This is a genomic window from Corynebacterium nasicanis (assembly GCF_042658165.1).
Taxonomy (GTDB): Bacteria; Actinomycetota; Actinomycetes; order Mycobacteriales; family Mycobacteriaceae; genus Corynebacterium; species Corynebacterium nasicanis.
Window position 1 is genome coordinate 619391 of record NZ_JBHSQE010000001.1, and the last position, 107940, is coordinate 727330.

95 protein-coding genes, 6 tRNA genes and 1 riboswitch (1 of these 102 running past the window's edge) are annotated in these 107940 nt (G+C 67.4%); of the genes, 38 read left to right on the forward strand and 63 right to left on the reverse strand.

Features of this window, described 5'->3' with window-relative positions; genetic code table 11:
* Positions 1-2204: the 3' portion of an aminopeptidase N gene (pepN, locus tag ACFPUZ_RS03060; RefSeq protein ID WP_376999753.1), read on the forward strand. 358 nt of this gene lie to the left of the window's left edge; the window shows 2204 of its 2562 coding nt (coding positions 359-2562); its start codon lies off the left edge, out of view; the stop codon is at positions 2202-2204.
* A 22-nt stretch (positions 2205-2226) separates the two neighbouring features.
* Here the strand turns inward: pepN and ACFPUZ_RS03065 are convergent, their stop codons facing one another.
* The 6 genes from ACFPUZ_RS03065 to ACFPUZ_RS03090 form a co-directional block, all read right to left on the reverse strand.
* Positions 2227-2961 carry a GntR family transcriptional regulator gene (locus ACFPUZ_RS03065; protein ID WP_376999755.1) on the reverse strand — a complete coding sequence of 245 codons (735 nt, stop codon included), beginning with the start codon at positions 2959-2961 and terminating at the stop codon, positions 2227-2229.
* 66 nt (positions 2962-3027) lie between these two features.
* Positions 3028-4221 carry an alkylhydroperoxidase domain protein gene (locus ACFPUZ_RS03070; protein ID WP_376999757.1) on the reverse strand — a complete coding sequence of 398 codons (1194 nt, stop codon included), beginning with the start codon at positions 4219-4221 and terminating at the stop codon, positions 3028-3030.
* Positions 4222-4223: 2 nt separating this feature from the next.
* The gene (locus ACFPUZ_RS03075) at positions 4224-5840 is read right to left on the reverse strand and encodes a dipeptide ABC transporter ATP-binding protein (protein WP_376999759.1); all 1617 of its coding nucleotides are present in this window, start codon (positions 5838-5840) and stop codon (positions 4224-4226) included.
* A gap of 1 nt (position 5841) precedes the next feature.
* Positions 5842-6648, reverse strand: a complete 807-nt coding sequence (locus ACFPUZ_RS03080; protein ID WP_376999761.1) for an ABC transporter permease — start codon at positions 6646-6648, stop codon at positions 5842-5844.
* Positions 6645-7586, reverse strand: a complete 942-nt coding sequence (locus ACFPUZ_RS03085) for an ABC transporter permease (protein WP_376999763.1) — start codon at positions 7584-7586, stop codon at positions 6645-6647. Before ACFPUZ_RS03085 ends, ACFPUZ_RS03080 begins: the two co-directional genes overlap by 4 nt.
* Positions 7583-9217 (reverse strand): TIGR04028 family ABC transporter substrate-binding protein, encoded by a 1635-nt coding sequence (locus ACFPUZ_RS03090; RefSeq protein WP_376999765.1) that lies wholly within the window; start codon positions 9215-9217, stop codon positions 7583-7585. Before ACFPUZ_RS03090 ends, ACFPUZ_RS03085 begins: the two co-directional genes overlap by 4 nt.
* 121 nt (positions 9218-9338) lie before the next feature.
* On the opposite strand from ACFPUZ_RS03090, the gene ACFPUZ_RS03095 reads away from it, so the two are divergent.
* Positions 9339-11222 (forward strand): FAD/NAD(P)-binding protein, encoded by a 1884-nt coding sequence (locus tag ACFPUZ_RS03095; protein ID WP_376999767.1) that lies wholly within the window; start codon positions 9339-9341, stop codon positions 11220-11222.
* On the opposite strand, the gene ACFPUZ_RS03100 is transcribed toward ACFPUZ_RS03095, so the two are convergent.
* Positions 11209-11925: an SDR family oxidoreductase gene (locus ACFPUZ_RS03100; RefSeq protein ID WP_376999769.1), complete on the reverse strand. Its 717-nt coding sequence runs from the start codon at positions 11923-11925 to the stop codon at positions 11209-11211. The two genes, ACFPUZ_RS03095 and ACFPUZ_RS03100, sit on opposite strands and share 14 nt — an antisense overlap.
* Before the next feature lie 43 nt (positions 11926-11968).
* Here ACFPUZ_RS03100 and ACFPUZ_RS03105 point away from each other — a divergent pair, with 43 nt between their 5' ends.
* Positions 11969-12880 carry a DMT family transporter gene (locus ACFPUZ_RS03105; protein ID WP_376999771.1) on the forward strand — a complete coding sequence of 304 codons (912 nt, stop codon included), beginning with the start codon at positions 11969-11971 and terminating at the stop codon, positions 12878-12880.
* A 40-nt stretch (positions 12881-12920) separates the two neighbouring features.
* Here the strand turns inward: ACFPUZ_RS03105 and ACFPUZ_RS03110 are convergent, their stop codons facing one another.
* Positions 12921-14105 (reverse strand): cystathionine gamma-synthase, encoded by a 1185-nt coding sequence (locus ACFPUZ_RS03110; RefSeq protein ID WP_376999773.1) that lies wholly within the window; start codon positions 14103-14105, stop codon positions 12921-12923.
* A gap of 48 nt (positions 14106-14153) precedes the next feature.
* Positions 14154-14930: an ABC transporter ATP-binding protein gene (locus tag ACFPUZ_RS03115; RefSeq protein WP_376999775.1), complete on the reverse strand. Its 777-nt coding sequence runs from the start codon at positions 14928-14930 to the stop codon at positions 14154-14156.
* 25 nt (positions 14931-14955) lie between these two features.
* Here ACFPUZ_RS03115 and ACFPUZ_RS03120 point away from each other — a divergent pair, with 25 nt between their 5' ends.
* A complete protein-coding gene (locus ACFPUZ_RS03120) occupies positions 14956-15366 on the forward strand; it encodes a globin (RefSeq protein WP_376999777.1) in 411 nt (136 codons plus the stop codon).
* Here the strand turns inward: ACFPUZ_RS03120 and ald are convergent.
* Positions 15323-16414 (reverse strand): alanine dehydrogenase, encoded by a 1092-nt coding sequence (gene ald / locus ACFPUZ_RS03125; RefSeq protein WP_376999779.1) that lies wholly within the window; start codon positions 16412-16414, stop codon positions 15323-15325. The two genes, ACFPUZ_RS03120 and ald, sit on opposite strands and share 44 nt — an antisense overlap.
* A gap of 179 nt (positions 16415-16593) precedes the next feature.
* On the opposite strand from ald, the gene ACFPUZ_RS03130 reads away from it, so the two are divergent.
* Positions 16594-18621, forward strand: a complete 2028-nt coding sequence (locus ACFPUZ_RS03130; RefSeq protein ID WP_376999781.1) for an LPXTG cell wall anchor domain-containing protein — start codon at positions 16594-16596, stop codon at positions 18619-18621.
* Positions 18622-18680: 59 nt separating this feature from the next.
* Here ACFPUZ_RS03130 and ACFPUZ_RS03135 read toward each other — a convergent pair whose 3' ends face one another.
* On the reverse strand, positions 18681-20609 hold the full coding sequence (locus ACFPUZ_RS03135) for an LPXTG cell wall anchor domain-containing protein (RefSeq protein ID WP_376999783.1): 1929 nt from the start codon (positions 20607-20609) through the stop codon (positions 18681-18683).
* 170 nt (positions 20610-20779) lie between these two features.
* Between ACFPUZ_RS03135 and chrA the strand changes: the two genes are divergently transcribed.
* Positions 20780-21970 (forward strand): chromate efflux transporter, encoded by a 1191-nt coding sequence (gene chrA / locus ACFPUZ_RS03140; protein ID WP_376999785.1) that lies wholly within the window; start codon positions 20780-20782, stop codon positions 21968-21970.
* A gap of 95 nt (positions 21971-22065) precedes the next feature.
* Positions 22066-24156, forward strand: coding sequence for a hypothetical protein (locus ACFPUZ_RS03145; protein WP_376999787.1), 2091 nt, complete (start codon positions 22066-22068; stop codon positions 24154-24156).
* Between the two features lie 12 nt (positions 24157-24168).
* Here ACFPUZ_RS03145 and ACFPUZ_RS03150 read toward each other — a convergent pair whose 3' ends face one another.
* Together ACFPUZ_RS03150 and ACFPUZ_RS03155 are read right to left on the reverse strand one after the other, a co-directional pair.
* On the reverse strand, positions 24169-24792 hold the full coding sequence (locus ACFPUZ_RS03150; RefSeq protein ID WP_376999789.1) for a DUF8185 domain-containing protein: 624 nt from the start codon (positions 24790-24792) through the stop codon (positions 24169-24171).
* Positions 24789-25238, reverse strand: coding sequence for an acyl-CoA thioesterase (locus ACFPUZ_RS03155; protein WP_376999973.1), 450 nt, complete (start codon positions 25236-25238; stop codon positions 24789-24791). Before ACFPUZ_RS03155 ends, ACFPUZ_RS03150 begins: the two co-directional genes overlap by 4 nt.
* 151 nt (positions 25239-25389) lie before the next feature.
* Here ACFPUZ_RS03155 and ACFPUZ_RS03160 point away from each other — a divergent pair, with 151 nt between their 5' ends.
* Together ACFPUZ_RS03160 and ACFPUZ_RS03165 are read left to right on the forward strand one after the other, a co-directional pair.
* Positions 25390-25761, forward strand: a complete 372-nt coding sequence (locus ACFPUZ_RS03160) for a YidH family protein (RefSeq protein ID WP_376999790.1) — start codon at positions 25390-25392, stop codon at positions 25759-25761.
* 9 nt (positions 25762-25770) lie between these two features.
* Positions 25771-26103: a DUF202 domain-containing protein gene (locus ACFPUZ_RS03165; RefSeq protein ID WP_376999792.1), complete on the forward strand. Its 333-nt coding sequence runs from the start codon at positions 25771-25773 to the stop codon at positions 26101-26103.
* Between the two features lie 48 nt (positions 26104-26151).
* Here the strand turns inward: ACFPUZ_RS03165 and ettA are convergent, their stop codons facing one another.
* The 3 genes from ettA to ACFPUZ_RS03180 form a co-directional block, all read right to left on the reverse strand.
* Entirely contained in the window at positions 26152-27822 is a 1671-nt protein-coding gene (ettA, locus tag ACFPUZ_RS03170; protein ID WP_376999794.1) for an energy-dependent translational throttle protein EttA, read from the reverse strand.
* A gap of 188 nt (positions 27823-28010) precedes the next feature.
* A complete protein-coding gene (locus ACFPUZ_RS03175; protein WP_376999795.1) occupies positions 28011-28559 on the reverse strand; it encodes a single-stranded DNA-binding protein in 549 nt (182 codons plus the stop codon).
* Between the two features lie 136 nt (positions 28560-28695).
* Positions 28696-30852 (reverse strand): bifunctional copper resistance protein CopD/cytochrome c oxidase assembly protein, encoded by a 2157-nt coding sequence (locus ACFPUZ_RS03180; RefSeq protein WP_376999797.1) that lies wholly within the window; start codon positions 30850-30852, stop codon positions 28696-28698.
* 118 nt (positions 30853-30970) lie between these two features.
* On the opposite strand from ACFPUZ_RS03180, the gene ACFPUZ_RS03185 reads away from it, so the two are divergent.
* Positions 30971-31043: transfer RNA gene (locus tag ACFPUZ_RS03185), tRNA-Arg, on the forward strand.
* A gap of 24 nt (positions 31044-31067) precedes the next feature.
* Here the strand turns inward: ACFPUZ_RS03185 and ACFPUZ_RS03190 are convergent.
* Positions 31068-32423 (reverse strand): Na+/H+ antiporter family protein, encoded by a 1356-nt coding sequence (locus tag ACFPUZ_RS03190; RefSeq protein WP_376999798.1) that lies wholly within the window; start codon positions 32421-32423, stop codon positions 31068-31070.
* A 62-nt stretch (positions 32424-32485) separates the two neighbouring features.
* Here ACFPUZ_RS03190 and cmrA point away from each other — a divergent pair, with 62 nt between their 5' ends.
* The 4 genes from cmrA (at position 32486) to ACFPUZ_RS03210 (ending at position 34778) form a co-directional block, all read left to right on the forward strand.
* The gene (gene cmrA / locus ACFPUZ_RS03195; RefSeq protein ID WP_376999800.1) at positions 32486-33289 is read left to right on the forward strand and encodes a mycolate reductase; all 804 of its coding nucleotides are present in this window, start codon (positions 32486-32488) and stop codon (positions 33287-33289) included.
* Positions 33286-33918: an oligoribonuclease gene (gene orn, locus ACFPUZ_RS03200; protein ID WP_376999802.1), complete on the forward strand. Its 633-nt coding sequence runs from the start codon at positions 33286-33288 to the stop codon at positions 33916-33918. The genes cmrA and orn overlap by 4 nt, the downstream gene beginning before the upstream one ends.
* Before the next feature lie 49 nt (positions 33919-33967).
* Positions 33968-34040, forward strand: a tRNA-His gene (locus ACFPUZ_RS03205).
* Between the two features lie 492 nt (positions 34041-34532).
* Positions 34533-34778 (forward strand): hypothetical protein, encoded by a 246-nt coding sequence (locus ACFPUZ_RS03210; RefSeq protein ID WP_376999804.1) that lies wholly within the window; start codon positions 34533-34535, stop codon positions 34776-34778.
* A 70-nt stretch (positions 34779-34848) separates the two neighbouring features.
* Here the strand turns inward: ACFPUZ_RS03210 and ACFPUZ_RS03215 are convergent, their stop codons facing one another.
* Together ACFPUZ_RS03215 and ACFPUZ_RS03220 are read right to left on the reverse strand one after the other, a co-directional pair.
* Positions 34849-35502: a hypothetical protein gene (locus ACFPUZ_RS03215; protein ID WP_376999805.1), complete on the reverse strand. Its 654-nt coding sequence runs from the start codon at positions 35500-35502 to the stop codon at positions 34849-34851.
* Between the two features lie 64 nt (positions 35503-35566).
* Entirely contained in the window at positions 35567-37204 is a 1638-nt protein-coding gene (locus ACFPUZ_RS03220; protein WP_376999807.1) for an HsdM family class I SAM-dependent methyltransferase, read from the reverse strand.
* Positions 37205-37412: 208 nt separating this feature from the next.
* Here ACFPUZ_RS03220 and ACFPUZ_RS03225 point away from each other — a divergent pair, with 208 nt between their 5' ends.
* Together ACFPUZ_RS03225 and ACFPUZ_RS03230 are read left to right on the forward strand one after the other, a co-directional pair.
* The gene (locus tag ACFPUZ_RS03225; RefSeq protein ID WP_376999809.1) at positions 37413-37703 is read left to right on the forward strand and encodes a hypothetical protein; all 291 of its coding nucleotides are present in this window, start codon (positions 37413-37415) and stop codon (positions 37701-37703) included.
* A 98-nt stretch (positions 37704-37801) separates the two neighbouring features.
* Positions 37802-38848 carry a DUF4192 family protein gene (locus ACFPUZ_RS03230; protein WP_376999811.1) on the forward strand — a complete coding sequence of 349 codons (1047 nt, stop codon included), beginning with the start codon at positions 37802-37804 and terminating at the stop codon, positions 38846-38848.
* A 47-nt stretch (positions 38849-38895) separates the two neighbouring features.
* Here the strand turns inward: ACFPUZ_RS03230 and ACFPUZ_RS03235 are convergent, their stop codons facing one another.
* The 4 genes from ACFPUZ_RS03235 to ACFPUZ_RS03250 form a co-directional block, all read right to left on the reverse strand.
* A complete protein-coding gene (locus ACFPUZ_RS03235) occupies positions 38896-40356 on the reverse strand; it encodes a plasmid recombination protein (protein WP_376999813.1) in 1461 nt (486 codons plus the stop codon).
* Between the two features lie 1240 nt (positions 40357-41596).
* Positions 41597-41896 carry a DCL family protein gene (locus tag ACFPUZ_RS03240; protein ID WP_376999815.1) on the reverse strand — a complete coding sequence of 100 codons (300 nt, stop codon included), beginning with the start codon at positions 41894-41896 and terminating at the stop codon, positions 41597-41599.
* Positions 41893-44742 carry a hypothetical protein gene (locus tag ACFPUZ_RS03245; RefSeq protein WP_376999817.1) on the reverse strand — a complete coding sequence of 950 codons (2850 nt, stop codon included), beginning with the start codon at positions 44740-44742 and terminating at the stop codon, positions 41893-41895. The genes ACFPUZ_RS03240 and ACFPUZ_RS03245 overlap by 4 nt, the downstream gene beginning before the upstream one ends.
* A gap of 365 nt (positions 44743-45107) precedes the next feature.
* The gene (locus ACFPUZ_RS03250) at positions 45108-45374 is read right to left on the reverse strand and encodes a helix-turn-helix transcriptional regulator (protein WP_376999819.1); all 267 of its coding nucleotides are present in this window, start codon (positions 45372-45374) and stop codon (positions 45108-45110) included.
* Positions 45375-45982: 608 nt separating this feature from the next.
* On the opposite strand from ACFPUZ_RS03250, the gene ACFPUZ_RS03255 reads away from it, so the two are divergent.
* On the forward strand, positions 45983-47020 hold the full coding sequence (locus ACFPUZ_RS03255) for a tyrosine-type recombinase/integrase (RefSeq protein ID WP_376999821.1): 1038 nt from the start codon (positions 45983-45985) through the stop codon (positions 47018-47020).
* 270 nt (positions 47021-47290) lie between these two features.
* On the opposite strand, the gene ACFPUZ_RS03260 is transcribed toward ACFPUZ_RS03255, so the two are convergent.
* Positions 47291-48583, reverse strand: coding sequence for an LLM class flavin-dependent oxidoreductase (locus ACFPUZ_RS03260; protein WP_376999823.1), 1293 nt, complete (start codon positions 48581-48583; stop codon positions 47291-47293).
* Positions 48584-48586: 3 nt separating this feature from the next.
* Entirely contained in the window at positions 48587-49363 is a 777-nt protein-coding gene (locus tag ACFPUZ_RS03265; protein ID WP_376999825.1) for a 3-oxoacyl-ACP reductase, read from the reverse strand.
* A gap of 20 nt (positions 49364-49383) precedes the next feature.
* Positions 49384-49481, reverse strand: a riboswitch (TPP riboswitch).
* Positions 49482-49578: 97 nt separating this feature from the next.
* Between ACFPUZ_RS03265 and ACFPUZ_RS03270 the strand changes: the two genes are divergently transcribed.
* On the forward strand, positions 49579-50451 hold the full coding sequence (locus ACFPUZ_RS03270) for an SDR family oxidoreductase (protein ID WP_376999827.1): 873 nt from the start codon (positions 49579-49581) through the stop codon (positions 50449-50451).
* Between the two features lie 4 nt (positions 50452-50455).
* On the opposite strand, the gene ACFPUZ_RS03275 is transcribed toward ACFPUZ_RS03270, so the two are convergent.
* Positions 50456-51601, reverse strand: coding sequence for a L,D-transpeptidase (locus ACFPUZ_RS03275; protein ID WP_376999829.1), 1146 nt, complete (start codon positions 51599-51601; stop codon positions 50456-50458).
* A gap of 266 nt (positions 51602-51867) precedes the next feature.
* Between ACFPUZ_RS03275 and ACFPUZ_RS03280 the strand changes: the two genes are divergently transcribed.
* Positions 51868-51943: transfer RNA gene (locus ACFPUZ_RS03280), tRNA-Lys, on the forward strand.
* Between the two features lie 41 nt (positions 51944-51984).
* Here the strand turns inward: ACFPUZ_RS03280 and ACFPUZ_RS03285 are convergent.
* Genes ACFPUZ_RS03285 through ACFPUZ_RS03300 form a run of 4 tightly spaced genes read right to left on the reverse strand, consistent with a single transcriptional unit; the run spans position 51985 to position 54459 of the window.
* Positions 51985-52647, reverse strand: a complete 663-nt coding sequence (locus tag ACFPUZ_RS03285) for a hypothetical protein (RefSeq protein WP_376999831.1) — start codon at positions 52645-52647, stop codon at positions 51985-51987.
* Complete coding sequence (locus ACFPUZ_RS03290) at positions 52644-52934, reverse strand: hypothetical protein (RefSeq protein WP_376999833.1); 291 nt, start codon at positions 52932-52934, stop codon at positions 52644-52646. Before ACFPUZ_RS03290 ends, ACFPUZ_RS03285 begins: the two co-directional genes overlap by 4 nt.
* The gene (locus ACFPUZ_RS03295; protein WP_376999835.1) at positions 52934-53209 is read right to left on the reverse strand and encodes a hypothetical protein; all 276 of its coding nucleotides are present in this window, start codon (positions 53207-53209) and stop codon (positions 52934-52936) included. Before ACFPUZ_RS03295 ends, ACFPUZ_RS03290 begins: the two co-directional genes overlap by 1 nt.
* Entirely contained in the window at positions 53209-54459 is a 1251-nt protein-coding gene (locus ACFPUZ_RS03300; protein WP_376999837.1) for a glutaminase, read from the reverse strand. The genes ACFPUZ_RS03295 and ACFPUZ_RS03300 overlap by 1 nt, the downstream gene beginning before the upstream one ends.
* A gap of 50 nt (positions 54460-54509) precedes the next feature.
* Here ACFPUZ_RS03300 and ACFPUZ_RS03305 point away from each other — a divergent pair, with 50 nt between their 5' ends.
* The 3 genes from ACFPUZ_RS03305 (at position 54510) to ACFPUZ_RS03315 (ending at position 56814) form a co-directional block, all read left to right on the forward strand.
* Positions 54510-55064, forward strand: coding sequence for a nicotinamidase (locus tag ACFPUZ_RS03305; RefSeq protein ID WP_376999839.1), 555 nt, complete (start codon positions 54510-54512; stop codon positions 55062-55064).
* A 4-nt stretch (positions 55065-55068) separates the two neighbouring features.
* Positions 55069-55566 (forward strand): SixA phosphatase family protein, encoded by a 498-nt coding sequence (locus ACFPUZ_RS03310; protein WP_376999841.1) that lies wholly within the window; start codon positions 55069-55071, stop codon positions 55564-55566.
* A 111-nt stretch (positions 55567-55677) separates the two neighbouring features.
* The gene (locus tag ACFPUZ_RS03315) at positions 55678-56814 is read left to right on the forward strand and encodes an HNH endonuclease signature motif containing protein (protein WP_376999843.1); all 1137 of its coding nucleotides are present in this window, start codon (positions 55678-55680) and stop codon (positions 56812-56814) included.
* Here the strand turns inward: ACFPUZ_RS03315 and ACFPUZ_RS03320 are convergent.
* Positions 56811-57410 carry a DUF305 domain-containing protein gene (locus ACFPUZ_RS03320; RefSeq protein WP_376999845.1) on the reverse strand — a complete coding sequence of 200 codons (600 nt, stop codon included), beginning with the start codon at positions 57408-57410 and terminating at the stop codon, positions 56811-56813. The two genes, ACFPUZ_RS03315 and ACFPUZ_RS03320, sit on opposite strands and share 4 nt — an antisense overlap.
* Positions 57411-57414: 4 nt before the next feature.
* Positions 57415-57693 carry a DUF3618 domain-containing protein gene (locus tag ACFPUZ_RS03325; protein ID WP_376999847.1) on the reverse strand — a complete coding sequence of 93 codons (279 nt, stop codon included), beginning with the start codon at positions 57691-57693 and terminating at the stop codon, positions 57415-57417.
* 88 nt (positions 57694-57781) lie between these two features.
* Between ACFPUZ_RS03325 and bcp the strand changes: the two genes are divergently transcribed.
* From bcp to ACFPUZ_RS03350, 5 genes are read left to right on the forward strand one after another with little or no spacing between them, the layout of a single operon-like run.
* Positions 57782-58258 (forward strand): thioredoxin-dependent thiol peroxidase, encoded by a 477-nt coding sequence (gene bcp, locus ACFPUZ_RS03330; protein WP_376999849.1) that lies wholly within the window; start codon positions 57782-57784, stop codon positions 58256-58258.
* Positions 58258-58890, forward strand: coding sequence for a TetR/AcrR family transcriptional regulator (locus ACFPUZ_RS03335; protein ID WP_376999851.1), 633 nt, complete (start codon positions 58258-58260; stop codon positions 58888-58890). The genes bcp and ACFPUZ_RS03335 overlap by 1 nt, the downstream gene beginning before the upstream one ends.
* A 50-nt stretch (positions 58891-58940) precedes the next feature.
* Positions 58941-59366 carry a hypothetical protein gene (locus ACFPUZ_RS03340; RefSeq protein ID WP_376999853.1) on the forward strand — a complete coding sequence of 142 codons (426 nt, stop codon included), beginning with the start codon at positions 58941-58943 and terminating at the stop codon, positions 59364-59366.
* Positions 59363-59662 carry a transcriptional regulator gene (locus tag ACFPUZ_RS03345; protein WP_376999855.1) on the forward strand — a complete coding sequence of 100 codons (300 nt, stop codon included), beginning with the start codon at positions 59363-59365 and terminating at the stop codon, positions 59660-59662. Before ACFPUZ_RS03340 ends, ACFPUZ_RS03345 begins: the two co-directional genes overlap by 4 nt.
* Positions 59663-59694: 32 nt before the next feature.
* A complete protein-coding gene (locus ACFPUZ_RS03350; protein ID WP_376999857.1) occupies positions 59695-59817 on the forward strand; it encodes a hypothetical protein in 123 nt (40 codons plus the stop codon).
* Here ACFPUZ_RS03350 and acpS read toward each other — a convergent pair.
* From acpS to ACFPUZ_RS03370, 4 genes are all read right to left on the reverse strand, one after another.
* Positions 59799-60206, reverse strand: coding sequence for a holo-ACP synthase AcpS (gene acpS / locus ACFPUZ_RS03355; RefSeq protein WP_376999858.1), 408 nt, complete (start codon positions 60204-60206; stop codon positions 59799-59801). The genes ACFPUZ_RS03350 and acpS overlap by 19 nt on opposite strands.
* A 24-nt stretch (positions 60207-60230) precedes the next feature.
* Positions 60231-62633 (reverse strand): Cna B-type domain-containing protein, encoded by a 2403-nt coding sequence (locus ACFPUZ_RS03360; RefSeq protein WP_376999860.1) that lies wholly within the window; start codon positions 62631-62633, stop codon positions 60231-60233.
* A gap of 165 nt (positions 62634-62798) precedes the next feature.
* A complete protein-coding gene (locus ACFPUZ_RS03365; protein ID WP_376999862.1) occupies positions 62799-71897 on the reverse strand; it encodes a fatty acid synthase subunit beta domain-containing protein in 9099 nt (3032 codons plus the stop codon).
* A 776-nt stretch (positions 71898-72673) separates the two neighbouring features.
* Positions 72674-72755: transfer RNA gene (locus ACFPUZ_RS03370), tRNA-Leu, on the reverse strand.
* A 79-nt stretch (positions 72756-72834) separates the two neighbouring features.
* Between ACFPUZ_RS03370 and ACFPUZ_RS03375 the strand changes: the two genes are divergently transcribed.
* The gene (locus ACFPUZ_RS03375) at positions 72835-73266 is read left to right on the forward strand and encodes a hypothetical protein (RefSeq protein ID WP_376999864.1); all 432 of its coding nucleotides are present in this window, start codon (positions 72835-72837) and stop codon (positions 73264-73266) included.
* Positions 73263-73616 (forward strand): DUF3817 domain-containing protein, encoded by a 354-nt coding sequence (locus tag ACFPUZ_RS03380; RefSeq protein ID WP_376999866.1) that lies wholly within the window; start codon positions 73263-73265, stop codon positions 73614-73616. The genes ACFPUZ_RS03375 and ACFPUZ_RS03380 overlap by 4 nt, the downstream gene beginning before the upstream one ends.
* Before the next feature lie 58 nt (positions 73617-73674).
* Here the strand turns inward: ACFPUZ_RS03380 and purU are convergent, their stop codons facing one another.
* A complete protein-coding gene (gene purU, locus ACFPUZ_RS03385; protein ID WP_376999868.1) occupies positions 73675-74592 on the reverse strand; it encodes a formyltetrahydrofolate deformylase in 918 nt (305 codons plus the stop codon).
* A 109-nt stretch (positions 74593-74701) separates the two neighbouring features.
* On the opposite strand from purU, the gene ACFPUZ_RS03390 reads away from it, so the two are divergent.
* Positions 74702-76195 carry an HNH endonuclease signature motif containing protein gene (locus ACFPUZ_RS03390; protein ID WP_376999869.1) on the forward strand — a complete coding sequence of 498 codons (1494 nt, stop codon included), beginning with the start codon at positions 74702-74704 and terminating at the stop codon, positions 76193-76195.
* Here the strand turns inward: ACFPUZ_RS03390 and rdgB are convergent.
* From rdgB to clpS, 9 genes are all read right to left on the reverse strand, one after another.
* Positions 76170-76784: an RdgB/HAM1 family non-canonical purine NTP pyrophosphatase gene (gene rdgB / locus ACFPUZ_RS03395; RefSeq protein ID WP_376999871.1), complete on the reverse strand. Its 615-nt coding sequence runs from the start codon at positions 76782-76784 to the stop codon at positions 76170-76172. The two genes, ACFPUZ_RS03390 and rdgB, sit on opposite strands and share 26 nt — an antisense overlap.
* Position 76785: 1 nt before the next feature.
* The gene (gene rph / locus ACFPUZ_RS03400) at positions 76786-77523 is read right to left on the reverse strand and encodes a ribonuclease PH (protein WP_376999873.1); all 738 of its coding nucleotides are present in this window, start codon (positions 77521-77523) and stop codon (positions 76786-76788) included.
* Positions 77524-77544: 21 nt separating this feature from the next.
* On the reverse strand, positions 77545-78312 hold the full coding sequence (locus tag ACFPUZ_RS03405; RefSeq protein ID WP_376999875.1) for an MBL fold metallo-hydrolase: 768 nt from the start codon (positions 78310-78312) through the stop codon (positions 77545-77547).
* A gap of 82 nt (positions 78313-78394) precedes the next feature.
* Positions 78395-79204, reverse strand: coding sequence for a glutamate racemase (gene murI, locus ACFPUZ_RS03410; RefSeq protein ID WP_376999876.1), 810 nt, complete (start codon positions 79202-79204; stop codon positions 78395-78397).
* A gap of 10 nt (positions 79205-79214) precedes the next feature.
* Positions 79215-79706 carry a MarR family winged helix-turn-helix transcriptional regulator gene (locus ACFPUZ_RS03415; protein ID WP_376999975.1) on the reverse strand — a complete coding sequence of 164 codons (492 nt, stop codon included), beginning with the start codon at positions 79704-79706 and terminating at the stop codon, positions 79215-79217.
* 69 nt (positions 79707-79775) lie between these two features.
* The gene (locus ACFPUZ_RS03420) at positions 79776-80441 is read right to left on the reverse strand and encodes a rhomboid family intramembrane serine protease (RefSeq protein ID WP_376999878.1); all 666 of its coding nucleotides are present in this window, start codon (positions 80439-80441) and stop codon (positions 79776-79778) included.
* 15 nt (positions 80442-80456) lie between these two features.
* Positions 80457-81404, reverse strand: coding sequence for a P1 family peptidase (locus tag ACFPUZ_RS03425; RefSeq protein WP_376999880.1), 948 nt, complete (start codon positions 81402-81404; stop codon positions 80457-80459).
* Between the two features lie 4 nt (positions 81405-81408).
* Positions 81409-81933, reverse strand: coding sequence for a DUF2017 domain-containing protein (locus tag ACFPUZ_RS03430; RefSeq protein WP_376999882.1), 525 nt, complete (start codon positions 81931-81933; stop codon positions 81409-81411).
* Between the two features lie 9 nt (positions 81934-81942).
* A complete protein-coding gene (gene clpS, locus ACFPUZ_RS03435) occupies positions 81943-82275 on the reverse strand; it encodes an ATP-dependent Clp protease adapter ClpS (RefSeq protein ID WP_376999884.1) in 333 nt (110 codons plus the stop codon).
* A 132-nt stretch (positions 82276-82407) separates the two neighbouring features.
* Between clpS and ACFPUZ_RS03440 the strand changes: the two genes are divergently transcribed.
* Genes ACFPUZ_RS03440 through ACFPUZ_RS03450 form a run of 3 tightly spaced genes read left to right on the forward strand, consistent with a single transcriptional unit; the run spans position 82408 to position 86306 of the window.
* Positions 82408-82947, forward strand: a complete 540-nt coding sequence (locus tag ACFPUZ_RS03440; protein ID WP_376999886.1) for a CAP domain-containing protein — start codon at positions 82408-82410, stop codon at positions 82945-82947.
* A 42-nt stretch (positions 82948-82989) separates the two neighbouring features.
* Positions 82990-84339 (forward strand): nicotinate phosphoribosyltransferase, encoded by a 1350-nt coding sequence (locus tag ACFPUZ_RS03445; protein ID WP_376999888.1) that lies wholly within the window; start codon positions 82990-82992, stop codon positions 84337-84339.
* Entirely contained in the window at positions 84336-86306 is a 1971-nt protein-coding gene (locus ACFPUZ_RS03450) for an ATP-dependent DNA helicase (protein ID WP_376999890.1), read from the forward strand. Before ACFPUZ_RS03445 ends, ACFPUZ_RS03450 begins: the two co-directional genes overlap by 4 nt.
* Here the strand turns inward: ACFPUZ_RS03450 and ACFPUZ_RS03455 are convergent.
* A complete protein-coding gene (locus ACFPUZ_RS03455) occupies positions 86284-87006 on the reverse strand; it encodes a YciC family protein (protein WP_376999892.1) in 723 nt (240 codons plus the stop codon). The two genes, ACFPUZ_RS03450 and ACFPUZ_RS03455, sit on opposite strands and share 23 nt — an antisense overlap.
* 171 nt (positions 87007-87177) lie before the next feature.
* Between ACFPUZ_RS03455 and ACFPUZ_RS03460 the strand changes: the two genes are divergently transcribed.
* Positions 87178-87858, forward strand: coding sequence for a Crp/Fnr family transcriptional regulator (locus tag ACFPUZ_RS03460; protein WP_376999977.1), 681 nt, complete (start codon positions 87178-87180; stop codon positions 87856-87858).
* Here ACFPUZ_RS03460 and ACFPUZ_RS03465 read toward each other — a convergent pair.
* The 3 genes from ACFPUZ_RS03465 to ctaD form a co-directional block, all read right to left on the reverse strand.
* A complete protein-coding gene (locus tag ACFPUZ_RS03465; protein WP_376999894.1) occupies positions 87821-88531 on the reverse strand; it encodes a peptidyl-tRNA hydrolase in 711 nt (236 codons plus the stop codon). The genes ACFPUZ_RS03460 and ACFPUZ_RS03465 overlap by 38 nt on opposite strands.
* Entirely contained in the window at positions 88528-89784 is a 1257-nt protein-coding gene (gene serB, locus ACFPUZ_RS03470) for a phosphoserine phosphatase SerB (RefSeq protein WP_376999979.1), read from the reverse strand. The genes ACFPUZ_RS03465 and serB overlap by 4 nt, the downstream gene beginning before the upstream one ends.
* A 168-nt stretch (positions 89785-89952) precedes the next feature.
* Entirely contained in the window at positions 89953-91695 is a 1743-nt protein-coding gene (ctaD, locus tag ACFPUZ_RS03475) for an aa3-type cytochrome oxidase subunit I (RefSeq protein WP_376999896.1), read from the reverse strand.
* A 535-nt stretch (positions 91696-92230) separates the two neighbouring features.
* On the opposite strand from ctaD, the gene ACFPUZ_RS03480 reads away from it, so the two are divergent.
* A complete protein-coding gene (locus ACFPUZ_RS03480) occupies positions 92231-92950 on the forward strand; it encodes a FadR/GntR family transcriptional regulator (protein WP_376999898.1) in 720 nt (239 codons plus the stop codon).
* A 71-nt stretch (positions 92951-93021) separates the two neighbouring features.
* Here ACFPUZ_RS03480 and nrdE read toward each other — a convergent pair whose 3' ends face one another.
* The 4 genes from nrdE to ykgO form a co-directional block, all read right to left on the reverse strand.
* Positions 93022-95172 (reverse strand): class 1b ribonucleoside-diphosphate reductase subunit alpha, encoded by a 2151-nt coding sequence (gene nrdE, locus ACFPUZ_RS03485; protein ID WP_376999900.1) that lies wholly within the window; start codon positions 95170-95172, stop codon positions 93022-93024.
* 31 nt (positions 95173-95203) lie between these two features.
* On the reverse strand, positions 95204-95644 hold the full coding sequence (gene nrdI / locus ACFPUZ_RS03490; RefSeq protein WP_376999981.1) for a class Ib ribonucleoside-diphosphate reductase assembly flavoprotein NrdI: 441 nt from the start codon (positions 95642-95644) through the stop codon (positions 95204-95206).
* Positions 95645-95708: 64 nt separating this feature from the next.
* Positions 95709-95942 carry a glutaredoxin-like protein NrdH gene (gene nrdH, locus ACFPUZ_RS03495; RefSeq protein ID WP_376999902.1) on the reverse strand — a complete coding sequence of 78 codons (234 nt, stop codon included), beginning with the start codon at positions 95940-95942 and terminating at the stop codon, positions 95709-95711.
* A 374-nt stretch (positions 95943-96316) separates the two neighbouring features.
* Positions 96317-96439 (reverse strand): type B 50S ribosomal protein L36, encoded by a 123-nt coding sequence (gene ykgO / locus ACFPUZ_RS03500; RefSeq protein WP_005511141.1) that lies wholly within the window; start codon positions 96437-96439, stop codon positions 96317-96319.
* Between the two features lie 133 nt (positions 96440-96572).
* Between ykgO and nadE the strand changes: the two genes are divergently transcribed.
* Positions 96573-97388, forward strand: coding sequence for an ammonia-dependent NAD(+) synthetase (gene nadE, locus ACFPUZ_RS03505; protein ID WP_376999906.1), 816 nt, complete (start codon positions 96573-96575; stop codon positions 97386-97388).
* Here the strand turns inward: nadE and ACFPUZ_RS03510 are convergent.
* The 7 genes from ACFPUZ_RS03510 to pgm all read right to left on the reverse strand — a co-directional run bounded on the left by ACFPUZ_RS03510 (position 97385) and on the right by pgm (position 101977).
* The gene (locus tag ACFPUZ_RS03510) at positions 97385-98143 is read right to left on the reverse strand and encodes a fructosamine kinase family protein (protein WP_376999908.1); all 759 of its coding nucleotides are present in this window, start codon (positions 98141-98143) and stop codon (positions 97385-97387) included. The two genes, nadE and ACFPUZ_RS03510, sit on opposite strands and share 4 nt — an antisense overlap.
* Positions 98144-98153: 10 nt before the next feature.
* Positions 98154-98576, reverse strand: a complete 423-nt coding sequence (locus ACFPUZ_RS03515) for a pyridoxamine 5'-phosphate oxidase family protein (protein ID WP_376999910.1) — start codon at positions 98574-98576, stop codon at positions 98154-98156.
* 143 nt (positions 98577-98719) lie between these two features.
* A tRNA-Ala gene (locus ACFPUZ_RS03520) sits at positions 98720-98792 on the reverse strand.
* Between the two features lie 23 nt (positions 98793-98815).
* Positions 98816-98888, reverse strand: a tRNA-Ala gene (locus ACFPUZ_RS03525).
* A gap of 71 nt (positions 98889-98959) precedes the next feature.
* Positions 98960-99691, reverse strand: coding sequence for a DsbA family protein (locus ACFPUZ_RS03530; RefSeq protein WP_376999912.1), 732 nt, complete (start codon positions 99689-99691; stop codon positions 98960-98962).
* Between the two features lie 28 nt (positions 99692-99719).
* The gene (locus ACFPUZ_RS03535) at positions 99720-100157 is read right to left on the reverse strand and encodes a DoxX family protein (RefSeq protein WP_376999982.1); all 438 of its coding nucleotides are present in this window, start codon (positions 100155-100157) and stop codon (positions 99720-99722) included.
* A gap of 161 nt (positions 100158-100318) precedes the next feature.
* Positions 100319-101977 carry a phosphoglucomutase (alpha-D-glucose-1,6-bisphosphate-dependent) gene (gene pgm / locus ACFPUZ_RS03540; RefSeq protein WP_376999914.1) on the reverse strand — a complete coding sequence of 553 codons (1659 nt, stop codon included), beginning with the start codon at positions 101975-101977 and terminating at the stop codon, positions 100319-100321.
* 187 nt (positions 101978-102164) lie between these two features.
* On the opposite strand from pgm, the gene ACFPUZ_RS03545 reads away from it, so the two are divergent.
* Positions 102165-103583, forward strand: coding sequence for an alanine/glycine:cation symporter family protein (locus tag ACFPUZ_RS03545; protein ID WP_376999916.1), 1419 nt, complete (start codon positions 102165-102167; stop codon positions 103581-103583).
* Positions 103584-103637: 54 nt separating this feature from the next.
* Positions 103638-103973 carry a CrcB family protein gene (locus ACFPUZ_RS03550; protein WP_376999918.1) on the forward strand — a complete coding sequence of 112 codons (336 nt, stop codon included), beginning with the start codon at positions 103638-103640 and terminating at the stop codon, positions 103971-103973.
* 230 nt (positions 103974-104203) lie between these two features.
* Here the strand turns inward: ACFPUZ_RS03550 and ACFPUZ_RS03555 are convergent, their stop codons facing one another.
* Both ACFPUZ_RS03555 and ACFPUZ_RS03560 read right to left on the reverse strand, forming a co-directional pair.
* The gene (locus ACFPUZ_RS03555; RefSeq protein ID WP_376999920.1) at positions 104204-106768 is read right to left on the reverse strand and encodes an ABC transporter permease; all 2565 of its coding nucleotides are present in this window, start codon (positions 106766-106768) and stop codon (positions 104204-104206) included.
* 15 nt (positions 106769-106783) lie between these two features.
* Positions 106784-107557: an ABC transporter ATP-binding protein gene (locus tag ACFPUZ_RS03560; RefSeq protein WP_376999922.1), complete on the reverse strand. Its 774-nt coding sequence runs from the start codon at positions 107555-107557 to the stop codon at positions 106784-106786.
* Positions 107558-107940: the final 383 nt, after the last annotated feature.

Genomic DNA, 107940 nt, shown 5'->3' on the forward strand with positions numbered 1-107940 from the left:
ACCCGGCCGACAACGAGGTCTACCTCTACTCCCAGTTCGAGACCGCCGACGCCAAGCGCGTCTTCGCCTGCTTCGACCAGCCCGACCTCAAGGCCACCTACGACCTCACGGTGACCACCCCGGCGCAGTGGAAGGTCATCTCCAACGGCGCGCAGACCACCTCGGTGCAGGGCGACCGCGCCATCCACCGCTCGCGGATCGACTATCCGCTGTCCACCTACCTCGTCGCCGTGTGCGCGGGCCGCTTCACCGAGGTCACCTCCACCTGGCAGGGCACGCTCACCCACCACCCGGAGACCCCGGCGGATCAGCCCACCGAGCTCACCGTCCCCATGGGCCTGTACTGCCGCCGTTCCCTGGCCCGGCACCTCGACGCCGAGCGCCTCTTCGCCGAGACGAAGCAGGGTTTCGACTGGTACCACGCCCACTTCGGCATGGCCTACCCCTTCGGCAAGTACGACCAGGTCTTCTGCCCCGAGTTCAACTTCGGCGCGATGGAGAACGCGGCGTGCGTGACCATCCGCGACGAGTACGTCTTCACCTCCAAGGCGACCCACTACAAGTACGAGCGCCGCGCGGAGACCATCCTCCACGAGCTGGCGCACATGTGGTTCGGCGACCTGGTGACCATGCGCTGGTGGGATGACCTGTGGCTCAACGAGTCCTTCGCCACCTGGTCGGCCGTGATCTCGCAGGCGGAGGCCACGCAGTACGACACGGCGTGGGTGACGTTCGCGAACGTCGAGAAGTCCTGGGCCTACCAGCAGGATCAGCTGCCCTCCACGCACCCGATCCTGGCGGACGCCACCGACATCGAGACCGTCGAGCAGAACTTCGACGGCATCACCTACGCCAAGGGCGCCTCCGTGCTCAAGCAGCTGCAGGCCTATGTCGGCCGCGACGCCTTCCTCTCGGGCGTGCGCCGGCACTTCGCCGACCACGCGTGGGGCAACGCCACCTTCGACGATCTCCTCGCCGCGCTGCAGACCTCCTCCGGGCGCGACCTCTCCGGCTGGGCCGACGAGTGGCTCAAGACCACCGGTATCAACACCCTCTCCCCCGCCGTCACCGTTGCGGACGGCGTCTACGAGTCCTTCGCCGTCGCGCAGGCCGGCGCCGCCCCCGGCGCGGGCGAGCTGCGGACGCACCGCGTGTGCGTCGGGCTCTACTCGCTTATCGACGACCGCGTCACCCGCACCCACCGCGTCGAACTCGACGTCACCGGGGCGCTCACCCCGGTGCCCGAGCTCGTGGGCGTGACGTCGGCCGACCTCGTGCTGGTCAACGACGAGGACCTCACCTACTGCCTCATGCAGCTCGACGACGATTCCCTGGCCTTCGTCGTCGACCACATCGACCGCATCGACGACCCCATGGCCCGCACCCTGTGCTGGTCCGCCGCCTGGGAGGCGACCCGCGACGGCCGCATGAAGGCCCGCGACTTCCTGCGCCTCGTCGCCCGCGGCGCCGCCGCCGAAACCGAACTCGCCGTCCTCGAGCGCATCCTCGCGCAGGCCACCACCGCCCTGCGCACCTTCGTCGACCCGGCGTGGGAGCGCGAAGGCACCGCCCTGCTTGTCGACGCCATCCTCTCCGGCCGCAAGTCCCCCGACCCGGAAGTCGCCCTCGTCTTCTCCCACGCCCTGACGAAGCTGCCGCTCAACCCGCGCGCCGCCGACCGCCTGCTGCAGGTGCTGGAATCCTCCAAGGACGCCGAGCTGCGCTGGCTGGCCCTGGCCGCCCTCATCGCCTACGACCGCGTCGAGGTGGAGGCCGTCGCCCAGGAGCGGGCCCGGGACCGCTCCGCCACCGGCCACCAGGCGGCCCTGCGCGCCGAGGCCGCCGTCAACGATCCGGCCACCAAGAAGCGCATCTGGGACGAGATCATCGCCGGCGACCTCTCCAACGTCGACGCCCGCGTGCGCATGGAGGGCCTCGTCTACCCGGGTTCCGCTGAGCATCTCGCCCAGTTCAACGACGAGTACTTCCGCATCGCCGAGAAGCTGTGGGAGCACCCCTCCTCCGAGATCGCCCTGACCACCCTCACCGGGCTCTACCCGGTGTGGGACATTTCCGCAGCAGGCCTGGCGCGTGCCGACGACTTCCTGGCGCGCGAGCTGCCCGCCGGGTTGCGACGCGTCGTCGCCGAACAGCGCGACCGCGTCGCCCGCGCCCTGCGCAACCGGGAGATCGACGCCTCCTAGGGGACGCCGGGGGTGAGGACAGCTAGGACCGGGTGTCAGTCACCACGCGGATGTGCGCGATGTCGGAACGCAGGACGTCCTCGGAGTACTCGATGGGCTGATCGTCGGCGGTGTAGGCCGTGCGGGAGATACGCAGCAGCGGCAGGTTGCGGGTCACGCCCAGGGTCTGCTGCTCCCAGGCGGAGGCCACCCCGGGGATGATGGTCTCCGATTTACGGACCGGCCGCATGTCCCACTGGGTGTCGAGGAGCTCGTACATGGAGCGGGAGAGATCGGCTTCGAGCATGCCGGGCACCCGGAAGCAGGGGAAGTGCGAGCTCTCGACGATGAGCGGGGTGTCGTTGACGCAGCGCAGGCGCACGATGAGGAACACGGGGTCCCCGACGGCGATGCCCAGGGCCTCGGCGACGGCGCTCTCGGCACGCCGCAGGTCGGATTCGACGATCTCGGAGCTGACCTCGAGCCCGTGTTCCCGCAGCTGCGGCATGAGCCCTTCCATGCGGGTCAGTTCCACGACGGGCGGGATGCTGCGGATGAAGGTACCGCCGGTGCGTCCGCGGCGCCGCTCGATGAGACCCTCCATCTGGAGGATGTCGAGGGCGTGGCGGACGGTCATCCGGGCGACGCCGAATTCCTCGACCAATTCCCTTTCTGTGGGAAGTTTATCGCCACCGCTGAGATCACGACGCTCGATACGACCGCGGAGGTCATCCGCGATGGCCAGGTACGCCGGGGAACGGCGGGACGGGAAACTCACGCCTCAAGAATAGCGAAACGCATAGAATGTGTCGCATATGCAGTGGTCCCCGGGACGTCTGAGGTGTTACTTGGCCCGGTATCGCGCAGGTACATCAGCCTCTCCGAGCACGAGCATGAGGCGATTTGCCCAGTTGAAGAAGGCGGTTGCATATAAATGGTCGAGAATCCCGATGTCGTCGAGCCCGACGGCTCGCAGGGCCTCGCTATCCGCGGCCGCGTACCTGACGGGGGTAGCGGTCAGGGACAGGGAGGCGTCCCGCAGGGCCCGGGAGCGCTCCACTGACAGGTCGGCGTCGACTCCCTCGGCCAGCAGCGTATCGACGTCCCCCTCGTCACCGCCCTCCTCCACCGCCCGGGCGGCATGGACGGAGACGCAGAATTCGCAGCCGTTGAAGCGGGAGGTGACGGTGGCGGCGAATTCACGCTCGGCGCGGCTGAGACCGCCGTCGGTGTTGTAGAAGATGTCCAGGTCCGTCAGCGTGCGGGCCTTGAGCGCCGCGGGGTCGCGGGCGAGCAGCCGGAAGTAGGGCATGGACGCCCGCTCGGGGCGGATCAGGGCGTCGATCTGCGCGGGGTTGAGTTCCGCCAGCGGCTCCACCCACGGCGCCCAGCCCAGGGGGTGGCGCACGAAGCGGGTGGGCGCCACGACGTCAGGGCCGGGCACCTCCGGCCAGGCGGGAATCTCACCCGACAGCTGCGCACGCTCCGCGACCGCCACGTCCCGGCCGGCGAGGACCTGCAGCCCGTGCACCACCCGGATCTGGAAGCTGAGGAAGGCGATGAGCTGCGTGAGGCTGACGATGTCGTCCTCCGACCAGCCCGCCTGTCGCAGGTGCTCCATGGCGGCGGGGGTGGCGTCGCGCGGGTGGAAGACCATGAGGTGGGCGATGTCGAAGGCGGCCGCCAGGCGGGCCCCGAGCGTGGCGGGGTCGTGGAGGTGGAAGCCGCCGTCCGAGGAGGGGCCCCGCGAAGCGCCGGCGCTGAGGGCGGCGTCGATGTGAGCGGGGAGGGTGGCGGGGGCGTCGTCGAGAAGCAGTTCGGCGTAGAAGTCACGCACGCCCTCCGCGCCGTGGAGTCCGGCGACGACCATGGCGACGGCGTAGCGCTCCCCGTAGGTGAAGGAGCCGGGGTCGCGCGGTTCGAGGAGGGCCTCGAAGCTGCGTTGCGCGTTGAGCCGCGCGGCGGGGCGTTGTTCGCGGAGGCGGGCAAGCGGGTGGTCGGAGGGCAGTCCGGCGAGGAGGTTGATGGCGTCAGTCATGGTCACAGTCCCAGGTTGAGGACGCCGCCGCGGTAGTTGCCCCCGGGGATGGCGTCGATGAGTGTACGGGTCACGTCGGAGGTGGGGTGGTCGAAGACCGCGGCGGTGGGGCCGTATTCGACCTGCCGTCCGCGGCTGAGCACGGAGACGGTGTCGGAAATCTGCCTCACCACCGCCAGGTCATGCGAGATGAACACGTACGTCAGGCCGAGCTCCGCCTGCAGGTCCTCGAGCAGCCGCAGGATCTGCGCCTGCACGGTGACGTCGAGGGCGGAGACGGCCTCGTCGAGGACGACGAGTTCGGGTTCGAGGATGAGCGCGCGGGCGATGGCGACGCGCTGCCGCTGCCCGCCGGAGAGCTCCGCCGGGCGGCGCTGCGCGGTGCCGCGGTCGAGGGCCACGAGGTCGAGGTAGCTGTCTACCTGGCGCGTTGCTTCTCGACGCGACGCTCCCGACAGGTTGCGCAGCGGCTCCGCGATGATGTCCCCGATCGTCTGGCGCGGATTGAGGGAGGAATAGGGGTTCTGGTAGACGAGCTGCACGTCCCGCCGCAGGGCGCGGCGCTGCCGGTGGGTGGCGGTGGTGATCTCGCGGCCGTCGAGACGGATGGACCCCTCGGTGGGCTGGTGGAACGCCGCGATGGAACGCCCGAGGGTGGTCTTGCCGGAGCCGGATTCGCCGACGATGGCGTGCGTGGAGCCGCGGGCGACGGTGAAGGAGACGTCATCGACGGCGGTGAAGTCGCCGTAGCGCTGGGTGACGGACTCGACGTCGAGAAGCACGGGCGCGTCGGGCGCGCGACGGCGGTCGCCGACGGCGGTGGCGGTGGCCAGCGAGGGGGCGTCGGCCAGCAGCTGGCGGGTGTAGGGGGCGCGTGGGTCGGTGAGCACGGAGGCGGCGACCCCGGATTCGCGGACCTCGCCGCGCTCCATGACGACGATGTGGTCGGCGCGGTCACCCGCGACGGCCAGGTCATGGGTGATGAGGAGGATGCCCAGGTGGTGTTCGCGGCGCATGTCGTCGAGAAGATCGAGGATGACCTTCTGCACGGTGACGTCGAGGGCGCTGGTGGGCTCGTCGGCGATGATGAGCTCCGGCTCCAGGGCCAGGGCCGCGGCGATGAGGGCGCGCTGTTTCATCCCGCCGGAGAGTTCGTGCGGGTACTGGTCGTGGCGCTTCTCCGGGTGGTCGATGCCCACCTGGGTGAGCAGCTCGATGACGCGCTCGCGGCGGGCGGCGGCGCTGCCCCGCCCGTGGATGGCCAGGCCCTCCCCCACCGAGGCGCCGATGGTGCGCACCGGGTTGAGGGAGTTGTTCGGGTCCTGCGGGATGAGGCCGACGCGGGTGCCGCGCACCCCGCGCCAGGCACGCTCGTTGAACTCCGAGACGGGGGTGCCGTGGAGGCGGACGGCGCCGGCGTCGATACGCGCGTTGCCGGGCAGCAGACCGATGGCGGCCTGCGCGGTGGTCGACTTGCCGGAGCCGGATTCGCCGACGATGGCGGTGATCTCGCCGGGGCGCACCTGCAGGCTCACGCCGTTGACGGCGGCGACGGGGCCGTGGCTGGTGTCGTAGGAGACGACGAGGTCCTCGATGTCGAGGAGGGGGCTGTCGGACATGTCAGGACTCCTTCCGGATGGTGTGGCTGAGGTAGTTGGCGGCGCAGACCACCGCGACGATGACCACGCCGGGCAGCACCGTCAGCCACCAGGAGGTGGCCAGGTAGTCGCGGGCGTCGGCGATGACCAGTCCCCACTCGGGCGTGGGCGGCGGGGCGCCGTACCCGAGGAAGCCCAGGGTGGAGAGCTGGAGGATGGCGGACCCGAACTGCAGCGCCGCCAGGGCCAGGACCGGCGTGAGCGAGTTGGGCAGGATGTGGCGGAAGAGCACCTGCAGGCGGGTCCCGCCGGAACCGTAGGCGGCCTCGACGAAATCGGCGGCGGCGACGGCGAGCACCTGGGAGCGGGCGAGGCGGGCGAAGGTGGCCACGGAAGTGACACCGACGGCGAGGGCGGCGTTGATGGTGCCGAAGCCGAGCAGGATGATCACCGAGAGGCTGAGCAGCAGCGCCGGGATGGACAGCAGCACGTCGACCAGGCGCATGAGCGCCGCATCGACCCAACCGCGCTGGGTGCCGGCCACCAGGCCGAGCAGGGTGCCCACCACGAGCCCGACGAGCACGGCCACGAGGGCGCCGGCCAGCGATTCCCGCGCGCCCCACACCACGCGGGTGTAGAGGTCCCGGCCCACAGAATCGGTGCCGAACCAGTTCTCCGTGTTGGGGGCCAGCAGCGGGGCGAAGGTGCCGGAGTTGGGGTCATGGGTGGTGAACAGCTGGGGCAGCAGCGCCCAGGCGATGGCCAGCAGGAGGATCGCGGCGGCGAGGACCGTGCCTGCCCGGCGGGGGCGGGTGATCAGGGTGCTCATGCTCGGGCCTTTCTGCGCAGACGGGGATCGAGGACCGGGTAGAGCAGGTCCACGAGGAGGTTGATGAGGACGTAGAGGGTCGCGGCGATGACGACGACGGCCAGCAGGACGGGGGTGTCGCGGTTGGCCACGGCCTGGACAGTGAGCTGGCCGATGCCGGCGCGTCCGTAGACGGCCTCGGTGACCACGGCGCCGCCGACGAGTTCGCCGAAGAGCAGGCCCGCCATGGTGAGCGCGGGCAGCAGGGCGTTACGCAGGACGTTGCGCCCGAGGATCCACGCCTCGCCGGCGCCGCGGGCGCGCACGGCCTGGATGAAGGGCTGGCGGTGGACCTCATCGATGGAGCGGATGAGCACCTGGGCCAGCGGGGCGGAGATGGGCACCGCGAGCGTGAGGGTCGGCAGGAGGAGGGCCTGCGCCGGGGTGGCGCCGATGAGGGGCACGAGGCCCAGCTGGAAGGAGAGGATCTGGATGAGCACGATGCCCAGCCAGAACGTCGGCAGGGAGACCATGAGCGCCGGCAGGGAGCGGATGAGGTCGCCGAGCCATCCGAAGGTGCGGGTGGTGGCCAGCACCGCGATGAACACGGCCAGGACCAGCGCCAGGAGGAAGGCGGACACGGAGAGCGCGACGGTGCCGGGCAGGGCCTCGCGGATGAGGGTGGACACCGGGGTGCCCGTCTGCACGGAGTAGCCGTAGTTGCCGGTGACGAAGCCGCCGAGCGCCCCGAGGTACTGGAGCACGAGGGGGTCGTCGGCGCCGTAGGCGTCGCGGATGCGCTCGATCTCCGCGGCGGACAGCGCCAGGTCAGGGCTGGCGTAGCGGGCCATGACGCCGTCGGAGGGCAGCGCCGAGAGCAGGATGAACGCCAGCGTGTAGGTGATGAGCAGGACGAGGACCGCCTGCCCGAGGCGGCGCAGAAGCTCGGGACGGGTCACTTCTCCTCCTTCAGGTCGAGAGAGACGCCGTAGAAGGAGGGGCGTCCGATGGATTCGGGGCGGAAGCCGAGGACGTGCGGCTGGACGCCGTAGACCACGGGTTCCTCGAAGAGCGGCAGGACGTAGGCCTGCTCCGTGAGGTAGTCCTGCACCTCCCGGGTCCGGGTGGCGCGTTCCTCCTCGGTGGCCAGGGAGGCGATGTCGTGGAGCAGCTCGTCGAGGTGGGGGTCGTGGACGGTGTCGTCGGATCCGTTGAGCAGCTCGTTGCGGTTGGTCGAGTGCCACATGGACTTGATCACGTCGTAGTCCGCGCGGCCGACCATGGTGTGTCGGATCTGGATTTTCTCGTAGTCCTTCGAGTCCGCGTTCTGGGTGGCGTTGTCGCCGGGGTTGAGGTGGATCTCCACGCCCACGCGGCGCAGCTGCTCCTGGATCTTGGTGATGATCTCCCGCGAGCGCGGCTGCGGCACCGCCTCGTTGATGGTGAAGGCCAGCCGCTCGCCGCCGCGGGCGCGGATGCCGTCGGGTCCGGGTGCCCAGCCGAGGTCGTCGAGAAGCTCCCGGGCGCGGGCCTCGTCGTGGACGTAGGCGCCCTCCTGCTCCCGGTAGCCCAGGGCGGTGTGCGCGAGGGCGGAGGTGGCGGGGACGTAGGAGTCGGAGAAGAGAGTGTGCATGATCTCCGTGCGGTCGATGGCGTGGATGAGGGCCTGCCGCATGCGGATGTCGCGCAGATGCGGGTGCATGAAACGGAAGCTCAGGGAGTTGTTCACGCCGTTGGTGCCGTGCCAGACGACCTCGATGCCCTCGTCCCGCAGATGCTTCTCGACGGGCGCCTCGATCTGCCGCGCCACGTCCGCCTGCCCGGCGACGAGCGCGCCGACCCGCACGGAGTCCTCGGCGGCGAGGACGTAGTCGATGCCGTCGAGCGGGGTGCGGCCCTGGTGGGGGTGCGCGGGCGGGGCCCAGTCGTAGTCCTCGCGGGCGTCGAGGGTGAGGCGGGTGCCCAGCTGCTCGCCGGTGATGACGAAGGGCCCGGAGCCGATGACCCCGGTGGCGTTGCCCGGCGCGAAGCCGTCGTTGGCCAGCTCCAGGGTGGCATCGGCCAGCAGGCCGGCGTTGAAGGAGCTGGTGGCCTGCGCGAAGCCCGGCGCGGGGGCGGAGAAGTGGAAGCGGACGGTGTCGTGGTCGATGACCTCGCCGCGCTCGTAGTTGGTGATCTGTTCGGAGGAGGTGAGCATGCGCTCGGAGTCGCCGATCCCGAAGAGGTCGAAGTTGGCCACGACGTTCTCCGGGGTGAGCGGGGTGCCGTCGGAGTAGGTGACGTCGGTGCGGATGTCGAAGGTGTACTCGGTGGCGTTGTCGTTGATGTCCGGGAGGCGGGTGGCGATCCACGGGGAGAGCTCGAGGGTGTCGGGATCCTGGTAGAGCAGGCGGTCGGCGACGTTGTTCAGCACCGCGCCGTTGGGGTAGAAACCGGCGCCCGGCGGGTAGAGGGTGTTGAAGAAGATCGGCTCGAGGTAGGTGAGCCGGTTGCCTTCGCCCTGCGCGGGCCCGGTGGGGCTCACGCAGGCGCCGAGGAGGGCGAGGCCGCTGACCAGGGCCAGCGCGGCGACGAGGCGTCGGGGTTTCACGGGGACTGCTCCTGCCTGAAGAATGAGGTATGACTTTTGCTCAGCAACGTAGCACAGAGTAGACTAAATAGTACTAACTGGATAGACAGTACGGTCTAAACGTTTCCCTGAGGAGGCCCCCTTGCCCCGCCCCGCCATTGCCGTCGTCGGCCTCGGACCCCGCGGCATCTCGGTCGTCGAGAGACTCGCCGCCGCCCTGGAACCCGGCACCGACCTCACCCTGCACCTCATCGACGACGCAGCTCACGGCGCCGGACGCGTGTGGGACACCACCCAGACCCGCACCCTGTGCATGAACACCCTCTCGGCGGCGGTGACCCTGTTCACCGAGCCCGGCGCCAGCGTCACCGCCCCCGTGCTCGAGGGGCCGATCCTGCATGAATGGATTCAGCACCTGCGCGGCGAGGACATCTCCCCGGCACACGCCGCCCTGCTCGCCGCGCACCCGCCGCGGCCGGAGGTGGCGGAGGCCTTCGCCGCCGAGATCGCCGAGACCCGCCCCGAGTCACACCCCTCCCGCGCCCTCTACGGCGCCTACCTCCGGTGGGTCTTCGACGTCGCGCTGGCCCGCCTGCCGGAGTCGGTCACCGTCGTCGCCCACCACGCCCGCGCCGTGGCGGTGCGCGCGGCCGGCGACGCCGACGAGATCGAACTGTCCGACGGCACCGTGCTCACCGCCGACGCCACCGTCCTGGCCCTGGGCTGGCAGGTGCCCGGCCCCACCCCGGCGGAGTCCGCAGCTGCGGACTCCGCAGGGACGTGGATCCGCCCGGACAACCCCGTTGAGCAGCAGATTCACCTCATCCCGGAATCGGGACCCGTCCTCGTGCGCGGGCTCGGCATGGGATTCTTCGACATCATGGCGCTGCTCACCCTCGACCGGGGCGGGGTGTTCCACCCGGACCCGACCGCCCGCTCCGGACTGCGCTACGAGGCCTCCGGCCGCGAACCGCACCTCATCGTCACCTCCCACCGCGGCTACCCCTACCTGCCGAAGTCCGACTACGGCGGCCTGCCCCCGAAGGTGAAGGGCCCGCGCCTGCGGCAGGTGCTGCGGGAGCTCGCCGCCGCCGAGCGCATCGACTACGGCACCCAGGTCTTCCCCGCCGTCATCGCCGACGCCTTCGAGGCCTACTACCGCACCCTCGCCCGCGTCCGCCCGGCGGCCGTCGATCTGCCCGCCGAGGAATTCGCAGCCCTGCTCACGGGCGACCTGGAAGGCGATGAGGCGCTCGTCGCACAGCACACGCGCGAGCCCTTCTCCCTGCGCGCCCTGCTGGAACCGCTGGCGGATGTCCACGGCACCCGCGCGGAGGTCACCGAAGTCATCGCGCAGCGCATGTCCACCGACATCCACGAGGCGGCGCTGGGTACCGAAAGCCCGGTCAAGGCCGCCCTGTGGTCGATCAACGCCGCCCGCAAACCCACGGCCGTGCTCGGCGCGCAGGACCGCTACACCCTGGAATCCCGCCGCGGCCTCTTCGCCACCATGTCCGCCCTCGGGCAGATGGTCGGCTCCGGCCCACCCCTGTTCCGCTCGCGGCAACTGCTCGCACTGGTCGACGCCGGCCTGGTCACCTTCCTCGGCGCGCACCCGAGCGTGCGCGCCGAGGACGACGGGTTCGTCGCCAGCTCGCCGACGACCGCGGGCGCGGAGGTCCGCTCCCGCGTACTCGTCGACGCCTGGATGCACAGCCCCGACATCCGCCGCCCCGCCGACCCGCTGGCGCTCTCCCTCCTCGAGTCGGGCCGGGCCCGGCCCTTCGAAGTGAGCACCTCCGACGGGCAGCGCTTCCCCACCGGCTCTCCGGAGATCGACCCGGAGACGCGGCTGCTGGTGGGGGCGGACGGGGGCGTCGATAAGCGGGTCTCGCTCATCGGGATCCCGACGTGGGGGCAGATGGCGGACACGACGATTTCCCCCATGCCCGGCACCGACCCGCTCATGCTGCAGGAGACCGACCGGGCGGCGCTCACCGCGCTGCGGATCGCTACCGGTCGCTGAGCTCGATGCGCGGGCGCACCGAGACATCCGTGATCTGGGTGCTCTCCCCCGCATCGACGACCAGCCGGATCGCGCGCGCCACCTCCAGCGGGGAGATGACGTGCTCGGCCACGTACTCCTTGTCGTCCTGGGCGAACAGGCCGCGCAGCATGGGAGTGTCCGTCGGGCCCGGCGCGACCGTGCTCACCCGCACCCCGGCCGTCGACTCCGCCTTGCGCAGGCCGTCGGCCAGCGCGTAGAGGGCGTGCTTCGTGGCGGCGTAGACGATGTTGTCGCCGTAGGAGCCGCGCCCGGCCCCGGAATTGATGAACACCGCCACCCCGCGGGCGGCACGCAGGGCCGGCAGCAGGCGGCGGGTCAGCTCCGCGGGGACGTGGACGTTGATGTCCATGGCGCCGCGCCAGTCCGCCACACCGGCTGACTCGACGCTGAACTTCGTGGCGATCGCCGCCGCGTGCACCAGCACATCCACCCGCTGCATATCCAGCAGCGTCTGCAGGCACGAACCAGCGGGGCCTGCCTCCAGCAGGTCGACCACCAGGTCCGTGGACACGGGCGTGACGTTGGCCAGCGCGCCGAGCTCGGCGAGGGCGACGTCATCGCGCCCGAGGGCATACACGTGGTGCGTCCGGGCGAGATCGGCGACGATCTCCCGCCCCATACCGCCGGTGGCGCCCGTGACGATGGCGATTGCTTCGGTCATACCCTGGACTCTAGCCGGGGATACCCTGAACTGAGGAGGTTCCATGCTTGCTGTCCTGTTCGGTGTCTTCGTGGGCACCGTCATGCCGATCCAGACCTCGGCCAACTCCCGGCTCCGCCGCTCCGTCGGCTCGCCGTTCCTCGCCTCGCTCGTGTCGTTTGCCGTCGGCTTCCTCGCGTTGCTCCTCGCCGTCCTGCTTATCGACGCCCACCTCCCTCCCCTCTCCCAGGCCACCGGAATGCCGGTGTGGATCTGGTCGGGTGGCATCCTCGGGGTGGTGGTGCTGACGGGGAACATCTTCCTGTTCCCGCGGCTGGGCAGCGTGCAGACCGTCGTCCTGCCGATCACCGGCCAGGTGATGATGGGCCTGCTCATCGATCATCTCGGGCTCTTCCACGCCCCGGTCCACCGCCTCGATGCCGTGCGGGTGCTCGGTGCGCTGCTGCTCGTGGCCGGGGTGCTGGGCACGATGCTGCGGCCCGGCCAGGCCCTGTCCGGCGGGCACTCCTCCGGCTGGTCGCTGTGGGCGTGGCGGGCGGCGGGCGTGGTGTTCGGCATGTTCTCCGCCGCCCAGACCGCCATCAACGGCCAGCTCGGCGTGGTGTTCGGCTCCGCGCTCGGGGCGGCGCTGGTGTCTTTTGCGTTCGGCGTGGTGACGCTGCTGTTCATCAACCTGGCGCTGCGTAACAGATGGCGGCTGGACGTCTCCGCGGGGAACCCGTGGTGGATGTGGATCGGCGGGTTCCTCGGCGCCACCTTCGTCTTCGGCAACGCGTTTCTGTCCCCGGTGCTGGGCACGGGACTGACGGTGATGACGATCCTGCTCGGGCTCATGGCCGGCAGCCTGCTCATCGACCATTTCGGGCTGCTCGGGGCGCACCGCCGGAGGGTGACGTTACTGCAGGCACTGGGGCTGGCCCTCATGGTGGCCGGGGTGGGCGTCATCCGGTTGTAGGGGCCGGACGAGAAGGATGACGAGAAGGATGTAGACCCTTCTACACCTCCGCCGACACCTCGGCGGCTGCCTCCGCCGCCGCCACGGCCTCCAGGGCGACGTCGATGTCGGCGATGAGGTCCTCGACATCCTCGATGCCGATGGAGATGCGCACCAGGTCACGCGGCACCTCGAGCTGGGAGCCGGCGGCCGACTGGTGGGTCATGGTCGCCGGGTGCTCGACGAGAGATTCGACGCCGCCGAGGGATTCCGCCAGACAGATCAGCCGGGTGTTGAGACAGAAGACGCGCGCCGCCTCCTCCGAGTGGAAGCGCACGGAGATCATGCCGCCGAAGCGCTTCATCTGCTTCTTGGCCACCTCGTGACCGGGGTGCGAGGGCAGGCCCGGGTAGAGGACGGTGCCCACCTGCGGGGAGGTGTCGAGATGCGCGGCGATGGCCTCGGCGTTGTCGCAGTGGCGCTCCATCCGGACGGCGAGGGTCTTGATGCCCCGGGCGGTGAGGTACGCGTCGAAGGGCGAGGGAATCGGGCCGACCCCGCCCTGGAACCACAGGAGCTGCTCGTCGAACTCGGCGGAATTGGTCACCACGATGCCGCCGACGACATCCGAGTGCCCGCCCAGGTACTTGGTGGCCGAATGCAGGACATGGTCCGCACCGAGCGCCAGAGGCTGCTGCAGGTAGGGGGAGGCGAAGGTGTTGTCCACCACGAGTGCGGCCGGGCCCTTGATGGCGGCGACGGCGGCGATGTCGGTGATGGACAGCGCCGGGTTGGTCGGGGTCTCCAGCCAGATGAGCTTGGTGTTCGGGCGCAGGGCGGCCTCGACGTCGGCGACGTTGGTGGTGTCGACGACCGAGTACTCCACGCCCCAGGCGCCGAAGGCCTCGTCGATGAGCCGCCAGGTGCCGCCGTAGGCGTCGTGGCCGAGGATGAGGTGGTCTCCGGGGCGCAGGAGAATGCGCAGGATGATGTCGGTGGCGGCCATCCCGGAGGAGAAGGCGCGGCCGAATTCGGCACCTTCGAGGGAGGCGACGGTCTTCTCCAGGGCTGCGATCGTCGGGTTGCCGCAGCGGGTGTACTCGAAGCCGCCGCGGAGCTCGTTGAGGCCGTTCTGCGCGAAGGTGGTCGACGCGTAGATCGGGGTGTTGATCGGGCCGTACAGGCTGTCGGGCTCGTATCCGGCGTGGATGGATCGAGACGAGAAACCAGAGAGTCCGTGAGTCATGCGGCCACTATAGACCAAGCGGTCCACCGGGAAGGAAACACCCGGGAATTATATGCAGAGCGCGAACCAACGCCCCTTGACCTGCTGCAACTCCACCTCCAGGCCGTAGAGCCGCGAGAGGTTGGCGGCCGTGAGGGTGGTGCCGATGGGGCCGGCGGCGAGGATGCGGCCGTCGCGAAGCAGCAGCGCATCGCTTGTCGACGCCGCGATCTCCTCCACGTGGTGCGTCACCATCACCGTCGTCAGCTCCGGGCGCCGCGCCCGCAGCTCGTCGATGACGCGCAGGAGCTTCTCCCGGCCGGGGAGATCGAGGCCGGTGGTGGGTTCGTCGAGAAGCAGCAGGTCCGGCTGGTGGATGAGCGCCCGGGCGAGGAGCGTGCGCGCCCGCTCCCCCTGCGAGAGCGCCGACCAGCGGCGGTCGCGCTTGGCGGCCATGTCGGTGAGCTGGAGCAGTTCCTCCAGCCGCGCCTCCTCTTCCGGGGTGGGCGTCCAGCGCGGGAGGAGGCCGTTGGAAGCGGTGATTCCGGAGAGCACGAGCTCGGCGACGGGATAGTCGCCCAGTCGCTGGCGCGGGTCGACCCAGCCGATGCGGCGGCGCAGGCGGGCCAGCTCGACGCGCCCCAGGCGGTGACCGAGGATGTCGACCTTGCCGGTCGTGGGGTACCACCAGCCGCCCGCGAGCTTGAGCACGGTCGATTTGCCGGCGCCGTTGGGTCCGAGCACGGTCCAGTGGGAGCCGGTGGGCACCTGCCAGGAGATGTCCGTGATCAGCGTGGTGGGGCCGCGGCGGACGGTGATGCCAAGAAGCGAGAGCGCGGTGGACATGCCCGCCAGCCTAGACTGGGGTGCCATGAGCAGCCTCTATGACGCCGTGGGCGGCGCCGACACCTTCTCCCGCCTGGTCGCCGGCTTCTACGCACAGGTGAAGACGGACGACATTCTCGGGCCGATGTACCCCGACGATGACTGGGAGGGCGCGGAGCAGCGGCTCCTGTGGTTCCTCACGCAGTACTGGGGCGGTCCCGCGACGTACAACGAGCAGCGCGGGGCGCCGATGCTGCGGCGTCGGCACTTCCCCTTCCCCATCGACCGCGCCGCCGCGATCCGCTGGCTGGAGCTGATGAAGGTCTCGCTCGACAGCATCGACGAGGAGACGATCCCGCCCGCCTACCGCCACCAGATGTGGGATCACATGGAGCGGGTGGCGGCGATGCTCATCAACCGGGAAGATCCGGGAACGCCTCCCGCACGGGCTCACTGAGCAGCGCCCCGCCGCGGGTCATCAGGCCCGGGGCCAGGCCCGGATGCTTCTCGACGGCCCCGTCCACCCCCGCCTCCGCGATCGCCCGGACATAGGGCAGCGTGGCCGAAGTGAGCGCGCGGGTGGAGGTGTTGGCCACCGCGCCGGGCATGTTGGGCACGCAGTAGAAGAGGGAGTCGTGCACGAGGTAGGTGGGATCCTCGTGGGAGGTCTTCCGGGAGGGGGCGAAGCAGCCGCCCTGGTCGATGGCGACATCGACGAGGACAGAGCCCTTCTTCATGCGGGCCACCAGCTCCTCGCTCACCAGGGTGGGGGCTTTCGCGCCGGCGACGAGGACGGCTCCGATGACGAGGTCGGCGTCGATAAGCTCAGCCTCGATGGTCATGGGATCGGAGATGAGGGTGCGCACGTTGCCCTGGTAGAGATCGTCGAAGCGGGCCAGCACGGCCGGGTCGAGGTCGAGGACGGTGACGGAGGCGCGCAGCCCCTGGGCAATCGCCACCGAGGACGCACCGACCTGGCCGCCGCCGAGGACGACGACCTTGGCCGGGGCCGTGCCGGGCACGCCGCCAAGCAGAACGCCGCGCCCACCCTTGGAGCTCATGAGGTGGTGCGCGCCCTCCTGCACGGCGAGACGGCCCGCGACCTGCGACATCGGGGTGAGCAGGGGCAGTCCGCCGCGGGCGTCGAGCACCGTTTCGTAGGCGATCGAGGTGGTGCCGGCACTCAGCAGGGCCTGCGTGCACTCGCGCGAGGAGGCCAGGTGCAGGTACGTGAACAGGATGAGGTCCGCGCGGAGGAAGGGGTATTCCGCGGGGAGGGGTTCCTTGACCTTGAGCACCATGTCCGCGGCCCAGGCCTCCTCGGCGGTGGCGACGATCCGCGCGCCCTGGGCCTCGTACTCGCTGTCCGCGATGGAGGAGCCCGCGCCCGCCCCGGCCTGGACGATCACCTCGTGCCCCTCGGCCACGAGGGTGCCGGCGCCGGTGGGGCCGAGGGCCACCCGGCCCTCCATGTTCATGATCTCCTGCGGGATTCCGATACGCATGGCCATTGACCTTACTCGGGCGGGGTGACACTGACCGCGGAATGTGCCCGGCACCGGTGTCATCCCGATCACTCCTGAGGTAGACAAAATTACGAGACACCCCCAGCGTGTCCCGAAGAAAACCACAGGTGACTGCTAGCATCCCGTTTTGTACAGACCTTCGCTCGGAAAGAGTTGCCATGTCCCTTTCTGCTTCCCTCCGGCGGTCGCTGCTCGCCACCGTCGCCACCACCTCCCTTCTCGCCGCCGGCACCACCCTCGCGCTGCCGGCCGCACAGGCCCAGAATGCCCCGGCCCTGTGGGGCACCGGCTACGTCGACATCGTCGGCCGCGACTACCATCCCGACACCGCCACCTGGAGCGCCAGCGTCCGCCCCTTCGGCAGCGCCGACGAGGCCTACGAGCACCGGGTCACCCAGCGCATCGTCATCCCGAAGACCGTCGGCGAGCCGAGCCTGGTCAACGGCCAGTGGCGCGGCAACTTCCGCTCCGCAGAAGCCCTGCCGGCCCACCCGGACGTCGCCTTCGCGAAGCAGGCCGCCGATCACCTCCTCGAGTATGGAGCCCGACACGAGCTGCTGGCCCGCGTGAGCGAGCGGCTCACGGCGGAGCACCCCGAGTCCCTGCTGCAGATCAGCCCCTACCTGCTCAACTACAGCACCCACGACTCCCACATGCTCGACGGCCTCGGAGGCCTGACCTGGACGGCCGACTACAACGACGGGCTCGTCCGCGGCAGCGTGGACGGCACGGTGGAGGACGAGAACTGGGAGTTCCTCCTCGACCACGAGGGCAACCTGGTGAAGCTGCTCTCGGCCGTACCCTCCACGACCGAGCCGGGCGCCCCGATCCGGGTCACCTACCTGTCCGTTCCCCAGGACATCCATAACACCGTCGTGCAGGACTTCTTCCTCACCCCCGGTACCCAGAACATCCAGTTCGAGGCCGACGAGCGCATGCACCGCGGCGTGAGCACCAACCTCGAGCGCGTCATCCACGAGGTCCTCATCGACCCTGCGGACTTCCCCACCCTCGATCGCCTCCCGGCCCCGACGCGAAGCGTCGCGGTGGATTCCCCTAGTGTCATCGAGCGCGACATCCGCGCCACCAACCGCATCCTGGCCGAGGAGCTCGGCCTCGCCGACCCGGGGGCACTGACCGTGGAGATGGCCGGAGCCATTTTCGGCGACATGGTCCTGACCAAGAACAGCTCCCCGGTGGACACCACCAAGGTGACCGGCGTCCAGTTCCCGCACTTCGAGGAGACGGACAACACCATCTACTACACGGTCACCGATTCCCCCGTGAACGCGGACGGGACGAGCCACTACTGGGTCATCGACATCTTCGGCCCGCGGTCCCAGTTCAGCTTCGACGTCACCGCGCCGAAGCTCCCGGCGGGTACGACCAGCGACGAGTACGTCGCCGCCCAGATCTACCACAAGTCGACCTGCACACGCTGGGGCAACGACCTCAACTGGCAGTGCCAGGAACTGCACGACTACAGCTGGGGTAAAGGCCTGAACCTGGAGAGCACCTACGCCGCGGGCACGGTCCTCACCGACGGCGTGGTCCGGGGCACCCTCACCATCACCGAATCCGCCGCCGGCCTGAGCGGGCTCGAGCGGGACCGCCACTACCAGCGCGGCATCTTCGGCAACGACTACTGCATGGTCACCCGCCCGACCGAGGACCCCACGGACTTCCAGGCGCTGGCCTCCACCATCTTGCCGTCCGACTACAACAACCGCTTCCCCGGGCAGCAGGAGAACACCGTCTCCCCGTCCAACCGCTTCCTCCGCGGCGAGCAGTTCAGCGATGACATCCCCATGCGGAATGTCAACGACGGTGAGCCCTTCACCTCCGCCGACGGCTGCGACCAGGCCGGTGTCCGCCTGGCAGCACCGGCCGCAACCCCGCCCGGCGGCAGCTCGCTGCTCGGCTCCGCCCTGCTCATCGGCGGTTCTGCCCTGCTGAGCTCCGGTTCGGGCTCGGCGGCGCCGGACGATACCCCCGTCCCGGACCCCACCCCGGCCCAGACCACCATCGCGCCGCAGCCGACCCCGAGCGCTGAGCCGACCCCGGTGGCGCAGCCGCCGCGCGGCCTCGCCCAGACCGGCGCCGAGGTCATAGGTGTCATCGGAGTGGCCCTGGCCGCCCTGCTCGGGGGCGCCGCCCTCCTGGCAGTGCGCCGCCGGAACTCCTAAACCCTGACACACGTCGACCCCCACCATCCAGGTGGGGGTCGACGTTTCTGTCGGCTCGGTTATCGACGTCGCCGGAGCACCAGCAGGACGCCACCCGCCAGGGCCAGCAGTCCCACCACCGCCAGGCCGATGACGGACGCGCCGGTCTGCGCGAGGCCCCGGGGCGCGGGCTGCGCCTGCTCGGCGGGCTGGGCCGGTGACTGCGGCTGCGGGACCACGGTGGTCTGGGCCGGGGCCGGGCTGCTGACATCCGGGGAGGACGAGCCCGTGCCGGAGCTCAGGAGAGCAGAGCCGAGCAGCGCAGCTCCGGGGAGAGAACTGCCGCCGGGAGGCGTGTCAGCGCTGCAGACGAGCGGCACGGCGGCCTGGTCGCAGGCGTCCTCGTTGATCCAGCCGGGGCCGTCGTTGGCACCCCGCATGGGGATGTCGTCTATGTACGCGCCCTCGAGGAACATGTCCGCCGGGGAGATCGGATTCTCCGGCTGCCCGGGGAAACGGTTGTTGTAGTCGGTGGGCAGGATGGTGGAGGCCAACGCATCGAGGTTGTCGGGATCCTCCGTGGGGCGGGTGACCATGCACGAGGGGTTGCCGAAGATACCCCGGCGAAGCTCCGCTGCCGTCGCCCCCTGGGGGATCTCCAGGGTGCCGCGCACCACGTTCTCCGTCACCTCGGAATCGGGGTGGCTTTCCGTGTTCCCGCCCCTACCCCAGGGGTACTCGAAGAGGGACTCACACTCCCAGGCAAGTTCGTTGCTCCACCGGGTGCAGGTCTGGGCGGTGTACACCTGCGCGGGCACGTACGCACCGGCGGCAGCGGCAGCGTCTTCCGGCGTATCCACCGTCACGTCGAAGCTCGCCTGCATGGGCGGGGTGGCGAAATCGATGACCCAGTAGGTGCCGTCCTCCGATTCGGTGATGGCGTAGAAGAGGTTCTCTTCGCCCGCACTGATCCGGTCGAGCCCCTCGATGGTGTCGGCCACCTCCACGGCCTCCGCCGGGGTCTGGGCCACGGGCAGGACCAGGCCTCCGTAGAGCGCCCCTTCCGCGTCGACGGAGAGCGGGCCCGCATAGGAGATGCCCACCTTCTCCGCCATGACCTCATAGATGGTGGTGAGGTCACGATCGAAATCTGCCTCCAGCACCTCTCCCGGGGGAAGCTGCGTGAGGGTGGCGAACTGCTCCGGGGAGATCGTGGTCTCGTACACGACGCGATCCAGGCTGGTGGAACGCCCGGGCGTCATGTCCGGGTTCAGGTCGGAGTCCTGCCGAAAAGCGCCGGAATCGACCAGGTCGTCCGGCAGCGGCTGGTAAACGACGCGGATGCTGCCGTCGGCGTTCCTCTCGGAGGCGAGGACGCGGACGCGGGAGCCGGTGGCGTCGAGAAGCGGAGTCGCCTCAGCCGTCTCATCCCAGATGTCCTCGGGAGTGGCGGTGCCGACGGCGGTTTCTGTGGGATACGGGTTGCTTCTGGTCCCCCAGAATTTGCCGCCGAAGCCGTCGAGCACCTTCCATCCGGAGGTGGCCGGGTCCTCCTCGGGCTGACTGAAGACGCGGTGGATCGCGTTCGGGTTGCGGGCGAGGATCTCCGCGGCCACGGCCTCGTTGAGTTCCCGGGCCGCCGCCTCGTCGAGTCCGGCGAGGTGCTGCTGGTAGGCCTCCACCACCGCGTGTTCCGGAAGCGGGGCCAGTCGCCGCAGCTGCACGTTGTCGAGGCTCGGCTTGCCGATGTCCTGCCCGTTCACCTGCTTCGGGATGACCATCCGGTTGGTGGTGATGTGCTCCAGCGGTGCGGAGGAGCTGGACATGGGCCGCACGCTCACCCCCCACTTCGCCAGGCCCTCCCCCGGCTCGCAGGGCTTGCCGACGATGTCGACGTAGCCGGGACCGCCGAGCGGGAGCAGGAGATCACCCAGGATCATGTCCTCGTAGGCCCACACCCCCAGGTTCACGGCCGGGGAATCCTGGCCGTGGGCGAGCGGGGCGCTCAAGCCTGCAACGGAACAAGCGAGAGACGCGATCAGAAGCCGACGGAACCGGGCTGATTGACGAGACATGGCACCCACCTCTAAGCAAGGAACTTATACATTGCGGACAATACACCGGATATTCACCCTCTCCCCAGGTAATACCTAGGAAACGGGGGTACGTGTCGCCTACGATGACGACCGTGAAAGACAGGCAGAGCGGACTCGGGGACGTCATACGCAGCTTCGGCATCCTCGGGGTGACGGCCTTCGGCGGCCCCACCGCCCACCTGGGCTATTTCCGGGAAGAATTCGTCGCCCGCCGGAAGTGGCTGACGGAGCGTTCCTACGCGGACCTCGTCGCCCTGGCCCAATTTCTCCCTGGCCCGGCCTCCTCGCAGGTGGGCATGGCGCTGGGGTATCACCGCGCCGGGTGGGCCGGCATGACCGCGGCGTGGCTGATGTTCACCGCCCCCTCCACGCTGCTGCTCGGGTTCTTCGGTCTCCTCCTGTCCACCGCGACTATCGACGCCCACCAGGGCTGGATCTCCGGTTTGCTCGCCGCGGCCGTCGCCGTGGTGTTCCACGCCGTGGCGGGCATGGCCCGGAGCATGGCGAACACGCGGCTCACGGCCACCATCGCGGTGCTTGCCGGACTGTGCGTCCTCCTGCTGCCCGGCCCGCTCACCCACGTGGCCGTCATCCTCGGCGCCGGAGTCATCGGTCTGGCGGCGCTGCGCGGAAAGCCGCAGGAGGTTGACCCCGCTGGGACGGAGCTACGCGTGGTGGGCGCGCGCACCGCCTACGCGGCGCTTGTCCTGTTCTTTCTGCTCCTGCTCGCCCTGCCGCTGGGCGCGACCCTGTTCGGTGGCGCACTGCTGGCCCGGGTAGCCGCCTACATCCAGGCCGGCTCCCTGGTTTTCGGCGGGGGGCATGTCGTCCTCCCCTTGCTGGAGCAGCTCACCGTCGCACCGGGATGGGTCACGCAGGAGCAGTTCCTGGCCGGGTACTCCGCCGCCCAGGCGGTACCGGGCCCGCTGTTCACCTTCGCCTCCTTCCTCGGCGCCGTGGATGGGGGCTGGCTCGGGGCGCTCGTGGCCACGGTGGCCATCTTCCTGCCCTCCGCGCTGCTCATGACCGCCGGCCTGCACTTCTGGGGCCGCTGGCGCCACCTCCCGGCGCTGCGCGCCGCTTTCACGGGGGCCAACGCCGGGGTCGTCGGTCTGCTCGCCGCCGCACTGTGGGACCCGGTGGTGGTCCACGGCATTACCGGTGTGGCGTCGCTGAGCATCGCGGCCCTGTGCTGGCTGGGACTGGCCGTGTGGAAGCTGCCACCCTGGTCCATCGCGCTGGCCGCAGCCCTCGGGGGGTGGCTCCTGCTGTAATTTCCGCCCCACCGCCGCGGACGGGCCGAATTACGAGACTATACAAGTTACACTGTGGCTCACTTATAGTTCAGAGCTTCCCCGAAGGTGTCTCCATGGTTTCTCTCAAGTCCACCATCCGCCGGGGCCTCATGGCCACCACGAGCGCCCTGCTCGTCGGCTCCCTGGCGTTCGGCGCCGCCCCGACGGCCTCGGCCCAGGGAGGAATCACGTCCCTGGGTGGCGCCGCGATCGCCCTCATGTTCCTCGGGGGCCTGGACTTTGTCGGCGCCCATCCCGGTGGCCCCGGCTATGTCGACATCGTCGGCCGCCCCTGCGACCCGGACTGCAACGAGGCGACCTGGGGGGTGAGCATCCGCCCCTTCCACAGTGGGACCCTCCCCTATCAGCACACGACCCGGCAGACGATTGTGGTGCCGAAGAATGTCGGCAAGCCCGTCATCCGCCACGCCACGGTGCGGCCCATCAGCTACGCCACCGACGAGCAGACCTCGGAGCAGCAGGTGCTGCAGGCTCTCGCCGAGCACCTCGAGACCCTCCCGGAGGAGGAGCGCGCCGAGAAGCTCCTGGAACTTCGCCGCGACTACCTCGCCGCCCACCCCGGCGCCGTGTTCTACTTCCCCATCCTCAACAGCGACCCGGCGGCAGCCCTGCAGGGGATGGGAGGCCAGGACTACCTCGCGGGCATGGCAGGGGACGTCTATGCCTCCGCCGACAGCGCTTACTTCTATGACCCGGCGACAATTCTGCAGACCGAGAACGGCGAGAAGGTCCGCGTGTTGTCCAGCGTCCGGGACGGCGGCGACCTCACCGTCGCTTACCAGGTCATCCCCCAGGAACTGCTCGACCAGACAGAACCGCGAGAAGGGGATCCCCTGCTCTTTTCGGGCATGTCCACCAACTTCGACCGTGTGGTGTACACCACGACGATCCCCGCGGCGGCCATTCCCACCACCACCCGCCTCCCTGTCGGGCAGCCGGCCACGGTGGATGCGAACGCCGACTTCGCGGCCTTCTACTCCTTCGTCGCCGCCGACCTGGGCGTCGCCTACGACGGCTCTGTCGCCCACGACATGAACGGCTGGCTCTACGGCAACCTCGTGCTGCCGGCGCAGGCCCAGCCGGCCGATGTCTACGAGGTCAACGGGGACACTTCGACCCTCATCCCCCCGAAGCCCGCCGACAAGGAGGCCGAGCAGCCGCCGGCGCAGTCCTGGACCGGAGCGACCTATCCCGACCGCGTCGGCGAAGGGGGAGCCGTCAATCCGAGCGACCCCGCGACCCCGGGCATCGCCTACACCGTGGAGGAGTCCGCGGACGGGAACTACTGGGTCCTCCATGTCTCCGTGCCCCCGATGCAGGCGAGTTTCGAGCTGGCCGCCGAGAAGGACCCGGCCGCCATCGCCGCCGGTGCCAAGTACGCGGCGGCGCAGGCCTTCACCTCGGAATCGTGCACGCGTTTCAACAATGATCCGGACTGGACCTGCACCTCCCTGCTCGATTACGACTGGGGGCGCGGGGGCCGCACGACCACCACCTCCGGCACTACCGAATTAGGGCAGGTCACCCGCGGCGACTTCATGTACCGCGATCCGGTCACCGGCGTCATGCGTTTCGACGACGAGTACGAAGCGCTCTACGACGCCGACCCGTCACTGCCCCTGCGCGGGGTCTTCGGCAACGACCAGTGCATGGTCACCCGCCCCACCGAGGATCCGGAGAACCGCCAGGCCCTGGCCTCCACCATCCTCCCGTCCGACTTCAACCGCCGCTTCCCCGGCCAGGAGGAGAACAACATCTCCGCCAACAGCCGGCTGCTCTCTCCTCCCTTCGGCAACGAGATGGACATGGAAGGTGTCAACACCGGCGAGCCCTTCACCGTGGAGGACGCCTGCGACCAGGCGGCCGTACCGCTGGTGTGCGAGGAGGACGATCCGACGATCCCGGTCATTCCGGTCATCCCCGTGCCGGGCAGCTCTCTGCCCTCGGGAACCCCGACGCCGGCTACGCCGGCCCAGACCACAATCCCCCCGCAGCCCACACCCGAGCAGAGCCCGGAGGAGCCGCGCGGGCTCGCCCGGACCGGAGCCGCCGTCACCGGCGTAGTCGGAGTGGCACTGGCGGCACTGCTCGGCGGCGCCGGGCTGCTCGCCTTCCGTCGCCGGGGCGGTGTCTCGGGTTCCTGATACCGGGAAGCCTCAGAACAGCGACAGTGAGGTGGAGCGGTAGACGGTGCCGAAGGGGGCGTCGATACGCACCCAGCGGCCGACCGTGGACACCCGCAGGTGACGCGGGACGTCGAGGGGGGCGGCGAAGCCGGGGATGAGGCCGAGCGAGGTACACGTGAAGATCATGCGCATCGGGATCTCGGCGGTGCCAGCCTCGCCGGTGACGGTGAGAACCGTCTGGTCGAGGAGGCTGGCGGGCGGGCCCAGCGGGCCGGAGAACTGCCGCGCCAGGGCCTGTCCCTGATCGGCGAGCTCGCGGACAACGCCCACCGGGACCTCATCGAGCAGCTGGAAACCGCTCTCCGGCGGCAGGGCGCCCGGCCAGTTGGGGTCGCGGGCCGGGCCGATGGAGGGGGAGCCGGTGCGGAGGGCGTCGAGAAGATCGAGCACCGAGACCACCGCGCCGTCGCGCGAGACCTCTCCCTGCACGCGCCGGGAGGCCACCACCTGAAAAGGGGTGGTGACGAAGACATCCACGTACTCGCCGAGCTGGCGGAAGCGGACGGAGGCGGAGGCGTCGAGGTCGCTGGCGCGGCCGATGAGGGCCTGCAGGCCCGGCGCGCCGTCGACGATACGCAGGGACTCCGGGGTCACTTGGCGGAGTCGCCCGCCTCGAGCTGATCGACGTCGTCGGCCCGGGTGAGGATCTTGACTTCCTTCTCCGTGATCGACCGCGGGCGCTCGGTGTTCATGTCGATGGCCACCTGCACACACTCGACGATGCAGGCGATCCGCCCCTGACGGTCCTTGATCTCCTGGCGGGTGGTGAAGGAGGTGTTGCCGATCTCGACGACCTGCGTCTCAATGAGCAACTCCGTCGTGTCCGGCATCACCGGACGCAGGTAATCGACGTCGAGGTGGCGGACGAAGACCGCGAAATCGTGACCGCGGGCGGTGAACTCATCCTCCGCGAACTTCAGGCGCGCCTCCTGGGCGACCTCGATGTAGTTCGCGTTCATGATGTGCCCGTAGCGGTCGAAGTCGGACCAGCGCACCGGGACAGTGGTGACGTGAAGCGCGGAGTTCTGGTCGGCGGTCATTCCGTACATACGGGTCTGGTTCCTTTTCCATGCGGTGACGCGGTCATGCTCGCCGTCCAATCTATACGTCTTGGACGGGTTTGGGCAGTTAAGGGAGGTATCGCGACGAATCTATATGAACAGCAGGTAAACGCAGGTAGAATTCGGGGTTATGACCACGACTGACCGCAGTCGCCTCGACCAGCGACTGTTCCCCGACGGCGAGGAGCCGGACCCGCAGTTCACCCTGTCCAACGAACGCACCTACCTGGCCTGGACCCGCACCTCCCTGGCCTTCCTCGCCGGCGGCATCGCCCTGGGTGCCTTTCCCATTGAGGCGGTCTCGACCGAATGGCGCGCTGCGCTGTCCGCCTTCGTCATCGTCATCGGCATGTCCATCGCCCTGGTCTCCGCCCTCCGGTGGATCCGCATCCAGCGCGCCATGCGCCACTCCCGCCCCCTCCCCTCCGCCTCCCCCCTGCTGCTGGTCACCGGCGCCGTCGTGGCCGCCTCCGCCGTGGCGTTGTGGCTGTTCATCTTGTAAGCGGGCGTGATGAACGGCCAGAGCTTCCCCGAACGCAGCCACCTCGCCTGGACCCGCACCGCCCTGGAGCTGGCCCTGGTGTCCATGCTGCTGCTCCGCTGGGCGCGCGCCTACGGATGGTGGGTCTTCCTGCTCATCGGCATGCTCGTGGCGATGTGCGCGGCCATCGCGCTCACCCAGCGCTGGCGTTACCGGGAGACCCGGCGCAGCGTGCACCGCAACACCACCGCCCCCAAGACGTATTCCGTACTGGCCGTGACCACGACCCTGGTGCTGCTCGGCCTGGGCGGCGTGGCGCTGGTCCTCGTCCCGCTGCCCGGCGGGGTGGAACCGGGGTGGTGACAGCACGACGCCCGGTCACCTCGAGGTGACCGGGCGTCGATAAGCGACCTAGCGGGTCAGGCGGCGGTGGGTGACGCGCGAAGGACGCGCGGCATCGACGCCGAGGCGCTCGATCTTGTTCTTCTCGTAGTCGCCGAAGTTACCCTCGAACCAGAACCACTTGCCTTCCTCGATGTTGCCTTCCCAGGCGAGGATGTGGGTACAGGTCCGGTCGAGGAACCAGCGGTCGTGCGAGATGACCACGGCGCAGCCCGGGAACTGCTGCAGGGCGTTCTCGAGGGAACCGAGCGTCTCGACGTCGAGGTCGTTGGTCGGCTCATCGAGAAGCAGCAGGTTGCCGCCCTGCTTGAGGGTCAGCGCCAGGTTGAGGCGGTTGCGCTCACCACCGGAAAGCACCTTGGACGGCTTCTGCTGGTCCGGGCCCTTGAAACCGAAGGCGGACAGGTAGGCGCGAGAGGGCATCTCGTTCTGGCCGACCTTGATGTAGTCGAGGCCGTCGGAAACGACCTGCCACACGGTGGCCTCCGGGTCGATGTTCTCGCGGCCCTGGTCCACGTAGGACAGCTGGACGGTCTCGCCGACCTCCACGGAACCGGCATCCGGCTGCTCGAGACCGACGATGGTCTTGAACAGGGTGGTCTTTCCCACGCCGTTGGGGCCGATGACACCGACGATGCCGTTACGGGGCAGGGTGAAGGAGAGGTCCTTGATGAGGACGCGGCCGTCGAAACCCTTCTCCAGGTCCTTGACCTCCACGACCTTGTTGCCCAGGCGCGGCGGGGTCGGGATCTGGATCTCCTCGAAGTCCAGCTTGCGGTACTTCTCGGCCTCGGCAGCCATCTCCTCGTAGCGCTCCAGACGGGCCTTGTTCTTGGCCTGCCGGGCCTTCGGGGAGGAGCGGACCCACGCCAGCTCGTCCTTGAGGCGCTTCTGCAGCTTCTGGTCCTTCTTGCCGGCCACCTCGAGGCGCTCGGCCTTCTTCTCCAGGTAGGTGGAGTAGTTGCCCTCGTAGGGGTGCAGCTTGCCGCGGTCGACCTCACAGATCCACTCCGCGACGTGGTCGAGGAAGTAACGGTCGTGGGTGACGGCCAGGACTGCGCCCTTGTAGTCGGCGAGGTGCTTCTCCAGCCACAGGACGGACTCGGCGTCGAGGTGGTTGGTGGGCTCGTCGAGCAGGAGCAGGTCCGGCTCGGAGAGCAGCAGCTTCGCCAGCGCCACGCGACGGCGCTCACCACCGGAGAGGTTGGTCACCGGGGAATCGGACGGCGGGCAGCGCAGGGCCTCCATGGCCTGCTCGATCTTGGAATCGACCTCCCAGGCATCGGCGGCGTCCAGGTCCTCCTGGAGCCGGCCCATCTCGTCCATGAGCTCGTCGGTGTAGTTGGTCGCCATCTCCTCGGCGATCTCCTCGAAGCGCTTCTTCTTCTCGAAGATGTCGCCCAGACCCTCCTCCACGTTCTCGCGGACGGTCTTCTCCTCGTTGAGCGGCGGCTCCTGGAGGAGGATGCCCACGGTGGCACCCGGATCCAGGAACGCTTCGCCGTTGGAGGGCTGGTCGATGCCCGCCATCACCTTGAGCACGGACGACTTGCCGGCACCGTTGGGTCCGACGACGCCGATCTTGGCGCCCGGGTAAAAGGCCATCGTGACGTTGTCAAGGATGACCTTGTCGCCGACGACCCTTCGCACATTCTTCATCGTGTAGATGAACTCGGCCATTTCTCCCCTAGTGTTCTAGTGCGGTAAAGACACTCCACAGGGTACATGACCGGCCCGGATGATCTCGAAGCCAGCTCGCCGCCGGCCACCCCGCCTGATCTTCTGACACGGACCGCCCGGCCTGCCGGAGAAAGCGCAGGCCACCGGTTCCGCGCTGTCAGGTAATCAGGCACTGACGGAAGCCGGGGTCAGAACGGCGCCTCCGGCTCCTCCCCGCCGACACCGACCGCCGCGAAGCTGGACTCCGCCGGATGCGGCGCCGGAGGCAGGTGGGAGACGTCGACGGGATCCTTCTTCACCGGCACGGTCTCGTCGTAGAACTTCTCGTCCATCACCAGCTCCGGGATCTGCAGCCCCTCGATGCGGCGCTCGTTGGGGTCCATCTTCCGGGAGGAGGCAATGTAGAAGTTGAGGTCGAGTCCGATGCTGCTGGCCTTGAGGATGTTCTGGTAGCGCGGCTTCTCCTCCCCCGGGACCTGCCACTCCGAGTTGACCAGGTGCCCGGTGGCGATGACGGGCATCCCCGAGCCCAGCGACGCCTTGCAGTGCCGGGCCAGCGACCCCCAGGCCTCGACGGTGATAAACAGCGCGTCGCCGTCCACCCACTTCTCGTCCTTGAGCACCCGGCGGTTGACGGCCACCCGCAGGCGGACCAGCTCCTTGCCGGTGCTCTCGAACTTCTTCAGAATCGGGTCGCGGGTCAGGTTTCCGGTGATGGTGGTGGTCGATGTGGCCACGTGAATTCCCCCTTGAATGGTGTGGTGTCGTGCTGACACCTCGCAGCCTGGCAGGGGGTGGGGGCGGTGACAAGTGGGCCGTCGATAAGCCTGTGGATAAATCGAGTTATCCACAGATTCGGCCCCGCGGGCGGAGCTACCTCTTGCGGCGGGAGCGCAGATCGAGTACCGGGCCCTCGGAGGGGCCTTCCGGGGGATCCTCCCCTTCGGCCGGGCGGCGGAACTCGGTCTCCTCGAACTCGGCGCGGGGCTGGCCACCTGCGGAAATGCGCGCGAGCATCTCGTTGTAGGCCTCGAAATCGTGGTCCTCGCCGGACTCCACGCGCTTCTCGTAGGCGGTCTCGGTCTCGCGGTCCTCGCGGCGCCAGCCGATGAACAGCAGCAGGAACACCAGGCCCATCGGGAAGGAGCCCGACGCCCAGCCGATGCCGCCGCCAACGCGCTGATCCTCCAGCAGGTTGAGCTCCCAGGGCAGGCCGAGGCTCTGGTAGAACTCCTCCCCCATGATGGTGGTCAGCTGCATGAGGTAGATGCCCGCGAAGAGGTGGAAGGGCATGGAACCGACCAGCCAGGCCAGGCGGATCGCGGTGGGGCGCTTCACCGGTGCGGGGTCGGTGCCCACCAATTCCCAGAAGTAGAGGTAGCCGGAGATGAGGAAGGCCCAGTTCATGGCCAGGTGCCCGGCGTGCTCGGAGATAGCCAGTTCATAGAGCGGAATGAACAGGTAGAGGACGTAGAAGACGACGAGGAACTGCAGGGTGTTCAGCAGCGGGTGGGTGAGCACCTTCAGCAGCGGGGCCCGGGTGATGGCCAGGGCCCAGTCATGCGCCGTCGGCTGGCCCGGCGCGCCTGTGTCGTAGGCCCGCATGATGAGGGTCAACGGGGCGCCGAGCGCCAGGAAGAGCGGCACCACCATGGACAGCGTCATGTGCACGATCATGTGCATGGAGTAGGTGGCGGGCATGTTCATGCCCAGGCCCGAGCTGGTGGTGACGAACAGGCTCAGCGTGCCCAGCAGCCACATCGCCGTGTAGCGATGGTTCCACGTGCCACCCTTGCGGTACACGCGCCAGACTCCGTAGAGGTAGCCGGCGGTGATGAGGATGGCGATGGTGCCGAACATGACGTCGAAACGCCACATGGTGAACACGTTGGCCAGGGTCGGCTTCTCGTGGAGGTCGTAGCCCATCTGGATGGCCATCTGCGAGAGGTTCGGGTCGCGCGGCGGCGGGGGCGGGGTGCGGCCCATGGTGATGGCCACGCCGGTGACCGCGGCCATGAGCACGGCCTCGACGACCGCGAAACGCAGGAACAGTCCCGGCTTCGTGGTGATCTGCGGGATGGTGATCATCCGGTGCACGAAACCGAGGAACCCCAGCAGCACCAGGCCGACCGTCTTGGCCACGAGGATGTAGCCGTACGTGGTGCTGAACCAGTCCGACCACTCGACGCGCACCGCCGCATTGATCAGCCCCGAGATCGTCATGGTGACCAGCGCGAAGAACGCCACGTTGGAGTAGCGGCGCAGGCCGATCTCCATGTCCGGCCCCAGGCGTCGACCATGCGCGATGAGCGCCATGAGGCCGCCCACCCACACCGCCATGGCGAGGAGATGCCACAGGTAGGAGTTCGTGCCGTAGTCGTGCGCGCCACCGGCCGCGGCGTGCCCCTCCATGCCCAGCGGCACAATGGTGAGAATTGCCCCCACAAACAACAGCGGCTGCGCGATCCACTTCCGGAAGATCAGCCCGGCCACCCCCACAACCAGCGCGATTCCCGCGACCACCGACCACGCCAGAGCCGTGGACACCTGACTGATGGCCACCCCCCACATGTCGATGGCCAGCGTCTTCCGGAACGGCGTCCCCGACACATCCGACAAGGTGAGCGGGATCATGAGCACCGCGATGAGTCCCAAACACAGGGTGGACACGGCGCCGGTCCGCGCGGCGATGTCACCGTCGACGCTCAGCGGCGCCTCCACCAGACGCGTGTTGTCGTTGTCCGGCACCTTCGGTGAAATGTAGAACGCCGCGAACATGAACGACCCGATCGCCAGCGCCGCCAGCATCCACCCCACCGCGCGGAAGAACGGCAGCCCCCACGTGGTCACCGGCCCCGGATTCGGGATACCCAGCGCCACCAGCGAATCGGTGAGCAGCTCAAAGGAGATCGTCGCGCCCACCAGGCCCGCGACGAGGAAGAACAGCAGGTAGAGCGGCCAGGTCGGCCGCACCTTCCGGGTGCTTATCGACGCCCGCGTGGTTGCTTCCCTGACCTCTGGTGCTGACATGCGCTCTACCCTAATCCGCTGGCCGCTGTCGTCCTAGCCGAGGTGCACGGACGTGAAACTGCTCACCACCTGGGAACTTTTTCTGATCCGCAGGGACGTGCGTTAGAATTTCGCGCATGCCTCCGTAGCTCAGTGGATAGAGCACCGGACTTCTAATCCGTCGGTCGTTGGTTCGAATCCAATCGGGGGCACTCTTTCTAGGAGTCGGCGAACCCCTACAGCACCATCGCGGCGATGAAGCCGGAGATGAGCAGCGGGATGTTGAAGTGGATGAAGGTCGGGATGACCGAATCCCGGATGTGATCGTGCTGCCCGTCGGCGTTGAGACCGGAGGTGGGGCCGAGGGTGGAGTCGGAGGCAGGGGAACCGGCGTCACCGAGGGCGCCGGCGGTGCCGATGATCGCCACCGTGGCGACCGGGGAGAAGCCCATCGCCAGGCACAGGGGGACGTAGATGGTGGTGATGATCGGCAGGGTGGAGAAGCTCGACCCGATGCCCATCGTGACGATGAGCCCCACCACCAGCATCGCCATCGCCGCCGCGGCCTTCGACCCGGCGAACAGCGCCGCGGAGGAGGTGACCAGCGAGTCGACCTCACCGGTGGCGGACATGACGGCCGCGAAGCCCTGCGCGGTGATCATGATGAAACCGATGAGCGCCATCATCTTCATGCCGGCGGTGAAGATGTCGTCCGCCTGGTTCCACTTCACGGCGCCGGTGGCCAGGAAGATCGCCAGACCGGTGAGCGCGCCGATGAGCAGGGAGTTGGCCTCGGTACCCATGGTCTGCATGACCACCTGGACGACAAAGGTCGCGACAATCGCGATGAGAGCCACCGTGATGCGGTAGCGGGAGATCGGCTCCTCGCCGGTATCGGTGCCCACGGTGATGGGCTTGTCCGCGTAGACGCGCGGCTTGCGGTAGCTGAAGAACACCGCGATGAGCAGACCCACGATCATGCCGATAGCCGGGATGGTCATCGTGGTGAAGATGTTGATGCCGCTGGTCTCCATGCCGGCGCGCTCGATGTTGCCCAGCAGAATGTCATTGAGGAAGATGTTGCCGAAGCCGATCGGGATCCACATGTACGTGGTCACCAGGCCGAACGTGAGCACCGTCGCGATGAGACGCCGGTCAATCTGCAGCCGGTTGAACACCGCCAGCAGCGGCGGGATGATGAGCGGGATGAAGGCGATGTGCACCGGGATGAGGTTCTGCGACATGATCGACATCGCCAGGATGCCGGCCACCATGCCCCACTTCGTCAGCGCAATCGTCCGCGTGCGTGCCGACGCCGAATCCACCCCCAGCCGCCCAATCAGCCAGTTCGCCAGCAGATTCGGCAGCCCCGAACTCGCCACCGCCATGGCGAAGGCACCGAGCAGCGCATAGGACAGCGCAATCTGCGCACCCCCCGACAGACCCTCCTGGAAGGCCACCATCGTGCCGTCGAGGCCGAGGCCACCGAGCAGGCCGCCGACGAGGGCACCGACGAACAGAGCCAGGACCACATGGACCCGGGAAACAGCAAGGACGAGCATCACCAGCACGGCGATCAACACGGCGTTCATGAGAATGACCTTAAAGGTCGCCGTGCTGCCGAGTGACATCGGCGCCGACTAACCTGGACCCCATGACTCTCCCCTCCCCCAGTCCGGACACTTTCGCCCTCGTCACCGGCGCCAGCCAGGGCATCGGCATGGCCATGGCGCGTGACCTCGCGTCGATGGGTCACAATGTGATTGTGGTGGCGCGTCGAGAAGCGGTGCTCCGCGAGCTCGCCGACGACCTCGAGGCGGCGCACGGCGTGAGCGTCGAGGTGTGCGCGGCCGATCTGAGCAGGCACGAGGATGTCAGCCGGGTCATCGAGCTTATCGACGCCCACCCCGTCAACATCCTCATCAACTCCGCCGGCATCGCCACGTTCGGGCCGCTGATGAAGCAGGACTGGGACCAGGAGGTGGCCCAGTTCCACCTCAACGCCACCGCCGTCCACCGTCTCACGCACGCCGCGCTGCGCGGGATGCTGGAGCGCCGCTCCGGGGCGATCTGCAACGTCGGTTCCGCGGCCGGGAACGTGCCGATCCCGAACAACGCCACCTATGTGTTCACCAAGGCGGGCGTCAACGCCTTCACGGAGGCACTGCATTATGAGCTCAAGGGCACGGGCGTCACGTGCACGCTGCTGGCGCCGGGGCCGGTGCGGGATGCGGTGGTACCGGATGCGGAGAAGTCGATCGTCGATAAGGTGGTGCCCGATTTCCTGTGGACCACCTACGAGTCCTGCTCCCGCGAGACCCTCGAGGCGATGGCGAAGAACCAGCGCCGCGTCGTGCCCGGCCCGCTGAGCAAGGCGATGAACGCGGTGTCCAAGATCGCGCCGACCGGCCTGTTGGCCCCGCTCATCGGCCGTTTCTACGCCAAGATGGGGGAATGATGGATATCGCCGCCAAGAACGACCGCCTCGTGTGGGTCGACCTGGAGATGACCGGACTCGACCCCGAGCGCCACGTCATCGTCGAGGTCGCCGCCCTGGTCACCGACGCCAACCTGCAGATCATCGGCGAAGGCGTCGACCTCGTCGTCCACGCCACCGAGGAGGAGCTGGCGCAGATGGACGACTTCGTCACCAACATGCACGAGACCTCCGGCCTCACCGAGCAGGTCCGCGCCTCGACCGTCTCGCTGCGCGAGGCCGAGGACGCCGTCCTGGCGCTCATCGCCGAGCACTGCAGTCCCGATCACCCCGCCCCGCTGGCCGGCAACTCCATCGCCACGGACCGGGCGTTCATCCGCGGGCAGATGCCGCGTCTCGACGCCGCCCTCCACTACCGCATGGTCGACGTCTCCTCCATCAAGGAACTCGCCCGCCGCTGGTTCCCCAAGGCCTACTTCAACCAGCCCGCCAAGGGCCTGGCCCACCGGGCGCTGGCCGACATCGTCGAATCCATCCGCGAGCTCGACTACTACCGACGCGCCGTCTTCGTCGACGTCCCCGGCCCCGAATCGGCCGCCGCCGCCGAACACGCCACCGCCGCCACCGACCACTACCAGCGGTTTTTGTAAATCGCGCGCGGTGAGCTAATCTGTAATCCGCTGCAGTTAAGCAGCGATGGTGGCTGTAGTTCAGCTGGTAGAGCACCAGGTTGTGATCCTGGGTGTCGCGGGTTCGAGCCCCGTCAGCCACCCCGAAGAATAGCCCCTGACCTTGGGATACGAGGTCAGGGGCTTGTTCTATTTCGAGGGCTAGAATTGCTGACTACGCTTTAAACTACGCTTTAGCTCTGGAAATACACTTAACGGCTCGCCCGGCGGGGCCGCCTCCAGGGCACACCCAGCCAGGCAGAGGCCAGCCACCCAGGGCAGCCAGGCCCGGGCGTCGGCTGACGCCGACCCCCGGGGGCCTCACGACAGGAACCGGGGAAGCAGGAGCGTGTAGCGGTTTGTAGCGGATGAGCGAAATCCTATCCGCTACAAACCGCTACACTTCCGCTACTCCTCCTACCCATCCACCGCCCTGTCGTGGATTCCAGGGCCCGGCGTCAGCCGGGCCCTGGCCTTGTGTCCTCTGCCCTGGGTGCGTGTGCCCTGAGGCGGTGACTGCCCCATGAGACCGGAGGCGGCGCAGCCGCCATCGGGTGGGTGCGTGACCCCCTGCCCCACCACTCCGGAGGATCACCATGACCACGACCCCTGACCTGCTGGCACGAGCCATGAGCTGGGGCCCTGACGACGAGACTCTGTCGTCGGGCGAGGCTGCGCTGTCCAGGATCGTCCACGCAATCACCGCCGACGTCGGCGCGCTGGACGGCTCGCAGCTGACCCAACTCGCTCGATGGCTGACGGCCGTCGCTACGGAGACCCGTGACGCTGAACAGGCTGGACTCCAGGCGCTCGGCGTCATCGTCGAGCCTGACTTCTCTTGACGAGTCAACCCCGCATCACCACCCAGGTGATGCGGGGTTCCCTTTTTTTCTTCAACTAGCTAGACGGACATCACATCTTCCGGACCGCACCGTCACGCCCCTCGTAAAGGTCGAAGTTCCTCTCCCCCACCAGTTCCACCAGATCATCGAAGACCTTCTCCAGCGGTACCTCAGTCTCCAAGTCATTTACCTCGTATGCCCGCAGAGTCGGCTGGAACATGTTGAGATCCACGAGCATTACATAGAACTTTTCGTATTGCTCGTCACGCCCGGCTGGATCCCGACGCCCAGTGAACAACCGGAATCTCGGTCCGACGTTCTCAAAGGTAGATCGCCTACGTGCCGTCCCATCGAGAGCAGCCTGATGGTCGAGGATCAGGAATGCTGCCAAAACAGAATAAGGGAACCTTCGATGAAGTGTCACCGACTCGTTCAACATGTCCGCTCGACGATTAGTCAGGTTCTTCTGGAAGTTGTTACTGCGACCATCCCGAAACAGGATCGTCTTCACACTCACAGCCAGAACGAGTCCCGACTCCTCTGTTGCCCAGGTTACGTCAACCTTCTTGGCCCCAATACCGCCTGCGATTCGCCGTTCAGCACCGGAGACCCCCACCTCACCGGCACCCGACGGCCTCGCCTCCTCCATCCCGCGAGCTCTGAGCTCGGCAGCGAAGGCCAGAGCGAGGGCGTTCGAGAGCTTCTCGTTATAGTTCTTCTTCACTGCCTGGACACTGTTGTCATCCGGCTTCGAACCACAGGACTTGATAGCAGCCTGAACCTTCGCGTCAATTCCTGATCCCACGGCTACGCACCTCCCGTCGATATGCCAGCTCGTTACGGGCGTCTCGTGCCTCACGCACCGTCTTCCTGGAGATACCCAAGGACTCCACCAGTACCACCTCGTCAACAAGCTTGACGGCTGCTCCAAGGTCCTTGCGCCCAAGTTTCGATCCAACCAATGGTCGGATCGCGCTCAGCGCATCCTTGGCTCGATCAATGCTTCCGATCGACGGCACCAACCAACGATTGGCCTCACCGGGCTCAATCTTCAAGACACCACCACCGTAAGCACGGCCAGTTGTTTCGGCGCTCAGGAGTGTCATGGAGTTCAGAGCCGCCAGCGGTAGATAACCCCGACCCAGCTTCCGGCACTCCGGTCGCAGATAAACACCGTGGACCGAGTTAAGGTGATACGCCCCTGCAGAGTTCGTCACCAGCCGAGCAGTATCCGCGTTCATGTAAGTCAGGAACAAGTCTGCAGGTTTAGACAGCGGTACCTGCCACCAGAGTCGTCGTACCCGGCACTTGTAAGCCCCGCTTACGCCCTGGCCTTCTCCATCAGCAATGTAAGCTTCAGCACCCGCTGAGAGCTTGTGCTCGGTCGGATAGAACAGACTCGTCCGCTTACCCTGCGCTCCCAGTTCCCGGAGGGCAGCAGCAGACAACTCCAGACCTCTCAAGTGAGCAGAACCAGGCGGCGAGAGCGGCAACACCTCGTCCCTACGGAGGCGAGCATTCTCAACATCCTCAAGCGTCAGAGCAAAGAAGGTGTTCCGCCCGGTCACCGCTCCCAGTTTCGTCTGGCCCCAATCCAACAGAGGGACCAACGATCCCTCCTCCTGAAGATCCAGGACCGTCGATGTCACCTCAGCGCTGACCGTAGCAGCGGACCACTTGCCCGCGGGATCCGCAGGCGTCCAGGAGACTGCAGGCGGAAGGCGGTCCAGAGAGGCAGCGTTATGTATCCGACGGAAGGAAAGCTCCGCAGCGGGTCCACACCCATAACCAGACGCCAACAGCAGGAGCGCGTCAGTGTCAACGTCAGCGAAGATCCTCTCGTCGAACAGGATGATCTCGATATCAGCGAAATTCTGGATGAGATACTCCCGAACGGGACCGCCGTAGTTGGCAGTCAGCAGCTCTGAAGGGAGGACGAAGGCGAGACGGCCTCCAGGTGCAAGGTGTTGAGCACCCCTGACCGTGAACGCCGCCCAGGCCGAGGCCAGCCCAGACAGTGCCACACCCGCGCTGAGAGCAGCCTCACGGGCTCGGGCACGCTCAGGGCCAGTGAACGACTGGAACCTGATGTACGGCGGGTTCCCAATCACCACATCGAACGGCTCAGCCACTTCCCGGTTGAAGAAGTCCTGAACCTCGATTTCACCAACTCCCCCAGCCTCGACGATCCGCTCGACCCCTACCTGAGCACTGGACGCGTGGAGCTCAGAACCCCACACCCGGGGGTCCACAGCACCCAGTTCGCGCAGTCGACCGACAGCACTGACCAACAGTTCGGCGTCACCAGTCGAGGGCTCAAGCACCCGATCCCCGGGGTGACGGACAGCCCATTCAGCCAAAAACAGAGCCACGTCCGTGGGCGTGAAGAACGCGCCCCGAGCTTTCCGCAGCTCAGACGTGTCCAAGGGGTCACACGCAACCAATGTCATATACATCACTATTCCAGACCGAGGCAACATCAGGGCGATAACCCGTATCGCACGTTTGTTCCAAACCTAGCTGATAAACCAATCTAGAGTAGCCCTTACATCGAGGAAATGTCGATGTCTGAGTCGGCACAGCCGCCTCCGGGGTCAGGAGTGAATCATTCTTCATGACCCGGGAGGCTTTCTCATGTCAAACACTGTCACCCTGCACCTGTCCGACTGCATCCTCACGGGCGTCGTCGACTACAACCCCGACATCCACATGCTCCAGCTCGTCGACCTCACCACCGGCGACTCGGAGGTACTGAGCATTGACCTTCCCAACGTCAAGCCGGCCTCTGGATGCGTCTTTGTCAAGGACTACAGCGAGCACAGCGGCCTCCCCGAAGCCCTGGCCAACGCCGGGGTCGCTGAGATCGTCCAGGCCCACCGCACAGGCCCCTACGCTGCCCCAGTGGCGGAGATGAAGGTGCTCTAGGCCGTCTGCCCACTGCAGTGTGCGCGGAGCACGAGCGGCTCCGCCGCTCCGAGAGTGAGACTGAACAAGAGTCCATCCACTCAAGGAGGTCCCCCGTCATGTCCGCTCCAGCACCCGTCCCGCACGCCCCGCTCACCGATCCGGGCCAGCTCGTCGCCAACCTGCCCGGCATCCTCGGCTTCTACCCGCAGGGCTCAGTCATCGCCATGATCCTCACACACCAGCAGGATCAGCGTTACGAGCTCGGTCCCACGCTGCGCGTCGATCTGGAGGACGTCGAGCACCTGGTCGAGATCATGCCCGGCATGGTCGAGCCGACCGACATCGCGCTCGTCATCATCGTCTCTGAGGACCAGACAGCCACCGACCAGGCTCTGTCCACCATCACCGGGCAGGTCGACCACCTCGTCGAGGGGGTCTGGGCATGCGCTCAGATCGAGGAGGGCGAGCCGCTGCATCTCCTGCACGGTGAGGTGATCCCGTCGCAGTGGAGGGGGGCCACCATCCCCGCCATCCACGCCGCCACTGCCACCCGGGACATCCTGCACCGTGGCGGGCATGTAGCCCTGGACCGCTCAGAGGCCCATCAGCGCTACCAGCCGGTCCTCCTGCCCTCCGACCAGCGACAGGCCCTGGAGACCGCTGTGGAGGCCGTAGACGACCGTCTGGACGCCATCCGCGACACCGCCGAGGGTGAGATCCAGTCACTGATCGCGCAGCTCCGTGCCGGACTGGAGGAGACCCCCGCAGGCACGACACCACAGACCGTCGACGCCGACCTCCTGGCACTGGCGTGTGCCCTGCTCAGCGCCAACGATCTCGACATCCGGGACCTGGTGCTGGGCGAGGTCATCGACCGCCCCAAGTCCGGCCAGGTACTCACTCACGCGGTCGGTGTCTACGGACCCGACACGCTCACCAGGGTCACCGGGCTCACAGCCCATGCTCTCGCTGTCATGGCCACCGGAGGGCCACGGCAGCAGGCGCAGGCTGCTCTGGCAGTGGCTAGAGAGGCAGCGCCGCTACACGGGCTCACCACGCTCATCCACGGAGCCGTGGTCAGCGGTGCCGAGCCAGCGCACATCGTGGACTGCGTGATGAGCGGCGTGCAGATCCTGAGGGCTCGCTACGGGATCGCTGGGTAGAGCCGCCGAACAACCCCGCTGGAGCGCTCCAGCGGGGTTGTCTCGTGTCACTCACCCAGCTGAGGACCCGATGGCCGGGGTGCCTGAGGCTGTTGGGACTGACCCCCCGGCATCCTCCGCATGCCGGGTCTCTGCTCGTCTAGCATCTCTGCAAATCTCGACAGGCGGTCACTGTCCCACGCATTCTTGAACGCCCGCTGCAGGGCGATATCGTAGCGCTTGACCCGACCCTGCAACTGAGTTACAAGTCCAGCACCATAAGCCTGAACCTTGTCAATGTAAGCGTTGATCGCATCCTCACGCTGTGTCAGTACGGCTTCGCGCTTTGTAACGGCACCCTCCCGGTCCGACACGTCTTGCAGTCGAGACTGCAGCTCAGCATTCACCACAGCTTCCTGTCGACCGCGCCATAGATTGAAGTCTGAGATTGCCTTCGACCGCATAGACTTCTTCTCCTGCTCCCATTCGGAAAGAGCAAGCTGTCGCGCGCTCTCCTGAATTCTAGCCGCCTCTACTGAAGCAGTAGACCGAATTTTATCGGCATCATCACGTGCTTCATCGACAATAGCCTTAGCTTCCTTCTCAGCCTCTCGCTTCATACGCGGAAGGACTGTATCCAGTTCCTCACGCTTCTGCTGCAACTCAGACTTGTCCGCCTCAAGAATACGACGACCTACTTGCTGCTCAACATCGATCTCACCGAGCCGGATGTCACGCAAGTCCTGATCAATCTCTCTTTTATCTGCTGCTACCTCACGAGCGCTGAGTGACTTATCCCGGTCATTCAACGCGGATTCGAACGAACGTGCATCATCGCGCAATTTCTTATACAGGGTCAGTGATTCACCCTTACGTCCCTGACCCACACGCTCCAGGGTCGCCTCGTAGCCATTCTCCCTTAGAGCCAGGCGCATGGAGTCATGGTGCACGCTCCAATCACACGCCTCCATTCCAGTACCGAGGGCAGGACGCAGACTGACTCGATTATCTCTTGTCATGGCCGTGGCGGTGATATGGACGTGCGGATGTGTTTCGTCCCAATGGTGAGCGACAGCAATGACATTCCGATGACCCATTCGGTTAACAACCTCCTGGATCATCACCTCATGGAGACTTTCGATCTCATCTCGCTTCTCATCGCTCATTGACTCACATTCGCCGGTGAAATCGGGATCGAGTTGGAGAATGAATTGAATTGCCGTCTTAGAGTCGCTTCTGATCTTGCGCTGTTTACCAGTCGATCCCACCGTTGCGCGTTCATCAAGTCGGGCATCTATTGCATTCCAGATCTCCTCAGCGGACACCGCCTCGCGAAATCCAGAAGTCCCGTCATTAATCAAAACTCTATTTTGATCCGTTCGGGCCCCTACAATCATCGGATTCGAATGCTGGCGCTGGATTCCGCGAGCCTCCTCAATACTGCGAACGTCGTGTCGGATCAGCCCTCGAATCTCAGACGTCGTGTACCCCTTCCACACGTAGCTCGTCGTTCCTCTGACTGCTGCCATCGCCACCATCTCCTCGTCTACCAATAACTCGTTCCCGATCCGTCGGGGCCCTGGCTTCGCCACCCAACGGATCGCTCACTCGACAGGCACCTCCAGGCGATGATCGTCGGGGCCCCCGCTTCGCCGCCCCACCGATCCCCACCCTCCGGTGCCCACTACCGAACCAGAGCGGGGCCCTCGGATCTGCGGTGGGACCCCGCTTCGCTGCCCACCACACATCCTACCCGCACTACTTCGGTAGTGGTAACCCATTAGCACTAGTACAGCCGTTCGACGCTGGCGCGTCTCACTGTACTAGTGCATGGGCCCCTGCGGGGAGCTGTCGCCCCGACCCTCCGAAACACTCGCTTGCTCGCGTTTCTGCAGCTCAGGGCAAGTTTTCAGGCCTGCCAGTCTCGCTATCCGCTCAACTGCCAGGCTGGGAAACAGATGAGTTATTCGAAATGTTATTCCGAATAACTCCAGCCGATCCGTCAAAAACAGTGCTGTTTTCAGTGGGTGCAACCCGCGACCAGGCCTTTTCATCGGCTGAAAAGCGCTCTGTTCACGGAATCTACCCCTTGGCCAGCGCTTATAGCCGGTGACGCCGGATGAAACCGTGAAGGAGCGTTCTAAGAACCCTGTTCAGAGGACCTTTCCATCAGCCACAGGACCTCAGCTGCGTCACGACTCCTTATGAGGCGGCTGCTTAATCAATAAATTAGTCTCTCGGGATAATCGGGGTCGGTCATGACCACCTCGGCAGGCGGGACAGAGGACGAGCTCACCCAAGTCCATCACGCCGTCCAACAGGCTTGTCGACGACCACGGACACACCCGACAACAACCCGCTTCCGTTAAATGAGGAACCGATGCGTTCCGGGCTCAATCCAGTTGACCGATAGAAGACCGGTACGGCACCGCTAAGAGACAACGCGAATTACACCACAAGGAACTAACCAATACGAGACCGCTAAGGAACCACAAACAAGCCGCTATCGGACAGATGGTTAGGTGACCGGTAGTTGACCGATAGAAGACCGGTACGGCACCGCTAAGAGACAACGCGAATTGCACCACAAAGAACTAACCAATACGAGACCGCAAAGCAACCACAAACAAGCCGCTATCGGACAGATGGTTAGGTGGCCAATACTCAACCACAAAGAAGCCAATTACAGACCGGTACCAAACCGGTACCGGCCACATAAGAACACCCACCGACGACGACATGGTCGTTGGTGGGTGTTGGGGGCGGGTGTTAGTCAGAACTCATGTTGCCGACACACTTCTTGATGCTGAAGTTGTCGAATGTCCCATCCAACCGATACAGGAGAAAGTTCCTAGTCTCCCAAGCGGGAATAACACCGACATAGAAAAAGTGGACACCATTTCCTCTCTTGGCCGCGTAGTTTGGATGGGCACGAAACAGGTCACCAACGAATGAAGCCTCCCCACCCGTTAATTCCTCACCGAGGACTGCGCTATTCAAGACCTTCCTGGCGTGCTCGCGAACATCGTTCTTCGTACGGAACGTAATACCACCGACAACGTAGGTCATTCTCCCGCCCCTGCAGACAAATCATAGGGAAGTCGGTCATCATCATCAGGATGATCTCCGGACTGCATTTCACGCATTCTCGTCAGATAGGGCTCGAGGACATCCAAAGGCAACATCTGAGCGGCACGCTCAGGGCGACGCGCATTGTCCCAATCACCCCGAGACACCGTTCCGAGTCCCCATTCCGACAACCACTCCAGCCGCTCAGCTACAGTCAGGTTTGTATCGGAAAGGGTGGGAATATTGACCACGCCCTGTCGATGCGCCATGACAATGCTCATCAAAACAGCCCGCTGCGGTGTGACAATCCGCCGGCCCTTTCCATAAGTATTCTTTACCTCCCACGACTTCCACTCAGCCACCGTCCTCAGACATCCCGACTTCGCAATCCCTCGGGCAATGGTTCGACCCCTGATTGCATCCTCCACCCTGTCCCACGGTTCGGTCTCAAAGTTGGTAACCCCCCACTTCGTCCCGTCGGAGATTGTCACGGTAACAGGCGTCATCGTAGGCATCACAGGACGTCGCTTGAGGTCATAGTCCAAGGAAACGGTGCGGCGGACCTCGCGAACACCGAAGTCTTTTCGCTGTTCAACACGGCTCAATTCCTTGAAAGTCGAAAATCCCGTGTAGTTATTCTGAACACGACCTTCACGAGTAACCACTGTCTCAATGAGCAGCTCACGATCCTCGTAACTGTCAGGATCGACACCACCGAATTTCAGACCAGCGTGAGCGCACACCCCGGTCTCATCGATAGTGACATTCCCACGAGTCACAAAATTGAGAAGAGTATCCTGCTCGTGCTTGACCTCCCACACGCTCGGATCAGTGGCCAGGAACTCACGCGCTTCGCGCAGATGATCAGCAAGACCGTAGAGATCCAACCCCTCGACAACCTCGAGAGTCGCGTCAGTGATAAATCCGTCGGTTGTAACGCTGTACGTCGTGTAGCCACGCTCATGGAGCTGCTGCATGGTGGCATGCAACTGCGCCCGGACCAGAGCAGTGGTCATCGCCGCGTGATACGGAGAGGTGATTGCACTACCACCCACAGCGTCCATTTCCTGCGCCAACGCATTCCAGGCACGCTGTGCCGCCACGTCCTGGGCTGTCTTCCCGTAGATCGTCAGCACCGCGGTCTTGAGAGTCCGCTCCTCCAGACTGCCCTTGCCGTGAATCTCCTTCGCCCTGTTGCGGTCATCGATCAGCGACCGCACCCCATGACGCAGCGTGAGCGAGCGACCGTCGTCAGGACCTTTCAGTCTTCGCCCAAGGAAACCGATCTGTGCAAAGACGCGGGCACCCATCGCCAGCGCCAACCACAGCTCAGGCCCCGTCACCCAGGTACCAGCAATACCCTCACTGTTACGGGCATAGATCAGCGTGTTGTCGGTGTAGACAGGAATACACGGATACCGGACATCATCAGGGAACTCGAAGGACACGAAAGCAACGACAGGCGACACCGGACTCGGAACATCGTCAAAGGTCAGTTCCCTTTCATGGATAACGTCCTCGATACACCCGGTCTCGAAGTCGAGATCCTCGACGATGGACATCGCTGTCGGGTAGGCATTCTGCGCGTCCACATCAATCGTCCGCGTTTCGTAGTAACCAGGAACCGGACAACTGTTGAGCCCACCGTGGTAGGCAGAGGCAAAAGCAGCCATGAGCTGAGCAGCAGCACCGTCAACGGGCACTCGCCGACGCTTAGCGTAAAAGCTCAACTTGTCACCTTCCTCGACAGGCTCCACACCGACATCCTCGTTGACCAGCCCGGAAAACACGCGCCGGAAATCCTTGGAACTTGTCAGACACAGGTACCCCTTCCCAGTCTCCACCATCGCACGAGCAGCACCACCACCCAGCGTAATCGGCGGTACAGCAGCCTCGCCCCACATCCGGGCCATGTACTCAACGACAATGACGGAGTCGTTGATACCGTACTCGAGGAAGTCGGTGAAGTGATCGCGTCGGTAGACATCCATTCGAGAAAGCATCTCATCAGGCACGTCCCGTTTCTCCACACCACATGCCTCACCCAGCGCTCTAAGAGACTGATGACCGTCAGGGGAATGCGCCATCGTGTCACGAATGGTGAGCGTGATCCATGTCCACCACCACCGCGACTGGTCAGACCGAATCAACCTGAAAGGCATCAGCGTAACCAGCCCTCCAGCCGCAGAGGTAAGCTTCCGCATGTGATCGACCTGATAACGCGAATGCTTGAACGCTGTCAAGTCAGCGCTACCCATGTGAGCGACCAGCGTAATCGGTACCCGCCCACCGGACCCCACAAGAGCATCCCGCACGGCATCTCGATGCGCACGAGCGAAGTCAGGATGACCACCGTACTGCTGGTAGAAATCGACTTCGTCCTCATGGGACCAGAAATCACGCAGCCGCACGCCCCGTGCAGTCACGGTGTCAGGCACCAGCGGTGACTCATAAAGTCCCGCCTCCACCACGACCGTCCACAACGCGGTGTGCAAGGTGATCCGCTCACCCTCGACAGGCAAGATCACCACCTCAACCATCTGCTCGTCGTCGCGGACATCGACCACCGCAAACTGATACGAGAGGATCTCCCGAGCCCCTTGCTCACCATCCGGGTAGAAGAACTCGGTATCGAAGCCGACGATCAACCCATCGCGACCGGTACCCATCGCCTTCATCGACGGCAGGTCCCGAAACCCCAGCAGGCTATTTCCGCTGTCGATACCCACAACCGCTGCGGAGCGACCACCAACGTCGCCGGAGACATCCGTTTCAACACCCTCAGCGACCGCGAGGGCATTGACGGATGAGGCACGGTCGCACGGTCGTAATACGGGGTTCCCCATAGGGGCTTGTGACCGTACCGAGTAGTCTACCCCCTGACCTGTTGAAACACACCCTTCGGGAGGGGGGCAATCACACGAGCAAAAATTTTGTTCGTGTGACTCGGGTGTTCCTACGTCAGATTCAGGTGCCGGTTTCGTGGGTCGTCGGCGACTTCTCACGAGCACCTGAAAGACCGGTCCATCGCCTCGGACACCGTCCCGGATCACGGTTGATGTCCAACCGGTGGTCGCGGCAGCGACGGCAGTATCCTCGATCATCTGAGCAATATCTGTTGATACCAATGTGGTATCAGCGATGCCAGATCCACCGCCATCCGGATCAACAGCCCTCAGGTCTCCCACCTGAGGGTTTTCGTTTTCCTGGGTCATGCTGACGCACCACCCACGAGGTGAGCGTCGCGCCAGGCGATGACATCGACCAAGCGGTAACCGACAGCCCTACCCAGCTTGAGCCAGCGGGGCCCCTCGCCCCGTCCACGCAAGTTCTCAAGAGTGCGTGGGGCCAAGCCGACGATCTCAGCGGCCTCGGTCGTGGACAGACTACGAAATTCCTGCAGCTCTGGTGGCAGAACAGTAGAAGTAATGCCGTTGGAAGGCATGACAAACTCTCCCGAATTCTTTCGGGAGTGCATGCACTAATTTTCCAGGTGCGTGACCTGCCGATCACGATCTGTCGCCGGAATGGCGCTGGCCTAAATAGTCCGCAGGCGGCTGCCAGTCCTCCTGCAGCGCATCCCCACACCACCGGGGATGCTTTTCTCAATTCGAGCTGGTGAGGCTCGGGGCTACCCCCGTCACGGACCCACTGCATATGTCAGGTGGCGACGTCCTCCACCAGGACCACCCACCGCCACATGGGGGTCTATTCAGAAAAATCTCATCCGTCGGCGTCCACGGACGTGCACTCAGGTGCGATTTGCACCTGCGCACATTCTAGCACACAAGGGCACCACTAGCACCCCTCTCGAACCCGTGAACGGACTACACTTTAAACATGGCCCCACAAGCAGCAGCCCGTACCCGACTCGCTCCTGGAGAGCACTCCATTGACCGCGTTCGACCCACCACCCTCCCTGACGGGAAGATTCGACTCACCTGGTCCGTCAGGCTCCGCGACGGCCGTCTCCTGAGGCGACAGTCCCAGGGCTCCACCATCGGTGAGGCCCGTCGCCGAGCCAAGGAGACTGCTGCTGAGCTGCTTCAGACCAACGGACACGCAGCCTGGTCGCCCCGCTCTCCTATGACCGACTACATCACTCAGGTCACCATCCCTGCGATCGAACGAGCTCCGCTGGAGAACACGTCCCGTCGTCGATACCTGATCGGTGTCGGTCATCTCAAAGATCGCTTCACGGGCTACTCAATCGCAGACGCGACGAGATTCAGAACTCTTGAAAGCACTCTTCAAGACATCTCACGTCTCCATGGCAAGGCGAGCGCCATCAGCTCTCGGACGGTGCTCTCTCGCTACGTTCTCCAACAGCTGATCCGAGACGAAGTGATCGACGGGAATCCGCTGAGCGGTATGACCATCGACCTCGACTCCATAGCCCTAAAGCGTCAGACCCCCAAGCGCGGGGGCCAAGCCCTCACCGGCGACGAGCGCGAGCGCCTGGTCACATATCTACTTGAGCTGGACACCACCATCGAGTCGCCACCGTGGACCACCGGCAAGGCAAGGCCCAGACCGTCGTCGCGGGCGAAGCACGACCGTGTCGTTGCACTGACCTTGCTACAGGCAGGCACCGGCCTTCGCGTCTCGGAGGCCAATTGCGCCAAGTGGTCTGATGTCGATGTCGACGACGACGGTGTTCTCAACATCAGCGTCGCTGAGTCCAAGACTGACCGACCTCGTCGCATCCCCATCCTCGACCCTCGGATCAATCAGTTCTTCCGCGAACGTAAGCCCGACAAGGATGACGATCTACACCTCATCGGCAGCCCCATTGACCCGACAACGGCCTGGGAGGACGGTAACTGTAGGAAGTGCGTCGCCGCGTCTTACACCGCCTGGTCCAGGGAACTGGAAATTCCTCTCCTAGAGCACGCCCGCACACACCTCTGGAGGACCACCCTCAACGAACTCACCAAGGGCGTGCTGTCGACATCGCAAAGAGCGGCGTTCTTCGGCCACACCGAGGAGATCAACCGTCAGGCATACACCGACCTGACCAACATCGACGGTATCGCGGCATCGGCAGGACCTGTCCTTGGCGGTGATGAGCCAGTGCAGGGGACTACACGCAAAACTACGCGCAAGTTGCGTGTAGTTGAGTGAGCTCCTGTGCGCTCCAGTGTGGTCAACGGCGGGGACGGAGCTGCTCAATTCCATCCTCTAGCAGCGACTACACCCCTGCCACCTGGGGCACTCTGAAGTACACCGGCTAGACTAACCACGATCCTGGGTGTCGCGGGTTCGAGCCCCGTCAGCCACCCCGCAGAGAAATGCCCTCCCGCTTCATGTGAAGCGGGAGGGCATTTCGCATGGGGCCGTCCGACCGCCGGGCTGACCTCAACCCTCGAGATCAGCCCCCTCCTGGGGAAACGCTCAGCCGATGTCAGCTCGACGGGCGCCTCCCAGGTGCTCCCGCAGCGTCGTCCCCGCGTACTCCGTCCGGAACAGCCCGCGTTCCTGCAGGACGGGGATGACCAGGTCGACGAAGTCCTCGATACCCGCGGGCAGCGCGGGCGGCATGAGGTTGAAGCCGTCCGCCCCGCCCTCGGCAACCCAGCGCTGCATCTCGTCGGCGATCTGCTCGGGAGTGCCCACGAAGGTGGCGTGCCCGCCGCCGGCGGCGAGGTAACCCAGCAGTTCACGCACGGTGGGCTGCGTCGATTCGATGATCCGCAGGATGGTGGCGTAGCGCCCCTTCGGCCCGGTGAACTCCTCCAGCGGCGGCAACTCCGGCACCGGCGCATCGAGGTCCCACCCGGAGGTGTCCTGCTGGATGAAGTACTCCAGTCCACGCAGCGCGTCCTCGACAGGCAGCAGCTCGTTCAGCGCGCGCTGCTTCTCCCGGGCCTCCTCCTCGGTACGGCCGACGTAGGTGACCAGGCCCGGCATGACCACGAGCGAATCCGGGTCCCGTCCCAGCGACTCAGCGCGGCGGCGCACATCAAGGCGGTACTCCTGCGCCATCTCCAGGTCCCAGGCCACGGCGTAGATCCCCTCGGCGTACGTCGCGGCCAGGTCGCGGCCCGGTTCGGAGGCCCCGGCCTGGAAGAGGACGGGGCGGCCCTGGGGGCCGGCCGGGATGTTGAGCGGACCGGCGACGGAGAAGTAGTCGCCGGAGTGGGAGGGCGTCGATAGGCGGGAGGCATCCGCCCAGGAGACCTCGCACACCACGGCGTCGGCCGGGAAGGAGTCCCACAGCTGGCCCAGCACCCGGATGAATTCGTCGGCGCGCGCGTAGCGCTCGGCGTGCGGCGGGAGGGCGTCCATGCCGTGGTTGCGGGCTTCGTCGTCGCCCATGGAGGTGACCACGTTGATCCCGGCGCGGCCGCCGGAGATGTGGTCGAGGCTGGCCATGAGGCGGGCGGCGTGGAAGGGCGGCCAGAAAGTGGCGGAGATGGTGGTGACCAGCCCGATCCGCGAGGTGGCGCGCGCCAGGGCGGTGAGGGTGGTCACGGGTTCCAGGAACCAGGCCGGCCCGCCGCCGACGCCGCCGATGGCCGCGGACTGGCCGTCGGCAAGAAAGAAGGCGTCGAGCTTGCCGCGCTCGGCGATCTGCGCCAGCTCCTCCCAGTACGTGATGTCCCCGAGGCGACCCACCGAGGAGTCGGCGGCCCGCCACGCGGAGGTGTGGTGCCCGGCGGCGAAGGCGAAGAGGTTGAGGTGCACGGATCAGTCCTTGACCAGACCGCCGTCGACGACCAGGTTCTGGCCGGTGACAGACCGCGCCCACGGGGAGGCGAAGAAGAGGATCGCGTCGGCGAATTCCTCGGGGGTGGTCACGGACTGCAGCGGGGTGCCGGCGGCGATGAAGTCGAAGACCTCGTCCGGGGTGGCGGCGGAGGCGTCCGTCTTGCGCAGCAGGCCGCCGGAGAGCATGTTGACGGTCACGCCGCGCGGGCCGAGGTCGGCGGCCAGGGTGCGGGTGAGGGAAAGGAGGGCGGCCTTGGCGGCGGTGTAGTCGTGGTAGGGCACGACGGGGTACTGGAAGAGGTTGGTGCCGATGGTGATGATCCGGCCCGAGCCGAATTCGTCGAAACCGGCCAGCGCTGCCTGCGTGACGTTGAGGGTGCCCTGGACGGCGCCGGAGAACTGGGACTCGAAACGCTCGTAGGCGATGTCCTCGGCCTTGGGGCGGGCGTCGCCGTCGAAGGAGAAGTCGATGAGGGCGTTGGAGACGACGGTGGTGACGGGGGCGTCGAAAAGCTCGCGTGCCTGGGCGAACAGGGCGTCGACCTGTGCGCGGTCGCGCACGTCGGCCTGGATGGCCACCGCGCGGCCGGGATGCTTCTCGACGATCGCCTCCGCCGCCTCCGCCGAGGAGAAGTAGTTCACCACGACCTTGGCCCCCTCCCGGAGGAAGGCCTCGGTGACGGCCTTGCCCAGGCCGCGGGCGCCGCCGGTGACCAGGACGATCTGCTCGTTGAGGGGGGTTGCGTTGATGCTCATGTGGGTGCCTTTCACAGGAAAAGGCGAAGGAGGGACATTCCCTTCGCCAGTGCTAACTGGATCAGGTTCGACGGGTATGTTCTCAGCTGCCTTGCGGGCGGCACCCCGTGTCACGTGTCCGCCACCTTAGCAAACGTCCGGCGGCGCCCGGCCGCGCATTTCCGTACCCTCGGAAACAGATCAGATGCACGCACGCTAATGAAAGGTACTTCGACATGGACCCCCGCACCCTCTACCCCACCATCGACCCGCCGCAGCAGACCCAGCCCCACCCGGGCCTGGACGCGAAGCTGGAACCGAAGGCCGACCTCGGCCTCGAGACCTACCGCGGCAGCGGCCGCCTGCAGGGCCGCCGGGCGCTCATCACCGGCGGCGATTCCGGCATCGGCGCGGCCGTCGCCATCGCCTACGCGCGGGAGGGCGCCGATGTCGCCATCTCCTATCTGCCGGAGGAGGAGATCGACGCGCAGAAGATCATCCAGGCCATCGAGGACGCAGGCCAGCGGGCCCTGGCGCTACCTGGCGACCTGTGCGAGCTGGAGCAGTGCGAGAAGATCGTCGCCGACACGGTCGCGGCCTTCGGCGGCCTGGACATCCTGGTCAACAATGCCTCGCGCCAGATCTGGCACGACGGGATCGGGAACATCCCGGACGAGGATTTCGACGCCACCATGAAGTCCAACATCTACTCCTCCTTCCGCGTCACCAAGGCGGCGCTCCCCCACCTGGAGCCGGGCTCGGCGATCATCTTCACCTCGTCGATCCAGGCGTACCAGCCCTCCCCGCACCTGCTCGACTACGCGCTGACGAAGGCCGCGCAGAACAACCTGTCCAAGGGGTTGGCCGAGCAGCTGGCGCCGGAGGGGATCCGCGTCAACGCCGTGGCCCCGGGGCCGGTGTGGACGCCGCTGCAGCCCTCCCACGGGCAGCCGCCGGAGAAGATCGACGAGTTCGGCCAGCACACGCCGCTCGGGCGCGCCGGTCAGCCGGCGGAGCTGGCGGGGGCGTTCGTGTTCCTCGCCTCGGATGAGGCGTCCTTCGTCATGGGTGAGACCCTGGGCGTCACCGGCGGTACGCCGACGCCCTGACCTGCTAGCTCTGCTGGCCGGAGACGTTGCCCTTCTTCCACGTCTCCCACGGGATGTTCCAGTCGCCCAGGCCGTCATAGCCCGAGAGGGTCCCGCCGACGGTGTTCTGTACGAGGACCGGGTCCCCGCGCTTGACGGTGTTCTGGAACCACTGCGCGGCCTCGTTGGTCACGTTGATGCAGCCGTGGGAGACGTTGCGGTAGCCCTGATCGCCCACCGACCAGGGGGCGCCGTGGACGTAGATGCCCGACCAGGACATCTGCGTCGCGTACGACACCGGCGTCTTGTAGCCGCCCTGGTCATAGGCCAGCCCGTAGGACATCGAGTCCATGACCATCGACTCCAGCTGGTCGCCGATGATGTACGTGCCGTTGGGGGTGGCCCAGCGTGCGGTGTCGCGGCCCAGGGAGACCGGGATGGTGCGCAGGGCCTCGCCGTTGCGGTAGACGGTCATGGTTTTGGTGGCGTCGTCGACGATGGTGCGCACCTCATCGCCGATGCTGAAACTCATCGCATTGTCCTGGGAACCGTAGGTGCCGCCCCCGAGGTCCGTGCCGTAGAGATCCGCCTCGACCGTCACCTTCGTGCCCGGTTCCCAGAACTCCGCCGGCCGCCAGCGCAGCTCCGAGTTGTTCAGCCAGTAGAAAGCGCCCTCCACCTGCGGTGACGTAGTGATCGTGATGGCGTCCTGCGCGGCCTGCCGGTCCTGGATGGCGGTGCCGAAACGCATCGTGATGGTCTGCGCGACACCCACCACCGCGCCTTCGAGGGGAGCCAGGGCCACCCCGGCGGTCGCCAGCGGACTCGGCGTGTGGAACACCGTGGTCGTCTTCTGCCCCGCCCGGTCCTCCGCGAGAATCGTGTACGTCCGGTTGTAGCCCAGCACCTCCGTCGTCTTCCACGACTTCTGGTCCTTGGCCAGCTCCGACTCCACGACCTTGCCGTCCTGGTTGGTCATGGTGACCTTCTTCAGCCCCTCGGGCGAGGTCACGGTCACCGGCTCGGAAGGATCGACCTCCTTCGCGCCGTCCTTGACGGACACCTTCATCGGCTGCGGAGCCTGCGACTCCTCCGCCTCGACCGTCTCGCTTATCGACGCCCGTTCAATCGTGCACGCCGTCAGCGTCCCCGACGCCACTGCAGCAGCCATGACCAACACGGCACCCCAACGACGGGGGGCAATCAACAACGACACGTGCAACCTCTGAACTCTTCCGGCGGTGTTACTTAGACACCGTAAACTACCGCCACACTACTTCCCCCCGCACACATGTCTCGAATCCGACACATCACAGTGTGGCAACACTCAGATAAACGCCAGATGACCAGGCGATTTTGTAGGTTGCACGATAGCCTGTTATATTTTTCTTCGTTGCCCGGACAGCCCGACACACAGGGTCCAGAAGGAAAACACCAGCGCCATTAGCTCAATTGGTAGAGCAACTGACTCTTAATCAGTGGGTTCGGGGTTCGAGTCCCTGATGGCGCACCATATCACCCCCGCCGGTACCCCCGGCGGGGGTACTTCTTTGCCTACACCAGTGCCACGATACCGAAGGCGGTCAGCGCCACGGCGACGATGTAGCCGGCGAGTTTGACCACCAGCTCGCGGTTGTTGCGCATCCACTCGAAGGCCCGCCCGAACACCGAGTAGGGGTAGGCGCGGACCAGGCCGACGAACACCGCCGAGAGGGTCGGCAGGCTGAGCGCGAGGCTGGCGTAGACGACGAGGCCGACGTAGCGGATCGCCGCGTGGTAGTCCCCCGCCGAGAGGAAGGCCAGGCCGGTGAAGAAGGGAATGGAGGTGGCGGACTGGGCGAGGCCCAGGATGAAACCCACGAGGACTGTTTTCGCGGAGGGCGCCTGCAGGGGCGCGAGGATCCGGCGGACGAGGGGGGAATCGCCGCTGCCGTTGCTGCGCACCGTGCCCACGAGGGTGAGCACGCCCGTGGCGATGAGCAGGATGCCGAAGACCGGGGAGTCCAGGGCCTTCTGCACGAGGTCGCCCAGGCCGTCGAAGACGACCATGGTGATCACGGAGAGCAGGAAGACGCCGAACCAGTCGCCGAGGATGAGGAGGGTGACGATGCGTCGATAAGCAGCGTTGCGGGGCAACATGACGCCGAGGGCGACGATGACGCCGATGAGCAGGGCGTTGAGGGAATCCAACAGCCCGAAAGATACCGCCTGAATCATCCTTCGACACTACCCCGGCGCCAGGTCCACACCGAGGCGAGCGCTCCCAGCACCGCCGCGACCGCGGCGCTGATCGTCAGCCAGGGAACGCCGGGGGCGATCTCGTAGATCACCGCCGCGCCGTCGAGGCTGGACAGCGGAGTCAGGGGCACGAAACGGTGCAGGAGAAAGCCGATCGACAGACAGGTGACGGGGAAGGCGACCCAGAACCAGGGGGAGGGGCGTCGATAAGCGGTCGTGGCGACCATGACGACGATGAGCAGGGCGAACAACAGGGAGATGACCATCAGCGCCGCCCTGTCCGCCAGGTCCACACGGACAGCGCCGCGCCGAGCAGCGCCACAATCGGCCAGGCCGTGGTGGTGAGGTTCCACACGAAGAAGTCCATGACCTGCGGCCCGAAATCCGCCCAGAACATGAGCGTCGAACCGACGGCCAGCGCCGTCACGGGGAAGACCACCCAGAACCAGGGGAAACCGCGCCCGCCGCCGGCGAAGCGCGGAGCGACGGCGAACACCGCCACGACCACGACGAAGGCCACTCCGAAAACGAGCCAGGCCATCAGACGGCGTCCACCGTGTCGGCGTGGGTGCCGTCGGAGAATTCGAGATCGGTGACCACACCCTCCGGGTCGTAGATGGCGCAGTCGAAACCACCCTCGCGCAGGCGTCGCAGGCCCTCCTTGACCATGCGGCGGCCCATGCGGTTGAAGGAGGTGACGCGGGAGACGTCGAGAACCAGCTCGCTGCCGCCGAGGGTGTGGGTGGTCAACTGGTGGAGGATGTTCTCCGCGGCGGTGAAGTTGATGGTGCCCTGCAGGCGGATGATCGTCTGGTCGCCGTCGCGGGTGATGGAGCGCACGCCCGGGACGGAATGCTGGTCGGAGGACATGAGGTGCAGGCCCATGTCGCGGGAGAGGTGCTCGAAGATCTTCACTCCCCGCACGGAGTTGCCCTGCGAGTCCAGGCGCGGGGAGAACGTCGCGATACCCAGCTGACCCGGCAGCGTCCCGATGAGCCCACCCGCCACGCCCGACTTCGCGGGGATGCCCACCCCGGCCATCCACCGGCCCGCGCCGTCATACATGCCGGCGGAACTCATGACGGCAAGGGTGAGGCGGCAGGCCTCCGGGTTGAGGATCCGCTCCCCCGTCACCGGCTGGACACCGCCGTTGGCGAGGGTGGCGGACATGACGGACAGGTCCCGCGTGGTCACCAGCGTCGAACACTGGTGGGTGTAGGACAGGACGGCGTCATGGGCGTCATCCCGGATGATGTCGTAGCTGCGCAGCATGTGCGCGATGGAGAGGTTGCGGTCCGCGCCGGCCAGCTCGGAAGCGGAGAGCTCGGCGTCGATGTGCAGTTCCCGGCCGGCGAGGCGGGAGAAGAGGTCACGGATCTTCTCGACGCGATCCGCCACGCTCGAATCCTCCCCGTTGATGAGCTGGTTGACCGCGATGGCACCCGCGTTGATCATCGGGTTGACCGGGCGCTTGTCGTTGGCGTCGAGGGAGAGCTCGTTGAAGGCCTCCCCGGAAGGCTCGAGGCCGACGACGTCGAGCACCGCCTCCGGGCCCAGCTCCTGCAGGGCCAGGGCGAAGACGAAGGGCTTGGAGATCGACTGGATCGTGTACTCCACCTCCGCGTCGGGGCCCGCCGAATACACATGCCCGGACGCGGTGCACAGGGCGATGGCCAGGCGGTCGGGATCGGCCTCGCCCAGCTCGGGGATGTAGTCGGCGACCTCGCCCCCGTCGTCGTCGGCCACGTGCTCGAGAATCTCCTCGAGATACTCCGGGATCGGCATTTTCATGCGCCCGAGCCTACCGGTCGGCCCCCGGGGCGGGCGCCTAAGCTGAGGCCATGAAGACCGCACTCCTCATTGTCGACGTCCAGAACGACTTCTGCCCCGGCGGCTCCCTGGCCACGCAACGGGGAGCCGAGGTCGCCCAGCTCATCGGCGCGCACCAGGACACCCAGTCCGCGCGCTACGCCCACACCGTGGCCACCCAGGACTGGCACATCGACCCCGGCACCCACTTCTCCGCGGAGCCCGACTACCTCGACACCTGGCCCGTGCACTGCGTCGCCGCCTCGGAGGGGGCGGCCCTGCACCCCGGCGTGCGGGCCCCGCTCATTGAGGCCTTCTTCCGTAAGGGCGAGTACTCCGCCGCCTACTCCGGTTTCGAGGGCGCCGCCGACGGCGTCGGGCTGGCGGAGTGGCTGCGGGAGCGCGGGGTGGACAAGCTCGACGTCGTGGGCATCGCCACCGACCACTGCGTGCGCGCCACGGTGCTCGACGCCCTCGAGGAAGGCTTCGAGGTGCGGGTGCTCACCGACCTGTGCGCGCCCGTCGACGAGGCCCGCGGCGAGGCCGCTCTGCAGGAGCTCGTGGCGGCCGGTGCGCAGTTAAGCTGAGGGCATGAGCCACCGCCTGATCATCATGCGCCACGCGAAGTCCTCCTGGAAGGAACCGCTGCCCGACCACCAGCGCCCACTGAACAAGCGGGGGCGGCGCGATGCCCGGGCCGCCGGCGAGTGGCTGGCAGAGCACATCGGCGACATTGACCGCGTCCTCAGCTCGACCTCGACGCGCACGCGCCTGACCTTGGAACGCACCGGCATCAGCGCCGGCAAGGTGAGCTTCCACGACGGCCTCTACGGCGGCACGACCGAGGACGTCCTGCGGCTGCTGCGCCCCCTTCCCGAGACCGTGGGGACGGCGCTGGTTCTCGCCCACTGGCCCGGGGTGGAGGAAGCCGTGCGCGAACTGGCGGTGCGCGACGACAACCCCGGATGGCAGGGTATCGACACCAAATTCCCCACCAGCGCCCTCGCCGTCCTCGCCGTCCCCGGTCCGTGGGCCGAGCTGGCACCCGGCTCGTGCCGGCTCGAGCACTACGTGGTTCCGCGGGGTTAGGCAAACGGTAGGGCGGCAGATATCGGCGTTTCTGTGGATAACGGGTAGTTGTCCACAGGCTGCGGTGCGTGCTTCTCGACGCCTGCGTGTTTCCGGTTTAGTGTCCGGGGCATGAACACCCTCGACGCGCTGGCAGCCCTTAGGGCCATGACCGTCCTGGAGGACCTTTCCTCCCAGGCGGTCACCCGCGCGCAGCTCGATGCCCTCGGGGTGCGGGATGCGTTGTTGTGGGAGAAGCTGGCTGTCACCTACTACGGGGCAACGAGGTACAAGAAGCTCCAGCAGGCCGCACGGGTGGCGGCCGCTGAGTTGTCGTTGGACGCGGTGATCGTCATCGAAAAACACCTCCGCTCCCTCCTCCGGGGTGCCTCGGTGACGGTGGAGGAACTCCGCGTGCAGCTGTGCGGTTTACGCGGCACCGTCGCGGAGATCGACCGGGCCGCAGCCACGAAGGTCCGCGACCTCAACCGCACGGTCAAGGACGCCGCAGCGAAGGCCTACGGCAAACGCGCCCTACGCGGGGGCAAGAACACCGACGGCCACGGCATGCGGACCTTCACCGTCACCCGCCCCGAACGGGAAATCTCGGCCATGCTCTCCTACCTCACACCGACGGCTTCTGCATTGCGGGCAGCGGATAAGGGACTAAGCCACGAGCAGGCCATGGCCGACGCCCTCTACACCCACCTCATGGGCAGCACCGGGAAGGCCGCCAACCAGCCCTTGGCCCCGCATGTCGTCATGGCCGTACCCGACTACGCGAAGGTGTTGCGCCGTGAGGGTGATGACACGGTCTTCGGGCTTACCGATGGCACCACCATCACCGGAGCAGAACTGGTGGCCCATGAGATGGCCACCCACGGGTTCGTCGGGATCTACGACCCGGTCGAAGGCCCGGTCGATCTCTACCGGGACCAACGCAGTGCCACTTTCAAGCAGCGCATGCTCCTGGCCGCGGAGACGATCCTCTGCCCGGTGCCGGGGTGTACGACGGCGGCGGATTTCTGCCAGGTGCATCACCTGGAGGCCTGGAAGGAGGGCGGGGAGACCAACATCAAGAACATGTCGATGGCCTGCAAGGTGCACAACGCGCGTAACGATGATGACCCCGACGCCCCGCCCCGCCACGGACGCCTGGAACGCCACCCGGGTGGGGTGCTGCATCACCCACCTGATGGTGGGCCACCGAGGGCCAACATCCACCCCATCCGGAAACTCTCCGCCATGGGGCTCCTCAACAACGCCTAAGGCGTCGGCACGCCCCCGTACATGTGCTCCATCTCGCGCATCTCGGCGGTCTGCACCTCGACCATCTCCGCTGCCATCTCCTGCAGCGGAGCGTATCCGCCGTTGTCCACCTGATCGCGGGTCATGGCGATGACCTCGGCGTGGTGGAAGTGCATGAGCTCGAGGAAGCGGGTGCGCAGCTCCTCGCCCTCCAGGGCCGCGTAGGAATCAAAGACCCCGGGCGAGACCATGCCGTTGGCGATGTGCCGGGAGTGCATCGTCATGTCCGCGTCGATGCCCCACTCGTCGGCCCAGGCGTTCATCTGCTCGTTCTCGCGCTGCTGGCCGTCGCGGATGCGTTCGGCGAGGTCGCGGACCTCCGGGTCGTCGACAGTCGAGGCGAGGAGGACCTCCGCCATGTCGATGGCCTGCTGGTGGTGCGGGACCATCATCCCGAGGAAATGGACGTCGGTGTCGTTGGCCTCGGCGGGCATGGCCGCGGTGCGCTCTGAGACCATCTGCTCGGAGTCGGCGGGGGTCGACGGCGCCGGGGAGCACGCGCCGACCAGGAGGGCGGCGGTGAGGAGGACGGCGGCGTCGATAAGCGGTCGACGCATGGATTTAAGACTGGCCGGCGAGGAGGCGCTGGATCTCGCGCAGATCCTTGGTGCGCTTGCGGTTGCGCAGCACGACGAGAGTCACCAGACCGACGACAGCCAGGCCGACACCGGCGAGCACCTTCTGCACCTGCGGGTCCTGCAGCTTGGCCTGAGCCTCACGCTGCGCGTCGGCGGCGAGGTTCTGCGGCTTGGTGCGGGTGGCCAGCTCGTCGAGGGTGCTGGCCAGCTGGCGACGGGTGCGCTCGATGTCTCGCTGGATATCGTTGATGTCTCGTGCCACGTGGAACTCCCGGTTAGTCGAAGGTCATCTGTTCTACTTCAGAGTAGTGTAACGCGATCTGTGGGTGCAGGGCGGTATGGTGTGGGACATGACTGTTTCCTCACGTCTTGCCGAAGGTGATCCCGCCCCCGACTTCACCCTGCCCGACGACACCGGCCGGGAGGTCTCGCTGCAGGATTTCGCCGGCCAGCGTGTGCTCATCTACTTCTACCCACGCGCCAACACCCCGGGCTGCACGACGCAGGCCTGCGATTTCCGGGATTCGCTCGCGGAGCTCAACGATCTCGGCGTCATCGTCCTCGGCATCTCCCCCGACAAGCCGGAGAAGCTGGCGGAGTTCCGGGCGGATCACGGGCTGAACTTCACGCTGCTCAGTGACGTCGATAAGCGGGTCATGACCGCGTGGGGCGCGTTCGGCGAGAAGCAGAACTACGGCAAGACCGTGCAGGGCGTGATCCGCTCCACCTTCCTCGTCGAGCCGGACGGCACCATCGGCCTGGCCCGTTACAACGTCCGCGCCTCCGGGCATGTGGCGCGCATCCTCCGAGAGGTCGCCGCCGCCTGATGAGCGACGACGACGGCCTGCTCGTCCCCCGTCGACGACCGGCCCAGGCCCGCAGCCGCGAGCGATTCAACCGTATTCTCGCGGCGGCGCGTAGCGTGCTCGTCGACGTCGGCTTCGAGTCCTTCACCTTCGACGAGGTGGCGCGGCGCGCCGAGGTGCCCATCGGGACGCTGTACCAGTTCTTCGCCAACAAGTACGTCCTCATCTGCGAACTGGATCGGGTGGACACCGCGGAGAACGTCGCGGAGCTGCAGAAGTTCTCCGGTCGGGTGCCGGCGCCGCAGTGGCCCGACATTCTCGACGAGTTCATCGACCACCTCGCCCGTCTGTGGCGGGAGGATCCTTCTCGACGAGCCGTCTGGCACGCCGTCCAGTCGACCCCGGCGACGCGCGCGACGGCGGCCGCCACCGAGAAGCAGATGCTGGACATCATCTCGGAGGTGGTGGCCCCCCTGGCGGCGGATTCCACCCATCAGGAGCGCTACCAGCTGGCGGCTCTGCTGGTGCACACGGTGTCGTCGCTGCTCAATTTTGCGATCCGTGATGCGGAGGATGCGGATCATTTCGAGATCATCGTCAATGAGATCAAGCGGATGCTCGTGGCGTACCTCTTCGCCGTCGCCACCAGCTAGATCGAGGAAAGCTCTTGCCAAAGTGGAAAGTAGTTTCCTACACTGAGGGCATGAACACCTCCGAAGCCCGCGAACTCCTCGACCACGCCGAGGCGACCAGCCGCCGCGCCGCCAGCTTCTCCCTCGCCTGGCTCTGCTACATCGCCCTGTGCGCCGGTGGCGCCATCACCGCCCTCGGCGTGGCCTACGCCAATGTCACCGACACCTCCCCCTTCCCCGCCTGGATGGCTGGCGGCCTGTGGATCCTCATCGGTGTCACCTTCACCGCCGTCACCTCGACGATCTCCCCGCCCGTCCGGCGCGGTTTCAACTCCCGGTGGTCCATCATGATCGCCGTGTGGGTGGTCGCCTGGCTCATCGTCTCGGTCCTCAACAGCCACTTCACGCTCGGCCACGGTATCGCCCTGTCCGCCGCGTTCATGTCGCTGGCCATCCTCGGCCCCCTGTGGGAGATCGTTGCGGTGAAGAAGTCGTGAGGGAGCACCCCCGCACCCAGCTCAATCCGGCATTCACCAACCCCCTGCGCTTCTCCCTCATGGCCACGCTCGCCGGCGTCACCGAGATCACCTTCAAGGACGCCCGCGAGTACCTGCAGACCACCGACCCCACCCTGTCCAAGCATTCTTCGGCGCTGGAAGAGCTGGGGTTGGTGCAGGTGAAGAAGTCTTTCGTCGGTAAGCGACCGCAGACCCGGCTGGCCCTGACGAAACAGGGGCAGCGGGCCTGGCAGGAGCATCTGGCGGCGCTGCGCGCCATTGCGGAATTTCAGTGACAGCCATCACATGCGTCGCGTAGAATGACACCATGAACAGCGACCCCCAGGACCCCACACCCATCGCCGACTCCGAGGCCCCGCCGCAGCACCCGCACGACGACCACAAGGTCGCCGAGAACCCGCCCGCCGACGATCAGTCCGAGGACGAGTAGAGCAGGCAGGTCGCGATGGCGTAGTCGCCGTCGTGGCTGATCGACAGGCTCGTCGTCACCGTCCCGAGGCTCTCGGCCAGGGCGCGCGCGACCTCCCCCCGCTTCTCGACGCCCACCCGGCCCCACCGGTCCGGGTGGATTTCTATGTCCTGGAAGTCCACCAGGTCGGGGCTGAGCACCGGCGGCTTTCCGTAGATCGCCTGCGACCAGGCCTTGATGAAGGCCTCCTTCGCCGCCCAGCGCCCCGCCAGGTGCTCCGCCCGATCCGGCTTCCGCGCCGCGACCCGCAGCTCGAGGACGGTGAATACGTCCTCGAAACGCGAGCCGGGCCGCTCCAGCTGCTCCCGGAACCCGGGGATGTGCACGATGTCGACACCGATGTGCTGCATGTGCACCATTGTGCCTGAGGTCAGCTAGGCATCACGGCGGCGGAGCAGGAGCACGCCCACTCCCCCGAGCACCAGCGCCAGAGCCAGCGCACCGAGTGCCACAGTGTCGGCGCCGGTGTTGGCCAGCGTGCGCTGCGGCGCGGGCGCGGGGGCCTGCTGCTTCTCTGCCTTGGGATCCCGGATCTCGGTGACCGGTACCGTCGGGACCGTCGTGTCCGGAACCGTAGCTGAGCTGGTGCTGGAGCCACCGATGAGCGGGATCAGCGGGATGAGGAGGAGCGGCCACCACGGGATGGAGCTGCCCGGCTGATCCTCCCGTGTGTTGGTGACGGTGATGGAGCCGGCCGCGTCCGAGCTGTAGGTCGTACGGAATCCGGGCACGGGGGTCTCGACCACCGAGTAGACGATGGTCTTGCCGTCAGCGTCCTCGGTCGGCAGGTCCTCCCAGACGTGGGTGGTGGTGCCGGGCGGGAGGGTGACGGTGGCGGTGGCGGCGTCGACAAGCGCGCCGTTGGCGAGCAAGCTGAGGGTGATGGCGGGGGCGTCCGCAGGGTCGATGCCGACCCAGACCTTCTCGACGCGCAGCGGGGCCACCGGCGAGTCCGGGTCCACGGGGGTGCCGGGGACCTTCGTGTTGGTCACGGTGAACGCTCCCGGGACGGGCTCCGCCTGGTCCGGGGTGTAGGTCGCAGGCTCGACGGTGGACTCGAAGCCGGGGACGACGACTTCCTGGACCCGGTAGGTGATCGCGCGGCCGTCGTCGGTGGCGACGGGCAGGTTCTCCCACGTTGCGGTGGTCTCGCCCGGCGCGAGGACGGCCGCGCGAGCGGGGACCTGCACGAAGTCGTCCCCGACCGCGGCCAGCAGCTGGAAGGTGACCTCCGGCGCGGTCTCGCCCGCGTCCAGTCCGTTCCAGACCTTGGTCACGGTCACCGACGTCACCGGGGTGTCCGCGTCGCGGGTGTTGGTGACGGTGATGCTGCCGGCGGGGATGTTCGCCAGATCGGCGAGGTCGGGGGTGTAGGTGCCGCTCACCGTGGAACGGAAGCCGTCGACGGTGACCTCCTTGACGGAGTAGACGATCGGGACCCCGCGGGCGGACTGCGTCGGCAGCCCGGTCCACTCGCCCTGGGTGACACCTTCGGCGAACTGCAGCGCGGGGATGAGATCGCCGGTGAGGGTGCGGGCCGGCTCGCCGTCGGCAAGCAGCTCGAAGCTGACGGCCGGGGTCGGGGCGTTCGCGCCCTCCCACTGCTTGGTCACCGCCAGCGAGGTGGTGGGCTGGTCGCCGAAGATCCACCCGGTGGTGTCGACGGTCTTGTACCAGCCGGTGTCGGTCTGGCCGTCGGTGATGACGTCGGTGGTCAGCGTCGCGGAGTTGGTGACGTTGGCGTTCGACTCCGGCACGAGGGTGAAGTAGTTGACGGCGTACTGGGCCTTGTCGGAGGGGTGAACGCCGATCGAGGCCAGGTAGTCGGACACCCGGAACGCGAAGGAGTCACCGGTGAAGGTGATGAACGGCAGGGTCTGCCCGAGGTTGTTCAGCGTCGGGTAGGAGGTGGTGACACCGTTGTCGCGCACGGCGACGCAGAAGAAGTTCTGCATGTAGTAGCCGTTGAGCTGCTCGTCGAGCTGCGCCTGGGTGAGGGCGCCCGGCTCCGCGGCCTGCACGGCCGGGACGAATCCGGCGGGCATGCCGGCGAGGCGGTCGGTGATGACGATGTTCTGACCGATGGCGACGGGGTCGGCCCCGCCGTGCCAGTTGTTCAGCTCGATGAACCAGTGGGCGAAGACCTGGCCGGGGACCGGGTTGATCCACTGGTAGTTGTAGCGCGGCGTCTGGAGCTTGAGCGCCTTCGAGGTGTTCACGTTGGTCGGGGCGGTGCTGTAGCCGGACCACTTGTTCACCACCATGGGGAAGGGCGGCGGCGGGCCGGTGCCCTTGAGGATCTGCTCGTAGACGGTCTCGTTGCCGAGCGTCACCGTGACGTTGACGTCCTTGTCCTCGGTTCCGGTGTGGCGGTACTGGGCGATGATGTCGAAGTGTCCCCGGACGTTGATGAGGCCGGTGACGCCCTCGCCGAAGATCACGGTGACCTGGTTCCCCACCACCGTCGCGGTCGTCCCGCCGCCGAGCTGTGCGGCCGAGTTGTCGACCACGTCGAATTCGGGGGGCAGCGTCACCGTGAAGTGATCGCCGGGCTGGGTGCCGGCGGGGACGGTGAAGTCGAAGCCGAAGCGGTAGGGGGTGTCGGCGGTGAGTGAACCGGCCGGGCCCCCGTCCGGGTTGGTCAGGGTGAACTGCACGGCGGTGGGCTGCACGGGGGCCGCGTGGGCCCGGGGCGTCGCGCCCAGGACCATCGCGAGGATGAGCAGCACCGCCACGACGACGCGCTGCATCGGCACCGCGCGGGAGAGGAGGGCCATAGGTTTTCCTTCGGTATCAACGTAATTAGCGGGCAAAGCACAAGCTTTCCCAAGCTTTCCCACCGAATGAGCCTAGACCATTGCCGCCCCACATGTCTCGACATCTACCCCCGCGCACGCGGAAGGCCCGCACCCCCTGAGCAGGGGATGCGGGCCTTCGGTCACCTATCCGTTGATCTCCGCGCCGGTGCGCAGGACACCGTCGACGAGGCGGGCGTCGTGATCCAGCAGGATCGCGGCCTCACGGGGCTTGACGGCGTCGCCGGTGCCACCGAGGTTACGGTCGGCCGGACGCTCGTAGAGCGGGGCGCCACCGTACATGGCGTCGACGATGCGGCGCAGGCCGGCCTCCTCGCGGGCCACCGCGGTGGCGGCCCACTCGGCGGCGGCGTCCTGGCCGCGCTCGTTGCGCAGGGCCTCCAGGAAGGCACCCGGGTGGGCGATGGCGACCAGGGCGGACACGTGGCCGAAGCCCAGCGAGGTGACCAGGCCGGCCTTCGGGGGACGCGCGACCAGGTTGAGCGGGCGGCGCAGCCACACGAGGTGCTGGTGCTGCTCGAGAACCGGGTCGACCGTGTCGAGGGACATGTTCGCCGGGACCAGACCGGAGCGCAGCACCTGGGTGAGGCCGATCATCTGGAAGGCCGCGGCACCGCCCTTGGCGTGGCCGGTGAGCGTCTTCTGGGAGATGACGTACATCGGGTTGCCGTCGGCGCGGCCGATGGAGGCGGCGATGCGCTCGTGCAGGTCCGACTCGTTCGGGTCGTTGGCGTTGGTGGAGGTGTCGTGCTTGGAGATGATCGACACCTCGTCCACGCCCACTCCCACGGCGGCCAGCTGCTGCGCCAGGCGGGAGTCCGCCCCGCCGCGGGCCGCGCCCAGGGCACCGAGGCCCGGGGCCGGGATCGAGGTGTGCGCACCGTCGGCGAAGGACTCCGCGAAGGCGACGACACCCAGGACCGGCAGACCGAGGTCGGCGGCGACGGTACCGCGGGCCAGCAGCACGGTGCCGCCACCCTCGGACTCGATGAAGCCGCCGCGGCGGCGGTCGTTGGCCCGCGAGAAGTAGCGGTGCTCGATGCCCTTGTTCTCCATCTCGGTGGAGTCCGCGGTGGCAGCCATGTCACCGAAGCCGGTGATGCCCTCGATGGAGAGGTCGTCCAGGCCGCCGGCGACGACGAAGTCGGCCTTGCCCAGGGCGATCTTGTCGTAGCCCTCCTCGACGGAGACGGCGGCGGTGGCGCAGGCGGCGACCGGGTGGATCATCTGGCCGTAGCCACCGACGTAGGACTGCATGACGTGGGCGGCGACGACGTTCGGCAGGGCCTCCTGCAGGATGTCGTTCGCGCGCGGCTCGGCGAGCAGGCCGTCGATGTAGAGGGAGCGCATCGACTCGACGCCTCCCATGCCGGTGCCCTGGGTGGAGGACACGCGGGCCGGGTGGACCTCACGCAGCAGTTCCGCCGGGGTGAAGCCGGAGGCGAGGAACGCGTCGATGGTGCAGACGAGGTTCCACAGCGCGAGGCGGTCGAGGTTGTCGATCATGTCGGCGGGGATGCCGTACACCGAGGGGTCGAAGCCCTCCGGGATCTGGCCGCCGACGAAGCGCGACATCGTGGTGCGGCGCGGGACGCGCACCGCGGATCCGGCGTGGCGGACGACGGTCCACTCGCCGGACTCCTCGTCGAAGAACGCGGAGGTGTGGTCCGGCTCGGAGTCGACGAAGGTCTTGGCCTCCTCCTTGGAGGCGACGGAGAAGGAGAGGTCCTTGTCCAGGTAGACCGTGGTCAGCTCGGGTGCGAGGTTGTCGACCATGAAGAAGTCGTCATGGTAGCGGCGGACGCCGACCTTGCCCAGGACCTCGTCGTGGAAGCGCTCGTAGATCTCCTCCTCGGCGAGCTCCTGGTCGTCGGTGTCGTACCAGGCGCCGTTGTCCCAGTGGATGAGACCCATGGTCCAGGCGAGCTCGGTGACGCCGGCGGCGGTGAGGTCGCCGGAGAGCTCGGCGTCGAAACGCGTGCGGGCGGAGCCGTAGGGTCCGACCTCGCCGGCGCCGACGATGACGATCATGTCCTCGAGCTTCCGGCTCACGCCGGTGAAGTCCGGCGCGGTCCACTCGAAGCGGCGGTAGGGGGTGGGCAGGGCGGTGAGGGTGCGGGGCTCCACCGCGTCCGGGTCCTGCTTATCGACGCCCGCCGCCTCAGCCTCCGCAGCCGCCTCCGCGGCGAGCTGCGAGATGTTGACGTCGGACTCGCCGAGCCCACCGGTGTAGTCCACGATGACCGGGGCCTGGGCGGCCTCGGCGCGGACGTCATCGGTGATCTGGGAGAGCAGCAGCTGCGCCATCTCCTCGTTGGAGAAGGTGCGCACGCCCTTGGACTCGATCGTCTCGACGAGCGGGTCGTTGCCGCCCATGAGGCCGGTGCCGCGGACCCAGCCGATGAAGGCGTGGACGAGGCTGGTGCGGTCGCCCCACACCGGCTCGGCGTGCCAGCGGGTGACCAGCGCGTCGAGGGAGGCCTTGGACTCGCCGTAGGCACCGTCGCCGCCGAAGCGACCACGGTTGGGGGAACCCGGGAGGACGACGTGCAGGCGCTTGCCCACGTGGGTGTCATTGCCGATCTCGGAGAGGCCGGCGATGAGCCGCTCGACGGCCCACAGGAGCAGGCGCATCTGGGACTCGGCGGCCGGGCCGGCGTCGGCGAGGGAACCCATGACGCGGGGGGCGGCGAAGGGGAAGAGAAGGGTCGGGATGAGGGCCTTCTTCAGCACCTTCTTCTGACCGTTGACCGTGGCGGTCTGCTCGTTGCCGATCCACTCTATGACGCCGTCGAGATCCGTGTAGGAGCTCAGGTTGGCCGGGACCACCCACAGGGCGGCGGTGCCGCGGGCCGTCGTCGCGTAGAGGTTCTTGTAGTACGACAGACGGGAGTGGGACAGGCTCGAGGTGGTGACCACGACGGTGGCCCCACCGGCGAGCAGCTTGCCGACGACGCCGGCGGCGATGGAGTTCGGGGAGGCACCGGTGACCACCGCGACGTCCTCGTTGTAGGCGAGGGCGGCGGTGTCGCGGGCCTGGGCGGCCAGCTCCGGCAGGCCCAGGAACTCGGCCTGGCGGGCCACGTTCTCCCCGGCCCCGGTCACGTCGACGTGGGAGGCGTCGAGCTCGCCGAGGGACACGCGGGTGAGGTCCTCGCGGGCGGAGGCCCAGCGGTCGTCGAGAAGCACGGCGCGGTCGGCGTCGAAGCTCGGGGCGACCTGGCGGGGCCAGTCGGAGCCGAGCTCGCGGGAGACCAGGTCGAAGAGCGCGGCGTAGTCGTCGCCCTCGTCCTCGAGGTTGTGGGACTCGACCTCGGAGATGCCCAGCTGGGAGAGGATGGTGCGGGCGGTCTCCGCCAGCACGCCTTCCTTGCCGGTGACCTGCTCGGCGAACTCGCCGAGGGCCGCGGAGTCGACGACTCCGCCTGCTCCGCCACCGGCGGAGGGCAGCCCGACGGCGACGCCGCGGCGGGCGGCGACGGCCTGGACGGCGGCGTCGATAAGCGCGTCGAGGTCGCCCGCGTTGGAGGGGGCGGCCGGGGACAGGGTGGCCAGATCGCCGCCCCGCAGGGAGGCTCCCTCGCGGGCGCCGATGACCACCTCGGCGACGACGTGGTCGGCCCAGCCCGGGCCGAGCTGCCAGGTGCCGGTCACGCGCTCGGAGATGTGGTTGGGCTTCTTGCCGGTCGGGCCGGTGATGCGACGCAGGGCGTCGGCGGCGGCGTCACCGAGGACGGGACCGAAGGCCTTGTAGCCCTTGGCCATCTTGGTGACGGTCTGCTTGAGGGCGGCCAGCTCGGCGTCGGCGGCACCGTCGATGGCGCCGAGGCCGAACTCCACGCCGAGATCCAGCAGCAGCTGGTTACGGCGCGAGGACACGCCCTCGACGAGGGTCTCGATGGAGTCGGTGGCCCCCATCTGGTCCGGGCGCACCTTCGTCCAGATGGCGATGAGCATCTCGGTGGCGTCGGAGGGGGTGAACTCGATGTCGTCCGGGGTGCCCGCACCGGCGGCAGCGACCGGCGCCGGGGCGGTGACCGGGACGGTGTCGCCGGTCGGGGCGTTGGCGACGACCGGGGCCGGAGCGGCGGTGGACTTCTTGGCCGGCGCCGCGGCCTCAGCCTCAGCCTCCGGGACGACGTCGGCGGCGACCTCGCGGACGATCTCGTCGGTGGCGAAGACCACCGGGCGATCGCGCTCGACGTTGAGGACCTCGATCGGGGTGCCGCGGTACTGCGGCAGGCGCAGCGTCTGGCCGAGCATGTTGGCCAGGGTCGGGGCGGACCCGACGCCGACCTCGACGAAACGCTCGATGCCCAGGTCGCGCAGGATGAGATCCTGCGTCTCGATCCAGCGCACCGGGGAAGCGAACTGCCAGGCCAGGAGCTCGATGAGCAGGGTGCGGCCGAGCTTCTGCGGGTCCGCAGCTGCGGACTCGTAGTCGGCGAGGATGGCGTCGATGTACGGCGAGGAGACGACCTCGGTGATCGACTCGACGAAGTCGCGGCTGAGCTCGAAGGGACGGGCCACGAGGTTCGGGATGTAGCGGTCGACGAGGATGTCCAGGTTGATCTCGGCCGGGATGAGCGAATCGAGGTGCTCGCGGAAATCGCCCACGCCGTCACGGAGGTGGCTGGAGTGGAAGGGCACGTCGATGCCCGGGATCATGATGAACGCGCGCTGGCCCGGTGCCTTCTCCTCGGCGTCGGCCTTGAGGGCGTTGAGGCCCGCGCGGGTACCGGCGACGGCGTACTGGACGCCGGCGATGTTGTAGTTGACGATCTCCAGGAACTCGCCGGTCTTCTCCGACATCTCCTGCACGTAGCCGAAGACGTTGTCGGCGGTCAGGCGCATCTTGTTGGGACGCAGCGCGGCGAGGCCGTAGTTGGAGTTGCCCTCCGCGTCGCGCTCGACGAGGCGGTGCATGGTGAGGCCGCGGCGGTAGACGATCTCCACGACGGACTCGAGCGAGAGGACGCCGGAGTAGGCGGCGAGGGCGTTGTACTCACCGACGGAGTGGCCGGCGAAGTAGGCGCGCTGGTTGAGGGCGTCGGCCTCACGCATCTCGGCGATCTGGGCGCAGCCCAGGGTGGCCATGGCGACCTGCGTGAACTGGGTGAGGAAGAGCACGCCGTCCGGGTGGTGGAAGCGCTCCCCACCGACGACGACCTCGGTCGGGTTGTTCTTGACGATCTCCAGGACGGAGAAGCCCAGCTTGCCGCGGGTGTGGCGGTCGGCGCGGTCCCACACCTCACGGGCGGCCGCGGACGAGGCCCGCGAATCCATGCCCATGCCCTGGGACTGGATGCCCTGGCCCGGGAAACCGTAGAAGGTGGTCGGTGCGGCCATGACGGCCGTGGCGGTGAGCACCATGTTGCCGTTGACGGTGGCGGTCACCGCCCGGACCTCCCCGTGGCCGGGGCGGTTATCGACGCCCGCGCGCTCCACCGTGAACTCGATCGTCTCGCCCGGCAGGACCGGGGCGAGCATGGTCGCGGTGTACTCGACGACGCGGCCCGGGGAGGTGGTGGCGGAATCATCCTGGTAGCCGGAACCGGCGACGAGCTCACCGATGGCGGAGGTCCACATGCCGTGGACGATGACGCCCGGCAGGCCGGCCAGGCCGGCGGCGGTGTCGGAGACGTGGATGGGGTTGCGGTCGCCGGAGACGACGGCGAAGGGGTGCATGGAATCCGGCGCCACGACGCGCGCGTAGGCGCGGAAGGAACGCGGGGTGTCCACGACGGACGGCAGCACCGAGGTGTTGGTGCGCGCGGTCATCTTGCCGTTGCGCCCGCGGATGGCGAAGCGCTCGGACAGCTTGGCCAGCGGCTCGCCGTCGGCGGAGATCTGCGCGCGGACAACCACGAGACGACCCATGTCGGTGTCGGAGACCTCGTCGGCGGTGGCGGTGATGTGCAGGTCGACCGCACCCTCACTGAGGGAGGGCAGCTCGCGCAGCATCGTCAGGTGGTGCTCGAGGTGCACGAGGGAGAGCATGCCCTCGACCACGGAGGCGGAGTCGGTGCCCGGGACCACGGCGGAGCGCACGGCGGCGAACACGGCCGGCCAGGCGCGCCCGACGAGGACGTCCGGGGCGGTGTCGTGCACGGCCAGCCCGGAGGGCAGGTAGCCGGCGGTGACGTTGTCGTAGTCGGCCAGGTGACCGGCGTCGAGGGTGGTGTCCCACTCGGCGACACCGGTGGCGTTGACCGCGGCCAGCTCGCCGCCCGCGGCGACGCGGGTGAGCTCGGCCATGGCGGCCTCGGCGTCCTCCGCGGTGACCTGCGGGTTGGCGGACAGCGGGGCGTCGGCCGGGACCGTGAAGCGGATGTTGAGGTCCGTCGTGGTGCCGGCGGCGGTGGACCCGGCCAGCGGGACGGTGAGCACGGCGTGCTCGGTGTCCTCGGCGACGAGGCGGGAGCCGGTGGCGGCGTGGGTGGCGGAGCGGCGGTCCTCGGCGAGGGTCCACTGCTCGGGGTCGCCGAGGCGCTCGATGTAGGAGGCCTGCTGGCGGCCGGCCCAGTAGGTGCCCGGCGCGGTGAGCACGCGCTCGACGACGGATTCGGAGACGTCGACGGCCTGCTCCCCGGCGTCGAGAAGCGCGTCGATGGAGGCCTGGTTGAAGCGGCCGAGCAGCTCGGCGACCGGCTCGTTGGCGCGGGTGATGCCCGCGACGGCGGCGGTGCCCGGGATGATGCAGACCTCGTCGGCGTCGTAACGCTCGTCGTGGGCCTGCCACAGGGAGTCGGAACGCCACCAGCGGCGGACGTCACCGTCGATGACCGGCACGAAGTTGGCCGGCTTGCCCGGGTTGAGCAGCAGCTTGTTGAACCACGCACGGTCCGCCGGGTGGAGGAGGTCGCGCGCGGCGAAAGGGTAGAGCTCCACGAGCTTCTCGACGGCCGCCTGCGGGTTGTCGGCGTCGACCTCCACGAGGGCCTCGAACTCGCCGTGGTCGAGGTCGCTGAGGCGGGCCTCGGCGCGCTCGACCATGTCGATGAAGCGGTTGTACCAGGACACGTCGGTCCAGGCGCCCTGGTAGGGGCCGGAGATCTCGAGGTAGCGGGCCAGCCACTCGGCGTAGGTCATGGTCTCGACATCGCCGAAGTAGGGCTTGCAGGTCTTGTCGATCGCGGCGATGATCTCGTCGCGACGGGCGATCGCGGCGTCGTCGTCACCGGCGACCTCGTCGAGGAGGCGGCCGGCGCGGGCGAAGGAGTTCTCGATCTCGTAGAGGTCGGCGCCCAGCTGGGAACGACCGGAGGCGACGCCACCGGCCTCGCGGCCGGCGCCGGCCCACTCGTCGGAGCCCGGCGCGGCGACCAGCGCCTGCTTGACGGACTCGGAGGCGGTGGACTCCAGGGTGGCCATGGCGGCGGTACCGATGAGGATGCCGTCGGTCGGCATGGCGGGCAGATCGTGCTTCAGCGCCCAGGTGCCGGTGATGTACTCGGCGGCCCGCTCCGGGGTGCCGATGCCACCGCCGACCACGAGGATGACGTTGTCACGCTCGCGGATCTCGGCGTAGGTGGCGATGAGCAGCTCATCCAGGTCCTCCCAGGAGTGGTGCCCACCGGCCTTGCCGCCCTCGACCTGGATGATGATCGGGATCTCGGCGACATCGTCGGCGATCTTGAGCACCTGGCGGATGTGCTTGACCGCGCCCGGCTTGAACACGATCCACGGGAAGTTGGCGTCACGCAGCTCGCGGACGAGGGAGACGGCCTCCTCGTGCGGCGGCATGCCGGCGGTGATGATGATGCCGTCGATGGGGGCGCCGTTGGCGCGGGCCCGCGGGACGAGGCGCTTGCCCTCGATCTGCATGCGCCACAGGTAGGGGTTGAGGAACATGGAGTTGAACTGGGCATTGACGCCCGGGAGCAGCATGTCCTGCAGCTGCTCGAGGTGCTCGTGGAGGACGTCCTCGGTGACCTGTCCGCCACCGGCGAGCTCGGCCCAGTGGCCGGCATTGGCGGCGGCCGCCACGATCTTCGGGTCGACGGTGGTCGGGGTCATGCCCGGCAGGGTCATCGGGGTGTAGCCGGTGACCTCGGTGAACTTGGTCACCAGGCGGATCTGGCCGTTGCGCGTCTCCAGGCGGGGGGCGAACTCGGACCAGTCGCGGGGGAGCTCGGGGGCAAGGCCGGCGTCGAAGAGCTCGGCCTGACCCTCGGTGTCGGAGACCGTGACCACGCCGACCCCGCGACCGGCGAGGATGCGTCGGGTCAGGGGCGACATGCCGGCTTCGGGACCGATCTCGAGGATCCAGCGCGCGCCGGCGTCCGCAGCTGCGGACAGCTCCGCGGGGAAATCGACGGGCGTGGTGAGCACCAGCTCAGCGGCCACGCGGGCGACATCGGCGTCGAGGCCCGCCTGCTGTGCCCACGCGACGGTCTGCTCGACGGCGGCCTGCATGGCCGGGTGGTGGAAAGCGGTCTGGATCGGCAGCGGGTTGAAACGCGGGTTGAAGGGTGCGCCGCCGCGCTCCTTGTTCTCCACGGCCTTGGCGTCACGACGCGCGAAGGAACCGAGCAGCTCCTCCACCGCCAGCAGGTCCTGCGGGCGGCCCACCATGACGAAGGTGTCGCGGGCGTTGCGCAGGCCGACGACCGGACGGATCTCCTCCGGGACGTCCGCGCAGGCGTGGTCGATGGCCTGCTGCAGCTGCTCCCGGGTGATGCCGATGACGGAGACCATCGGGGAATGCTCGCCCTGCTGGAGCAGGCCGGTGATACGCGCGGTGCGGGTCATGGCGGCGCCGATGAGCTGCGCGATGGCCAACAGGTCATCGGACTCCGCCTGCCCCTCGAGGAGGAGGGAGGCCAGCTTGCCCTGGGAATGACCGACGGAGACGACAGCCTCGTCGAGGTCCAGGCCCTGGCGGTCCAGGGACTCCAGCACGGCGAGCTGGGCGGTGAAGATGCCCGGGACGCTCAGCGCCGCCTGCGCGGTGTCGAAGGCCGGGTCTTCCTCGGCGCGGGCCCAGGTGACAGGGTCGAAGCCGTGGGGACGGGTGCCCGCGAGCTCATCTGCGACAGGCGCGAGCTTCGCGGCGGCGCCGTCGACCAGGGAGGTGACGGCGGTGCCGACACCGGCGGCGACGGCCGCGCGCAGGGTCTTCAACCAGTCGAATCCCTGGCCGGAGAAGGCCAGGGCGTACGGCTCGTGGTCGAAGCGGTTGATCAGTCGATCCGTCCCGAAGGAGGTGCTGTATTCGGTCACGTGGAACTCGCTCCTGTGTTTCCTACTTTGTGCATGAAGAAACTGAGGGCACGGATGCGCCCACAAGTTTTGATAGCCAAATATGCCACAAAAACTTGAGGAAAGCGTCACCTTTGGGGCCGGTGTCGCATTTAGGTTGCCGATCACGACAACGAGGCACGGCTACGCGGCAGTAGGTTCCGGTAGCGTCGGTTGGTGGGCAAAACCACCCGTGTGCTGTGCCCTTTCGGCCACCTGGCGGGGGTCGCGAGGGCATGTCGGAGCAGACGCAGGGTGACGATGGTCACGGGAGGGGAGCCGGGGGATGATTGTCACAGGCGGGGGCGGAGGCCACGGGCCGCGTGTTGCGAGGTACCCTTTTGCGCTCGGCGGTCCGAGGCCGTCCTGGGGTTTTCCGGACGCCCGGTGAACAAAGGGGTACGTGCGTACGCCACCCCGCGCCGACGCCGCCTGTGCAGAGAAGATTTGTGCGCCCGGTGGCATCAGCTTCCGCTCCTCGACAATGAGCCATGAAGAAGGCATCCACCCGGATCATCATCCAGACCAAGCACCCGTCGGACGCCGACAAAAGAGGTACGCAACCCTGACGGAATGCCTGGGCCCCGAGGTCACCGTCGTGGACACAACCACCGGCACGATCCTCGCGGAGTTCCTCATCGACCCGGCCACGGTCTACCAACGAAAAATTTCAGGGCCTTCCACCGACAACGGTGGAAGACCCGGAGAGGAACGATGTCGCGGGACATACCGGAAGTATGTCCCGCGAGATCACAACGTGCGCCCGGTGGGACTTGAACCCACACATCCGAAGACACTGGAACCTAAATCCAGCGCGTCTGCCAATTCCGCCACGGGCGCGTGTCCGAGTCATAGTACCCTGCTGCCCACACTGCCCCGAACTCCGCCTTTCGGATGATCCCGGGTATGGTGATGTTCCGTGAGCGAGAACAACCGACCCCGGCGACAGCGCAAGAAGGTCCGCGTGACCCACGTGGTTTTCCTCGCCGCCGCCGTGGTCTGCACCATCGCTCTCGCCTGGTGGCAGTGGACGCGTTTCCAGTCGGGGACGGGGACGTTCCAGAATCTCGGCTACGCCTTCCAGTGGCCGCTGTTCGGCGCGTTCTTCATCTACGCCTACCGGAAGTTCCTCCAGTACGAGAACGAGATGATCGACGCGGAGAACGCCACCGACGACCCCGATTTCCTCTACGAGGCACCGACCCGGAAGCAGGACGAGGTCACCACCATCGACGAGGACTTCCTCCCCCGTCGCCCCTCCCTGGACATCGACACCTTCAATGAGCTGAACACGCCGACACGCAGGCGTCGAGAAGCAGATCACCCACAACCTGGAGAGACCACCACATGACCGCAACGCAGACGATCCATCCTGAGCGCCAGAAGCGCGTGAGCACCGCCCTCACGCTGTTTTCGGTCACCGCCTGGATCACGGGCGTGTTCCTCATCATTCTCGTGGTCCGCATGATCCTCGAGTACGCCCTCAAGGTGGAGATCCCCTCGTGGGCGACCATCGTGGCCATCGCGCACGGGTGGGCCTACATGGCGTACCTGCTGGCCGTGCTCAACCTGGGCCTCAAGGCGCGCTGGCAGCCGATCACCTGGATCACCACGGCGCTGGCCGGCGTCGTGCCCTTCCTCTCCTTCTTCGTGGAGGCCAACCGCCGCCGCGAGGTCAAGGAGAAGTTCCAGCTGGCCTGATGCGCTTATCGACGCCGAACGGGGCCCCGCCTGGCAGCGGAGCCCCGTTTTTTCGCGCCTAGTCGAAGACGACCGTGCGGTTGCCGTACACGAGGACCCGGTCCTCGAGGTGGTAGCGCAGGCCGCGGGCCAGGACCGACTTCTCGGCGTCGCGGCCCAGCCGCTGCATCTCCTCCGGGGTGTCCTTGTGGGTGACGCGGATGACGTCCTGCTCGATGATGGGGCCGTCGTCGAGATCCGAGGTGGCGAAGTGGCAGGTCGCGCCGATGAGCTTCACGCCGCGCTTGTGCGCCTGGTGGTAGGGGCGCGCGCCCATGAACGAGGGCAGGAAGCTGTGGTGGATGTTGAGGACGCGCCCCGCCCACATCTCGCAGAAGTCCGGCGGCAGGATCTGCATGAAGCGGGCCATGACGATGGCGTCGGGCTCGTAGGAGTTGACAATCTCCCCGACTTCCTCAAAAGCCCGCCGCTTGCCGACGGCGTCCTTGGGGAACGGCACGTGGTAGAAAGGCACGCCGTGGTTGTCGGCGATGTAGGCGAGGTTGTCGTGGTTACCGACGACCGCCACCACCTCCATCGGGTAATCGTTCTCCGCGACACGGCCCAGCAGATCGTGCAGGCAGTGCCCCTCCCGGGAGACGAGGATGACCACCTTCTTCAGGTCCGCGGTGTCCCGCAGCCGCCACTGCGCCTTGGGCCCGAACTCCTCCGCAACCGGGGCGAACTTCTCGCGCAGCTCATCGATGCCCATGTCGACCGAATCCGCCCTGATCGCCTGGCGGGTGAAGAACCAGTTGTTCTCGGGGTCCGTGAAGTACGCGGCCTCCGTGATCCAGCCACCCTGCTCCGCCAGGAAGGTCGACAGCCGGGCGACGATGCCGGTCGTGTCGGGGCAGCCGAGGGTGAGCACGTACTGACGCTCGGTCGTGGGACCGGAGGGGCGGTTGCGGGGATCATCAATGTTGTGCGGGGTCATTCGTCGGATAGTAGCCCACCGGGAAACGGGGTGTTTCAGGTGCAGGGGTTGACAAGGAAAGTAGATGGTGTAAGGTCGAACATGTAAGCGAACTACGGGGGTGGGGAACATGACGAAGACACAGCTGGCGGGCCTGATCGACCGAATCGAATCGGCGCTGACGGAGCTCTCCTCCGCCATGGCTTTCCCCGACTCGATCAGCTTCGCGGAGGTCCAGGAGGAGTTCATCCGCTTGGAGAAGGTTGTGGAGCTCAAGAGCTTTGCCGACGCCGCCTTCGCCTACGCAGCCGACAAGGCCGAGGCCGGGCGTCTCGTGGGGGCCGTCCACGCGACCGAGTTCCTCACCCGCCGGCTCGGCCTGTCGAAGGCCGAGGCACGGTCCCGGCTCGAGCGGGGGCACGCCCTGTTCAGCCCTCCCGAGCCGGAACCGATGCCGGAACCGGAACCCGAACCGGCAGAGACCGCCGAGCAGCGCCGCGCCCGTGAGGAGGAGCTGGCCCGCGTCCGCCGCGCCGAGGAGGAGAGGCAGCGCCGCGCCCGGGAAGCACAGGAAAAAGCGCGCGAAGAGGCCCAGAAGGCGGCGGCCAACGCCGACAAGCAGCGGATGATCCACCGCGAGCTGGAGCACCTCAATAAGCACGCCTCCTTAAGTCGGGAGGAACTCCTGGCCGAGGCACTGGTCGAGGGGCGGCACCGCTCACTCGAGGACCTGCGTGTGTGGCTCCGGGAGAAGATCCGCCAGGCCAACAAGGCCGGCCGGAGGCCGGACGGCAGCCGCGACCCCTTCGCGGCCCTGCGGAAGCGGAAGGTGATCGTCGGGCCGCAGGATTCCGACGGCGGGGCCCGGGTCTCGATGTACCTGGCCGGGGCGGAGCTGGCGAAGCTCAAGGCGGCGCTGGCCCCCGGGCGCGCGCCCGGCTCGAACACCCCGGTACCGCCGGAGGAGGACAAGCGGACCATGGCCGCCCGGATGGCCGACCAGTTCTCCGCGATCCTCGACCATTTTCTCGCCGCCGGGCCCGGCTCCGCCGCACGCCAGGGGGTCGGCTCCGTGGTGGTGTCCTTCACCGCCGAGGAGCTGGAGAGCCTCTCCCCCACCGACCGCTTCCCCAGCAACACCGGGGACATGCTCAGCACCGCCGACATCCTCCGCCTGGGAGCCGCACAGTACGACCTCGGGGTACTGCACGACACCGACGGGCAGGTGCTCGACCTCGGGCGCACCGTCCGCTCCGCCAGCCTCATGCAACGCCTGGCGTTGTTCGCCCAGGAACTGTGCTGCACGCGGGGGCCCTGCCAGACGGGACTGGCCCAGAGCCACGTGCATCACCTGCAGGCCTGGGCGAAGGGAGGTCGCAGTGACATCGAGAACCTCACCCTGCAATGCCCCACCCATCATGCGGCCAACCGGGATGAACGCGACGGCGCCTTCGGGCTCGGCCACATGGACAAGGACCCCACGACCGGGAGGACGGGGTGGGTCCCGCCCGGGGGCGGGCCACCGGAATTCAACGAATCCGCCTTCCAGAACGAGTCGGCCGGCGCGAAGATCCGGCGGCGGCAGGCCGCGGGCGAGGTCAGCGAGCCGCCAGCTCCCGAATGACCTCCACCAGCTGCGCCAGTGCCTTGCCCCGGTGGGAGAGGGCGTTCTTCTCCTCCGGGCTCAGCTGCGCCGAGGAGCGGCCGGCCGCGACCTCGTCCGCCGGAAGGAACAGCGGGTCATAACCGAAACCGTTGTCCCCCACCGGCTCCCGCAACAGCGCCCCCTCCCAGCGCCCCTCGGCGACATGCTCCTCTCCCGAGGGGGTCACCAGTGCACAGACGGAGACGAAGGCGCAGGAACGCCGGTCGTCGGGGACGTGGGCCATCTGGCCCAGCAGCAGCGCGTTGTTCGCCGCATCATCGCCGTGCCCGCCGGACCAGCGGGCCGAGAGCACCCCCGGCATCCCGTTGAGTTCCTCGACCGCCAGCCCGGAATCATCCGCGATGCACACCAGGCCGGTTTCCCGCGCCCCGGCGCGGGCCTTGAGCAGGGCGTTGTCCGCGAAGGTCCGGCCGTCTTCGACGGGCTCCGGGTAGGCGCGCACCGCATTGAGCGGAGTGACCTCCACCCCCTCGACCCCGGCGTCGGCGAGGATCCGTTCGAGCTCACTCAGCTTCTTGGCGTTGTTCGACGCGACGAGCAGCTGCATGTCAGATACCCAGGGCGGCGCGCTGGGCGGCGATGAGCTCGCGGCAGCCCTTCTCCGCGGAATCCAGCATGAGGTTGAGCTGCTCCCGGTTGAAGTCCCCGTGCTCGCCGGTGCCCTGGATCTCCACGAAGTTACCGGCCTCGGTCATGACGACATTGAGGTCGACCTCCGCGCGGGAATCCTCCTCGTAGGGCAGGTCGAGGCAGACCTGGCCGTCGACCAGGCCGACGGACACGGCAGCCACCGGCGGCAGCAGCGGCTCCCCGGGGACCACACCCTCCGCCTTGAGGACGGCGATGGCGTCGGCCAGCGCCACGTAGGCGCCGGTGATGGAGGCCGTGCGGGTGCCACCGTCCGCCTGCAGGACGTCACAGTCGATGTTGATGGTGTTCTCGCCCAGCTGGCTGAGGTCGACGGCGGCGCGCAGGGCGCGGCCGACGAGGCGGGAGATCTCGTGGGTGCGCCCCTTGACCTTGCCGCGCATGGATTCACGCGGCATGCGGTCGTGGGTGGCGGCGGGGAGCATCGAGTACTCGGCGGTCAGCCAGCCCTCGCCGGAGTCGCGCTTGAAGCGCGGCACCCCGTGCTCGACGCTGGCGGTGCACATGACCCGGGTGTTGCCGTATTCGATGAGGACGGATCCGGCAGGGTTGGAGGTGAAGCCGCGGGTGATGCGGACGGTGCGGAGCTGGTCGAGGTCGCGGCCGTCGGCGCGCTCGAAGGAGTTCTCAGAAGTCATGCACCCAGGCTACCGGGGACCTTAAAACTCGATGACCTGACCCTGACGGCCGACCTCGATCGGCCCGTCGAATTCGGCGCGGGCGGCGGCGAGGGTGGCCTCCGGGTCGCCCCACGGCGGGATGTGGACGATGACCAGCCGCTTGACCCCGGCGAGGCGGGCCGCCCGACCGGCCTCCGTGCCGGAGAGGTGCATGCCGGGCGGGAAGTCACCTTCCCCGGAGCACCAGGTCGCCTCGCAGAGGAAGACGTCGGCGTCGCGGGCGCAGTCGATGAGGTTCTCCGTCCATCCCGTGTCGCCGGAGTAGGCGATGGTCTTACCGGAGGTGTGCTCGGTGATGCGGAGGCAGTAGGCCTCCACGGGGTGCACCGCCTGGAAGGGCGTGACGGTGACGCGGTCGATGATGTGGGCCTCGCCGGTGCGCCAGGGGGCGAAGGCGAAGGTGTCGGACATGTCGTCGACTTCGCCGGGGCTGTCGGCGGAGAGCACGCCGAGGTGGCTGAGCGTGGTGGAGGGGCCGAAGCAGAGGTTGCGCCCGCGGGCGGGGGCGAAGGGATGGTAGCGACGCCACACCATGAGGGAGGGGAAGTCGAGGCAGTGGTCGGCGTGGAGGTGGGAGAACGCCACGTGGGCGTCGCAGGGGTCCTGGACCTCCTGGAGCTGTCCGAGCACTCCGGGACCGATGTCCACGAGGAGGCCCGGGGAGTTGTCGACATTCACGAGGTATCCCGAGGCCGGGTTCGTGGGCCCACCGACGCTTCCGGAGCTTCCGAGGATGGTCAACTTCATGGTGCCACTCTGCCATGCAGGGCCGGTTTTCTCGAACGCAACGCACAGATTGTCATCAGATTGTGAATGACATTTCCCGACCTCAGAGCCCGGCCACCTGGTGCACCTGCCCCAGTCCGGGGCCGAGGAAGCGCTCGGAGAGCTGGGCGAATTTCGCCGGATCGCCGGTCGATTCGAAGAGCCGGGTGGGGGCGGGCTGGACCTCCGGATCGGCGAGGAGGTCCTCGCGGGTGAGGATCCGCAGGACGTCCTTCGCCGTCTCCTCCGCGGAGGAGACGAGGGTGACATGGTCGCCGATGGCCAGCTGGATGACGCCGGAGAGCAGCGGGTAGTGGGTGCAGCCCAGGACGAGCGTATCGACGCCCGCCGCCTGCAGCGGCTCCACGTACGCCTCGGCCACCCCGAGGATCTGGCGCCCGGAGGTGATGCCGCGTTCCACGAAGTCGACGAAGCTCGGGCAGGCCTGGGCGTGGGCCTCCACGCCGGGGTTGATGGCGAAGAGGTCCTGGTAGGCGCCCGAGTTGATGGTGCCCACCGTCCCGATGACCCCGACCTGGCCGTTGCGGGTGGTGGCCAGCGCGCGGCGGACGGCCGGTTGGATGACCTCGACGACGGGGACGTCGTAACGCTCGCGGGCGTCGTGGAGGAAGGCCGCGGAGGCGGTGTTGCACGCGATGACGAGCATCTTGCAGCCCCGCTCGACGAGGTCGTCGGCGATGCGCATGGCATGCTGCCGCACCTCCGCGATGGGGAGCGGCCCGTAGGGCCCGTGGGCGGTGTCGCCGATGTAGATGATCGACTCGTGCGGGAGCTGATCCATGATCGTACGGGCGACCGTGAGTCCGCCGACGCCGGAGTCGAAGATGCCGATGGGGGCTGCTGGTGTGGTCACGCCGCCCATGCTAGCGCCCGGTGCGACGGTCCCCGTGTCCCATGGCGGCGACGATCTTGCTCATCGCCTCGCCGAACTGCTTCTGCTCCTCGGGTTCGAGGTTGTCGAAGATGAGGCGGCGGACCTCGGAGACGTGCCCCGGGGCGGCCTGTTCGAAGAGGGCGAGACCCGCGGAGGTGAGCTCCGCGAGGGTGGAGCGACCGTCGTCCGGGTCGGGCAGGCGGCGGACGAAGTCCTGCTTCTCCAGGCGGGTGATCACGCGGGAGAGGTGCGAGAGCGTCATTTCGCAGGCGGCGGCGAGTTCACTCATGCGCAGGGTGTGCTCGGGTGACTGCCACAGCTGGGTCAGTGCGAAATAGTCGTAGTGGCTGATGCCGGCATCCCGCTTGAGTTGTGCCTCGAGACGGGTGGGAAGCCAGACGTGGAAGGACCAGACATTCATCCAGGTCTCAACCTCGCGTTCGGACAACCATTCCACAGGTCGATTGTTCATACTCCTGATACTACTAGCACTCCTCACAGAAACTGATAGCGCTCCTGTGAATCTCTAAGGTGCCAGCAACTTTCCGCTTCAACGGACCCCCCGAACGGGCCTGGAACCACCCCCTTCCAGCTTCCGCTGCTGTCGCCGCGCCCGCAGTTCCGGCGGGTCGTCGGAGGTGATGAACATGCCGGCGGCCACCCCACCCACCGCGCCGAAGAGGTGCGCCTGCCAGGACACCCCGGGCACCCCGGGCAGCACGCCCCAGATGAGACCGGAGTAGGTGACACCCAGGATGACGCCGATGAGGACCTGCAGGAGGCTACGGTTGAAAATGCCCCTGACGAGCAGGTATCCCAGCCAGCCGTAGACCAGCCCCGAGGCGCCGATATGGTTAGAGCCCACCCCGCCGAGCAGCCACACGCCGAGCCCGCCGAGCACCACGACGATGCCGGTCACCTCCCACCAGACGCGCGCGCGGGACATTCCTATGAGAAAGCTGAAGATGGCGCCAGGGAGCGTGTTGGAGAGGAGATGCTCCATGTTCGCGTGAAGCAGGGGTGACGTGAGGATGTGCCAGAGTGAAGACACGTCGAGGGGATGGATGCCGAAAAAGACCAAGTCCCCAGCGAATATAAATATATTGACAAAATGGACCGCCCATAGGACGGCAACGTAGGCGGCCGCGAACCAGAGACCGGAACGCAGGGCGGAGCGCCCCTGGCGGGCGGGCGGAGTCACAGGTGCTGGAGTCATCGCCCACCACTGTAATCAGTCGGCGCGGATCGCGGACCACGCAGCGAGACCGTAGCCGGGCGCGGCGGAGACGACGGCGTCGACAAGCGCAGCCCGGACGACGTCGGCGGCGGCAGCGCACAGCCCGTGGAGGAGCTCCACGCCGACCCCGCCGGACTCGCGGGCGGTGCTCACGGCGAACAACGTGTCCCCGTCGAGCGGCGAATGCGCGGGGCGCACGGCGTGGGCGATGCCGTCGTGGCCGGTCATCGCCAGCCGCGTCGCCTGCGCCACGCTGACCGGGGCATCCGTGGCGATGACCCCGATGGTGGTGTTGAGCGAGGACGCCGGGTGCCGCAGCTCGCCGAAGGCCGCCAGGTCCACCGAGGGCCGCGCCGGATCACCCCACAACCGCCCCGACTGCGGATCAATGACCGAGCCCACCGGATTGGCCACCACCAGCGCCGCGACCCGATACTCCCCCACCTGCACCGCAGCCTGGCCCAGCCCGCCCCGGAGCACCCCGGCGGTGGCCCCGCACCCGGCGCCGACATTCCCGCGCGCGCCCGCATCCGACTCCGCGAGGGCCGCGCGGACCGCGGCCGCCCCGTCCTCCGCCGTCGGACGATGCGCGGGATCCCCCACGAAAAGATCGAAGATCACCGCCGCCGGCACGATGGGCACCCGCGGGCCGACCTTCCCCTCCCCCAGGACGGGAAAGCCCCGGCCCACCCTCTCCAGCTCCCGCATCGCCCCGTCAGCGGCGGCCAGCCCGAAGGCGGAACCCCCGGCGAGCACCACCGCGTGGACCCGTTCGACCGTGTTGCGGGGATCGAGCAGGTCCGTCTCGCGCGTCCCGGGGCCCCCACCCCGCACGTCGACGCCGGCCACCATGCCCGCCGGATCGCGGGACACGATGGCCGTGACCCCGGTGTCGCCGGCCGAGGTGTGGCCGACGAGGAGACCGGGGACGTCGATAAGCACGGTCTCAGCCCATCATCGCGTCGAGCAGGCTGTCCTGGTTGAAACCGAGCCATTCGACGAGCATCGCGGTGTCGGGATCAGCATCGGGGGCGGCCGCCAGGTAGAGGCGCAGGTCATTGAGGCCGGCGAGGAAGGCATGCGCCTCCTCCTCGCTGAGGCTGATCTCCACGCCCCCGTCCGGCCCGACCTTCTCGCCCACGACCTGCAGGTTCTGCAGTTTCGCGCGGCAGATGTCGTTCTCGTGGAGGCTGCGGAGCAGGGAGTTGTCGCCCTCGTACTCCTCGTCGCCCTCCCGCTCGAAGTCGGGCAGCAGGCGGGCCATCCCGGGGTCCGCGGGGGCGTCCTTGTGGCCCGTGGGGATGCCGGTGAGCTCGGCCAGTTCATCCCGCGGCGCCGACTGCGCGCGCTGGATGATCGCCTCGCTGACGGTGGCCACGAGGTTCCCCAGCACCTCCCGTTCCATCGGTTCGAGGAGGGTGTGGAAACGCGGGGCCCGCATGAGCCCCTTCTTCTTCCGCCAGGCCTGCACGCGCGCTCCTTATCCCGCCTGCTGCATCGTGGCCCACAGGCCCGCGGTATGCAGCTTCTTCACGTCACCTTCGACCTTGTCCTTCTCCCCGGAGGAGACGACGGCCTTTCCTTCTGTGTGGACCTGCATCATCAGCTCGGTCGCCCGCTTCCGCCCGTAGCCGAGGACGGTCTGGAAGACGTAGGTGACGTAGCTCATGAGGTTGACCGGGTCATCCCAGACGATGCACAGCCACGGCAGATTCTCCGCGGTGGCGACGTTGACCTCGATCTGTTCATCAAGCTCCGGGGTCGCCATGGGGGACCCCATCCCGGGGGCGCTCATCGACACTGGACCAGTCATGCCCCACAGCCTAGTCAACGCTCCCCCGGGCCGGGCGAACCGGCGGCGCCCGGTGGTGCTGCCGTGCCGGAGCGGGTACGTTGACTTCCCGAACGAGTAACCACCCCCGTCTCCGCTGGATGTGATCCTCCGATGTTCCGACTCTCCTCCGCCCCCTGGCGCGGCCCCCGCGGGCTGCAGGACGTCCTCTCGAACATGGGGATGCTCATCACGGTGATGGGTCTGATCACCTCCCTGCTCATGGCCGTCGCCCCCAGTGGCCCCGCCTCCGAGGACCCGGGTGATCCCGACACCGGCTACGTCCAGCCGGATCCGGTGACCCAGGAGTGGCTCGAGCAGATCCGCGTGGACATCAACGCCGCCCTCATCGAGCTGCGCGCCAAGGAGGGGGTCGCCCCCGTCCTCCCCGATCCGCACATGCAGCTGGCGGTCCAGCGGCTGACGGAGCGTTCGGCGGTGGCCGACCGGGCGCTGCCCTCCCCGAACAACGTCACCATGCTGCAGCACCACCTGCCCCGGAACTCCGCCTCGGGCCACGCCTTCCTCGATGCCTGGCTTCATTCCGAGCCCCATGCCGCGGTGCTTCTCGACGCCCGCTACTCCTACTCCGCCGTCGGCGTCGCCGTCGACCACGGGAAGGTGTGGGTGGCGGTGCAGCTCTCGGAATCCTGAGGCTCCCCGCCACGCGGATATGCAGGATATACAGTGGGCGGTGTGAACCAGAACGCACCTAACCCCGGGGCGGCGTCTGTGCCGCCGAATCGCTCGACGTCCCTGCTGACGGACATGTACGAGCTCACCATGCTGCAGGCCGCCCTCCGCGACGGCACGGCTCACCGCCAGTGCACGTTCGAGGTCTTCGCCCGCCGCCTGCCGAACGAGCGCCGCTACGGTGTGGTGGCCGGCACGGCCCGCGTCCTGCGCGCGGTGCGGGACTTCGTCTTCACCGAGGAGCAGCTCACCCACCTGGAGTTCCTCGACGAGAACTCCAAGGAGTACCTGCGCAACTACCGTTTCACCGGGCAGATCGACGGCTACCGGGAGGGTGACCTCTACTTCCCCTATTCGCCGCTGCTCACGGTCCGCGGCACGTTCGCGGAGTGCGTCATCCTCGAGACGGTCATCCTGTCGATCATGAACGCGGATTCCGCGATCGCCTCCGCCGCGGCGCGTATGGTCACCGCCGCGGACGGGCGCCCCATCATCGAGATGGGTTCGCGGCGCACGCACGAGTACGCCGCGGTGACGGCCTCCCGCGCCGCCTACCTGGCGGGTTTCACCGCCACCTCGAACCTGGAGGCCTCCCACCGCTACGGCATCCCCGCCACAGGCACCGCCGCCCACGCGTGGACGCTGCTGCACATCAACGAGGACGGCTCCCCCAACGAGGAGGCGGCGTTCCGTTCCCAGATCGACTCCCTCGGCGTGGACACCACCCTGCTCGTGGACACCTACGACATCACGCAGGGGGTGAAGACGGCGGTGGAGGTCGCCGGACCCGAGCTCGGCGGCGTCCGCATCGACTCCGGTGACCTGGGTGCGGTCACCCGGCGCGTGCGGCGTCAGCTCGATGAGCTCGGCGCGCACAACACGCGGATCGTCGTGTCCTCCGATCTCGATGAATTCGCCATCGCCGGTCTGCGCGGCGATCCGGTGGACGTCTACGGTGTGGGTACCTCGGTGGTCACCGGCTCCGGCGCCCCGACCGCCAGCATGGTGTACAAGCTGGTCGAGGTGGACGGGCACACCGTGGCCAAGCGCTCCCGCGGGAAGGGCATGACGGGCGGCACCAAGCAGGCCATCCGCACCTACCGTTCCACCGGCGTCGCGGTGGAGGAGCTCGTGTTCCCCTTCGACGCGGACACGCCCGACACCGGTCGCCTCAGCGCCACGCAGCTGACGGTGCCGCTCATGCGGGACGGGCTGGCGGTCGACGGCCTGCCCTCGCTGGAGGAGTCCCGCGCCTATCTCGCGGCCCAGCTGCTCACGCTGCCGTGGGAGGGTCTGGCGCTGTCGCGGGATGAGCCGTCCATCTCCACCCGTTTCGTGGGTTTCCCGGAGTGAGCCCCAGCCACGAACCGTTGTCTCAGTCCACCGGCGAGCTTCTCGACGCCGCCGTCGCCGCCCTCGGCGGCACCCGCCGCGCGGGACAGGTCGCGATGGCGGAAGCCGTCACCCGCGCCCTGGAGAGCGAGCGGCACCTGGCCGTCCAGGCGGGGACGGGTACGGGTAAGTCGCTGGCCTACCTGGTGCCGTCGATACGCCACGCGCAGGCGACCGGCACGGCGGTGATCATCTCGACGGCCACCATCGCCCTGCAGCGGCAGCTGGTGGAGCGGGATCTCCCCCGCCTCGCCGATGCCCTGGAGCCGTTGATGGAGCGACGCCCGACCTTCGCGATTCTCAAGGGCCGCTCCAACTACGTGTGCCTCAACCGGATCGGGGCGGCCGCCGACCCGGAGGACGCGCTCATCGACGACGCCGACGTCTCCTGGCTCGGCCGCCACGTCGCCCGGGTCCACGAGTGGGCGCAGGAGACGGAGACCGGCGACCGCGACGACCTGGAGCCGGGCGTTCCGGACCTGGCGTGGCGGCAGGTCTCCGTCACCGCCCGGGAATGCCTCGGGGCGACGCGCTGCCCGCACGGCGAGGAGTGTTTCGCGGAGGCGGCGCGTCGGCAGGCGCACGAGGTGGACATCGTGGTGACCAACCACGCGCTGCTGGCCATCGACGCCCTGGCGGACATCGACATCCTCCCGGAGCACGACGTCGTGGTCATCGATGAGGCCCACGAGCTCGACGGCCGCATCACCTCGGTGGCCACCAATGAACTCTCGCGGACCGCGCTCACCCTGGCGGCCAAGCGCGCCGGCAAGCTGGGTGCCGACGGCCGCGACGACAAACTCGTGGAACTCAGCGACGACTGGATGGCCGCCGCCGCCCTCCTCCCGGAAGGCCGGTGGAACGACATCGATGATGCCGCCCGCGGCCCACTCGTCGGGCTGCGGGACGGTCTGTGGTCGGTGCGCGAGGCCATCGCCCGGGCTCCGGAGGGGGAATCGGCGAACGACCCGGAGTCCTCCGCCGAGCGGCAGAACCTGGCCAATCACCTCCAGGAGCTGCACGACGCCATCGTGCGCATCCTCACGGTGTTCGAGGAGACCGATCCCGCGGCGCAGCGCGATGTCGTGTGGCTCGACCGCGATGACCGGCGCGGCGACGTACTCATGGTCGCGCCCCTTTCGGTCGCCGGGCTCCTCCACGAGCGCCTCTTCGGCGAGCAGACGGTCGTGCTCACCTCGGCCACCCTGACCATCGGCGGGCGTTTCGACGCCATGGCCGCGTCCTGGGGCCTGCCCCGCGGCACATGGGACAGCCTCGACGCCGGCACCCCCTTCGACCCCCGCACCTCCGGCATCCTCTACACCGCCCGGCACCTGCCCGACCCCGGCCGCGACGGCCTCGCCCCGGAGACCCTCGACGAGATCCACGACCTCATCATGGCGGCCGGCGGCCGCACCCTCGGGCTGTTCTCCTCGCGTCGGGCGGCGGAGCAGGCGGCGGAGGCGATGAAACAGCGGCTGCCCTTCGACGTGTACTGCCAGGGGGAGGACACCACCGGCGCGCTGGTGGAGAAGTTCGCCCGCGAGGAGAACGCGTGTCTGTTCGGCACCCTCACGTTGTGGCAGGGCGTGGATGTGCCGGGCCCCGCGTGTTCGCTGGTCCTCATCGACCGGATCCCCTTCCCCCGTCCCGATGATCCGCTGTTGCAGGCCCGGAAGGAGGCCGCGGAGGCCGAGGGGCGCAACGGCTTCATGGAGGTGGCGGCCACGCACGCGGCGCTGCTCATGGCGCAGGGCGCGGGCCGGCTCCTACGCTCGGTCGACGACCGGGGGGTCGTGGCAGTGCTGGACAACCGCCTGGTGACGAAGCGCTACGGTTCCTTCCTCCGGGCCTCCATGCCCTCCTTTTGGGAGACGAGCGACCCGGCGGTGGTGCGCGGCGCGCTCACTCGCCTGGTCGCGCGCTAGCTGCCCTGTCCTCGGCGCCGTAGGCGTAACGGTCCCCGCTGCCCTTGAGCGTCGCGTGCGCCAGGAGGCAGGCCGCTAGCGGGGTGGTGATGAACACGCCGATGACCGTCAGGCTGCCCACCGCGCCCAGCAGGAGGGAGAACAGCACGAGGAGCAGCGTCGCCCCGGGGTTGTTCCGCACGATGTCCACCGACCCCCGGAACACCGCCACGATCCCGGCCTCCGGGCGGCTGAACACCAGGTAGGGCACGTACATGAGGAACACCGCCACCACGATGCCGGGGACGATGAACAGCAGCAGGCCGGCGATGGTGAGCACCGTCATGAGGAGGTAGGCGACGAAGGGAATGCCCAGACCGTCCACCCGGAAGAAGTCCCGGACCCGGACGTGCTCCCCCTGCACCTGGCGTACCGCGTTGCGGTAGAGGTTGAGGGTCCAGATGACGCCCAGGACGAAGAGGACGGTGTAGACGAGGATGAGCGCGGCCACCGTGGCCGGCGACAGGGCCACCGAGTCCTCCTCACCGGGCGTGTCCTGCAGGGCGATCGGCATGACCACCAGAAGTGTCAGCCCCACGGTGACCAGCAGGTAGATGAGCAGGCCCACCACCCAGGGCACGAGGTTGGCGGACAGGGCGCGCCAGCCCTGGGTGAGGCTCTCCACGGCGTCGAGCCTGTAGGGATCGGTGGGATGTGTCATGTGCTCCAACCTTTCGGACCGGGACTGTCGTTCCCCCAGTATCGCACCTGCCGCGGACAGGGGCGGTCCCTCCGAGCCGATCCTTAGGATGGGGTCATGTCCTCCTCCCACCCCGTCCGGTCGGCCTGCGGGCACCCCCATCACTGCGATGCCCCCACCCGGGACGCCGCCCTGGCCCGCTCCTCGCTCACCCGGGTGCTCTCCCCCACCGAGCGTCGGGAGCTCGACCCGCACCTGAGCCCCCTTGCCTGGGCCGCCGGCGATCCCCTCGTCTTCGCCGGGGACGTCCCGGGTGGCGTCCACCTCCTCATGTCCGGCCGGGTGCGAGTCACCCGGGACACCGCGGAAGGCCACGAGATCACCGTCGACATCGCCGGGCCGGGGGATGTCATCGGGCCGCTGGACACGACGCCGCGCACCGCCGTGGACTCAGCCTGGGCCATGGAGACGACGTGCTCCCTCTTCCTGCGGGCGGAATCCCTCGCGGAGATTGTCAGCCGCTTCCCCGCCCTGGCCCTGTCCCTGCTGCGCCTCCAGGAGGAGAGGCTGGCACAGGCCCGCGAACGGGAGGTGGCACGGACGACCGGCACCGTCGAGCAGCGGGTGGCCGCCGCACTCCTCGCCCTGGCGGAGAAGTTCGGACGTGACCGGCCGGACGGCTCCGTGCTGCTGGAGGTCCGCCTGCGTCGCGACGACATCGCCGGACTGGCCTCCACCACGGTGGAGTCCGCCTCGCGGGCCATGGCCCGCATGAAGCGGGAAGGGTGGATCGATTCCGGTCGCGAGTGGGTCTCGCTTATCGACGCCCCCGCTCTCAGCGCCCTCCAGCAGCCGGCAGAGCCAGGGCGGTGAGCGCCCCGGGCGCCACCTCGGTGAAGCCCGCGTCCTGCACGGTGACAGCCGCGGGCCGGGTGAGGTGCGCGGCGAACTCCGCGTGCGAGACTTCCCGGACGTCGAGCGCGAATCCGGTCTCCGCCCAGGCCCGCGCCTGCGGGGCGGACAGGTGTGCGGCCCACAGCATGGCCGCGTGACCGGCCTGCGCGGCCGACTTGCCGATGCTCATGTCGAGGTCGGCGTCGAGAAGCAGCAGGGGCCGTGTCGGGTCGCGGGGGCCGGGCTCGTCCGGGGGCAGGTCGGTGCCCTGGATCTGCAGCTTCCGGATGGCGGCGGGGACCTCCGCCACCGGCCCGGGGACGAACGCGCGGGCCTGCGCCCCCGACACCGTCACGGTGACGCCCGGAATCTGCTGGACGTTGTCCCATGCCGTGTTGCGCGCCCGGCGGGCCACCTTGCGGATGCGCTGGGAGTACCACCCCTCCAGTCCGGCCCGCCAGGCGGGATCGGTGGTGGCCTCCGGTGCCAGGCAGACGGCGACCACCGCCCGCGCCGCGGCCTCCATGAGGTGGCTGCGGCGGGGCGGTGACTGTTTCGGCACATGGAGGGCGATCTGCATGGCCTGGATGGTCTCCTCCTCGCGCCCGCCGTTCAGGCAGGTGCGCAGGAGGCTGTGGGCGGTGTCGTTCACCCGCGGACGGCGGCCTCGAGGGGGACGCGACGGAAGGTGCCGTCCTCGAGGTCGGACTCGTCGATCTCCTCGCGCGGGACACCCAGGATGTGCAGCACCTCATCGAGGAAGGGGTGGTTGACGGAGGTGTCGGCGATCTCGCGCAGCGCCGGCTTGGCGTTGAACGCGATCCCCAGACCGGCGGCGGAGAGCATGTCGATGTCGTTCGCGCCGTCCCCGACAGCGACCGTCTGGTACATCTGCAGGCCGGAATCCTCGGCGAACTCGCGGAGCAGCTCGGCCTTGCGGGCACGGTCGACGATCTCGCCGGTGACCCGGCCCGTGAGCTTGCCGTCGACGATCTCCAGGGTGTTGGCGCGCACGTAGTCCAGCTCCAGGTCGGCGGCCAGGTCCTCGAGAACCTGGATGAAGCCGCCGGAGACCACCGCCGTGCGGTAGCCCATCTTGTGCAGGGTGCGGATGGTGGTGCGGGCGCCCGGGGTGAGGACGATGTCCTTGGCCACGGCGTCGATCACGGAGGCGTCCAGCCCCTGGAGGGTGGCCACCCGCTCGCGCAGCGACTCCTCGAAGTCGAGCTCGCCGCGCATGGCCCGCTCGGTCACCTCGGCGACCTCGGCCTCCTTGCCGGCGTGCGCGGCCAGCATCTCAATGACCTCACCGGTGATGAGGGTGGAATCGCAGTCGAAGCACACGAGGCGCTTGGAACGGCGCAGCAGGCCGGCGCGCTCGATGGCGATGTCGACGCCCAGCTGGGTGGTCAGCTCGGCGAGTGCCTTACGCATGGCCTTGCCGCCGCCCGGCTCCGGATTGGCGATGGTGATCATGATCTCCAGGCCGGTGATCGGGTAGTCGGCGATCCCCCGGATGCGGTCAATGTTCGCGCCGTAGTTGGCCAGGGTCTGGCCGATGGCCGACACGTCCGACGCAGTCACCGGGTTCCCCAGGACCACCGCGACGTGGGTGGAGCGGGGCGAGGAGGAGAGGTTGTCCGACGCGAGGTCCACGGACACTGCCTGTCCGTAACCGCGCAGCGTCTCGACGAGACCTTCCCGCAGGAGATCGGCGCGGGCCGACTCGACCCCGACGTAGGCGGCGAGGTTGAGGTAACCGCGGAACTGGGACTGCTCGACGTCGAGAAGCTGGACGTTGTGCGCGGAGAGCACGCGGAAGAAGGCGGCGGTGACGCCGGGGCGGTCGCGGCCGGTGAGGGTGATGACGGCGGACTCGAGTCCCGGCTGCAGGCCGACCTGCAGGGTGCCGGTGTTCTCGTGGTCGGTGTCGGTGACGGGGGTGAGCTCGGATTCTGCCACGGGAATCAATCCTTCATGGTGGGGGTGTGGGTGATCAGACACGCCACAACCCCCGGCAGTGGATCTGCCGGGGGTTGTGTCAGTCGGAGGTGACTATGTCAGACCCTGTGTCTAGCGGACTTCGGCCGGAGCCGGAGACTGGGTCGTCTCTGCGCGCTCGTCGTGGTGGCCGGTGTGGGCCTCACGGCGCATGCGCTCGACCATGTGCGGGTAGTGCAGCTCGAACGCGGGGCGCTCGGAGCGGATACGCGGCAGGGAGACGAAGTTGTGGCGCGGCGGCGGGCAGGAGGTGGCCCACTCGAGGGAGTTGCCGTAGCCCCACGGATCGTCGACGGTGACGACCTCACCGTAACGCCAGGACTTGAACACGTTCCAGATGAACGGAATGACCGAGGCACCGAGCAGGAAGGAGAACACGGTGGAGATCTGGTTCATCAGGGTGAAGCCGTCGGAGTCCAGGTAGTCGGCGTAACGACGCGGCATACCCATGTTGCCCAGCCAGTGCTGGATGAGGAAGGTGCCCTGGAAGCCGATGAAGGTGATCCAGAAGTGGATCTTGCCCAGGCGCTCGTCGAGCATACGACCGGTCATCTTGGGGAACCAGAAGTAGACGCCGGCGAAGGAGGCGAACACCACGGTACCGAAGAGGGTGTAGTGGAAGTGCGCGATGAGGAAGTAGCCGTCAGCCAGGTGGAAGTCCAGCGGCGGGGAGGCCAGCATGATGCCGGTGAGGCCACCGAAGAGGAAGGTCGCCACGAAGCCGACCGCGAAGATCATCGGGGACTCCCAGGTGATGTGACCCTTCCACATGGTGCCGACCCAGTTGAAGAACTTGACGCCGGTCGGGACCGAGATCAGGAACGTCATGAAGGAGAAGAACGGCAGGAGAACTGCGCCGGTGACGAACATGTGGTGCGCCCACACGGCCATGGACAGGGCGCCGATCGCCAGGGTGGCGAAGACGAGGCCGATGTAGCCGAACATGGGCTTACGGGAGAAGACCGGGATGACCTCGGAGATGACACCGAAGAACGGCAGTGCGAGGACGTAGACCTCGGGGTGGCCGAAGAACCAGAACAGGTGCTGCCACAGGATGGCGCCACCGTTGGCGGTGTCGTAGATGTGCGCGCCGAGCTTGCGGTCGTACAGGACGCCGAGGGCGGCGGCGAGCAGCAGCGGGAAGATCATCAGGGCGATGACGGAGGTGACGAAGATGTTCCAGGTGAAGATCGGGAGGCGGAACATGGTCATGCCCGGGGCACGCATCGTGAGGATGGTGGTGAGCATGTTGATGGCCGAGGCGACGGTACCGACACCGGTCGCGCCGACACCGACGATCCAGAGGTCAGCGCCGACACCCGGGGTGTGGACTGCATCGGACAGCGGGGAGTACATGGTCCAGCCGAAGTCGGCCGCGCCACCCGGGGTAAGGAAACCGGAGAGCATGGCGACACCACCCACGGTGGTGATCCAGAAGCCGAAGGCGTTCAGGCGGGGGAAGGCCACGTCCGGGGCGCCGATCTGCAGCGGCAGGACGTAGTTGGCGAAGCCCCAGACGATCGGCGTGCCGAACAGCAGCAGCATGACGGTGCCGTGCATGGTGAACAGCTGGTTGAACTGCTCATTCGACAGGAACTGCAGGCCCGGGGAGAACAGCTCCGCACGGATCAGCAGCGCCATGAGGCCGCCGAGGAAGAAGAAGCTGAAGGACATGATGATGTAGTAGATGCCCAGCTGCTTGTGGTCGGTGGTGATCAGCATCTCCCAGGCACGCGAGCCCTTACGCTCGTTGCCGGTCGGCTGAGGACGGGTGGGCTCGATGTAATCATCGAGCCTTGGCGCCACTGCGGTCATAGTTCCTCCTGACTACGAGACAGCCCACACACTGCGGACTGCCAAGCTTTTACTGCGCCTCATCTTAAAGGACGCGTAAGAGAGTTATCCAGCCCATCTGGACCGGAGACGTAGCTCAGTCTAACCCCATGTCCCGCGCAAAACTCAAGGACAGCGGCTTTTCCCGGGGAATCACCCCTGATTCCTCCGACACCCCCCTAGGTTTGTGACAGGAGCCACACCTGCGAACAGCGGGATTAACTTTCTTTCCGCGAATCGGGAACCGCCCTTCACCCCCGGTCGTTATCAACCTTTCGATGGGGAGGGGTGTCGCGCCGCAGTGAGTGCCCCCACCCGCCCCGAACCCCCGGCCGCACGCCACAGACAGGCACCGCACAGGACAGACCCTCCCCCTCACCCCCGAACCAGAAGGTCCCGCCCAGACTTCATGCACTTTTAATTCCCCCGTAATGGCGGTTACCTCTACATCGTCACCGCTCCGGGGTTTAGAATGACTAATAATGCCGTACCCAGGATACGAAGGATACCGACAGCGATGAGCGAGAAACACCGTTCCCCGGCCGCGCCCCTGCTGGATAACGTCCTCGACGAACTCGGGAGGGACATCATCGCCGGCACCCTCCCCGAGGGCCACACCTTCACCCTGCAGGATCTCTCCGACCGCTTCGACATCTCCCGCACCGTGGCCCGCGAGGCCATGCGGGCCCTCGAGCAGCTCGGGCTGGTCTCCTCCTCCCGACGCGTCGGCATCACGGTGCGCCCCCGTTCCTCCTGGGCCGTCTTCGATCAGTCGATCATCGACTGGCGCCTGGCCTGCCCCACCGACCGGCACTCCCAGCTGCGCTCCCTCAACGAGCTGCGCACCGGGATCGAGCCGCAGGCCGCACGCCTGGCCGCCCTGCACGCGGACCAGGCACAGCGCGAGGAACTGCTTGAGCTGGCGCGGCGCCTGCGGGAGCTCGGGGATTCAGGCGCCGGCGCCTCTCCGGAATTCCTCGAGGTGGACAGCCGATTCCACAATCTGCTCCTCGAGGCCTCGGGGAACGAGATGTTCGCCGCCCTCGCCCCGCCGCTGCTCAGCGTGTTGCAGGGACGCACCCGCTACGGGATGCAGCCGGCCGATCCGGCACCCGCCGCCCTGTCCGCGCACGAGGAGCTGGCCCGGGTCATCGCCGAGGGCGACGACGCGGCGGCCGAGGAGCAGTCCCGGCGGCTGCTCACCGAGGTGGCGCAGATGTTCGTCGACGAATACTGATACCCGCCAGAATCGCCGCAGGGCGCGGTCCCCTTCCCCGGGGAACCGCGCCCTGCGGCGTCTCACCTCTCCTACAGCATGCAGGAGACGCAGCCCTCGATCTCGGTGCCGGTCAGCGCGACCTGGCGGAGACGGATGTAGTAGAGCGTCTTGATGCCCTTGCGCCAGGCGTAGATCTGCGCCCGGTTGATGTCGCGGGTGGTGGCGGTGTCCTTGAAGAACAGCGTCAGCGACAGACCCTGGTCGACGTAGCGGGTGGCCACGGCGTAGGTGTCGATGATCTTCTCGAAGCCGATCTCGTACGAGTCCTGGAAGTAGTCCAGGTTCTCGTTGTCCATGTGCGGCGCCGGGTAATAGACGCGGCCGATCTTGCCTTCCTTGCGGATCTCGATCTTCGAGGCGATCGGGTGGATCGAGGAGGTCGAGTTGTTGATGTAGGAGATCGACCCGGTCGGCGGGACGGCCTGCAGGTTGCGGTTGAACAGCCCGTGCTCCATGACATCGGCCTTGAGCTGGGCCCAGTCCTCGGCCGAAGGGATGTGCGCCGTCGAGTTGGCGAACAGCTCCTTCACCTTCTCGGTCCGCGGCGCGAAGTCCGCCGGATCGAAGCCGTCGAAGTAGGTGCCGTCGGCGTACTTGGAAGTCTCGAAGCCGGAGAAGGTGGTCCCCCGCTCCCGCGCGATGGTGTTCGAGGCACGCAGGGCCTGGTAGAGCACGGCCGCGAAGTAGGCGTTGGTGAAGTCGAGGCCTTCCTCGGAGCCGTAGTAGATGTGCTCGCGGCCGAGGTAGCCGTGGAGGTTCATCTGACCGAGGCCGATGGCGTGGGAGGCGTTGTTGCCCTCCCGGACGGAGGGGACGGAGTCGATGCTGGTGAACTCGGCGACGGCGGTGAGTCCGCGGATGGCGGTCTCGATGGTCTTGCCGAAGTCGGGCGAGTCCATGGCCATGGCGATGTTCATGGAGCCGAGGTTGCAGGAGATGTCCTCGCCGATGGTCTCGTAGGAGAGGTCCTCGTGGTAGGTCGAGGGGGTGTTGACCTGCAGGATCTCCGAGCACAGGTTGGACATGTTGATGCGGCCCTCGATGGGGTTGGCCGCGTTGACCGTGTCCTCGAACATGATGTACGGGTAGCCGGACTCGAACTGGATCTCGGCGAGGGTCTGGAAGAACTGGCGCGCGTTGATCTTCTTCTTGGCGATCTGCGGGTCATCGACCATCTCGTCGTAGAGCTCGGTGATGGAGATGTCTCCGAAGGGCTTGCCGTACTTTCGCTCCACGTCGTACGGGGAGAACAGGTACATGTCATCGTTGCGGCGGGCCAGTTCGAAGGTGATGTCCGGGATGACCACGCCGAGGGAGAGGGTCTTGATGCGGATCTTCTCATCGGCGTTCTCGCGCTTGGTGTCGAGGAAGCGCATGATGTCCGGGTGGTGCGCGTTGAGGTAGACCGCGCCGGCTCCCTGGCGGGCACCGAGCTGGTTGGCGTAGGAGAAGGAGTCCTCGAGGAGCTTCATCACGGGGATGACACCGGAGGACTGGTTCTCGATGTGCTTGATGGGGGCGCCGGACTCGCGCAGGTTCGACAGGAGCAGGGCGACGCCGCCGCCGCGCTTGGACAGCTGCAGGGCGGAGTTGATGGCGCGGCCGATGGACTCCATGTTGTCCTCGATGCGCAGCAGGAAGCAGGAGACGAGCTCGCCGCGCTGGGCCTTGCCGGCGTTGAGGAAGGTGGGGGTGGCCGGCTGGAAGCGGCCGGTGAGGATCTCGTCGACGAGGTTCTCGGCCAGGGTGCGGTCGCCGTTGGCCAGGAAGAGCGCGGTCATGGTGACGCGGTCCTCGAAGCGCTCGAGGTAGCGGCGGCCGTCGAAGGTCTTGAGGGTGTACGAGGTGTAGTACTTGTACGCGCCGAGGAACGTCGGGAAGCGGAACTTGTAGGCGTAGGCCCGCTGGAAGAGCGCCTTGATGAAGTCGTAGTCGTAGGCCTCGAGGACCTCCGGCTCGTAGTAGTTGTTGTCCACGAGGTAGCGCAGCTTCTCGTCCAGGTCGTGGAAGTACACGGTGTTCTGGTTGACGTGCTGCAGGAAGTACTGGTTGGCGGCTTCCCGGTCCTTGTCGAACTGGATCCGACCGTTCTCGTCGTAGAGGTTGAGCAGCGCGTTGAGAGCGTGGTAGTCGAGCTGCTCCTCCTGGGAGGTGGCGTGCTCGGTGGTCTTCGTGGTCAAGGTGTCCGGTGCCTTTCAGTGGTGGTGACGGTCAGCAGGAGGTGGTCTGGGGCTCCAGCCCCAGGGCCTCCGCGTTGGTGATGAGTCCCTCCCGCAGGATACGCACATCCTCGGGGTTGCCCATGAGCTCGAAGCGGTAGACGTAGGGCACGCTGCACTTTCGGGCGATGATCTCGCCCGCCAGCCCGAAGTCCGCCCCGAAGTTGGAGTTGCCTCCGGCGACGACCGCGCGGATGAGGCCGCGGTTGTGTTCGTTATTGAGGAAGCGGATGACCTGGACCGGGACGGGCCGGGAGTTCTGGTCGGTCTGGGTCGCTCCCCCGCCGTAGGTGGGGCAGACGAGGACGTAGGGCTCGTCGACGACGAGCGGTTCCTCGTGCTTGTACAGCGGGATGCGGACGTGGGGGAGGTCCAGCTTCTCCACGAAACGGCGCGTGTTCTCCGACACGGAGGAGAAGTACACGACGAGCATGGGGGTCACGTCCTTATGGAAAAAGCCGCCCGACTTCTTCTGGGCGGCGTGGTGCGGGTGAGTGCTAAGCGACGACGGCCGTGAGGCTGTGGATGCGCTCCGGGCGGAATCCGGACCAGTGCTCTCCGTTGGCCTCGACGACCGGGGCCTGCAGGTAGCCGAGGGCCAGGACGTAGTCGCGGGCGTCGTCGTCGAGGCTGATGTCCACGGTGTCGTACTTCAGGCCGGCGCGGTCGAGTGCCTTCTCGGTGGCCTTGCACTGGACGCAGGCGGGCTTGGTGTAGAGGGTGATGGACATGGATGAGATCCTCATTCTTCTCGGCGAACTCAGTCTGTATCAGTTGTTCAGGGCCGGGGAGGGGATGTTCTCTCCGTCCCGCAGCGACATGAACGACACTATACTTTGTGGTCAACACCCGCAACCAGCACTACATGTAGTAGTTACACTGCTGATATTCCCAGGACGAGCCCCTCCGATGGCCCACATGTTGCCCTGTCCCCCATCCCGCATGGCACGGGTGGAACCACATCCCTGTGATTTCCCCAGCTCGCCCCGTTCGGCCGTTACCCAATCGTTACCTTGCCCCGGAAAGGGCAAAAGAGAACCGCTCATCCGAATGGCCCGTGAGGGCCTTCCGGATGAGCGGTTGCTCGACGGAGAGTGGTGCGCACTCAGCCCTGACGGGCCTTGAAACGCGGCTCCTTCTTGTTGATCACGTAGACCTTGCCGCGACGACGCACAACCTGGGCGCCCGGCTTGTTCTTCAGCGACCGAAGCGACTTGCGAACCTTCATCGGGCGCTCCTTTCTGTATGCGCGATTTCAGTTAAGACTGCGACTTTTCCAACATGGCTCTGGCAGCCATGACACGAGGGGACATGTTACCCGACTCTGCAACGAACCTCCAAAACCGCCTACGATGGCGGTCATGCAGGACTCGATCATCGCCGCCCTCGGTACCCGCCCGCGTATCGACGCCCCCGCGGAGCTCACCGCCCGCATCACCTTCCTCGTCGACTATCTGCAGGCCAGCGGCATGCGGGGCTACGTCCTCGGGATCTCTGGAGGGCAGGACTCCACCCTCGCCGGACGACTGGCCCAGCTGGCCGTCGAAAAGATCCGGGCGGATGGCGGGCAGGCGGAGTTCTGGGCCCTGCGGCTGCCCCACGGTGTGCAGGCCGACGAGGACGACGCACAACTGGCCCTCGACTTCATCCGCCCCGACCACCGCCTCACCATCAATATCGCCGAACCCACCGCCACGATGAGCGCGGCCGTCGCCCGGGCGCTGGGCCAGGCGGATCTGGGCGACTTCAATGAGGGCAACGTGAAGGCCCGCCAACGCATGATCGCCCAGTACGCGGTGGCCGGCGAACGCTCGGCGCTGGTCATCGGCACGGACCATGCCGCCGAGAACGTCACCGGCTTCTTCACCAAACACGGGGACGGCGCCGCGGACATCATGCCGCTCACCGGGCTGAACAAGCGACAGGGCGCCCAGCTGCTCGCCGAACTGGGGGCCCCGCCCGCCACCTGGGAGAAGATCCCCACCGCCGACCTCGAGGACGACCGCCCCGCGCTCCCCGACGAGGAGGCCCTCGGTGTCAGCTACGTCCACATCGACGACTATCTCGAGGGGCGCGCCGTCCCCGCGGCGGCCCGCGAGCGCATCGAGCATCTGTGGCGCATCGGCGCCCACAAGCGGCACCTGCCCCCGGGCCCCCATGACATGTGGTGGCGCTAGCCCAGTAGTTCCAGCGTCTCCCGCGCGGCCGTCACCAGCGGCCGGGCGTAGCTGCGCCCGTGGGTGAGGGTGTGCACGGCCAGGGGGTGCAGCTGGTGCAGCGGGAAGTGCGCGCGGAAATCCTCCGGCAGCGGGGTGACCTCCTGGTAGCCGCGCCACACGTCCTCCCGGAAGGGCACGCCGAAAAGGGCCAGCATGGCCAGGTCGGTGAGGGGATGCCCGCCGTGGGCCGCCGGATCGATGAACACCGGGCCCTCAACGGCGAAGAGCAGGTTGCCCGCCCACAGGTCGCCGTGGATCCGGGCGGGCGAGGTGTCCCACGCCGCGGCGCCGATCGCCGCGCAGGCCTCCTCCACCAGGGCCAGCCCGGCCGCGTCGAGGTTCCCCGCCTCGCGAGCGCGCCGCGCGAAGGGCAGCACCCGCTGCCCCGCGTAGAAGCTCCCCCAATCGGCCGTCGGGGTGCACTGCTGCTCCTGCGTGCCGATGTAGTTCGGCCCCTCCCAGCCCGGCGGCGGGGCCCCGAAGGCCTCCGCGCCGGCGGCGTGGATACGGGCCAGCTCCCGCCCGGCCTGCCGCGCCGCCTCCTGGGTGGGGCTCACCTCCGACACCCGGCGGGTCTGCAGGAGGTTGGCGTCGGCGTCGAGAAGCACGACCTCCGCCATGCACTCGGAGGCCTCCCGGAGCCACCGCAGCCCCGCGGCCTCCGCCTCAGCGGATCGGGGCTCACGGGGCTGCTTGGTGAAAACGTCAGTCATACACGCCAGATTAGTAGCGCTCCGGCTCCTCGCCGACCTCGAACTCGCGGCCGGAGATGTCGGAGGCGTTGATGCGCACCCAGTTGTACTTGAGGGTCGGCGCCCAGGGCTTGAGTCCCAGGGTCTCGGCATGGGCGACATCCTCGGCCTTCTCCAGCACCTCGGCGGTGCCGCGGACGATGACGGACCAGGCGGTACCGCCCTGGAGGCCGTCCGCCTCGAAGAGCACGTCCTGGTTGAGGCTGAGGCTGAACAGCTTGGAGCCCTCGGCGGTACGGAAGTAGATCGACTCACCGTCGACGACGAAGTTGATGGGGAAGATCTCGATGTCCTCCTTGCGGCGCGTCACGATGCGACCGGGCTGCACATCCTCCAGGTAGGCCAGGGACTGCTCGGTGCTCAGGGTGCGGAAGACATCATCGTTGAAGGACATGCTGTTCAAATCTCCTCGGTCAGGGTGACGCGGGTGCGTACGCGGATATCTCCAGACTACGTTGCCGCCGCAGGCAACGAGCGGTGACCGTCCCCCACCGACAGAAAAAGAGGCCCACCCGAAGGTGAGCCTCTTTCCACGAGTGGAGCTAAGGGGACTCGAACCCCTGACCCCCACACTGCCAGTGTGGTGCGCTACCAGCTGCGCCATAGCCCCGTGTCAGATATTCAGTTGTGGAGTGGAGCTAAGGGGACTCGAACCCCTGACCCCCACACTGCCAGTGTGGTGCGCTACCAACTGCGCCATAGCCCCTTGGAACTTGCTTCAATGTACACGCCAGCGCGCTTCAGAAACAAATCCCCTGGTCAATCGAGTGTCGACTCTCAGCCGAGGACGACGCTCATCCACTGGTTGATGTCGGCGACGTCGACATCCTTGCCGTCCTGGATGACGCGCGGCGAGGACACGGAACCGGTCTCCGCGTTGAGCTTGTCGGCGTTGGCGGTGGCCAGTGCGTTGGTCGGCTCGACGTTCGCGCCGGAACGGATCTTCTCGACGACGCCTTCGGAGGCACCGAACTGCTTCGCGGCATCAGCGAACTCGTCGTTGGACCACTTGTTGAAGATGTCCTCCTGATCCTCCATGAGGTAGGCGCGGAGGTTCCAGTAGGCCTGGGTCTCACCGGCCTCGGCGAGTGCCAGGGCGGCGGCGGCGGCGCGGGTGGAGTGGCCGTCGATGCTGCCGCGGTCGAGGAAGTTGAGGGTGCGGACGTTGACCACCAGGTCGCCGGCCTCGATGGCGGACTGCATCTGCTCATCGGTGTTCTCGGCCAGCTGGCCACAGTAGGAGCACGAGAAGTCCTCGTAGAGGTCGACGACCTCGGCGTCCGGCTTGGCGTCCGCGGACTTCAGCGTCACGGCGTTGTCCGCGAAGGTGGAGTCGAAGGCGACGGAGATGTTCTCGCGGTCGGCGAGGTGCTCGGTCTTCTTGCCCTGCCCCGAGAGGACGATGTAGCCGATGACGGCGGCCGCGATGGCGATGACCGCCACGATGGCCCAGATGAATCCGCTTCCGCCCTTGGCGTTCGGGTTGCTGACCTTGGTGGACTTGCTCACAGATCTTTTCCTTATTTATCGAGGTGTATCAGGGGTAGATGGCGAAGCGCCGGAACGGACGGTAGACCGTCCACAGTGTCAGGGCCAGGAACGCCAGGTCCCGCAGGATGGTGACGAAGTAGTCCATCGCCTGCTGGTCCAGGTTCGGCTCGATGGTGAAGCAGCCGCAGTCGATGCCCAGTCCGCGCAGCCAGGCCTGGCCGACGCCGATGATGAACAGGATCATGACACCGGCCGCCACCTTGCTCGCCGGGCGGAGGAAGATGCCCAGCAGGAGCAGCACTCCGCCGGCGATCTCCAGGGGGCCGATGAGACGGGCCAGGAGGTCGGACCAGTAGGGGGTGAAGATCTCGTAGGCGGTGATCGCCTGCGTCATGTTCATGTGGTCGTTGAGCTTGACCACGCCGGCGGATATCCACACGTAGGCCATGTAGAAGCGCGCGATGGCGCTGATGACGTCGAGAATGCGCTGCCCCGGCTGCCCGGACCAGAAGCCCGTGCTCGAGGGGGCGGGGCCCGGTGACGTCGTCAAGGTCTGCTCTGTGGTGGACACATCCCCAGACCTTAGTCCACGTGTCCACCGCGGGCCCATATGAATTCGGCCATACGGGCCAAGATCACAGCAGGCTACTGCCCGAGCACCTGGGAGACCACAGCCTGCGCCTCCTCCTGCACGCGTCGCAGGTGCTCCTCGCCGCGGAAGGACTCGGCGTAGATCTTGTACTTGTCCTCGGTGCCGGAGGGACGTGCCGCGAACCAGGCGTTCTCGGTGGTGACCTTGAGGCCGCCGATGGCCGCGCCGTTGCCGGGGGCGTTGGTGAGCTTCGCGGTGATGGGCTCACCGGCGAGCTCGGTGGCGGTGACCTGCTCCGGGGACAGCGCCTTGAGGATGGCCTTCTGCTCGCGGTCGGCGTCGGCGTCGGTGCGCGCGTAGGCGGGGGCGCCGTACTCGGCGGCCAGTTCCGCGTAGCGCTGGGAGGGGGTCTTCCCGGTGACGGCGGTGATCTCCGCGGCGAGCAGGTCGAGGATGAGTCCGTCCTTGTCCGTGGACCACACCCGGCCGTTGCGGCGCAGGAAGGAGGCGCCGGCGGATTCCTCGCCGCCGAAGCCGACGGAGCCGTCGATGAGCCCGGGGACGAACCACTTGAAGCCGACGGGAACCTCGACGAGGCGGCGGCCGAGGGTGGCCACGACCCGGTCGATCATGGAGGAGGAGACGAGGGTCTTGCCCACGGCGGTGTCCGCGCCCCAGTCCGGGCGGTGGGCGAAGAGGTACTCGATGGCCACCGCGAGGTAGTGGTTGGGGTTCATGAGGCCGTGGTCGGGGGTGACGATGCCGTGGCGGTCGGCGTCGGCGTCGTTGCCTGTGGCGATGTCGTACTTGTCGCGGTTGGCGATGAGCGAGGCCATGGCGTCCGGGGAGGAGCAGTCCATGCGGATCTTGCCGTCTGTGTCGAGCGTCATGAAACGCCAGGTGGCGTCGACCTCGGGGTTGACCACGGTGAGGTTGAGATCGTGGGTGTCGGCGATGGCCCCCCAGTAGTCGACGGACGCCCCGCCCATGGGGTCCGCGCCGATGGACAGACCGGAATCACGGATCGCCGCGATGTCGACGACATTCGGCAGGTCCTGCACGTAGGTGTCCATGAAGTTGTACTTCCCGGCCCGTGCGTCGAGCACCCCGCTCACCGGCGTGCGTCGCACCCCCTCGAGCCCCGCGCGCAGGTAGTCGTTGGCCCGGCGGGCGATCCAGTCGGTCGCGTCGGTGTCGGCGGGCCCGCCGGAGGGCGGGTTGTACTTGAAGCCGCCGTCGCGGGGAGGGTTGTGGGAGGGGGTGATGACGATGCCGTCGGCACGCTTGGGATCGGTGCCGGTCACGCCACCCGCCAGGTCGGCGTTGTGGGCGAGGATGGCGTGGGAGACCGCGGGGGTCGGGGTGTAGCGGCCGCGGTCGTCGACAAGCACGGGCACGTCGTTGGCCACGAGCACCTCGAGCGCGGAGACCATCGCCGGCTCGGAGAGCGCATGCGGGTCGCGTCCGACGAAGACGGGACCGCCGATGTCATTCTCCCGGCGGTAGTCGACGATGGCCTGGGTGGTGGCCCAGATGTGCTGCTCGTTGAAGGCGTTGTCCAGGGAGGAGCCCCGGTGCCCGGAGGTGCCGAAGGCGACCTGCTGGTCCGGGTTCTCCACGTCGACCTCACGCGTGTAGTACGCGGTGACCAGCTCCGCGATGTCGATGAGGTCCTCGGGACGGGCCTGCTGGCCTGCGCGCTCGTGTGCCATGTCTCTCCTAGTGCTCCGGTACTCGACAACAGTCCCCTCCATTGTCGTCGCCTGCCCCGGTCCCCGCACGGGTGCGCCGGACGGACGCCCGCCCGCCACCCCCGGCAGGGGGCGGCGCGCCAGCCGAACCGGGCTCCCGCGGCGCAGCGGTGTGGTCGGCACCACACAGCGGTAGTACCTTTGTCCCATGGAATCGCTGCAGAACGCACTCGACACCGCCGGTGGAGTGGTCTGGGGACCTTTCGTCCTCATCCCCCTGCTCCTGGGTACCGGCCTCTACCTGACCATCCGCCTGGGCGGCCTGCAGTTCCGGACCCTCGGGCGGGCGATGCGGCACGGCCTCATCGACCATTCCGACGCCGGGGGTAAGGGTGACATCTCCAACTACCAGGCCCTGACCACCGCGCTGGCCGCCACCGTCGGCGTGGGCAACATCGTCGGCGTGGCCACCGCGATCTCCGTCGGCGGGCCGGGCGCCCTCTTCTGGATCTGGGTGACCGGCCTCGTCGGCATGGCCTCCAAGTACACGGAGGCCTTCCTCGGCGTGCGTTTCCGCACCACGGACGCCAAGGGCGAGATCTCCGGCGGACCGCAGTACTACCTCAAGCGCGGCATCCCCGGCCCGCTGGGCAAGGTGCTCGCCCTGTCCTTCGCCGTCTTCGCGGTCATCGCCTCCTTCGGCATCGGCAACCTCACGCAGGCCAACGCCGTGGCCTCCAACATGGAGGGCACCTTCGGCATCTCCCCGCAGATCACCGGCGTGGTCATCTTCATCTTTGTCGGCGCCGTGCTCCTCGGCGGCATCCAGGCCATCGGCCGCATCACCGCCGCCTTCGTCCCGATGATGGTTATCCTCTACGTCGTGGCCGGCATCGTGGTCCTCATCCTCCAGGCCGGCCAGATCCCGGCCGCGCTGGCGCTCATCTTCTCCGACGCCTTCACCGGCACCGCCGCCACCGGTGGTTTCGTTGGCGCGGGCATCATGCTGGCGATCCAGTTCGGTGTCGCCCGCGGCATCTTCTCCAACGAGTCGGGCATGGGTTCCGCCGCCATCGCCGCGGCCGCCGCGAAGACCTCGCACCCGGTGCGTCAGGCGCTGGTCTCCATGACGCAGACGTTCATCGACACCCTCATCGTCGTGAGCATCACCGGCCTGGTCATCGTCACCGCCGGCGTGTGGGACACGGGCCGGGAGACCGCCGGCACCATGACCGCCGCGGCCTTCTCCACCAGCCTGCCGGGCGAGTGGGGCGGGACGATCGTGTCGCTGTCCATCATCTTCTTCGCCTTCTCCACCCTCATCGGCTGGTCCTACTACGGTGAGCGCTCCCTGGAGTCCCTGGTCGGGCGCATGGGCACGATCCCCTACCGCATGCTCTTCACCGTCACCGCGCTCATCGGCGCGACCGTCGAGCTCGAGCTCGTGTGGTCCTTCTCCGACCTGGCCAACGGCCTCATGGCCCTGCCCAACCTCATCGGCCTGCTCATCCTCTCCGGCCTGGTGGCCCGGGAGACGAAGGCCTACCTCAAGTTCGATCCGCGGCTGCGTGCCAGCCCCGAGGAGGTCGCCGCGTTCCTGCGCGCGCAGGGCAGCGACTGGAAGTAGTCGCCCGCTTATCGACGCCCCCCTCACGGCCCCATCGGAGCCGCCTGCGGTGCCGTGGGCCGATTCGCCCTCTCCGGTATTGCCCCCCTTCTCGGGGTCAACGTCGTGGGGGCGTTTCTCATGGGCTGGGGGCGCGGTGTCCTCGGCGGTTTCACGAGCTTCTCGACGTTCGCCTTTCCCCCCACCGATCTCCCCCGACCCGTGGCGGCGGGTTATGTGGTGGCCACCTTCATAGGCTGCGTTGGCGCGTGGTGGGCGGGGGATCTGCGGGGGCTCCTGCGCCACCTGCTGGCGCTGTGGCCGGGTGGTCTGCGCGGCACTTTTTCCACGAACCTCCTGGCGGTGATGGTGCTCGCATTGGCCGCGGGCATGGGCTTCGCCGGGGCATAGTCGACGTGGTCGACCCTCGCTTGGGAGATCGGGGAGCTGCTGCAGGACCATCGCTTTCGGCTGGCGGCATCGCCGGGTTGGCGGTGGCGTGGCTGTGGGTGGTGCTTTGAGGTATATCTGCCCAGCGATATCACGGCATAGATAGGTCGAGTGGGTGAGCCCTGATCTGGATCACCCACTCGACCTATCCATAGGAAGCTATACCTTGCGAGGTATACCTATCGGCGCCGCTATTCGGAGATGGCGTCGAGCGGCGGGGTCTTCGCGGCCCGGGCGGCCGGCCAGATGGCGGCGACCACGCCGATGACGGCGGACCCGGCGAGCATCCACGCCAGCTGGACCCAGGGCACGGAGATCGTGTCCAGGCCCTCGTCCTTGAGCACCTCCAGGAAGGCCCATCCCAGGCCCAGGCCGAGGAGGATGCCCATGACGGCTCCGAAGACGGCGATCTGCACCGCCTCCAGGGTGATCATGGTGCGGATCTGGCGGCGCTGGGAGCCCACGGCGCGGAGCATGCCGATCTCCTGGCGCCGTTCGATGACGCCGAGGGTGAGGGTGTTGACGATCCCCAGCACCGCGATGATGACGGCCAGGGCGAGCAGGGCGTAGAGGATGTTGAGCATCATGTTGATGGCCTCGCCCGCCTGGCCCGCCATCTCCTCGGTGCTCATCACCTGCACGACAATGAAGCCCTTGACGGCCTCCTCGAGGTTGCTGCGCAGTTCCTCGTCGCTGACGGTGCCGTCGCCGTTGACGCCGACCATCGTGACGGCCTGGGCGCCCGGCGGCAGCATGCCCTCGATTCTGCTCTCGGAGATGACCATGTTCTGGATGAGGGTGGTGGGCTCGAAGAGGCCGACGACCTCGATCTCCCGGGGCTGCGCGCCGACGGCCGGGGCGGTGAGCTCGAGGGTGTCACCCACGGACCAGCCGTGTTTCTCGGCGAACTCGGTCATCACCAGGGCGCCCGGGGTGGAGCCGAGGTCGGCGGTGCCTTCGGTGATGGAGAGCTCCACCATCCGGGAGACGTCGCCGTCGATGACCATGGTCTGGGCGTGCGGCCCCATCACCTGGGACGCTTCGCCGTCGATAAGCACCGGGGCGGTGGACATGGTGAGCACCGAGTCCACGCCCGCGACGTCGCGGACGGCGTCCGGCGTGCCGGCCGGGGTGGGGAAGTTGGAGTTCGTTGGGCCGGAGAGGACGAAATCGGCGTTGGTGTTGTTCTCCACGACATCGGAGATCGACGCCTTCATCGTGTCGCCGAGCATGCCGATGGCGGTGACCAGCGCGACGCCGAGCGTGAGGGCGAAGGCCGTGGCCGCCGTGCGGCGCGGGTTGCGGCGCGAGTTCGTCGACGCCAGCTTGCCCACCGCCCCGAAGGGCAGCCCGATGATGCGGCCGAAGGTGGGCACGATGGGCAGCGACAGCGCGGGGGCCGCGAAGAAGAAGCCGAGGATCGCGCCCACCGCACCGACCCCGACGAGGACCGCCCGGGTCTTCGTCTCGGCATCCCCCAGCAGCGCGCCGGCGATGGCCGCGGCCGCGCCGATGAGCATGAGGACCACGCCGATGATCGAGCGGACTCCGAGGGGCTGGTCGGTGGAGGACTCGCTCGAGCGCATGGCCTCCACGGGCTTGACCTCGCCCGCCCGGCGGGCCGGGATCCACGCGGAGATGATGGTGACCACGGTGCCCAGCACGATGGGCACGAGCACCGCGGACAGTGACAGGCCGAGCCCGGAATCCGGGAGCTCGAGACCGCGCGCACCCATCACGGCCTTGATCGCGGCGACGAGCCCGATGCCGGCGAGGACACCGAGCGCGGAGCCGATGAGTCCGACGATGCAGGCCTCGAAGACCACCGAGCGGGTGATCTGGCGACGCGCCGCGCCCAGGGCCCGCAGCAGGGCGAACTCCTTCGTGCGCTGGGCGACGATCATGGAGAACGTGTTCGCGATGAGGAAGGTACCCACCAGCAGCGCGACGAGCCCGAAGGCGATGAGGAAGTAGTTGACGAAGGACAGCGCCTGCGACATCACCTTGGTCAGGTCCTCGGCGAGCTCATCGCCGGACTTCACCTGGATCCCCTCGTAGGAGTCCTGCAGGTGGGAGACGAGCTGGGTGTCGCTCGTGCCCTCCGCGGCGGAGAGAATGAGCTGGTTGGTCGCCCCGTCGAGGGTGTAGCGCTCGAGGAACGCGTCCTCTGGCATGGAGGCGGTCAGCGAGTTCCGGTTGTCCAGCGAGGAATCGAAGATACCGCTGACCACCACGTCATGGCGATCCTGCGGATCAACGAGCAGCAGCTTGTCGCCGACGGACACTCCGAAATGCTCCGCGCCCTTCTTGTTGAGTGCGATCTCATTCGCAGCAGTCGGCGCCTCGCCCTCGACGAGCTCGTGCGCCGCGCCGACGACGTCGCCCGGCTCGTGCCATATGCCCAGCGAGGCAGTGCCTCCGCCGACCTGGAAGGGCTCCTCCTTGTCGTTCGCCAGCACAATGCTTTGCGACGCCCGGATGTTCACCGCCCCGACCTTCTCATCGGCGGCGAGGTCCTTGCGTAGCTGCGCCGACAGGCCGGGTTCGCCCTTGCCCGGGGTGACGACCGCATCGACGCCGTCATAGGCACTGCTCACCGCGGACTTGAACGTCGCATCGAGGGAGTTGGTGAACATGAACGCGCCGGAAATAAACGCCGTGCCGAGCACGACCGCCAGCACCGTCAGCGCCAGGCGCAGCTTGTGCGCCGCGATGTTGCGCAGGCTGACCTTGCGCAGAGTGGAATTCTTCGCCACGAGTACCCCCCCGGACTAACGCTCGACGCCGGCCATGGCGGCGAGGATGTCGTCCATGGACGGGTCGATGAGCTCGTTGACCAGCTGACCGTCGGCAAGGAACACCACGCGGTCGGCGTAGGAGGCGGCACGTGCATCGTGCGTGACGATGACGACAGTCTGGTCATCCTGATCCACGGCCGTCCGCAGGATGCTCAGCACCTCGGCGGCGGAGTTGGAGTCGAGGTTGCCGGTGGGCTCATCGCCGAAGATAATCTCCGGGCGCGACACCAGCGCGCGGGCACACGCGACGCGCTGCTGCTGCCCACCCGACAACTCGGCGGGGCGGTGGGTGAGACGATCGGACAAACCCAGGCGGGTGGTGATCTCGGTGAACCATTCCTGGTCCACCTCCCGGCCGGCGATATCCGAGGGAAGGGTGATGTTCTCCGCCGCGGTGAGCGTGGGCACCAGATTGAAGGACTGGAAGATAAAGCCCAGACGGTCGCGGCGCAGGTCCGTCATCTCCTTGTCACGCAGACGCGAAAGATCCGTGTCCCCGATCAGCGCCGAACCCGAGCTCGCCGAATCCAGACCCGCCATGCAGTGCATGAGCGTCGACTTCCCCGAACCCGAGGGGCCCATGATGGCGGTGAACTGATTCTTCGCGAAAGCCACATTGACGTGATCGAGCGCGGTCACAGCAGTCTCGCCTTCGCCGTACTGCTTGTGCAGGTCGATGGCGCGGGCGGCGTACTCCACTGCCGGGGAGTCTGCGGTCGTGGTCGCGGGGGACCCGTTGTCTGTCATGATGGGAAATTCTCTCCTGAACTAAAGCTGACCTCAAAGAACCAAGGTAATCGCAAGAATCATACGGAACATCGGGGTCTACCCCGATCTTCGGGGGTCTCCCCCGCCACGACGGTACCCGGTGGGGCTCGGGATCACGAGGGCGGCGCCGGCGATGGGATGTGGTGGTGAGGAATACTCATAGTTGGCGAATTGTGGCCCCTGAGGCAGGAGAGGCCAGCAGAGCGCAACGCAGTGTCAGCGCTCCTCGCCGGCGATATGGAGTCTCGGGCAGGATTCCGCGTAGTTGGCGAACTGTGACCCCCGGGGCGGGTGGGGCAACGACGAGGAAAGGGGCCCCACCATGATCACTCATGGTGGGGCCCCTTCCTTGTGTTATGTAG

Bases quoted from the DNA above. Each gene is read 5' to 3' on its own strand.
- ACFPUZ_RS03070 (WP_376999757.1), bottom strand. From the start codon at position 4,221: ATGACTGACGCCATCAACCTCCTCGCCGGACTGCCCTCCGACCACCCG.
- ACFPUZ_RS03075 (WP_376999759.1), bottom strand. From the start codon at position 5,840: ATGTCCGACAGCCCCCTCCTCGACATCGAGGACCTCGTCGTCTCCTAC.
- ACFPUZ_RS03080 (WP_376999761.1), bottom strand. From the start codon at position 6,648: ATGAGCACCCTGATCACCCGCCCCCGCCGGGCAGGCACGGTCCTCGCC.
- ACFPUZ_RS03100 (WP_376999769.1), bottom strand. From the start codon at position 11,925: ATGACCGAAGCAATCGCCATCGTCACGGGCGCCACCGGCGGTATGGGG.
- ACFPUZ_RS03105 (WP_376999771.1), top strand. From the start codon at position 11,969: ATGCTTGCTGTCCTGTTCGGTGTCTTCGTGGGCACCGTCATGCCGATC.
- ACFPUZ_RS03110 (WP_376999773.1), bottom strand. From the start codon at position 14,105: ATGACTCACGGACTCTCTGGTTTCTCGTCTCGATCCATCCACGCCGGA.
- ACFPUZ_RS03115 (WP_376999775.1), bottom strand. From the start codon at position 14,930: ATGTCCACCGCGCTCTCGCTTCTTGGCATCACCGTCCGCCGCGGCCCC.
- ACFPUZ_RS03120 (WP_376999777.1), top strand. From the start codon at position 14,956: ATGAGCAGCCTCTATGACGCCGTGGGCGGCGCCGACACCTTCTCCCGC.
- ald (WP_376999779.1), bottom strand. From the start codon at position 16,414: ATGCGTATCGGAATCCCGCAGGAGATCATGAACATGGAGGGCCGGGTG.
- ACFPUZ_RS03130 (WP_376999781.1), top strand. From the start codon at position 16,594: ATGTCCCTTTCTGCTTCCCTCCGGCGGTCGCTGCTCGCCACCGTCGCC.
- chrA (WP_376999785.1), top strand. From the start codon at position 20,780: ATGACGACCGTGAAAGACAGGCAGAGCGGACTCGGGGACGTCATACGC.
- ACFPUZ_RS03145 (WP_376999787.1), top strand. From the start codon at position 22,066: ATGGTTTCTCTCAAGTCCACCATCCGCCGGGGCCTCATGGCCACCACG.
- ACFPUZ_RS03155 (WP_376999973.1), bottom strand. From the start codon at position 25,238: ATGACCGCCGACCAGAACTCCGCGCTTCACGTCACCACTGTCCCGGTG.
- ACFPUZ_RS03160 (WP_376999790.1), top strand. From the start codon at position 25,390: ATGACCACGACTGACCGCAGTCGCCTCGACCAGCGACTGTTCCCCGAC.
- ACFPUZ_RS03165 (WP_376999792.1), top strand. From the start codon at position 25,771: ATGAACGGCCAGAGCTTCCCCGAACGCAGCCACCTCGCCTGGACCCGC.
- ettA (WP_376999794.1), bottom strand. From the start codon at position 27,822: ATGGCCGAGTTCATCTACACGATGAAGAATGTGCGAAGGGTCGTCGGC.
- ACFPUZ_RS03180 (WP_376999797.1), bottom strand. From the start codon at position 30,852: ATGTCAGCACCAGAGGTCAGGGAAGCAACCACGCGGGCGTCGATAAGC.
- ACFPUZ_RS03190 (WP_376999798.1), bottom strand. From the start codon at position 32,423: ATGAACGCCGTGTTGATCGCCGTGCTGGTGATGCTCGTCCTTGCTGTT.
- cmrA (WP_376999800.1), top strand. From the start codon at position 32,486: ATGACTCTCCCCTCCCCCAGTCCGGACACTTTCGCCCTCGTCACCGGC.
- orn (WP_376999802.1), top strand. From the start codon at position 33,286: ATGATGGATATCGCCGCCAAGAACGACCGCCTCGTGTGGGTCGACCTG.
- ACFPUZ_RS03210 (WP_376999804.1), top strand. From the start codon at position 34,533: ATGACCACGACCCCTGACCTGCTGGCACGAGCCATGAGCTGGGGCCCT.
- ACFPUZ_RS03225 (WP_376999809.1), top strand. From the start codon at position 37,413: ATGTCAAACACTGTCACCCTGCACCTGTCCGACTGCATCCTCACGGGC.
- ACFPUZ_RS03230 (WP_376999811.1), top strand. From the start codon at position 37,802: ATGTCCGCTCCAGCACCCGTCCCGCACGCCCCGCTCACCGATCCGGGC.
- ACFPUZ_RS03235 (WP_376999813.1), bottom strand. From the start codon at position 40,356: ATGGCAGCAGTCAGAGGAACGACGAGCTACGTGTGGAAGGGGTACACG.
- ACFPUZ_RS03240 (WP_376999815.1), bottom strand. From the start codon at position 41,896: ATGACCTACGTTGTCGGTGGTATTACGTTCCGTACGAAGAACGATGTT.
- ACFPUZ_RS03245 (WP_376999817.1), bottom strand. From the start codon at position 44,742: ATGGGGAACCCCGTATTACGACCGTGCGACCGTGCCTCATCCGTCAAT.
- ACFPUZ_RS03250 (WP_376999819.1), bottom strand. From the start codon at position 45,374: ATGCACTCCCGAAAGAATTCGGGAGAGTTTGTCATGCCTTCCAACGGC.
- ACFPUZ_RS03255 (WP_376999821.1), top strand. From the start codon at position 45,983: ATGACCGACTACATCACTCAGGTCACCATCCCTGCGATCGAACGAGCT.
- ACFPUZ_RS03265 (WP_376999825.1), bottom strand. From the start codon at position 49,363: ATGAGCATCAACGCAACCCCCCTCAACGAGCAGATCGTCCTGGTCACC.
- ACFPUZ_RS03270 (WP_376999827.1), top strand. From the start codon at position 49,579: ATGGACCCCCGCACCCTCTACCCCACCATCGACCCGCCGCAGCAGACC.
- ACFPUZ_RS03275 (WP_376999829.1), bottom strand. From the start codon at position 51,601: ATGGCTGCTGCAGTGGCGTCGGGGACGCTGACGGCGTGCACGATTGAA.
- ACFPUZ_RS03285 (WP_376999831.1), bottom strand. From the start codon at position 52,647: ATGATTCAGGCGGTATCTTTCGGGCTGTTGGATTCCCTCAACGCCCTG.
- ACFPUZ_RS03290 (WP_376999833.1), bottom strand. From the start codon at position 52,934: ATGGTCATCTCCCTGTTGTTCGCCCTGCTCATCGTCGTCATGGTCGCC.
- ACFPUZ_RS03295 (WP_376999835.1), bottom strand. From the start codon at position 53,209: ATGGCCTGGCTCGTTTTCGGAGTGGCCTTCGTCGTGGTCGTGGCGGTG.
- ACFPUZ_RS03300 (WP_376999837.1), bottom strand. From the start codon at position 54,459: ATGAAAATGCCGATCCCGGAGTATCTCGAGGAGATTCTCGAGCACGTG.
- ACFPUZ_RS03305 (WP_376999839.1), top strand. From the start codon at position 54,510: ATGAAGACCGCACTCCTCATTGTCGACGTCCAGAACGACTTCTGCCCC.
- ACFPUZ_RS03310 (WP_376999841.1), top strand. From the start codon at position 55,069: ATGAGCCACCGCCTGATCATCATGCGCCACGCGAAGTCCTCCTGGAAG.
- ACFPUZ_RS03315 (WP_376999843.1), top strand. From the start codon at position 55,678: ATGAACACCCTCGACGCGCTGGCAGCCCTTAGGGCCATGACCGTCCTG.
- ACFPUZ_RS03320 (WP_376999845.1), bottom strand. From the start codon at position 57,410: ATGCGTCGACCGCTTATCGACGCCGCCGTCCTCCTCACCGCCGCCCTC.
- bcp (WP_376999849.1), top strand. From the start codon at position 57,782: ATGACTGTTTCCTCACGTCTTGCCGAAGGTGATCCCGCCCCCGACTTC.
- ACFPUZ_RS03335 (WP_376999851.1), top strand. From the start codon at position 58,258: ATGAGCGACGACGACGGCCTGCTCGTCCCCCGTCGACGACCGGCCCAG.
- ACFPUZ_RS03340 (WP_376999853.1), top strand. From the start codon at position 58,941: ATGAACACCTCCGAAGCCCGCGAACTCCTCGACCACGCCGAGGCGACC.
- ACFPUZ_RS03350 (WP_376999857.1), top strand. From the start codon at position 59,695: ATGAACAGCGACCCCCAGGACCCCACACCCATCGCCGACTCCGAGGCC.
- acpS (WP_376999858.1), bottom strand. From the start codon at position 60,206: ATGCAGCACATCGGTGTCGACATCGTGCACATCCCCGGGTTCCGGGAG.
- ACFPUZ_RS03360 (WP_376999860.1), bottom strand. From the start codon at position 62,633: ATGGCCCTCCTCTCCCGCGCGGTGCCGATGCAGCGCGTCGTCGTGGCG.
- ACFPUZ_RS03380 (WP_376999866.1), top strand. From the start codon at position 73,263: ATGACCGCAACGCAGACGATCCATCCTGAGCGCCAGAAGCGCGTGAGC.
- purU (WP_376999868.1), bottom strand. From the start codon at position 74,592: ATGACCCCGCACAACATTGATGATCCCCGCAACCGCCCCTCCGGTCCC.
- ACFPUZ_RS03390 (WP_376999869.1), top strand. From the start codon at position 74,702: ATGACGAAGACACAGCTGGCGGGCCTGATCGACCGAATCGAATCGGCG.
- rdgB (WP_376999871.1), bottom strand. From the start codon at position 76,784: ATGCAGCTGCTCGTCGCGTCGAACAACGCCAAGAAGCTGAGTGAGCTC.
- rph (WP_376999873.1), bottom strand. From the start codon at position 77,523: ATGACTTCTGAGAACTCCTTCGAGCGCGCCGACGGCCGCGACCTCGAC.
- ACFPUZ_RS03405 (WP_376999875.1), bottom strand. From the start codon at position 78,312: ATGAAGTTGACCATCCTCGGAAGCTCCGGAAGCGTCGGTGGGCCCACG.
- ACFPUZ_RS03420 (WP_376999878.1), bottom strand. From the start codon at position 80,441: ATGACTCCAGCACCTGTGACTCCGCCCGCCCGCCAGGGGCGCTCCGCC.
- clpS (WP_376999884.1), bottom strand. From the start codon at position 82,275: ATGACTGGTCCAGTGTCGATGAGCGCCCCCGGGATGGGGTCCCCCATG.
- ACFPUZ_RS03440 (WP_376999886.1), top strand. From the start codon at position 82,408: ATGTTCCGACTCTCCTCCGCCCCCTGGCGCGGCCCCCGCGGGCTGCAG.
- ACFPUZ_RS03455 (WP_376999892.1), bottom strand. From the start codon at position 87,006: ATGACACATCCCACCGATCCCTACAGGCTCGACGCCGTGGAGAGCCTC.
- ctaD (WP_376999896.1), bottom strand. From the start codon at position 91,695: ATGACCGCAGTGGCGCCAAGGCTCGATGATTACATCGAGCCCACCCGT.
- ACFPUZ_RS03480 (WP_376999898.1), top strand. From the start codon at position 92,231: ATGAGCGAGAAACACCGTTCCCCGGCCGCGCCCCTGCTGGATAACGTC.
- nrdI (WP_376999981.1), bottom strand. From the start codon at position 95,644: ATGCTCGTCGTGTACTTCTCCTCCGTGTCGGAGAACACGCGCCGTTTC.
- nrdH (WP_376999902.1), bottom strand. From the start codon at position 95,942: ATGTCCATCACCCTCTACACCAAGCCCGCCTGCGTCCAGTGCAAGGCC.
- ykgO (WP_005511141.1), bottom strand. From the start codon at position 96,439: ATGAAGGTTCGCAAGTCGCTTCGGTCGCTGAAGAACAAGCCGGGCGCC.
- nadE (WP_376999906.1), top strand. From the start codon at position 96,573: ATGCAGGACTCGATCATCGCCGCCCTCGGTACCCGCCCGCGTATCGAC.
- ACFPUZ_RS03510 (WP_376999908.1), bottom strand. From the start codon at position 98,143: ATGACTGACGTTTTCACCAAGCAGCCCCGTGAGCCCCGATCCGCTGAG.
- ACFPUZ_RS03515 (WP_376999910.1), bottom strand. From the start codon at position 98,576: ATGTCCTTCAACGATGATGTCTTCCGCACCCTGAGCACCGAGCAGTCC.
- pgm (WP_376999914.1), bottom strand. From the start codon at position 101,977: ATGGCACACGAGCGCGCAGGCCAGCAGGCCCGTCCCGAGGACCTCATC.
- ACFPUZ_RS03545 (WP_376999916.1), top strand. From the start codon at position 102,165: ATGGAATCGCTGCAGAACGCACTCGACACCGCCGGTGGAGTGGTCTGG.
- ACFPUZ_RS03560 (WP_376999922.1), bottom strand. From the start codon at position 107,557: ATGACAGACAACGGGTCCCCCGCGACCACGACCGCAGACTCCCCGGCA.